Origin of the sequence: Pseudomonas sp. CCC4.1 (genome assembly GCF_035019225.1) — a bacterium.
In the GTDB taxonomy this organism is placed as follows: Bacteria; Pseudomonadota; Gammaproteobacteria; order Pseudomonadales; family Pseudomonadaceae; genus Aquipseudomonas; species Aquipseudomonas bubulae.
Genome location: NZ_JASJWL010000010.1, coordinates 1 through 105,289, shown reverse-complemented (window position 1 = coordinate 105,289; position 105,289 = coordinate 1). Strand labels below are relative to the sequence as shown.

Genomic DNA, 105,289 nt, shown 5'->3' with positions numbered 1-105,289 from the left:
ATGTGTATAAGAGACAGGTACCTGGCGAAAAACCCGCAGGGTTATTGCGGTATCGGCGGCACCGGTGTGACCTGCCCGATTTGATGTAGCACAAAAAACGGTGGGAGCGGGCTTGCTCGCGATGCAAGCGACTCGGTGTTTCTGTTACACCGCATCGCCTCGATCGCGAGCAAGCCCGCTCTCACATTGGTTTTCAGCTATTTTCCGCAATCAACCATTCCATCTGCCAGCCACCCTGGGTTTGACCCAGTTTTTTGGCCAGCCACGGCAACAGTTCGCGCAGCTCTTCTTCGAGACCCCAAGGCGGGTTGGCGATCGCCAGGCCCGAACCATTGAGGCTGTTGGGCGTATCCAGCGGATGCACGAACAACTCCACCTGCAGCAACTTCGGTGCACCTGAACCTGCCAAGTCCTGATAGAAACGACGCAACTGGCGCTTGTCCTTGATCGGATACCAGATCGCTACAACGGTCTGGCGCATGCGACTGATCGCGTCTTTCAACGATTCGGCGCAGCGCTTCATTTCGTCGAGTTTCTCGAACGGCGGGTCGATCAGCATCAAGCCACGCTTCTCAGCCACCGGCAGCAAAGCACGCGGCACATGCCAGCCTTCGCCCAAATGCACCGCTACGCGGCGATCACCCTTCATGTTGTCTTTGAGCAATACGCCGTCTTCGGGGTGTTTCTCGTTCAACAGCACACGGTCCTGGGAACGGGTCAGGCGTCGCGCCCACTCCGGCGAGCCCGGGTAATAGCGCAACTCGCCATCCGGGTTCATCTTGCGCAGTACTTGCATGTAGTCATCAGTCACTGCAGGCAGGTCTTTCTGCCCCCACAACCGTGCAATGCCTTCAAGGTACTCGCCCGTGCGGTTGGCCTGATCGCCCTTGAGGTCGTACAGACCAATACCGGCGTGGGTATCGAGATAGGCAAAAGGCTGCTCTTTGCGCGACATCAGGGCGATGAGGCGGGTCAAGACGATATGTTTGAAGACGTCGGCGTGGTTGCCGGCGTGGAAGGCGTGACGATAGTTCATGGTTGCTCCTGCGCAGGAGGCGAAGTTTACCTTGTACGCAACCTGACGTCAGGTCGCGGGCGTTTTTTCCGAGATACGGTGAGCAACGCCCAGGCAAAAAAAACGGCCCGTCACACCTGGAGACGGGCCGTTTTTGAACACTTCAAGGTCAGCGCAAGCGCTTCTCTGATCAGCTGTTTTGCTGGAAGTCTTTTTCAGCAGCGTCGAAACGCTCGATCATGCCTTTGCTTGGGCCTTTGCCCGCAAGGCTTGCCAGCACAATGGCCAGGCTGCCCAGGATAAAGCCCGGGATGATTTCGTACAGGCCAAACAAGGCGAAATGCTTCCACACGATCACGGTAATGGCACCGACCAGAATACCGGCCAATGCACCATTACGGGTCATGCCTTTCCACAGTACAGAGATCAGTACTACTGGACCGAACGCAGCACCGAAACCTGCCCACGCGTAGCTCACCAGACCCAGCACACGGTTCTCCGGGTTGGAGGCCAGTGCAATGGCGATCAGTGCAACCACCAGCACCATGATCCGGCCAACCCATACCAGTTCCAGCTGGGAGGCATTTTTACGCAGGAAGGACTTGTAGAAGTCTTCGGTCAGGGCACTGGAGCACACCAGCAACTGGCAGCTCAGGGTACTCATGACCGCAGCCAGAATGGCCGACAGCAGCACACCGGCAATCCACGGGTTGAACAGCAGCTTGGCCAGTTCAATGAATACGCGCTCTGGGTTTTCGGTCACCGGCCCGGCCACTTCAGGGTGTGCCGAGAAGTAAGCGATACCGAAGAAGCCTACAGCGACCGTACCGGCCAGGCACAGGATCATCCAGGTCATGGAGATGCGACGCGCCTTGGCGATCGACTTGACCGAATCAGCGGCCATGAAACGCGCCAGAATGTGCGGTTGACCGAAGTAACCCAGACCCCAGCCCATCAGCGAGATGATGCCGATGAAGGACGTGCCCTTGAGCATGTCGAAGTTGCTTGGGTCGTTGGCCTCGATGGCCAGGAACGTGGTGTCTACGCCACCCGTGGCCAGCAGCACGATGATAGGCGTCAGGATCAGCGCGAAGATCATCAGGGTGGCTTGAACCGTGTCGGTCCAGCTCACTGCCAGGAACCCACCGATAAAGGTATAGGCGATGGTCGCCGCAGCACCGGCCCACAAGGCGGATTCGTAAGACATGCCGAAGGTGCTTTCGAACAGGCGGGCGCCGGCCACAATGCCGGAAGCGCAGTAGATGGTGAAGAACACCAGAATCACGATGGCCGAGATGATCCGCAGCAAACCGCTTTTGTCTTCAAAACGGCTGGAGAAGTAATCCGGCAAGGTCAGCGCATCACCGTTGTGCTCGGTCTGTACCCGCAGGCGACCGGCAACAAACAGCCAGTTCAGGTAAGCGCCGGTCACCAGACCGATGGCGATCCAGCTTTCCGACAAGCCGGACATGTAGATCGCACCCGGCAAACCCATCAACAACCAGCCGCTCATGTCGGAGGCACCGGCGGACAATGCAGTGACAACGCTGCCCAGGCTACGGCCACCGAGAATATAGTCAGAAAGGTTGTTGGTGGAGCGATAAGCCATCAGGCCAATCAGCACCATTGCCGCAATATAGATCACGAACGTGATCAGGGTTGGGTTACTAACACTCATTGATAAAGCCCTGGCATTGTTTTTATGTTTAGCGGCGGTCTGGCCGTACGCTCACAAACGTCCTGTTTGAGACGATTAACCCTGCCGCGCATTTATGACTGATGTTTCCCCAGGAAATCCATCAGCCGATGAACCAATCTTCTGTAGGAGGTTGCACCTTGGGCGCGAATGCTATGCAACAAAGCAAATCGGGTGCAACCAGTTTCTGCGAGCCAAGTTGCACCTTGTCGCCTTTTCGTCTCAATTCGGAGTTTTTGCGCCTTTTCGGAGCAAAGACCTTACCAAACCAAACAGAAAGCACCACAGCAGGGCACTGATTTCACCCCGCCTGAATATTCCTGACGAAGCGTCGACCAATCCACAAAAAAACGGGTTGCACCTAGTTGCACCCGTTTCGGCGCAGCGCTAATCTTGCCGCCAGCTGCTGCCACGCAAATGTGGCACCCATGAGGATAAAAAAATGGCTACCACCACCCTTGGGGTCAAACTTGATGACCCGACCCGCGAGCGCCTCAAGGCCGCCGCGACCTCGATTGATCGCACGCCACACTGGCTGATCAAGCAGGCAATCTTCAATTACCTGGAAAAACTCGAGGGTGGTGCAACCCTGACCGAGTTGAGCGGTATCCCTGGTTCTGCCAGCGATGACGCCGACGAAGTACAAGCCGACCACGCGCATCAATGCTTCCTGGAGTTCGCAGAAAGCATCCTGCCGCAGTCCGTACTGCGCGCTGCCATTACTTCGGCGTACCGTCGCCCGGAACCCGAAGTGGTGCCCATGTTGCTGGAGCAGGCGCGACTGCCAGCCCCTATGGCCGAAGCCACGCAAACCCTGGCAGCCTCGATTGCCGAAAAATTGCGCAACCAGAAGAGCGCCGGCGGCCGTGCCGGTATCGTGCAGGGCTTGCTGCAGGAGTTTTCCCTGTCGTCCCAGGAGGGCGTGGCCCTGATGTGCCTGGCTGAGGCGCTGCTGCGTATCCCGGACAAAGGCACCCGCGACGCCCTTATTCGCGACAAGATCAGCACTGGCAACTGGCACCCGCACCTGGGCAACAGCCCGTCGCTGTTCGTCAACGCTGCAACCTGGGGTCTGTTGCTGACCGGCAAGCTGGTGTCGACGCACAACGAAGCAGGCCTGACCTCCTCCCTGAGCCGCATTATCGGCAAGAGCGGCGAGCCGATGATCCGCAAGGGCGTCGACATGGCCATGCGCCTGATGGGCGAGCAGTTTGTCACCGGCGAAACCATCGCCGAAGCCCTGGCCAACGCCACGCGCTTTGAAGCCAAGGGCTTCCGTTATTCCTACGACATGCTCGGCGAAGCCGCACTCACCGAACATGACGCACAAAAGTACCTCGCGTCCTATGAGCAAGCCATCCACTCGATTGGCAAAGCCTCCCACGGTCGCGGCATCTATGAAGGCCCGGGCATTTCCATCAAGCTGTCGGCCCTGCACCCGCGCTACAGCCGCGCCCAGTACGAACGCGTGATGGACGAGCTGTACCCGCGCCTGTTGTCGCTGACCTTGCTGGCCAAGAAGTATGACATCGGTCTCAATATCGACGCCGAAGAAGCAGACCGCCTGGAAATCTCTCTCGACCTGCTCGAGCGCCTGTGCTTCGAGCCGCAGCTGGCTGGCTGGAACGGCATCGGCTTCGTGATTCAGGCTTACCAGAAGCGCTGCCCGTATGTGATCGACTACGTGATCGACCTGGCTCGCCGCAGTCGTCATCGCCTGATGATCCGCCTGGTGAAGGGCGCGTACTGGGACAGCGAAATCAAACGCGCCCAAGTCGAAGGCCTGGAAGGCTATCCGGTCTACACCCGCAAGGTGTACACCGACGTGTCCTACCTCGCTTGTGCGAAAAAGCTGCTGGCCGTACCAGAAGCCATCTACCCGCAATTCGCCACCCACAACGCCCAAACGCTGTCGGCGATTTATCACATTGCCGGTCAAAACTACTACCCGGGTCAGTACGAGTTCCAGTGCCTGCACGGCATGGGTGAACCCCTCTACGAACAGGTTGTAGGCAAGGTTGCCGAAGGCAAGCTGAACCGTCCGTGCCGTGTGTACGCCCCAGTGGGTACCCACGAAACACTGCTGGCTTACCTGGTGCGACGCCTTCTGGAAAACGGCGCGAACACCTCGTTCGTTAACCGTATCGCCGACCACACTATCGCAATCCACGAGTTGGTGGCCGATCCGGTCAGCCAGATTGAACAAATGGCCACGACCGAAGGCGGCTTCGGCTTGCCGCACCCGCGCATCCCGTTGCCGCGTGATCTGTATGGCAGCGAACGCGCCAACTCCAGCGGCATCGACATGTCCAACGAACACCGCTTGGCGTCGTTGTCCTGCGCCTTGCTGGCCACGGCCCATAACGACTGGAAAGCCGCGCCGATGCTCGGTTGTGACTCCAGCAACGAAGCGCCGGCGGCGGTGCTCAACCCGGCCGACCTGCGTGATGTGGTGGGTCATGTACAAGAAGCCACCGTTGAAGACGCCGATAACGCTATCCAGTGTGCCCTGAGCGCCGCACCGATCTGGCAGGCCACCCCGCCCGCCGAGCGCGCTGCGATCCTGGAGCGCGCCGCCGACCTGATGGAAGGCGAGATCCAGCCACTGATGGGCCTGCTGGCCCGTGAAGCTGGCAAGACCTTCGCCAACGCTATCGCCGAAGTGCGCGAAGCAGTGGACTTCCTGCGCTACTACGCGGTGCAGGCCCGTAACGACTTCACCAACGATGCCCACCGCCCGCTGGGCCCGGTGGTCTGCATCAGCCCGTGGAACTTCCCGCTGGCCATCTTCAGCGGCCAGGTGGCTGCAGCATTGGCTGCCGGTAACCCGGTACTGGCCAAGCCTGCCGAGCAAACCCCGCTGGTTGCCGCACAAGCCGTACGCATCCTGCTCGAAGCTGGCATCCCGCAAGGCGTGCTGCAATTGCTGCCTGGCCGCGGCGAAACCGTCGGCGCACGCCTGGTGGGTGATGATCGCGTCAAAGGCGTGATGTTCACCGGCTCCACCGAAGTGGCCCGCCTGCTGCAACGCAATATTGCCGGTCGCCTGGATGCCCAGGGCCGCCCTATCCCGCTGATCGCCGAAACTGGCGGCCAGAACGCCATGATCGTCGACTCTTCGGCCCTGACCGAGCAAGTGGTTATCGACGTGGTGTCTTCGGCCTTCGACAGCGCCGGTCAACGTTGCTCGGCACTGCGGGTACTGTGCCTGCAAGAGGACTCGGCAGATCGCGTCATCGAAATGCTCAAAGGTGCCATGGCCGAATCGCGCATGGGCAACCCCGAGCGCTTGAACGTGGACATCGGCCCGGTGATCGACGCCGAAGCCAAGGCCGGGATCGAGCAGCATATCCAGGGCATGCGCGACAAGGGCCGCTCTGTGTACCAGATGGCCATCGCCGATAGCGAAGAATGTAAACGCGGCACCTTTGTCATGCCGACCCTGATTGAACTGGAAAGCTTTGACGAGCTGGAACGCGAGATCTTCGGGCCGGTGCTGCACGTGGTGCGCTACAAGCGCAAAGACATCGACCAGTTGATCGCACAGATCAACGCTTCGGGTTATGGCCTGACACTGGGCGTACATACCCGTATCGACGAAACCATTGCCAAGGTGGTCAACAACGTCAACGCCGGTAACGTCTACGTCAACCGCAACATCGTTGGTGCGGTGGTCGGCGTGCAACCGTTCGGCGGTGAAGGCCTGTCGGGTACCGGCCCGAAAGCCGGTGGCCCGCTGTACCTGTACCGCCTGCTGTCGACCCGCCCGGGCAATGCAATCGAGCAATCGTTCGCCAAGGTCGATGCCGTGACCGCACCGGACACCCAGGCCCGCGAGGCCATGAGCAAACCGCTCAGCGCCCTGCAAGCCTGGGCAACCAGCAACCAGCAACCAGCACTGGCCGAGCTGTGCACCGAGTACGCTGCACACTCGCAAAGTGGCATCACGCGCCTGCTCAACGGCCCGACCGGCGAACGCAACAGCTACGCCATTCTGCCGCGTGAACATGTGCTGTGCCTGGCTGAAGTTGAAAGCGACCTGCTGACCCAACTGGCTGCCGTTCTGGCCGTGGGCAGCTCGGCGGTACTGCCGCAAAGTGAACTGGCCAAGGCCCTGCTGGCCCGCCTGCCTGCAGAGGTGCAGCCACGCATCACACTGGTCGCGGACTGGACCAAGGACGAAGTGATCTTCGACGCCGTCCTGCACCACGGCGACTGTGACCAGTTGCGTGACGTGTGCCAGCAAGTGGCACAACGCGCAGGCGCCATCGTTGGCGTACAGGGCCTGTCCCAGGGCGAAACCAATATCGCCCTGGAACGCCTGGTGATCGAGCGCGCACTGAGCGTCAACACCGCTGCTGCGGGTGGCAACGCAAGCCTGATGACCATCGGTTGAGGATGTGATCGGGCAATAAAAAACCGGGCACCCGAAAGGGTTGCCCGGTTTTTTTACGCCATGAACTCAACGTTGGCTCATGAATTCCATATAGCCAACGATGGCCATCAACAACGTGCCGGCCACCATCCAGGCAAAATTAGCCCAGCTCAGGGCCTTGTTGACGCTGCCCTGCGGGTCACCCGCCAGCATATTGATTGCGCGCTGGGCCGCCACCAGCATTGCACAACAACCGGTGATCAGTACTGCATTGGTGAACAACACATAGACCGCATCCGCGGGCCGGGTAAACAGCGTGGACACCAGCACCGAGAACATGACCAGCAGCATAATGAGCAGGCCTCTGGTCTCGGGTTGCCAAAAATAGCAGCGCCCTGTCCTGTCGAGGCCGTTCTGAACCACTTCAAACAGCGGCAGGATAAAAAATGGCCAGAGCGCAGCGCGCAGCAACGGCGCGATCGGCGCCCCGGTTTCCGCTTTGTAGGACGCCCAGTTGCGATATGACCAATAGACCATGTACCCGCCTGCCGTAAGCCCATACAGCAGCAGAAACTTGCTGACAGACACGACATAAAGGTTGATTCGTTTGTCGTCACACCACGGTGTTGTCTTCGATAGCCTGTTGCCAGCCTCAGTAGCAGGGTTCATGTCATGTCCGTGCGCAAGTGGGAGGCCGCAGTACACACAATTTACCTAATATAAAAATGCAGTGAAAATCCCATTTTTTTGTAAGAAAGGCCTTCAGTCCTACTCGACAGGCCCAAACACCTCCAGGGTGTAATCCATTCAAAACCTTTTTTGACAGCCCGCCAATGGCGCAGGTTAGAATCGATGGCACGCAGGCTGCATGCCAGGTCTGCGCCCTGTCTTTTTTAGCTTTCTGGAGTACTGCCTTTGAATGCGACGACCATCAACAGCCTGTTCTTGATCGGCGCGTTGCTGGTAGGCGCAAGCATCCTGGTAAGTTCTCTGTCCTCGCGCCTGGGCATCCCGATACTGGTCATCATCCTTGCGGTGGGCATGACCGCAGGTGTCGATGGCGGCGGCATCATTTTTGACAACTACCCCACGGCCTATCTGGTGGGCAACCTCGCCCTGGCGGTGATTTTGCTCGACGGCGGCTTGCGCACCCGGGTTTCCAGTTTTCGCGTGGCGTTATGGCCCGCGTTATCGCTGGCCACGGTGGGGGTGATGATCACCACGGGGCTGACCGGGCTGATGGCCGCCTGGCTGTTTAATCTCAACTTGATCCAGGGTCTGCTGGTTGGCGCCATTGTCGGCTCCACCGATGCCGCCGCAGTGTTCTCGCTGCTGGGTGGCAAAGGCCTGAACGAGCGGGTTTCAGCCAGCCTCGAAATCGAGTCCGGCAGCAACGACCCGATGGCGGTATTCCTCACCGTCACCCTGATCGACATGCTCGCCAGCGGTGAAACAGGCCTGCACTGGAGCCTGTTGCTCAACCTGGTGCGTGAATTTGCCATCGGCGGCACGGTCGGTCTGGCAGGCGGCTGGCTAATGCTGCAAATGGTCAACCGTATCAACCTGGCCAACGGCCTGTACCCGATTCTGGTGATCGCAGGCGGGCTGGTGGTCTTTTCCCTGACCAACGCCCTGCACGGCAGCGGCTTTCTCGCGGTCTACCTGTGCGGCCTGGTGATTGGCAACAGTCCGATCCGCAGCCGTCATGGCATTTTGCATATGCTCGACGGCATGGCCTGGCTGGCCCAGATTGGCATGTTCCTGGTGCTGGGCTTGCTGGTCACGCCACACGACCTGTTGCCCATCGCCATTCCAGCACTGGCACTGGCCCTGTGGATGATTCTGTTTGCCCGCCCGCTGTCAGTGGTAGTGGGGCTGCTACCTTTCAAAGCCTTCCATGGACGCGAAAAAGCCTTTATCTCATGGGTAGGCCTGCGCGGTGCGGTGCCGATCATTCTGGCGGTGTTCCCGTTGATGGCCGGGCTGCCCAATGCGCAGCTGTATTTCAACCTGGCATTCTTTATCGTGCTGGTATCTCTTCTGGTGCAAGGCACCAGCCTGCCGTGGGTCGCCAAGCTGCTCAAGGTGACCGTACCGCCTGATCTGGCCCCCGTGTCCCGTTCAGCCCTTGAAGTGCATGTCACCAGCGAGTGGGAACTCTTTGTTTATCGCCTCGACGCACAAAACTGGTGCATCGGTGCGGCCCTGCGTGAACTGAAAATGCCCGACGGCACCCGTATCGCCGCCCTGTTTCGCGATAAAAAACTGCTCCATCCGTCGGGTAGTACCACGCTTGAAGTGGGTGACCTGCTCTGCGTCATCGGCCACGAACACGACTTGCCTGCCTTGGGCAAACTGTTCAGCCAGCCCCCGAGCCGTGGCCTGGACCTGCGTTTCTTCGGCGACTTCGTGCTCGAGGGCGACGCCCAGCTGGGCGCTGTGGCCGCCTTGTACGGCCTGAAGCTGGACGGCATCGACCCGAACACCTCACTGAGCAGCTTCATTGCCCACAAGGTCGGCGGCGCGCCGGTGGTCGGCGACCAGGTGGAGTGGAACAACACCATCTGGACGGTTGCGATGATGGAAGGGAACAAGATCGCCAAAGTGGGCGTCAGATTCCCCGAAGGAAGTGCACCGGGCCCGGGGCTGTTCCTCTAAACTCCAACTTTCCGCCCTTGTCTGACCGGTATCTATGCCAACTCTGCGCACGTTCATCGCCACCGTCCTGCTCGGCCTGAGCCTTTGTGTCGGCACGCTTCAGGCTGCCGACCCGCCTACCGCCGAAGCGGTGCAGCAAAGCCTGGACAAAATTGCCGAGCGCAAACTGCCGGACGCCGACCAAAAAGCCCTGCAGGCGGTGCTCCAGCAGACCCTGACCCTGCTCGACAGCAAAGCCGATTACGAACAGCGCCTGAACGACGTCAAACAACAGATCAACGATGCCCCTCGCCAGACTGCCGAAAACCAGCGCGAACTGGCCAAAATCAAGGCCAGCAAACCCATACCCGTAGCCCAGCGCTACAGCGAGCTGTCCGTGCAGCAGCTGGAACAACTGCTGGCGGAACGCACCACGCAACAGGGCGAGCTGCAAAAAGCCCTGGCTATCGCCAACAGCCAAAGCATTGCCGCGCAGACCCGACCCGAGCGGGCCCAGGCCGAGATCAGCAACAGCCAGACCCGTATCCAGCAGATCAACACCACCCTGAAAACAGGACGCGACAATGGCAAGTTGCTTACCCCCGATCAGCGCAACCAGCTCAACGCCGAAGCCGCCTCGCTCAACGCACTGATTGCCCTGCGCCGCCAGGAACTGGCTGGCAACAGCCTGTTGCAAGATCTGAGCGGCAGCCAGCACGACCTGCTGCTGGAAAAAACCACGCGCCAGGACCAGGAAATCCAGGACCTGCAAACCCTGATCAATCAAAAGCGCCTGGCCCAGTCGCAGCAGACCGTGACCGAGCAATCCATCGAGGCGAAAAAGTCCGGCAGCAGCAGCCTGCTGGCGACCGAAAGCGCGATCAACCTCAAGCTCTCCGACTACCTGTTGCGCAGCACCGATCGCCTCAACGAGGTGACCCAGCAGAATCTGCAAACAAAGCAACAACTGGACAACGTTACCCAGAGCGACCAGGCCCTGGATGAGCAGATCAACGTGCTCAAGGGCAGTTTGTTGCTGTCCAAGATACTTTATAAGCAGAAGCAAGCCCTGCCGCGCCTGCAAAAAATGGACAAGAATCTGGCAGACGAAATCGCCGATATCCGTCTGTACCAGTTTGAAATCAACCAGCAGCGCGAGTTGATCAGCAACCCCACGACTTACGTCGACAACCTGCTGTCCACCCAACCTGTCGACCAGGTCACACCGCAACTGCGCAAAACCCTGCTCGAACTGGTCAACACCCGCAGCGATCTGCTGGACCGCCTGAACCGCGAACTTAGCTCGCTGCTCAACGAATCGATCACCCTGCAACTGAACCAGAAACAACTGCTCAGCACCGCCCAAAGCCTGCGCGCCACGCTGGATGAGCAAATGTTCTGGATCCCCAGCAACAAGCCGCTGGATCTGGAATGGCTGGAAACCGCACCGCGCCAGCTTGAGCAGCAAATCACCACCCTGCCCTGGGGTTCCAGCGTCAGTGAACTGGCAGAAGGCCTGGTGCAACGTCCCCTGCTGTTCTTGCCGTTTTTGCTGGTGGTCGTGGCGCTGCTGTGGAAACGTCGCTACCTCTACAGCAAATTGAACAACATCCATCAGGACATCGGTCACTTCAAGCGTGACAGCCAATGGCACACGCCGCTGGCAATATTGATCAATATCTTGCTGGCGATGCCCATTTCATTGGCGCTGGCCTTGTGCGGCTACGCCTTGCAAACCGATGCCCGGGGCATGAATGCCAATACGGGCGCGGCGTTGATTCAGATGGCCGAGGCCTGGCTGGTGTTCTACACCGCTTACCGGATTCTGGCGCCGGGTGGCGTGGCCGAACTGCATTTTCGCTGGGAAAAACCGTTGGTCGCGTTCTTGCAAAACTGGATCCGCAAACTCGGTTTTGTGGTCCTGGCCCTGGTGGCCGTCGTCGCCTTTGCCGAGCAACAACCGGCTGCGCTGGCCGACGATGTCCTGGGTATTCTGGTGGTGCTCAGTTGCTATGCGGCCATGGCCTGGCTGCTCTGCCGCCTGTTGCTCAACGACTTTGAAACAGCAACAAAAGCCTATCGCCTGCGCAAGTTGCTCGGTTTTGCCTTCGCCCTGCTGCCGCTGGCGCTGTTTGTGGCGGTGTGTTTTGGCTACTACTACACCGCACTCAAGCTCAGCGACCGCCTGATCAATACCCTCTACCTGCTGATGCTCTGGCTGGTGGTCGAAGCGGCGTTTGTCCGTGGCCTGGCAGTAGCGGCACGGCGCCTGGCCTACCAGCGTGCACTGGCCAAACGCCAGGCCGCCAAGGAAGCAGGCGAAGGCAACGATACGATTATCGAAGAGCCGACCCTGGACATCGAACAGGTCAACCAACAGTCCCTGCGCCTGATCCGCCTGGCCCTGCTGGCTGGCTTTATCGGCATTCTGTACTGGGTGTGGGCTGACTTGATCTCGGTATTTTCCTACCTGGACAACATCACCCTCTACGAATATACCAGCGGTACCGGCGCCAATATGAGCATGGTGCCCATCAGCATCGGCGACGTGATAGGTGCGCTGGTCATCATCGGCATCAGCATCGCGCTGGCGCGTAACTTGCCCGGCCTGCTGGAGGTGCTGGTGCTGTCGCGCCTTGATCTGGGCCAGGGCAGTGCTTACGCAACTACGACCCTGCTGACCTACGTGATCATCGGCGTAGGCTTTGTCTCCACCCTGTCGACACTGGGCGTGAGCTGGGACAAGTTGCAATGGCTGGTTGCGGCACTGTCGGTAGGCCTGGGCTTCGGCATGCAGGAAATCTTCGCCAACTTTATTTCCGGGATCATGATCCTGTTCGAACGCCCGGTACGGATCGGCGACACCATCACCATCGGCAATCTGTCAGGTACCGTGAGCAAGATCCGCATCCGGGCCACCACCATCACCGACTTCGACCGCAAAGACATCATCGTCCCGAACAAGACCTTTATTACCGGGCAACTGATCAACTGGTCGCTTACGGACACCATCACCCGTGTGACCCTGAAGCTGGGCGTCGATTACGGCTCCGACCTCGACCTGGTCAAGCAGTTGCTGCTCAAGGCTGCGCAAGAGAACCCGCGGGTGCTCAAAGACCCGGAGCCCCATGTGTACTTCCTCAACTTCGGCCAAAGCACTCTCGACCACGAACTGCGCATGCACGTACGCGACCTGGGCGACCGCAACCCGGTGATCGACGAGGTCAACCGCTTTATCAACCGCGAGTTCAAAAACCACCACATCAACATCTCCTTCCAGCAGATGGAGGTGTACCTCAAGAACCTGCAGGGGCAAGAATACAAACTGGTGCCCGTTGGGCCGGAAGTCCCGCCCGAGCCGACACCACCACCGCAAAAGCCGCAGTTGGGCAAGCTCGACTGACGCAAGTCCGATGCAACCTCTGTGGGAGCTGGCTTGCCTGCGATGCAAACGAATCGGTTTAACCAACCAAGCCCGTTGATGCCGTCGCGGGCAAGCCCGCTGCCACGATCCGCCACTGTTCACTGGAGACGGTCATTGAAAGCCCTCGACGAACTGACTTTTGATAACCGCTTTGCCCGCCTGGGTGATGCCTTCTCGACCCATGTGCTGCCTGAGCCCATCGACGCACCGCGTGTTGTGGTCGCCAGCGACGCCGCCCTGGCACTGCTCGACCTCGACCCCGCTGTCACCCAAGACCCTGTATTTGCGCAACTGTTTGGTGGCCATACCCTGTGGGCCAACGCCGAGCCTCGGGCGATGGTCTATTCCGGTCATCAGTTCGGTTCTTACAATCCGCAACTGGGCGATGGCCGCGGGTTACTGCTGGGTGAGGTGTATAACGACGCGGGCGAGCACTGGGACCTGCACCTCAAGGGCGCCGGCAGGACCCCTTATTCGCGCATGGGTGATGGCCGCGCCGTACTGCGCTCCTCGATCCGCGAGTTTCTCGCCAGCGAGGCACTGCATGCACTGGGCATCCCCAGCAGCCGAGCCCTGTGTGTGATCGCCTCCGACACCCCGGTGTGGCGCGAAACCCAGGAGCGCGCCGCCATGGTGCTGCGCCTGGCACCCAGCCATATACGCTTCGGGCACTTCGAGTATTTCTACTACACCAAGCGCCCCGAGCAGCAAAAGCTACTGGGTGAGCATGTGCTGGCGATGCACTTCCCCGAGTGCCTGGAGCAACCCGAACCCTATCTGGCCATGTTTCGCGAAATCGTCGAACGCAACGCTGAACTGATCGCCAAGTGGCAGGCCTACGGGTTTTGTCACGGTGTAATGAACACCGACAACATGTCGATCCTGGGCATCACCTTTGACTTCGGTCCGTTCGCCTTCCTCGACGACTTCGACGCCAACTTCATCTGCAACCATTCCGACCATGAAGGGCGTTACTCCTTCAGCAACCAGGTGCCGATCGGCCAGTGGAATCTGAGTGCCCTGGCCCAGGCATTGACGCCGTTTATCAGCGTTGAAGCCTTGCGCGAAACCCTGGGGCTTTTTTTGCCGCTGTACCAGGCCCACTACCTCGACCTGATGCGCCGCCGGTTAGGTCTGACCAGTGCCGAAGACACCGATCAACACCTGGTCGAAACCTTGCTGCAAAAGATGCAAGGCAGCAGCGTCGACTACAACCTGTTTTTCCGGCGCCTGGGGGACCTCCCGGCAGAACAGGCAGTAGCACGGCTGCGAGACGAATTTGTCGATCTCAAGGGTTTTGACGAATGGGCCGCGCAGTACGTGGCCCGGGTTGCCCGAGACGGCGCAAGCGATGAAAGCGTCCGGCGTGAGCGCATGCACGCGGTCAACCCGCTGTATATCCTGCGCAACTACCTGGCACAAAAGGCCATCGATGCGGCCGAGGCCGGGGATTACAGCGAAGTGCAACGCTTGCACACGGTATTGACCCAACCGTTCACCGAACAACCGGGCATGGAAGGCTACGCCGAACGCCCGCCGGAGTGGGGCAAGCATCTGGAAATCAGCTGCTCGTCGTGATGCAAAACCGGTAAATATACTGTTGCCGGTTTTGCCCGCTCCCACAGAACCGAGGCCGGTCGCCAGTCGTCGGCCCACAAACCAGCCACAGCGTGGCGCACGCCGTAAGCCTCAGATAAACATATCCACAGGCACTTTGAAGTAATCGGCCAGCCAACGAATCTGCCGTACGTTGAGCTGGCGTTTACCGCTGAGGATTTCGGACACCACAGACTGGGTGCCGACACCTGGCAAATCGCTTTGCGTCAGCCCGTGTTCCTGCATCACCGAGCGCAGCACATCGACGCCGCTGACCTTGGGCATCGGTCGATGCTCTAGGTCGTAAGCCTCAACCCAGTCACCGATGATGTCCACCAGGCTCATCAAGGGGTTGGTCTCATCATCGCCTATCAAGTCGGTCAACGTATCAAGGGCGGCGACCAGCCCGTCGTAATCGGCTTCGTTTTTCGGTTTGCGCAGCAGCGGCGCCACGAATTGCCAATGCTCTGCTGCCTGTTCGACCAATGCGTTCATGGTGCTGATTCCTTCCATTTGCCCTTGTCATAGTCACGGTGATCCAGCACATGACGGATGTAGAGGCGCTGTACCCGGTAACGCACCACGGCGATCAACCGCAGTTTGTTACCACCTATATTGAAAACATGAAACGAACCCACCTTGTCGGTGGCGGGGAAAAACGATCTCAACGCGGCGAAGTCTTCAGGGCTTAGGACTTTGATCTTGCGATACCACTCATCCAGTGCGCTCGCCGATTGCGGCCATTGTGCTTTGGCTTCCCAAATTCGTTTTGCTGTAATCACTCGCCTGCAATGTCCTTATCGCATCTTGCTATGAAGGCTAAACCCGAACCCTGGCAATCGCAACTTGCGATAACGATTGCCAGACCAGCGGTGCAAAGCCCGGGGGGTTTTTACAGCCTAGATAGAGACCTGGTGGCCGGCTTGAGCACATTGTGAGCAGATACGTCATGGGGGGGGTGGCGGCCCAGGTGTTCATCTGCTGAACTGCACGCCATCAATCTGGAGTCGCTGCGACAGGCGGCACCAATGGCCACTTCCAAGGAGCTCTCCATGACCGAACCGCTGCTGATCCCCTGCCCCCACTGCAACGGCCTGAACCGCATCCCCGGCGATCGCCTGGGTGAGCACCCCAAATGCGGGCGCTGCAAAAATGAAGTATTGCTGGCCAGGCCCTTCGATTTGCAGCAAACCGATTACGCCAGCCAGATCAAGGGCGACCTGCCGCTACTGATAGATGTATGGGCCGAGTGGTGCGGGCCCTGCAAGGCCTTTGCTCCGGTATTTGAGCAGGCCGCCCGCCAACTGCTGGGCAAGTGTCGGCTTGCCAAGCTCGACAGCGAGGCCAACCAGCACCTGGCGGGGCAACTGGGCATCCGTTCGATACCCAGCCTGATCCTGTTTAAAAATGGCCGCGAAATCGCACGCCAGAGCGGTGCGTTGCCATTGCAGCAACTTGGCGCCTGGCTGCGCAGCCAAGGCATCAGCGCTTAAGCGTTCTGATCCAGGTAATCGTGCAACTCCACAAACTGCTGGGTCAGCTTGTGCCTCGGGTCGAAGTGAATCAAAGGCTGGCAGGCCTGATGCGACTCACGCATGCGTACTGAGCTGCTCAGGTACATGGGCAGCACCGGCAGCCCCTCGGCAATCAGCTCATCAAGCATTTGCTGGGGCAGGCTGGCCCGGGCCTGAAACTGGTTGACCACGATGCCCTCGACCAGCAGGTCTTCATTGTGGTCTTCCTTTAGCTCAGCGATTTCAGCCAGCAGGCCATAGAGCGCCTGACGTGAAAAACTGTCGCAATCGAACGGAATCAGCACACGATCACAGGCAATCAACGCCGATACCGCGTAAAAATTCAGCGCGGGTGGAGTGTCGACATAAATGCGGTCATAGTCTTCAGCCAGCTCGTCCAGCAACTTACGCAACTTGTTGATCTTGTGCTTGGCCTCAAGCTTGGGCTGCAAATCGGCCAATTCACCCGTAGCCGTCACTACGTGCAAGTTTTCAAAGGGTGTTTCGTAAATATCGACCCGGTTTTTCTTCGAGCCCACGCCCGCTGACAAGGTGTGTTTAAAGAACTCGGCAATCCCCATAGGGATATCATCGCCGGTCAGTCCGGTCAGGTATTGAGTAGAGTTGGCCTGGGCATCCAGATCCACCAACAACGTGCGATACCCTTCGCTGGCGCTAACCGCAGCCAGGTTACACGCGATGCTGGATTTACCCACACCGCCTTTCTGGTTAAACACCACGCGACGCATTTCAAAACCTCCGTGTACCTATGAGTGTCCGAGTGTAGATGCCCTTTGCGCGGCTTAGCTACCTTGCTAAGAAATGCCCTACATCAATCAAGAATATCTCCACAAAAACAAACGAATAAATCTCTCAAATAAAATCCATTGATCCTATTTTTCTAAATTCCCAGAAAAACCACACTGGGGCTGTAAGCAATATTTGCTACGAACCAACTGCACCGGGATAATATCGCCCCTCTGTATCAAGTGCGGCGTCGATCGGTGTCCACTTTCGCATCAAGGAAGCCTGCAAGGGCGGGATGAACTCCAGTGATCAATTTCAATATCGCCGCGTGGCGCGCCTGGGCTCCAGGCCTCGACACCGTGGCCGATTGGCAAGCCTGGAGCCAGCACCCCTGTGTACTTGCTGCCAACAGCGCAGCACCCGATGTCTCATTTTTACCCGCCATGCAACGGCGCCGCCTCAGCCGCCTGGCTCGCATGGCATTCTGCGTCGGCTGGCCATTGGCCGAAGGCCATGAAGCATTACCGCTGGTCTTTGCCTCGCGTCACGGTGAAACCCCGCGCACATTCGACATACTCAGCGACCTCGCGGCGGATCAGCCCTTGTCCCCCACGCAGTTCAGCCTCTCGGTGCATAACGCCGTGATTGGCCTGTGGTCGATCATGCGCGGCGAAACCAGCGAAATGACCGCTATTGCTGCCGCCGGAGACGGCCTGGAGCACGGCCTGATCGAAGCCTGCGCCCTGCTCAATGAAGGCGCGCCCGCCGTGTTGCTGATCATCACCGAAGAGCAGCCACCCGAGGCCTATGCACGCTGTATCAATGACGTGCCCTTCCCTTATGCCGTGGGCCTGCTGCTGACCCCGGGCGAGCAATGGCAGGTTTCACTCGCCAGTGGTACCGCAGGCATAGAACAAGCTCAATGGCCCCATGCCCTGAATCTGTTGCGCCAACTGCTCGATAAGCAGCAGAGATCATTCCAGCACACCTGGAAAAACCGCGTGTGGAACTGGCAGCACAGCCTGTGAGCGCCCGCCGTGATGCTTATGCCTGGCGCTTGATCGCCACTGCCATCAGCTTTGCACTGTTCGGTATCGGTTGCCTGTGCCTGCGTCTGGTGATTTTTCCGGTGCTGAGTTGCCTGCCGGGCGATGCCACGCGTCAGCGCGAGCGTGCCCGTTTTACCGTCAGCCGCCTGTTCTGGCTGTTTATTCGCACCATGGCGCGCATGGGCGTGCTGACCTATGACGTCCAGGGTGCCGAGCGGCTAGGCCGCCCCGGGCAGATGATCATCGCCAACCACCCGTCGCTAATCGATGTGGTTTTTTTGATCGGCCTGGTGAGAAACGCCAATTGCGTGGTCAAACAGAGCCTTTGGCAAAACCCGTTTACCCGTAGCCCTGTGCGTGCGGCGCAATACATCAGCAATGATGGCAGCGTAGACATGCTCGATAACGCTGCGGGGGCGTTGCAGCAAGGCCAGACCCTGGTGATTTTCCCGGAAGGGACGCGTACCCGGCCAGGCCATGCGCCATCCTTTCATCGCGGGGCCGCCGCGATTGCACTGCGGGGTGCGAAGATCCTTACACCGGTGGTGATCAAGGTCAGCCCCACCACGCTGACCAAGGCCGAGCCCTGGTATCGCATACCCGAGCGTCGCGTGCACTTCAGCTTTCGGGTCGGTGCCGATATAGATCCACATACATTTTCCGCGCTTGGCCCGCCGCCCAAAGCCTCGCGCCTGCTCAACGACTTCGTGCATGACTATTTTATTAAGGAGCTCGCCACAGATGAGCGATCTGAAAAACGATATTAAACAGCTGATCATCGATGCCCTGGGCCTCGAAGACATCAGTGTCAGCGACATTGGCGACGATCAAACCCTGTTTGGCGACGGCCTGGGGCTGGACTCTGTCGACGCACTGGAGCTGGGCCTGGCGATTCAAAAGACCTACGGCATCAAAATAGACGCCGACGCCAAAGATACACGCAATCATTTTTCCAACGTGGCCAGCCTTGCGGCTTTTGTCACCGCCAAACAGGCAGCCTGAGACCGAACCATGCAAAACCGTGACGACATTTTCAACACCCTGCGCGACGCTCTGGTCGAACTTTTCGAACTGGAACCCGAACGCATCACCCTGGACGCTAACCTGTATCAGGATCTGGAAATCGACAGCATTGACGCTGTCGATCTGATTGACCATATCAAGCGTAAAACCGGCAAACGAATCGCCGCTGAAGAATTCAAATCGGTGCGTACCGTCAATGACGTGGTCGAGGCGGTTTACCGCCTGGTTCACGCTGACGCATGAACCGCCTGATTGGCCTCGGCCTGTTGCTGGCCGGACTGATGTACCCCTTTGCGGTGTACTTCGGCATGGCCCATTTCGCCCCGTGGCAATTCGCGCTGCTGCTGGGCAGCCTGTGGCTGGCCCGCGCCCTGACCGGCGAACGCCGCCCGGGCAGTCTGTTGATGGCGGTGGTTGCATTGATGTTCTGCGCCCTGCTGGGGCTGTTCAACAGCCCGGCACTGTTGCGCTGGTACCCGGTGCTGGTCAGCACGTTCATGCTTTGCCTGTTCGGCCTGAGCCTGAAGTACGGGCCGCCAATGATCGAGCGGCTGGCGCGGTTGCGCGAGCCCGTGCTGCCCGATATTGCAATTGATTACACGCGGCAGGTGACCAAGGTCTGGTGCCTGTTCTTCATGCTAAACGGATTAGTCGCAGCCTCCCTGACGCTGTGGGCGCCGCTGAGCTGGTGGACGTTGTACAACGGCCTGATCGCCTACGCGCTGATGGGGCTGCTGTTTTTCATTGAATGGCTGATACGACAAAAGGTAAGAGGCCGGGCATGAATTGGATAAATCTTGAGCACCTGTTGCTCAAGGGGCACGCAGATCGCCGGGTCAGCGTTGACCCCGAACTGAACCACGACACCCTGCGTGAACGGGCCCTGCGCCTGGCGGGCGGCCTGCAACAGCGCGGCGTGCGACGCGTTGCCGTACACCTTGAAGATGCCGCCGAGCTGGCGCAGGCCTTGCTCGGTGCCTGGCAGGCCGGAGTCAGCGTGCTCTTGCCCGCCGACCTGCAAGCGCAAACCCGCCTTCGATGGGACAGCCAGGTTGACCTGTGGATAACTCAAAGCGAAGAGTTGCAGGACCTGTACGCCGATCCTCTGCCTGCAGCGCAACTGGATCTGGACCAGTGCCAGCTCAGTTTGTGCACCTCGGGCTCCAGCGGCGAACCCAAACGGATCGACAAAAGCCTGCGCCAGATGGCCAACGAGGTTCAGGCACTGGAGCAACTGTGGGGTGCTGATCTGGGTGATGCATGCATTATTGCCAGTGTGGCGGCGCAGCACATCTACGGGCTGTTGTTCCGTGTGTTGTGGCCTCTGTGCGCAGGCCGCAGCTTTGTACGCAAACAACTGGCCTTCCCTGAAGACATGCAACGCGCCAGCCGTGAGCACGCTGCTTTTGCCTGGATCGCCAGCCCGGCCTTGCTCAAGCGCATGGCCGACAACCTCGACTGGCCGGCGTTAAGCTCGGTCCGCCGAGTATTTTCTTCTGGCGGTGCCCTGCCCGAAGAAGCAGCCCGGACGCTGTTCGAACGCCTGGGCCAGTGGCCGACCGAGATCCTCGGCAGCTCCGAAACCGGCGGTATCGCCTGGCGTCAGGGGCAACACCTGTGGCAGCCCTTTGCCGATGTGCAATTGAGCCAGAGCAGTGACGGCGCCTTGATCATCGCCTCTAGCTACTTGCCCAAGGGCCATGTCGAACACACGGCTGATGCCGCCCGTATTGAAGCAGACGGGCGATTTGAGTTGCTCGGGCGACTGGATCGCATCGTCAAACTCGAAGAGAAACGTATTTCCCTGCCAATGCTGGAGCAGGCGCTGGTCTCCCATGACTGGGTAGCCGAAGCCCGCCTGGGCGTGGTGCATGACAAACGCGCCTCACTGGGCGCCCTGCTGGTGCTCAGCGCCAGTGGCCTGTTTGCCCTGCGCGAACAGGGGCGCCGAGCCCTGACCCACACCCTGCGCCAGCACTTGAGTCAGCACTGCGAAGCCGTGGCCTTGCCGCGCCGCTGGCGTTTGCTGCGCCAGTTACCACTCAACAGCCAGGGCAAGCTGCCACAGGCCCGAGTCGATGCATTGTTACTCGCACCCCGGCCCAAGCTGCCGGAAGTGTTGAGCCAAAGCGAAGACGCCGGTCAGTGGACGCTGAACCTGTCGATCCCGCCGGACCTGGCGTTCTTCAGCGGCCATTTCCCCAAAACACCGGTGTTGCCGGGTGTGGTGCAAGTGGACTGGGCAATGGTGTTGGGCCAGCAACTGCTCGACCTGCCGCCGCGTTTTGCCGGGATGGAAGTACTCAAGTTCCAGCAACTGGTGCGCCCCGGGGACGCCATTGAATTAACCCTGCGCTTTGACAGCGAACGCGCAAAATTGCACTTCGCCTACCGCAACGCCACTGCACCCTGTTCCAGTGGTCGCATCGTGCTGGAGGCCCCCTGTGGATAACAGTGATAGTCCCGTGCATAACCCCTGCGCCGTGATCCCGGTGTACAACCACGAAACCGCCGTGCCTGGCGTGGTCGCGGCCCTGCGCGCCGCCGGTTTGCCCTGTGTGCTGGTCGACGACGCCAGCAGCCCCGCCTGCGCCGCTGTTCTGGGTGAGCTTGCCCGTGGCGAAAACATCTTTCTCATTCGTCTGGCCGTCAATCAGGGCAAAGGCGGCGCAGTCATGGCCGGTCTTCGTGAAGCCATGCAACTGGGCTTTACCCATGCCCTGCAAGTGGATGCAGATGGCCAGCACGATCTGCGCAACGTCGCTACTTTCATGCGGGTTTCACAGCAAAACCCTGCAGCGCTGGTCTGCGGTTACCCACAATACGATGCCAGCGTGCCCAAGGGCCGCCTGTATGCGCGTTACCTGACCCATGTGTGGGTGTGGATCAACAGCCTTTCATTGCAGATTCCCGACTCGATGTGCGGTTTTCGGGTCTACCCGCTGGCGCCGACCCTCGCACTGATCAACTCGGTAACGCTGGGCAAGCGCATGGATTTCGACCCCGAGATCCTGGTTCGCCTGGCGTGGCGCAACCAGCCGATGTGCTGGCTGCCGACCCAGGTCCACTACCCGCAGGACGGTCTCTCGCACTTTCGCCTGTTCCATGACAATGCGCTGATTTCGAGCATGCACACCAAGCTGTTTTTCGGCATGTTGATACGCTTGCCGGGCATCCTCTGGAGGCGCTGCAAAGCATGAATGAACCTCAACAGCATTGGGCTGCCCACAAAGAGCGCGGCAGTTTCCGGCTGATGAAGCTCACCGCCCTGGGCGTCAGGTTGCTGGGCCGACGTGTGCTCAGCCCGGTGCTTTACGCCATTGTGCTGTACTTCTTTGTGTTCGGCGGCCGCGCACGACGCAGCATCTGGCAATACCAGCAGCGCCTGGCCGACTGGAGCGAGCAAAGCGAGTTGCGCCCTACTCGCTGGCGGGTATTCGGGCAGTTCATGGCGTTTGCCGACGCCCTGCTCGACAAGCTCGATGTATGGAATGGCCGTCTCAAGATCGAAGACATCGAAATCGTTGACCCCGCGCTGCTGCGCAATCAACTGCGCGGCGAACGCGGGCAGATGCTGGTAGGCGCCCACTTGGGGAACCTTGAAGTCTGCCGTGCGCTCGCCGAACTGGGCGAGCAGGTGACCATGAATGTGCTGGTTCACACCCGGCATGCCGAACACTTCAACCGCCTGCTGGGCGAAGCCGGGGCCAGCCATTTACGGTTGATTCAGGTCAGTGAACTCAACCCGGCGGTGATGCTGCAACTCAACCAGCGCCTGGAAAACGGCGAATGGCTGGCCATCGCCGGTGACCGCGTACCACTCAATGGCGGGCGCCATATAGAGGTCGGTTTCCTCGGCTATACGGCAGCATTCCCCCAAGGCCCGTGGTTGCTGGCAGGACTGCTCAAATGCCCGGTCAATCTGATGTTCTGCCTCAAACACAAAGGCCGTTATCGAGTCATCCTCGAACCCTTTGCCCGCGAAGTGGTGTGGCGACGCAATAACCGCGAGCAGGTGATCGACGACTGGGCCACGCTCTACGCCGACCGCCTGGGCTACTACTGCCTGCAGGCACCGCAACAATGGTTCAACTTTTACCCTTTCTGGAAGACCGATGACGACGCATCCGCATGAGCCAGTAACCTTCGGCCAAACCCCGTTGCGCATTGAAGACGTGCTGGCCCTGGCCAATCGTCAGGCGCCAACGCGGCTGCAGGACGACCCCGACTACCGCGAGCGCATCGCCAAGGGCGCGCGCTTTCTCGACTCGCTGCTGGACAAGGAAGGCGTGATCTATGGCGTAACCACCGGCTACGGCGACTCCTGCGTGGTTGCGGTGCCGCTGGAGCACGTCGAAGCCTTGCCCCGCCACCTCTACACCTTCCACGGTTGCGGCCTGGGCAAATTGCTCGATGCGCAAGCCACCCGCGCGGTGCTTGCGGCACGCTTGCAGTCGCTGTGCCACGGCGTGTCGGGGGTGCGCATAGAGTTGCTGGAACGATTGCAGGCCTTTATTGCCCACGACATCCTGCCACTGATCCCCGAAGAAGGCTCGGTGGGGGCCAGTGGCGACCTGACGCCACTGTCTTACGTGGCCGCAACCCTGTCGGGCGAACGCGAAGTCCTGTTCAAGGGCGAGCGCCGCCTTGCAGCAGATGTGCACCGGGAACTGGGCTGGACACCGCTGATACTTCGGCCCAAGGAAGCGCTGGCACTGATGAACGGTACCGCCGTGATGACCGGCCTCGCCTGCCTGGCCTATGCCCGCGCCGACTACCTGCTCAAACTGGCCACGCGCATCACCGCCCTCAACGTGGTGGCGCTGCAAGGCAACCCCGAGCACTTTGACGAACGCCTGTTTGCCACCAAGCCGCACCCGGGACAAATGCAGGTCGCTGCCTGGATCCGTCAGGACCTCGCCATCGATGCCCCCACCGCACCGTTGCATCGCCTGCAAGACCGCTACTCGCTGCGTTGCGCGCCCCATGTGCTGGGCGTGCTGGCAGACAGCCTGAGCTGGCTGCGCGGGTTTATCGAGACCGAACTCAACAGCGCCAACGACAACCCGATCATTGACGCCGAAGAGGAGCGCGTACTGCACGGCGGGCACTTCTACGGCGGCCATATCGCCTTTGCGATGGACAGCCTCAAGACCTTGGTGGCCAACGTCGCCGACCTGCTCGACCGCCAGCTCGCCCTGCTGGTGGACGTACGCTACAACCACGGCCTGCCGAGCAACCTGTCGGGCGCCAGCGCAGAACGGGCAATGCTCAACCACGGCTTTAAAGCGGTGCAGATAGGTACCAGCGCCTGGACTGCCGAGGCATTGAAAAACACCATGCCGGCCAGCGTCTTCTCACGCTCCACGGAATGCCATAACCAGGACAAGGTGAGCATGGGCACCATCGCCGCTCGTGATGCGATCCGCGTACTGGAGTTGACCGAGCAGGTGGCAGCGGCCACCTTGCTGGCTGCCCATCAGGGCGTTTGGCTGCGCAGCCGTGCCGAAGACGCTCGCCCGTTGCCGCCGGCGCTGGCGCAGATGCATGCCGAACTGGCCAAGGATTTTGCCCCCGTGGTTGAAGACCGCGCCCTGGAAGCCGAACTGCGTTTGTGCCTGAGCCGCATCGCCCAACAACACTGGAGGCTGCATGCGTAGTAAAGGGGTTTTTCACGTTGATACCGAAGTGTTGGTGCCGTTTTTCGACATCGATACCATGCACGTGGTGTGGCACGGGCATTACGTCAAATACCTCGAAGTGGCGCGCTGTGCGCTGCTTGACCATATCGGTCACAACTACACGCAGATGCTCGAAGCGGGTTATGCGTGGCCGGTGATCGACATGCAGTTGCGTTATGTCCGCGGCGCCACGTTCGGCCAGCGGATCAACGTGCGCGCCAGCCTGGTGGAATGGGAGAACCGCCTGAAGATTAATTATCTGATTAGCGATGCGGTCACGGGTGAGCGTTTGACTAGGGCAGTTACAGTGCAGGTGGCGGTTGAAATTGAGAGCCGGGAGATGCAATTGGCCTCGCCTGGGTGTTTTGTGCGGGCTGTAGAGCGGGTGCTGTCATGAATGGATCAAAAGCCCCTCACCCTAGCCCTCTCCCAAAGGGAGAGGGGATTGACCGCGGCGCACTCAAGAACTCAGCCATTCTGCCCCCTCTCCCTCTGGGAGAGGGCAAAGGCCGCACCCGTCTCTCATTGCTGTTCGCCGCCTTGCTGTTCACCCCACTGGCCCACGCCTTCGACCTGCAACAACTGAGCGAACAACTGGCCAAGCCCCAGGTGATCCACGGTGATTTCATCCAGGAAAAACACCTGCGCGCGCTGCCCAAGCCACTCACCAGCACCGGCACATTTGTCCTGGCCAAGGACCACGGCCTGCTCTGGCAACTGAAAACCCCGCTGCAACAGGATTACCGCATCAACGCCCAGGGCATCGCCCGACGCGACGGCACGCAATGGCAGATGCTCCCGGGCAAAAGCGCGGGCGCCGAGCAGAACCGTTTGTTCCTCGCTGTTTTGCAAGGCGACAGCAGCGGCCTGCAACGTGATTTCGACCTGCAATTACAAGGCGAACCCAGCCGCTGGGCGCTGACGCTGACACCACGTTCACTGCTGCTCAAGCAAGTGTTCACCCGGATCAATATTGAAGGCGGCGAGCTGGTGCAACGTATCGAACTGCAAGAAGCCCAAGGTGACAGCACGCTGCTAAAAATGCCAAACAGCGTCGGCAATCAACCCTTGAGCAACGCGGAGCAAAACGACTTTGCGCAGTGAGCGCTGGCTGCCACGGGCCTTTCTGGTTCTGTTGCTGGCCGTGATGGCACTGGCTGGCTGGCAGTGGCGCCACGGTGCGCCGCTGTCGGCCAACCTGATGGAGCTGGTGCCGGGCGACACACCGGATGCGCTGGAGCTCAGCGCCGAACAGCGCATGCAAGAGCCCCTGAACCGCGAAATGCTGGTGCTGGTCGCCAGTGCAGACCGTCAGCAGGCGATCGCCAGCGCTCAACAATTGGGCGAGCAATGGCAAGCCAGCGGCCTGTTTGAAAAGGTCCAGTGGGACCTGCAAGCCGACCTCCCGGCCCTGCGCGAGCAACTGCTGCGCGGGCGTCTGGCGATGCTCTCGAACGCCGACCGTACCCAGTTGATCGAACACCCCGAGGCCTTTATCCAGCAGCGGGTGCAGGCGTTGTTCGACCCCTTTACCGGCTTTAGCCTGGTGCCCAGCCAGGATGACTGGCTGGGCCTGACCGGTCGCATTCAAAACAGCCAGCCGCAACGCGGTGCGGTGCAACTGGACATTGGCAGCGGCGCCCTGATTGCCGATGCCGACGGCAAAAGCTGGGTGCTGTTGCGCGCCCGTACGCAAGGCAATGCATTCGATATGAAGCTGCCTCTGCGGGTCGCCGAACTGCTCGAACAGAGCCGTGAGCAGGTCGCTAAAAACGATGTGCAATTACTCGCCGCCAGCGGCCTGCTGTATGCCGCCAGCGGGCAACAACAAGCCAGCCGGGAAATCACCTGGGTCGGCGGTGGTGCAACGGTGGGTATTTTGCTGCTGTTGCTGCTGGCCTTCCGGCGCTGGCGCGTGCTGCTGGCCTTCGTTCCAGTGCTGGTGGGCATGCTGTTTGGCGCCGTGGCCTGTGTCGCGTGGTTTGGCAGCATGCACGTGATGACACTGGTGCTGGGCTCCAGCCTGATCGGCGTGGCGGTGGATTACCCCCTGCATTACCTGTCCAAAAGCTGGAGCCTGAGACCCTGGCGCAGCTGGCCCGCCTTGCGCCTGACCTTGCCCGGTCTGAGCCTGAGCCTGGCCACCAGTTGCATCGGTTATCTGGCGCTGGCTTTCACGCCCTTCCCGGCGTTGACACAAATCGCCCTTTTTTCCGCGGCCGGGTTGATCGGCGCTTACTTGAGTGCGGTGTGCCTGCTGCCGGCGCTGCTCAAAGGCGTCGAGTTGCGTCCTGCGCAATGGCCACTGAACATTGCGCAAAGTCTGCTTGATGCACGCGCAGCACTGCTGGAAAAAGTCCCGACGGCTGCGCTGCTGGCACTGCTGCTGACCTTTTGTGCCGCCGGCTTGTGGCAGCTCACCAGCAAAAACGACATCCGCCAATGGGTCGGCGCCCCGCCACAGTTGATGAACGAAGCCCAGGCCATTGCGCGCATCACCGGCTATCAGCCAACCAGCCAGTTCTTTCTGGTACGCGCCGACAACGAACAGCAATTACTGGAGCGCCAGAGCAGCCTGAGCCAGCGCCTGGAACAGTTGATCGGCAGCGGCAAGTTGCAAGGCTTTCTGGCCCTCAACCAACTGGTCAGCCAGTCCGGCGAGCAACAACGATTGCGCGCCGCCCTCAGCGCGCTGCCTCAACACTGGCAGCCGCTGCTGGCGCTGGGCGTACCCGAAAGCGCCTTGCAAACCGAGCTGGCGCAGTTGCAAGCCTTGCCCGATCAGTCAATCGACGATGCGCTGGCAGGCCCGTTGGCCGAACCATGGCGAGCACTATGGCTGGGCAAAAATACCGACGGCGTCGCCGCGATGGTCAGCCTGCAAGGTTTAAATGATGCCAGCCTGTTGCGTGCGCAAACGCAGGACTTGCCCGGTGTGAAACTGGTGGATCGCCTGGGGGACTTGAACAAAGTGTTTGCGGCCACACAAATCAGCGCTGCTGAGTTGAAGCTGTTGTCATGCGCGCTGATCGTCGTGCTATTGATCGCTCCGTTCGGCTTTGGCGGAGCATTGCGCATCGTTGCGCTGCCGCTCCTCGCCGCCCTGTGCAGCCTTGCCAGCCTTGGCTGGCTGGGCCAGCCGCTGACCTTGTTCAGCCTGTTCGGCTTATTGCTGGTCACCGCCATCAGCGTCGACTACGCGATCCTGATGCGCGAGCAAATCGGTGGTGCGGCCGTCAGCTTGCTGGGCACCTTGCTGGCCGCCCTGACCACATGGCTGTCGTTTGGCTTGCTGGCGGTGTCGAGTACACCGGCGGTGAGCAATTTCGGCTTGTCGGTGAGCCTGGGGTTGGCGTTCAGCTTTATCCTCGCCCCCTGGGCCGGTAAACAGGAGCATAAGCCGTGTTGACGGGTCTGTTCTGGCTGCTGGCGTTAGTCCTGTTTGCGCTGGCCACTCACGTGGGTCGGCGCTTTCGCATGATCCCGATTGTCAGCCAGTTGTTGCTGGCGTCCATCGGTTTGCCGTTGCTGATGCTGTTCTGGATCGAGCCGCACTGGCAGCTCAACGGTGCGCAACTGGTGGCGCCGGTCTGGCTCAAAAGCCTTTACAGCCTGAGCTTCGCCCTGTTGCTGGGGACCATTTTGAGCGACGTGATTGATCTGCGACTGGACCGCCAGAGCCTGAAAATCGCCCTGCCCAGCTTTGCCGTGCCCTTCGTCAGCGGGCTCGCCTGCGCCGTCTGGCTGTTGCCCGAGCAACCCTGGCTGAATTCGCTGGCCGTGGGGCTGGTGTTTGCCATCACTGCCATCCCGGTGCTGTACCTGTACCTGCGCCATATCGACTACCAGCCTGCTGCCTCCCGTCGCCTGGTGCAAAGCGCAATTGTGATCGACCTGACCTGCTGGAGCCTGTTCGGCCTGGCCCAGGGCAGCCTGAACCTGAGCAGTGTATTACTGCCGCTGGCCGGGGCTTTATTGCCGCTGCTGATGCGCGGCCTGCGCATTCGTCAGCCGCTGTGCTACAGCCTGAGTTTTTTCGCACTGTTGGTGGTGGCTGAACATTACCGCCTCAATGCGTTGATATTTGGCGTCGGCTATCTGGTCTGCATGGCATGGCTCAAGGTACCGCTGGTGATGCCGTTAAAGGCCGTGTGGCTTGAGCGCATGCAGTCCACGCTGGCGATCCCGCTGATTCTGACGTTCGGCATTGTGCAGATTGATGTACACAGCGCCCTGGGCCAGATAAGCCCGCTGCAACTGGCGGCCCTGTTGCTTCTGCCGATGGCCAGCAAACTGCTGGGCAACTGGCTCGGACTGAGCTGGGCCACGCCCTCGTTTGCAGGCGCCAGCCGATGGCGTGAGAGCCTGCTGCTGAACATTCGCGGGTTGAGTGAGATCGTATTCCTCAACTTGCTGCTGCAACAACAGCTGATCAGTCCCGCGTTGTACTTCGCGTTGATACTGATGAGCCTCATCGCCACGCTGCTGCCGGCGCTGGCGGGTATGAGCAACCCCCCCTTGAAGTCTGCCGTGGTACCCGGCAAGGAGCGCCTGTGTCAGGAATAGAAATGGAACGTCGTCAGGTTGTAGTCATCGGTGCAGGACCGTCCGGCGCCATTGCCTCGGCCCTACTTAAACGCAAGGGCCACGATGTGCTGGTTATCGAGCGCCAGCACTTCCCGCGCTTTTCGATTGGCGAAAGCCTGCTTTCGCACTGCATCGACTTCATCGAAGAAGCGGGCATGCTGGACGCGGTGCAGGCCGCCGGCTTCCAGCTGAAAAACGGTGCTGCCTTCGCCTGGGGCGAGCAATACAGCGCCTTCGATTTTGGTGACACTTTCAGTAACGGCAAACCCACCACCTTTCAGGTGCAACGCGCGGACTTCGACAAACTGCTGGCCGATCAAGCCGCGCTGCAAGGTGTCGAAATCCGTTATGGCGAAACCGTGATCAGCACGGATATCGAGCGTGCCAAACCGCTCCTGCACATTGAACGCGAAGACACCAGCCGCTATCAGGTTGAAGCTGACTTCATTCTCGACGCCAGCGGCTACGGCCGCGTATTGCCGCGCTTGCTCGACCTTGAAGCACCGTCGAACTTTCCGCTGCGTCAGGCGGTGTTTACCCACGTGGAAGACCGTATCGATTACGCAGGTTTTGATCGCAACAAAATCCTTATTACCACCCACCCGACCCAGCGCGACATCTGGTTCTGGAGCATCCCGTTCAGCAATGGCCGCACGTCGGTGGGCGTGGTGGCGGCAGCCGGGCATTTCGAAGGCCGCAGTGAAAACCTCGACACCTGCCTGCGCAGTTTTGTCGATGAAACCCCCAGCCTGCAACGGGTGCTGGCCAATGCCGTATGGGACACTCCGGCCCGTACCCTGGGCGGTTACTCGGCCAACGTCAAAACCCTGCACGGCCCAGGTTTTGCACTGTTGGGCAACGCTGCCGAGTTCCTCGACCCGGTGTTCTCCTCGGGCGTAACCATCGCCATGCGTTCAGCGAGCATGGCGGCGGGCGTGCTGCACCGTCAGTTGCAAGGCGAGGCGGTGGACTGGCAAAGCGAGTTTGCCGAACCGCTCAAGCGCGGGGTCGACACCTTCCGTTGCTATGTTGAAGGCTGGTACGCCGGCACCTTCCAGGACGTGATCTACCACCCCGGTAGCCAGCCGCATATTCGCCGCATGATCAGCTCGATCCTGGCCGGTTATGCCTGGGACGAAAGCAACCCCTTTGTCAGCGAGTCCAGGCGCCGTTTGCGCATGCTGTCGGATATCTGCGCCACGGAGCCCGCATGAAACCTCTGAGCGATACCTACGTTGAAGAAACCCGCCTGGGGTTCTGGTTCTTGCGCAGCCACACCTGGCAGCACCATGTACTGCGGGTGGCCATCAATGACCTGCGCAGCCTGTTCAGTGATGAACTGCCAACCGCGCCGGTGATCCTCGATGCCGGTTGCGGCCAGGGCAAATCGTTCCAGTACCTGGACAAAACCTTCGCACCGAAGCGCCTGATCGGCCTCGATGCTGATCCCCTGAGCCTGCACTTGAGCGCCGAAGAAGCCCGGCGTCAGGGCATCGACATTGAGCTGATCGGCAGCGACTGCGCTGAGCTGAAGGTGGCCGATGACAGCATCGACATCCTGTTCTGTCACCAGACTTTTCATCACCTGGTGCAACAGGACCGGGCATTGGCCGAGTTCTACCGGGTGCTCAAGCCCGGTGGTTACTTGCTGTTTGCCGAGTCCACCGAAGCCTATATCGATACCTGGGTGATCCGCTGGCTGTTCCGTCACCCCATGCATGTGCAAAAAAGCGCAGCGCAATACCTGGAGATGATCCGTGACCAGGGCTTTGAATTTGAGCCACAGAATATCTCCTATCCTTACCTGTGGTGGAGTCGCTCCAAAGACTTCGGCCTGTTGGAGCGGGTTGGCTTGCTAAAGCCAAAACCGGTGGGCCAGCGTGATGAAACCCTGGTCAACGTGGTGGCGCGCAAACCCCAATCCCCTGTGGGAGCGGGTTTACTCGCGACAGGATCGCTGCTGTGAATCAGATGAACCGAGTTGCCTGCATCGCGAGCAAGCCCGCTCCCACACGGATAATGTTTGTGTGGTTAGTGATATGCATGCTGCTCAGTAGCTGCACCAGCTTGCCGCTGCCCAGGAAAACGCCAACCCTGGCCCTGCCCATGCAATTGCATATCCAGCGCGAACAGGCCGAACAACGGCAAGACTGGTTGCTGGTGATCCAGCAGCAAGGACCTGCCCTACGCTGGTCGCTGATGGACCCCCTGGGTATTCCGCTGGCGCGCCAATTACTGCAAGACGGCACCTGGCAGGCTGACGGTCTGTTGCCGCCCAACCCCGAGGCCCGCGAACTCTTCGCCGCGCTATTGTTTGCACTGACACCGGCAACTGAGCTGGCGGACAATTATCCACAAGCAAAAACTGCGGCTGACTTGCGAGTTATTGAACAGCGCTGGCAAGTGCACTACCAGCAACCCGAGGCATTTCGCATCGATATGAAGGGCGATCTGCATTACACAATCAGCCCGCTGGAGGCCGCCCCATGACTGCTTACCTCAACGCACTGGGCGTGGTCTGCTCTCTGGGCCGAGGCCCCGCCGAAGTGGCGAGCAAACTGTTTGCCGGTGACTGCTCGGGCATGCAGCGGCAAAGCGGCTGGGTGCCTGAACGCTCGCCGACCATCGGCGCGGTAAGCGGCGAACTGGCAGCGATCCCCGCTGGGCTCGAACAGCAAAACAGCCGCAACAACCGACTGTTGCTCGAAGCCGCATTGCAAATACAGGGCGATATTGAGCAAGCAATCGCTACTTTCGGCCGCGATCGTATTGCCATCGTGCTGGGCACCAGTACCTCGGGCATTGATGAAGCCAGTCAGGGCATTGCCCATTACCTGCAGCATCAGCAGTTCCCCGCTGATTACAGCTATCAGCAACAAGAGCTGAGTGCACCGGCCACGTTCCTGGCCGACTGGCTGAACATCAGCGGGCCGGCCTATGTGATCTCCACCGCCTGTACCTCCAGCGCCCGGGCGCTGATGAGCGCCCAGCGGTTGCTGGACATGAACCTGTGCGACGTAGTGCTGTGCGGCGGTGTCGACACGCTATGCAAATTGACGCTCAACGGTTTTTCGGCGCTGGAAGCGGTGGCGGATGAGCGCTGCAACCCGTTTTCGGTCAACCGTCGAGGCATCAATATCGGCGAAGCGGCAGCGCTGTTCTTGATGAGCAGGCACCCCGCCAACGGCCACACCATCGCTCTGCTCGGCGCAGGCGCCAGCAGTGACGCGCACCATATTTCCGCCCCGGAGCCCAGCGGCCGCGGCGCCGTACAAGCCATGCACAAAGCCTTGGGCCGCGCGGGTTTACAGCCCGCTCAGATCGGTTACCTGAACCTGCATGGCACCGCCACCCAGCACAACGATGCGATGGAAAGCCACGCCGTGTCGCAGGTGTTCGCCAACGGTGTGCCGTGTTCGTCGACCAAACCCATGACCGGCCATACCCTGGGTGCGGCTGGCGCGCTGGAAGCTGCCTTCTGCTGGCTGAGCCTGAGCCACGGTGGTGCTTTGGCGCCCCATGTCTGGGACGGCCAAGGCGACCCGGCGCTGCCGGCGCTAAACTGGGTTACCCCCGGCCAGACCCTCGCACCCGCCCCACAGCGCTGCCTGATGAGCAATTCGTTTGCCTTCGGCGGCAATAACGTCAGCCTGATTATCGGAGAGGCCCCATGATTGACTGGCCACTCGCCGAACTGCTGCCCCACGCTGGCGACATGATCCTGATCGATCAGGTCCTGGCGTTTGATGAAGAGCAGATTGAAACCCGCCTGATCGTAAAAGCCGGCGGCCTGTTCAACCGCGAAGACGGTAGCCTGCCCGCCTGGACAGGCATTGAATTGATGGCGCAAAGCGTCGCGGCCTACGCCGGTTGTCGCGCCCGCTTGCAGGGCCGCCCCGTGGCGCTGGGCTTTTTGTTGGGCACACGTAAATTTGAATGTAACGTCGAACATTTCCCGCTCGGCGCCCCGCTGCATATCCACGCCCTGCGCTCACTGGAAGACGACAACGGCATGGGCGTATTCGAGTGTCACCTCACCGGCCCCGGTATCCATGCCAGCGCCCGCCTGAACGTGTTCCGTCCGCCCCAGGCTGACACCTACCTTGCTCAAACACCCCGGGAGACCCGCCATGACTGAGTCCATTCTGGTCACAGGTTCCAGCCGTGGCATTGGCCGCGCCATCGCCTTGCGCCTGGCCCAAGCCGGCTTCGATCTGGTCCTGCATTGCCGTAGCGGCCGCAGCGAAGCCGATGCCGTCATGGCCGAAGTACACGCCTTGGGTCGCAGTGCCCGGGTGTTGCAATTCGACGTATCGGATCGCACCCAATGCAAAGCCATTCTGGAAGCCGACGTTGAAACCCACGGCGCCTACTACGGCGTAGTGCTCAATGCCGGCCTGACTCGCGACGGCGCCTTTCCAGCGCTGAGCGAAGACGATTGGGACGTGGTGATGCGCACCAACCTCGACGGCTTTTACAACGTGCTGCACCCGGTGATGATGCCGATGATCCGCCGCCGCGCAGCCGGGCGTATCGTCTGCATTACTTCGGTCTCGGGCCTGATCGGCAACCGCGGGCAGGTCAACTACAGCGCTTCCAAGGCCGGTTTGATCGGCGCCGCCAAGGCTCTGGCCATCGAGCTGGGCAAACGCAAAATCACCGTCAACTGCGTCGCGCCGGGGCTGATCGACACCGCCATGCTTGACGAAAACGTACCGGTAGACGAACTGATGAAAATGATCCCCGCCCAACGCATGGGCACCCCCGAAGAAGTCGCAGGGGCGGTCAACTTTTTGATGTCGGCCGAAGCGGGCTATATCACCCGCCAGGTGCTGGCCGTCAACGGAGGGTTGTGCTGATGAAACGCGTCGTTGTCACCGGCATGGCCGGTATCACCTCGCTGGGCAGTGACTGGGCCAGTATCGAAGCCAACTTTGTGGTCGGGCGCAGCGGTATCCGGCGCATGGACGAGTGGGACCGGTTCGCTGAACTTAACACCCGACTGGCCGGCCCCATTGATGACTTTGTGGTGCCCGCCCACTGGACCCGCAAGCAACTGCGCAGCATGGGCCGCGTGTCACGGCTGGCCGTCGGCGCTGCAGAGCAGGCCCTGCAGGACGCCGGCCTGCTCGACAACCCGATCATTCGCGACGGGCGCATGGGCGTAGCCTGCGGCTCGTCCACCGGCAGCACCGACGAGATCATGGCGTTCGGCAATATGCTGCTCAACTCGGTGGCAGACGGCCTCAATGCCAACAGCTACGTACGGATGATGCCGCACACCACAGCGGCCAATATCAGCATCTTCTTTGGCCTGACCGGGCGCCTGATCCCGACCTCCAGTGCCTGCACCAGCGGCAGCCAGGGGATCGGCTATGCCTACGAGGCCATCAAGTTCGGCCGCCTGCCGCTGATGCTCGCCGGCGGCGCCGAAGAACTGTGCCCCACCGAAGCGATGGTGTTTGACGCGCTGTACGCCACCAGCCTGAAAAACGACGCCCCGCACACCAGCCCACGCCCCTACGACAGTGGTCGTGACGGCCTGGTGATCGGCGAAGGCAGCGGCATGCTGGTACTCGAAGAGCTGGAACACGCACTGGCCCGTGGCGCCCATATCCACGCAGAAATCGTCGGCTTTGGCAGCAATGCCGACGGCCAGCACACCACCCGCCCGGAAGTCGGCACCATGCGCCGGGCGATGGAACTGGCACTGGAAGACGCCGGTATTGGCGCGGATGCCATCGGCTATGTAAACGGCCACGGCACCGCCACCGAACAGGGTGATATTGCCGAGACACTGGCCACCAGCGAGCTGTTCGGCAAACACATGCCCATCAGTTCGCAGAAGAGCTTTTTTGGCCATACCCTGGGCGCCTGTGGGGCGCTGGAATCCTGGTTCAGCATCGAAATGATGAACCGCGACCGCTACGTTCCCACGCTTAACCTCGATAAAGTCGACCCGCGCTGCGGCGAACTGGATTACCTGCGTGACGAGTTCCGGGTGATGCACAACGACTACGTGATGAACAACAACTTTGCCTTTGGCGGGGTCAACACATCGTTGATCTTCCGTCGCTGGGCCTGATACCTGTGGAACCCATGCAATGACTTACCTGCTGCGCATTACCTTGATTGCCCTGGCCCTGCTGACCACCGTGTCCTGCACCAGCAAACCCGTGTTCACCCCCGACCGCACATTGCATGCCTCGATCAACAGCGACCGTGCGCAAATGCAACAGGCCATCGTCAAGGCCCTGGTCGGGCGCGGCTGGACAGTGCAAAAAATCACCCCGCAACTGGTGCAGGCGCAGATCACCGTGCGCGGGCAATACCACGCTGAAATCGACATTCCGTACAGCGCCGATCATTACCGGATCCAGTACCGCGACAGCAGTGGCCTGGACTACAAGGACGGCAAGATTCACAAGAATTACATTCGCTGGGTGCGCCTGCTGGATCGCGATATCGTGCGCGACCTCAAGGACAATCAGAACGAACGCACGGCCAAGCAGCTGTCTGAAGCGGCGCGGGTAAAACCGTTGTAAGCATCAGAAACGACAAAGGCGCCTTTCGGCGCCTTATTCACAAACAGACTGGCTTGTCATAGCACTGTGTCGGTCCGGCTCTGTAATGGCTGGTTTCCCAGGATTCTCAGCGTCTCACAAGCCCCTTGCGGGTACGAATGGACTATTACTCGCGCTAAGCGTTCAGGCAACCAGCATGACGCCCGCTTATCGTTTCTGGCCGCTCTTTTACAAGCTCAAAGCGCAGCGGACAGCCGATGTTTACGAATAACCACGATGGCCCTGACCTTGATCATTCCGGCACTTCATAGCCTCTGAAATCACAAATAAGTACGCTGCCTTCTTTCGGTTGATATTGAAGTGACATTGACTGGACCCGTGCTTAAAGAAGCGATTTTGCGCAGCATTACTTTCAAGTTTCCAAGCGTGTTTTATAACTGCGCGTTTCGCAATTCTCGGCCAAACCGCAGCCCCTGCGGGCCATATCTCTTTCATTCGCAGGACATAACCTGCAAAGCCTGAACCGCGATGTAGCGCTGGCGATGGTGCATCTGATCCATCAGGCTAAAACGTCTGTGGATAAGTGACTGGCCCGGTAATACACGCTCCCAAAGCTACAACTATCGGGCGAGAGTGATACTTCCTTCGGTGCTTTGGCGATAAATCGTGTAGGGCAGCACCACCGTGTCAGCAATGGCGGAAGGCACGAAATCCAGAAGCCTGAGTGGTAGCAAGGCAGACGCTGCAATATCTTGTGAAACAGTAGGGGATGGCCCGTGCAGAATACACAGACCGTATGACACGCCACTGTAAACCCGGGGCACGGAATCACAGTAGGTTTTCCACTCTTTAAGATTACGACGCGTTACTTCATCACCACGCAATACCGTATTGGTCGTTCCACAACCGCTGAGTGCCAAGCATAAGCCAGCGAGCACTGCGTAACCTTTATGGGCCATGATCAAATCTCGATGTCAGGGGTTAATAACCTAACGACAAACGTGCACAAAAGGCGATCACCTCCCGGCATCGATTTGTTAAGAGATTTTTCGCCAAGAGGGAATCTTGCGCGCCAACATTTACCGGGCAGCGACGTCCGAGGGTCATATCTCTTTCATTCGCAGGACGCTTCCTAGAGAATCCTTGGGTCTTGCGCCTGTCTCTTTCGATCGCTAGCCTCCGGTACGTCATCCCCCATGGTTGACCGGGCGTGCAAGTCCGATTGAGATTTGAGTATCACCGCCAGAAACTCTGCTTTATGGCGGCTGTACGTGGGAGGTCTTCGGATCTGCCGGGTTTTGCTCCTATCTACCGGTCTTGCACACCCGCGTACAGCTGCCACCCTCTTTGTGTGCAAGCAAATGGTGACAGCTTCCAATTCGTATAGATGGAGACTCACCATGACTACACACGATCACGAACAAACCCTCGAACACACCGATGAACTGCTGCGCTGCGCCATCGCCACGGCCTATGCGTCGGCCGATAACCTGCAAGGCCTGAACCGCGATGTGGCGCTGGCGGTGGTGCATCTGATCCATCAGATCAAAGCGTCTGTGGATAAGTTGCTGGCTCGCTGATCAGCCCTGCCCTCACCCCAAACCTCTCCCTCCGGGAGAGGGCTAGGGTGAGGGGTGCACCATCTTGCGCGTCAGCAACTGCGCAAACGCGGTCGCCATCGGTGATGAGTGACCCTTGCGCTGCACCAGCCACACCGCCGTATTGGCATCGGTATCCAGCAACGGCCGATAAACCACACCCTTGATACGCATATGTTGGAACGACGCCGGCAGCACCGACACCCCCAACCCCGCCGACACCAGCCCGATAATGGTCATGGCCTCCCCCGCCTCCTGGGAGATATGCGGGCTGAACCCCGCCACCCGCGCCAGGCTGAGCAATTGCGCGTACAAGCCGCTGCCATAGCTGCGCGGGAAGAATACAAAGGGTTCGTCCGCCAATGCCGCCAGTTGCAAACCATCCTCGCTGCCTTCGGCCAGCGGGTGATCGGCGCGAATCACGGCCACCAGCGGCTCGCGAAACAGTTCAACAACATGCAACGAATCCGGCAACGCCAGCGGCCGCATGATCCCGACTTCGATGGACTCATCCACCAGCCCCTCGGCCACTTCGCGGCTGCTCATTTCCTTGAGGTCCAGATGCACCGCCGGGAACGCCTGGCGAAAGGCAAAAATGGCCTGGGGGATACTGGAGTTGAACGGCGCCGACGAGGTAAAGCCAATTTTCAATTCACCCAGCTCACCCAACTGCGCCCGCCGGGCCACGTCGGCGGCTTTGTCGACCTGGGCCAACACCCGCCGCGCCTCCTCCAGAAACAAGCGTCCGGCTTCGCTCAGGGCAACCCGACGATTGGTTCGCTCGAACAGCCGTGCCCCCAATTCCTGCTCAAGCGCCTGAATTTGCTGGCTTAGCGGTGGCTGGGAAATGCCCAGCACCTGCGCCGCCCGACCAAAGTGAAGCTCTTCGGCCACGGCAATGAAGTAGCGCAAATGGCGCAGTTCCATACAACCTCCATTAAGTCGTAAAACCTATTAAACAGGTCGAATTATATATTGGAAAGAATCGTTAGCCGCCTATATTCTTTTGTCATTGCCGTTCGGCTTTACCCCTATTTGAGGTCCCCGTGAAAACTGCCGCTGCACCCCTGGCCCACGAAATCCCGCCGTCCGCGCTGGATGATGTTGTTACCCAACTGAATGATGTATTTATCGAGAAAGGCACGCCGATGTTTATGCGCACGGTGCTGGCCCTGTTCTCGGGTGGGTTCGCAACCTTTGCCCTGTTGTATTGCGTGCAGCCGATGATGCCGGTGCTATCCCATGAGTACGGGATCAATGCCGCTCAAAGCAGTCTGATTCTGTCCGTGGCCACGGCGATGCTAGCCATTGGCCTGCTGATTACCGGGCCCATTTCCGATGCCTTCGGGCGCAAGCCCGTGATGGTGTTTGCGTTGTTTAGTGCCGCGCTGTTTACCCTCCTCAGTGCCCTGATGCCGACCTGGGAAGGTGTACTGATTACACGGGCGCTGGTAGGGCTGTCTCTTAGCGGGCTGGCTGCGGTAGCCATGACCTATCTGAGTGAAGAAATCCACCCGCAGCACATCGGCCTGGCCATGGGCCTGTATATCGGTGGCAACGCCATTGGCGGCATGAGCGGTCGTCTGATCAGCGGTGTATTGATCGACTTTGTCAGTTGGCACACCGCGATGTTGGTGATTGGCGCGCTGGCGCTGGTGGCCGCGGTGGTGTTCGTGAAAATCCTCCCCGAATCGCGCAACTTCCGCCCGCGCTCGATGAATCCGCGCAGCCTGCTCGACGGTTTCACCATGCATTTTCGCGATGCCGGGCTGCCCTGGCTGTTTCTCGAAGCGTTCCTGCTGATGGGGAGTTTTGTCACCCTGTTCAACTACATCGGCTACCGCCTGCTGGCCGAGCCGTACAATATGAACCAGGCACTGGTAGGCTTGCTGTCGATCGTCTATCTGTCGGGTATCTACAGCTCGGCACAGATTGGCGCACTGGCCGACAAACTGGGCCGTCGTCGCGTACTGTGGGCGGTGATTGTGCTGATGCTGGCCGGGATCGCGCTGACCCTGCTCACGCCCATTGCGTTTGTGATTATCGGCATGCTGATGTTCACCTTCGGCTTCTTCGGCGCGCATTCGGTGGCCAGCAGCTGGATCGGCCGCCGGGCAAGCAAGGCCAAGGGGCAGGCGTCGTCGCTGTACCTGTTCAGTTACTACGCCGGGTCGAGCGTAGCTGGCACCCTGGGGGGTGTGTTCTGGCATCTGGCGGGCTGGAACGGCATCGGCTTGTTTATCTCCAGCATGCTGGTGGTTGCCCTGCTGGTAGCGCTGCATCTGGCCCGGCTGCCAGTGCTGCCGGGAAACGCAAAGAACACGTAACTCCCTGCACCTGCGGCTACAGGCACTACCTCAATTCGGGTTGTTGATCTGTAGCCGTGCCTGGAGGCTGGTACCACGTTTTTCCAGACTCAGGCTTTCGAAGCCTGCACCTTCCAGTTCAATACGATTGAGCCAGCCCAGCACCGCAACCGCATCCCCGTTCAGGGAGATGCGTACAACACCGCCATCTATTTCAAACTGCTCAACGCTCAACCCGGAGTCTGCGGCACTGTCGCTCAAACGCGAGACCAAGGGCTGTTCAGCACCCCTGGCGATGGATCCGGGGCGTGCCTGCCGGACTTCACCTTCGAGTGCCAGCTGCTTGAGGTATAGCGCCCGGGCCGCATCCAGACGTTGTTGAGCCGGTAACCACAGCCCGTAGACGCTGAACACAATCAGTAGAAATACCGCCAGCACACCGCACAACTGGCGGTCTCGAGGCGGCAGGTGCAACCAGCGCTCACGCACAAACGTCTTCATGATTCATCCCTGAGGGTCAGCATGGCCTGCACCCGACTGCCCTGCTGGCTCGCATTGCCCAGCGTAATCGGCAGTGCGCTTTGCACGCCTCGCTCGCGTAATTGCTCAAGCTGGGCAAAGCTGCCGACCGTGAGGTTCAATACCCAACCGATGCTTGCCCGCCACTCCATATGCTGCACTTCGACACTGCTGGCGCCAATCACCTGCTCGGTCAGTTGAAGCAACCGTGCCATATGCCCTCCTTGTGCACCCGTGGCGCGCTGCTGCATTGCCTTGAGTTGTGCGGACAGGTCCACAATACGGGTTTGCGCCGGGTACAGGGTTTTGAACCGCTCTTCGCTCATGACATAAATCCGCGCCGCTTCCCCCTCCAGAAAACTGCTGCGCAGGTGGGTAAACCCCAAGGCCAGCGTAAACATCAGCAGTGCCATTACCCTGAGTCGCCGCCACGGCCAACCCCGCACCTGACGCCGAAACTCACCTTGGAGCAAGTTGATTGCATCTTCCGGGAGTGCGTCCCAGTCAATTTTTCGCGCCGTCAATGCGGTGGGCAAACCGGATTTAACCAACTCCAGCCCCACCAGGGAGACGGCCAGCCGGAATTCAAGCGTCCCGCCAACCAACCAGCGCCCACACCACCATTGCATACATGCTTGATCGCGAGGCAACAGATCCGCATCCACCTGCGCGCTGACGATAGTCAAACCGCGCTCATGGAGCTGGCACAGCAACGTTCTAAATCGCTGTTTGTGAGTGATCAGCAAGGGATAACGCTGCTGCGTATCCACCGGCCCGACGGCGAAGTGCAGTTCGTCCAGATCATCGGCCAGTTGATCTTCGACGGCAAAAGCCAGGGCCTGTGCGGTGGGCCTACGCTTGCCCGGCCAGGGTTCGGTCAGCACCCAGCTGCACATCTCCATGGGCAGGACCAGTGCGACGTTCCGGCCTTTTAGCCCGGCTGCAGCTTCGCTCAATGAGGTTTCTGTCGGCGACTGAGCATCGTGCCAGACGAATACAGGGGCGTTGTCATAATCAATCTCGACACTGTGGGCAAAACCCTTGGCGGTGAGGTAAAGCCAGCTGTTCATACAAAGGGCTCGCGGTGTCGGGGAGCTAAAAGGCGTCGCTGCAACAAGTGCCATTCGCCGGTATGAGGATCGCGGACCACATCGCTTTCAAGCCGCAAGCGACTTTGCCCAAGGCGCACATCGGTGGTGATCCGAAACCAGCGACTGCTGATGCCCAGACCCGCAGCCTGAACACCCAACCCGATCAGCGCCGGGGTGAACGTGAAATCCTGAACACTGGCATAGCCTTGCAGCGGCCGGGTAGTTACCAGCGCGCGCGCCAGCTCAGGCGTCACGCCTTCCAGCGTCGCAAGGAGAGTGGCAGGCGCAGTGTTTATGTTCAGTACGGCATCCTTTCCCAACAGCACGATCCACGGCTGCATACGCATGTACCACTGGCTGTCGACACCGGGCAGCACACGCAACTGGCTGATATCACTCAAACTCTGGCCCTGCAGTACGCTGGCATCCAGCGGGGTCAATTCAAGCAGGGTTTGCAGGCGCATCCAGCGTTGCTCCATCACATCGCTGGCGGGACCTTTGGCCAATAAGGGGCTGATGTTGAATCGCCCGGCGAGGTCTTCAATTACCACGTCGATTTGTCCATCGTCGATGCGCAACTGTGGCTGGCTGCTGGCCCAGGCCTGGCCAGAAGCAACGGCGACCATGGGATCGCGGATCAGGGTACGCAAGTGTTCACGGGCCCAGGTCTCGCCCGCAAATGCCAGGGTGCGCAGTTGCAACTGGTGGATCTGCTGGGCACTGCTGTTCAGGGCCAGACGATGGCTGCGCAACATGCCGGCGGTGATCAACAACGCCAGGCTCATCACCAGCAACACGGTGATCAGGGCGATCCCTCGCTGGTTGCGGCGCATCACGTGCCCCCCGTCAATAACAGCACACGGCGTACACCGTCGAAGCGACCCACCGACAGGTTTAACTCCAGGGCGTGCTGCGCAGTTTTGGGGGCAGAAGCACCTGCACTGTGCCAACCCGTCTTGCGATTGAACAACCGCCAGCGCACCTCGCGCACATCGCCAAGCAGTTTTTGTTGTTGCAGTTGCGCGCCCTCCTCCAGCCCGCGGCTAAAGCGCCAGAGCACACCATCCTTGAGCTGGTAACTGACATCCTGCACTTCACTGCGCGGCAGGCCCAACGGGTTGCGCCAGTTGACGCGGCGCACTTCGAGTTTATCGGGGTACAGCACGACACCCGGGCTTTGGGCTGAACTCTGGGCCTGCAAAACATCGCGTTCGATCATCGCCACCGCCCTCTGCAAGCTGCGCAGGGCCTGCTGTTGTGCCGTGCTGCTGCGCTCGACACGTACAACTGCGTCAAAGAGTCGCCAGCAGCCAAGGCCCAGCAAGGCGAAAATGGCAATGGCAATCACCAGTTCGAGCAGGGTAAAGCCGGCCTGGGGCTTATTCATGGCTGAACGCCAGCCAGTGGGTCACAGACTGTACCGCATGCTCGCTGCCCGCCGGGCTGACACTCAACTCTACCCGCAGCAGGCCTGTACCGGGCTCGGCCGTGATGCGTCGACTCAGGCGCCAGTCACGCCGGGCATAGGTCACATTGAGGGTTTGTAGCCCCAAGGCCGGAGGAGCAGTTTGCAGCTGCATTTCATTGAGGTGGTTGTCCGCCAGCCATGCGCCCAACAACCTTGCCTCGACCCTCGCACTCTGGCCCAGCACATACTGGCAGGCAGACATGACCGCCGCCGCCAGGATGGCAAAGATGGCGAGCGCAATCATGACCTCCAGCAGGGTGAAACCTTTATCAGCCTTCATGGGATGCCTGCGCCACAACAACCAGCGCGTCGCCAAGGCCGTCGCTGACGATACTTCGCCAGCGCCGGGGCGGACTGTCGACGTGCAGACTGAAAGCGGTGTTTTCATCGCTGCTCAACCACATTAACTGCGGTGCTTCTGCCATAGGTATAAGGGGCTGCGAGCGCCCCTCCACAGTCAGGGCAAGGGCCAGTCCGTAAGGCAACTTCACCCGGGCATCAGCCGGCTTCCAGGCATCACGTTCAAAGCGCATCACCTGATAGGCCCCGGGCTCAAGCCGCAGGCCATATTCCCGGCCATCCAGAACCGCTTTCTCGCGTAAACCGTGCATAACGCCCAACAGGACATCGGCTTCCTGTCGAGCGTTGCGGCTGTTGTTGTCACCCAGACTGATACGCACCATTGAAGCGAGCACACCCACCAGCACAATGACCACCAGCAACTCGATCAGGGTAAAGCCCGACGCCCGCCTGCGCATGGCTCAGTAGCTCCAGTTGCCGATGTCTGCCGCGCTCCCTTCACCGCCGGGTACGCCGTCTGAACCCAAGGAAAACAGATCGTAATCTGTCGAACGGGTACCCGGGCTCAGGTATTGATAAGGCGTGCCCCACGGATCCAGTGGCAGCCGCTTGAGGTACCCCTGCGGGTTCCAGTTTTTTACCACCGGGCTGCCGGCCGGGTGCTTGCTCAAAGCCTCAAGGCCCTGCTGGGTCGAGGGGTAGCTGAAGGTGTCGAGGCGATACATTTCAAGGGCTGTGGCAATGGCCTGAATATCAGTGCGCGCAGCGGTCACCTTGGCCTGATCCGGGCGGTTCATAAACTGAGGCACGACAATGGCACCGAGCACACCAATGATGACTACCACAACCATGATTTCAATCAGGGTGAAGCCCCGTTGATTGGGTTTTGAAGTACTGTTCATAGGTCAATTCACCAGTTGATTGAGGCCAAGAATCGGCAAGAGAATGGCCATGACGATCAGCAGCACCACGCCACCCATCAGCACCAGCATGATCGGTTCAAACAGGCTCACTACCAGGGCGATACGGGCGGCGAGGTTTTTTTCCTGTTGCTCGGCGGCCCGCGCCAGCATGCTGTCCAGCTCGCCGGCACGTTCGCCACTGGCAATCAGATGCAGCATCATGGGCGGGATATCACCACTGCGCTCCAGCCCTCGAGCCAGAGTGCCGCCTTCGCGGACTGAGCGGGCAACGTCGAGCATGCGTTGGCGTATGGCCAGGTTACTGATGACCGTGGCCGAAATTTCCAGGGCATCCACCAGTGGTACGGCACTTTTGCCCAATATCGCCAGGGTGCTGGCGAACCGTGCTGCTTCCATTGCCCTCAGCACCCCGCCCACCAGCACAAGGTTGAGCAACAGCACATGCCAGCGCAGCTTCAGCCGCGGCTGACGCAGTGCCCAACGGGTCGCGCCGCAGGCAACCAGCAGCACGATAAAAAGCAACGCGCCATAACTGCGCAGACCATTGCTGATGGCGATCATGGCTTGTGTCAAAACAGGTAATGGCTGGCCACTGTTGATGAAGATCTTGACCACGTCGGGTACAACGTAGCCGAGCAGGAAACCGACAATCGAGAACGAAGCAACCAGCAAGATCAGGGGATAGACCAACGCCAGCTGGATTTTCTGGCGCGAGGCCTGACGGGCTTCGGTGTAGTCGGCCAATTGCTCCAGGACGAGCCCCAGGTGCCCGCTGCGCTCGCCTGCAGCGACCGTGGCCCGGAACAGTTCGGGGAAAGCGCGGGGGAACACCGCCAACGTGGTGGCCAAGGCATGACCTTCCAGCACCCGGCTGCGCACAGCCGCCAGTAAATGGCTAACCCGACGCTTTTCACTTTGAGCCGTGACGGCGCTCAAGGCTTCTTCGAGGGGCAGGCCGGCATGGATCAGAGTGGCTAATTGACGGGTGAGCAGCGCCAGATCCGTGCCCCCCAGACGGGTGCCGGACTGCGCATGGCTGTCCTTCTGCCGATTTTTTCTGGCCTCACCCAGATGGCTCAGGCGCAGGCCCCGCTCACGTAAAAGCTGGCGAGCATGGCGGGCACTGTCAGCCTCTTGAAGCCCCCGGCAATTGCGCCCGTTGGCGTCCTGCGCGCGATACTCAAAAGCAGGCATGCTCAGTCCTCCTGAGTGACACGCAGCAGTTCGTCGAGGCTGGTCTGACCGTCAAGCACCCGCCGTTGGCCATCTTGAAACAGCCCGCAGGATAACTTTCGCGCTTCGCGGATCAGTTCCGGCTCGCTGGCGCCCTGATGAATCATCCCGGCCAGGGCCGGGGTGATACTGACCAGTTCGTAGATACCGGTACGACCGCGATAACCTTGCCGGCAGTGTGTGCAGCCCCGAGCCCGGAACAGGGTCGGCCTGGCCTCAGGGTCAAGGCCAAGCCGTGCCCTGGCGACCGGGTCGGCGGCGTACGGGGTTTTGCAGTCCACACACAGCGTGCGCAGCAGCCGCTGGGCCAATATGCCCACCAGCGAAGACGACAACAGATAGGCATCCACCCCCATGTCTACCAACCGGGTGACGGCGCCAATGGCGCTGTTGGTGTGCAGGGTCGACAGCACCAGATGCCCGGTCAACGAAGCTTGTACGGCGATTTCGGCGGTTTCATGGTCACGGATCTCACCGACCATGACCACGTCGGGGTCCTGACGCAGAATCGCCCGCAGACCTCGGGCAAACGTCATGTCAGCCTTGGTGTTGACCGGGGTCTGGCCGATGCCGGGAAGGTGATATTCCACCGGATCTTCGACAGTCAGAATATTACGGCTCTGGTGATTCAAATGGCTAAGCGCAGCATACAGGCTAGTGGTTTTGCCCGAGCCGGTCGGGCCCGTGACCAGAAAGATCCCATGGGGGCGCGCAAGAATGTGTTGAAACCGACTCAGGGTCTCGGCGGGCATGCCCAGGCACTGGAGATCCAGGCGCCCGGCCTGTTTATCCAGCAGACGCATGACTACCCGCTCACCGTGTGCAGAAGGCAGGGTAGAAACTCGCACATCGACTTCATGCCCGGCCAGACGCAAACTGATGCGGCCATCCTGGGGCACGCGTTTCTCGGCAATATCCAGGCGCGCCATCACCTTGATCCGTGATACCAGCAGACTGGCCAGTTCGCGTTTGGGCCTGAGCACTTCACGCAGTTGGCCATCAATGCGCATGCGCACGGACAGGTAGTGCTCAAAGGTTTCGAGGTGTACGTCCGAAGCCTTCTCACGCATGGCTTCTCGCAGCAGGGCATTGATCAGGCGAATGATCGGGGCATCGCCCTCCTGCTCCAGCAGATCTGCGGTTTGCGGTACTTGCTCGGCCAGGCTCATCAGGTCGAGTTCGTCGTCCAGCCCTTGGGCTACTTGCTCGGCCGCGCTTTGGCCAGCGCTATAGGTGCTGGCCAGCCGCTCGCTGAATTGTGCATCGGTGAGTGTGCTTACCTTTAATTCAGCCGTTGCCCAGCGCTGTGCTTCGGCCAACGCGGTCAATGGTGTGTCGGCACGAAGCAACAGGGTGGCAGGCGTGGATGAGGTGTCCAGCAGCACCCCGAAACGCCGGGCAAAGCCGAAAGGCAAACGCTCACCTGGCGATGTCATGGTCGACCTGCTTCAGGTGGGCGACGGTTATCTTGCGTAGGGGTATCGAACATTTGATGTGCATTGTCGGGCAACAACCGCGAGCTTTTGCCCTTGGGACCGCTCTCATCGAGCTTGCGCAAAGCGTTGTAACGGCTTTCGCTGATTTCACGCAGATCATTCTTGCTGCGCACAATGGTCGGACGCAAAAAAACCATCAGGTTGGTTTTGGTACGGGTGTCTTTGTTCCAGCGAAACAGGGCGCCCAGGTACGGAATGTCTTTAAGTAAAGGAACGCCACTGACCTGGGTTCGAACGCTGTCCTTGATCAGCCCGCCAATCACGATGATTTCCCCGTCTTCGGCCAGGATGGTGCTTTTCAAGGCGCGTTTATTGGTAATCAGATCGGTTGACTCGACACCCTGCAGTGAAGGGGCTATCTCGGAGTTTTCCTGTGCAACTTCCAGACGCATCAAGCTGCCTTCATTGATATGCGGCTTGACCTTTAGGCTGATGCCGATGTCCTGACGCGTCACCGTGGTAAAGGGGTTTTTGGCGTTTTCACCAGAGCCTGTATAGGAGCCAGTTTTGAGCGGCACGTTTTGGCCCACCAGGATCTCGGCTTCCTGATTGTCCAGGGTCAGAAGGCTCGGCGTGGACAACACATTGTTGTTGGTATCGCTGGCCAACGCTGAAACCAGGACGTTGAAACGGTCGTTGCCAACCTGCAGCACGGCACCTTCTGGGAGTTTGATATTACTTTGGGACAACGCACCAATTTGAATTCCGGTGCCCGGGAAGGTAATACCGCCTCTGCCTCTGCCTGCGTTGACACCCCATTGCACGCCGAGGGTTTTCGCAATATCCCCGGAAACTTCAACAATAGCGGCATGGATCAACACTTGTGAGCGCGGCTGATCCAGTTCGCGCACGATATTTTCCAGGGTACGAACCTGCGCAGGCTCAGCCATGATCACCAGTGCGTTCTGGCTTTCATCTGCCGCTACCATCACTTCGCGGGTTGATGCTTTCTGGGTACTGCTCTCCAGGGCCATGTCCTTTTTCAAACCCGGGCTTACTGATTCCAGTACTGCGGCCAATTGCTTGGCATCGCCATAGCGAAGACGCAGCACCCGTGAGTTTTCCTGCTTGATGCTGCCCGGAGCATCGAGAGAGCGGGCCAGTGCACTCAAGCGCTTGCGAGCTGTTTCGTTGCCAATGATTACCACTCGATTGGTCGATGTGTCGGCGATCACTCGACTGTTCGAACCCGCATCCTTTTTGTCCAGCGCTTGCTCCATGATCCTGGCAATGTCGCTGGCCAGACCATGTTTGAGCACAACCACCGAATGGCCGGAACGCGCACCTGAATCCAGCTGGCGAACCATTTCGACAAGGCGCTGCGTATTGGCTGCAGTGTCGGTAATGATCAGCGCGTTGGCCGAAGCAGAAGGCCCGACGTAACCACTGCTAGACACCAGTGGTCGCAACAGGCCAGCCAGATCGGCCGCGACGCTGCCATTCAGTTCGATGACCCGTGTGACAAAGGCCTCTGCCTCAACCGCTTTCGCATCAGCGCTGCCAGCCCGTGCTTTTGCCTCGGCGGCAGGGATGATCAGTAAACGATCACCTTGGTCAATCACCGAGAAGCCGTGGGCATCGAGCACAGAGTAAAACAAGCGACGTACGCCTTCGCGGTCCAGCTCTTTTTCGGAAATAACCGTGACCCGGCCCTGAACCCTGGGATCAAGAACCACGGTGGCGCCGAGTATCGATGATATTTCCTGCACGACGTCGCGCAGTTCGGCCTCTTTCATCGCCAGTTTCCAGTACTGCTTCTGGGCCCACGCCGGAGATTGCAACAGCAACCCTGCGCACAGCACACAACAGGTAAAAAGAGGGCCGAAAACGAAGGCACCGGGCTTGGTCATGGGCATTTTCTAAAGTTTCCCGGTCGATGGCCGCAGGTAAAAAGTGGTCTCCTGCGAGGTCGTAGCTGGAGCAGTGGATAAGGGCAATACATACTGGTTTGGCGGTTTAAGGGTCAGGTACTCTTCACGCCCATTGCGCCATAGCACCACATGGTCCATCTCGATACGGCGCAGGACACTGCCACCCGGCAAAGGCTCACCTTCCGAGTAGAAACGTGCCGACTGTGCATCGGCCAACAAGGCTTGAGAGGAGCCCTGGCTCGCAACAAAGCTCGCACGCAACTGCAATGGCTCAGCACTCGGTACCCGACGGTCTTGAGTGACAAGCCCGAATAACGTGGCGATCGCTTCAGGCTTGAAAAGCCCGGGAGCCGGAGGATCTGAAACATTCAAGGGTGCGAGTTCCGATTGCATATGGATAGAGTGGCGATACCCTTGTTCTTGCCACACCAAATAACTGCCATAGACCAAGATCAATGCCAGCGACGCCCATACAGATGAAAAGCAGTGTTTGAGTACTTGAATCGAACTGTTCATGACTGTCTCATGACTGAATTGCTCTACCCTGATAAAAAACACCGCTGCGTCAGATGGCAAGTGGATAACTATCAACCTGCACACACATCAACACGCAAATCTCCCTCTAAAAAACAGGCTTAAGCTAAACAGTACCGAACAACTTCACTCCAAAACCCGGCACCCCCTTACTTAAACAGTCAGGAGCTATCATTGCGACTTGTTTCTAGACCAAGGTAACTTTCCAGCAAGAGCCACACCCGGATCACAATGAGTGGTCTACGGAGCGTATTGCAAGCAGCAGTCCGAATGTAGGGCGGTTATCACTAATACACCCTAAAACTGCGAGCGCTTGAAAGTGCAACAACCAAGAACTCACCCTGGTACATTTATTATTAAAAAACCCAAAAACAACCTTACCCTGAATAACAGAACGTTGTGCGCAGAATGCAAGCCCGATAACACTAAGCAGCCTTTTATAATACCAACCTTATTTATACAAAGGCGAAGGCTGATTTTCACTGGCATGAACAATTATTAATGTAAGGCCAGCCCTCTTGAATCTGTAGGTTTTGTCTCTAACTTCTCTAAACTTAGTGTCAGCAGTCATAGCGATGACTACGCAATAAATGAAAATGCCCCGACATGTCGGGGCATTTTTTAATCTGCTGGAGCTTACTGGTGATATTGACCGGAGAACTCATGCACCGCACTGATAAACGCACCGGCGTGCTCGGGTTTTACTTCCGGGGTAATACCATGGCCCAGGTTGAACACATGGCCCGAGCCGTTGCCGTAGCTGGCCAGGATGCGCTTGACTTCGGTGCGGATGGCCTCCGGGTTGGCGTACAGCACGGTCGGGTCCATGTTGCCTTGCAGGGCAACCTTATTGCCGACACGACGGCGGGCTTCGCCCAGGTCACAGGTCCAGTCCAGGCCCAGTGCATCGGCACCAGCATCGGCGATGCTTTCCAGCCACAGGCCACCGTTTTTGGTGAACAGAATGACCGGCACCTTGCGACCTTCGTGTTCGCGGATCAGGCCGCTGACGATTTTGCGCATATAGGCCAGGGAGAACTCCTGATAGGCCGCAGCTGACAGGTTACCGCCCCAGGTGTCGAAGATCTGCACCGCCTGCGCGCCCGCCAGGATCTGGCCGTTGAGGTAAGACGTGACCGACTGCGCCAGCTTGTCGAGCAGCAAGTGCATGGCTTGCGGGGTGTCGTAGAGCATGGCCTTGGTTTTACGGAAGTCCTTGGAGGAGCCGCCTTCAACCATATAAGTGGCCAGCGTCCACGGGCTGCCGGAGAAGCCAATCAATGGCACACGGCCATTGAGCTCTTTGCGAATGGTGCTGACGGCGTTCATCACGTAGCCGAGGTCTTTTTGCGGATCCGGGATGGGCAGCGCTTCGATGTCGGCCAGGGTGCTGACAACCTTTTTGAAGCGCGGGCCTTCACCCGTTTCAAAGTACAGGCCTTGGCCCATGGCATCGGGGATGGTCAGGATGTCAGAAAACAGGATGGCCGCATCCAGCTGCGGGAAGCGGTCCAGAGGCTGCATGGTGACTTCACAGGCGAATTCGGCGTTCTTGCACAGGCTCATGAAATCGCCGGCCTTGGCGCGGCTGGCGCGGTACTCCGGCAGGTAGCGACCGGCCTGACGCATCATCCAGACAGGCGTTACGTCTACAGGTTGCTTGAGCAAAGCGCGAAGGAAACGGTCATTCTTGAGAACAGTCATGTCAGCATCCGGAAAAAAAGTGGGGGCATTTTCTCAGAGACGGACGCAAAAGGCACGGCAAGTGCCGTGCCTTTTATCTATCGGGTCGATTTGCCGCGGTGGAACGTGCTATTTGGCAACACCGCGAAACAACTGTGGGAGCCGGCTTGCTCGCGATACAGACAACTCGATTGATCAGCAGACCGAGTTGATCCCATCGCGGGCAAGCCCGCCCCCACAGGGAATCGGGTTACACGCCCAGGTAATCCATGATCCCTTCAGCCGCAGTACGGCCTTCGAAGATCGCGGTCACTACCAGGTCGGAACCACGCACCATGTCACCACCGGCAAAAATCTTCGGATGGCTGGTCTGATGCTTGAACTGCGACTGCTCTGGCGCAATCACGCGGCCCTGGCTGTCGGTCTGGATCTCGAACTGCTCGAACCACGAGGCCGGGCTCGGACGGAAACCAAAGGCGATAATCACGGCGTCTGCCGGAATGATCTCTTCAGAACCCGGGATCGGCTCCGGGCTACGACGGCCACGGGCATCCGGCTCGCCGAGACGGGTCTCGACCACCTTCACGCCTTCCACTTTGCCTTCACCGACAATAGCGATCGGCTGACGGTTGTAGAGGAACTTAACGCCTTCTTCCTTGGCGTTCTTCACCTCTTTGCGCGAGCCCGGCATGTTGGCTTCGTCACGACGATAGGCACAGGTTACTGATTTGGCGCCCTGGCGAATCGAAGTCCGGTTGCAGTCCATGGCCGTATCGCCGCCACCGAGCACCACAATCTTTTTGCCTTTCATGTCGACGAAATCTTCCGGCGACTTTTCAAAGCCCAGGTTGCGGTTGACGTTGGCAATCAGGAAGTCCAGCGCATCGTGCACGCCCGGCAGATCTTCACCGGCAAAACCACCTTTCATATAGGTGTAAGTGCCCATGCCCATAAACACGGCGTCGTACTCGGCCAGCAACTGCTCCATGCTGATGTCCTTGCCGATTTCGGTATTGAGACGGAACTCGATACCCATACCGGTAAACACTTCGCGGCGATGGCTCAGTACGGTTTTTTCCAGCTTGAACTCGGGGATGCCGAAGGTCAGCAGACCACCGATTTCCGGGTTCTTGTCGAACACCACCGGGGTCACTCCGCCACGCACCAGCACGTCGGCACAGCCCAGGCCTGCAGGCCCGGCACCGATAATGGCGACACGCTTGCCGGTGGGCACGACCTTGGACATGTCCGGGCGCCAGCCCATGGCGAATGCCGTATCGGTGATGTATTTCTCCACCGAACCAATGGTCACCGCGCCAAAACCGTCGTTGAGGGTGCAGGCGCCCTCGCACAGACGGTCTTGCGGGCACACCCGCCCGCACACTTCGGGCAGGGTGTTGGTCTGGTGCGACAACTCGGCGGCGGCGAGGATATTGCCCTCGGCCACCAGCTTGAGCCAGTTGGGAATGAAGTTATGCACAGGGCATTTCCATTCACAGTACGGGTTGCCGCAGCCCAGGCAGCGGTGGGCCTGTTCGGCCGACTGCTGGGGTTTAAAAGGCTCGTAGATTTCCACGAACTCTTTCTTGCGTTGACGTAACAGTTTCTTCTTCGGATCTTTGCGCCCGACATCGATGAACTGGAAGTCGTTACTCAGACGTTCAGCCATTGTTAAAACCTCATCAAACTCTTCAGGCGCATATCACTGCGGATTGGCACGGATGCTGGAAAGCAACGACTTCAAGCTGGCAGCCTTGGGCTTGACCATCCAGAAACGACGCAGGTAATCATCGAGGTTTTCCGAGAGGTTGCGACCCCACTCGCTGTTGGTTTCCTCAACGTATTCGTCCAGCACGTGTTGCAGGTGATTACGGTAGGCCTCCATCGCTTCGCCACTGATCCGCTGGATTTCCACCAGCTCGTGGTTAACCTTGTCGACGAAGGTGTTGTCCTGATCCAGCACGTAGGCGAAACCGCCGGTCATGCCCGAGCCGAAGTTGTAACCGGTTTTACCCAGCACACAGACAAAACCGCCAGTCATGTATTCGCAGCAGTGATCGCCTGTGCCTTCCACCACGGTGTGGGCACCGGAGTTGCGCACCGCGAAACGCTCGCCCGCCGTGCCCGCTGCAAACAGCTTGCCGCCGGTGGCGCCGTACAGGCAGGTATTGCCGACAATCGCGCTGTCCTGAGTTTTGTAGACGCTGCCTGCAGGCGGGACTATCACCAGCTTGCCGCCGGTCATGCCTTTACCTACGTAGTCGTTGGCATCGCCTTGCAGGTACATGTGCAAGCCACCGGCGTTCCACACACCAAAGCTCTGACCTGCAGTGCCTTTGAAGCGGAAGGTGATCGGTGCCTTGGCCATGCCCTGGTTGCCGTGAGTACGGGCGATTTCACCCGAGATACGCGCACCGATGGAGCGATCGCAGTTGCAGATGTCGAGGTCGAACTCGGCGCCGCTCATGTCGTTGATCGCCGAACGCGCCATGTCGAGCATCTGCTCGGCCAGCAGGCCCTTGTCGAACGGAGGGTTGCGGTCTACCTGGCAGAATTGCGGCTTGTCGGCCGGGATATGGTCGCTGCCCAGCAATGGCGTGAGGTCCAGGTTGTGCTGTTTGGCAGTCTCGCCCTGGAGGATTTCCAGCAGGTCGGTACGCCCGATCAACTCTTCCAGGGTGCGCACACCCAGCTTGGCCAGCCACTCGCGGGTTTCTTCGGCCACATAGGTGAAGAAGTTGACCACCATATCGACGGTGCCGATGTAATGGTTTTTACGCAGCGATTCGTTTTGCGTCGCAACGCCGGTCGCGCAGTTGTTGAGGTGGCAAATACGCAGGTATTTACAGCCCAGGGCGATCATGGGTGCGGTGCCGAAGCCGAAGCTTTCAGCGCCCAGAATTGCTGCCTTGATCACGTCGAGACCGGTTTTCAGGCCACCATCGGTTTGTACCCGCACTTTGCCGCGCAGGTCATTGCCGCGCAGGGTCTGGTGGGTTTCGGCCAAACCGAGCTCCCACGGTGCGCCCGCGTACTTGATGGAGGTCAGCGGTGAAGCGCCGGTGCCGCCGTCATAACCGGAGATGGTAATCAAGTCGGCATAGGCCTTGGCCACGCCAGCGGCGATGGTACCTACGCCCGCTTCAGCTACCAGTTTCACCGACACCAGTGCTTTCGGGTTGACTTGTTTCAAGTCAAAGATCAGCTGCGACAAGTCTTCAATGGAGTAGATGTCGTGGTGCGGCGGTGGCGAAATCAGGGTCACACCCGGTACGGCGTAGCGCAGTTTGGCGATCAGGCCGTTGACCTTGCCGCCCGGCAGTTGCCCGCCCTCGCCCGGCTTGGCGCCTTGAGCAACCTTGATTTGCAGCACTTCAGCGTTGACCAGGTATTCCGGTGTCACACCGAAACGACCAGTGGCCACTTGCTTGATCTTCGAACTCTTGATGGTGCCGTAACGCGCCGGGTCTTCGCCGCCTTCACCGGAGTTGGAGCGTGCGCCCAAGCGGTTCATGGCTTCAGCCAGGGCTTCGTGAGCCTCTGGCGACAAGGCGCCCAGGGAAATACCGGCTGAGTCGAAACGCTTGAGGATCGAGTCCAGCGGTTCGATATCGTCGATCGACAGCGGGGTATCGAGGGTCTTGACCTTGAACAGATCGCGGATCATAGACACTGGACGCTGGTCGACCAGTGCGGTGTATTCCTTGAATTTGCTGTAGTCGCCCTGCTGCACGGCGGCTTGCAGGGTGGCCACCACGTCAGGGTTGTAGGCATGGTATTCACCACCATGCACGTACTTGAGCAGGCCGCCTTGCTGGATGGGCTTGCGCGCACTCCAGGCCTCGGCTGCCAGCAGCTTTTGCTCGGCTTCAAGGTCGACGAAACGTGCGCCCTTGATGCGGCTTGGCACGCCACGGAAGCTCAGTTCGCAAATTTCTTCGGACAGGCCGATGGCTTCGAACAGCTGCGCACCACGGTACGAAGCGATGGTCGATATGCCCATTTTCGAGAGGATCTTGAGCAGACCTTTGGTGATGCCTTTGCGGTAGTTCTTGAACACCTCATAGAGGTCGCCCAGTACTTCACCGGTGCGGATCAGGTCGCCCAGCACTTCGTAGGCCAGGAACGGATAGACCGCCGAGGCACCGAAGCCGATCAGCACCGCAAAGTGATGCGGGTCACGGGCAGTAGCGGTTTCAACCAGAATGTTGCTGTCGCAACGCAGGCCTTTTTCGGTCAGGCGGTGATGCACGGCGCCCACAGCCAAAGAGGCGTGAACCGGCAACTTGCCCGGCGCGATATGACGGTCGCTCAGAACGATCTGGGTGCGACCAGCGCGCGCTGCTTCTTCGGCCTGATCGGCGATATTGCGCACAGCCGCTTCAAGACCGACGCTTTCGTCGTAGTTGAGGTCAATGATCTGACGCTCAAAGCCCGGCAGGTCGAGGTTCATCAGCGAGCGCCATTTTGCAGGCGAGATCACGGGCGAACTGAGAATCACACGGGAAGCGTGCTCAGGGGATTCCTGGAAGATGTTGCGCTCGGCACCGAGGCAGATTTCCAGCGACATGACGATGGCTTCACGCAGCGGGTCGATCGGCGGGTTGGTGACCTGCGCAAACTGCTGGCGGAAGTAATCGTAAGGTGTTCGCACACGCTGGGACAGCACGGCCATTGGCGTGTCGTCCCCCATCGAACCTACCGCTTCGTAGCCTTGCTCGCCCAACGGACGCAGCACCTGGTCGCGCTCTTCGAACGTGACCTGATACATCTTCATGTATTGCTTGAGCTGATCGACGTCGTAAAACGCCGAACCGTGGTCGTTGTCTTCCATGGTCGCCTGAATGCGCAGGGCATTCTTGCGCAGCCATTGCTTGTACGGGTGGCGCGACTTGAGGCGGTTGTCGATCGAGTCAGTGTCCAGCACCTGACCGGTTTCGGTGTCCACGGCCAGGATCTGGCCAGGGCCGACACGGCCTTTGGCGATCACGTCTTCCGGCTTGTAGTCCCATACGCCGATTTCCGAGGCAATGGTGATATAGCCGTTGGTGGTGGTCACCCAGCGCGCAGGGCGCAGGCCGTTACGGTCAAGCAGGCAGACCGCATAGCGACCGTCGGTCATTACCACGCCGGCGGGGCCGTCCCACGGCTCCATGTGCATGGAGTTGTACTCATAGAACGCCCGCAGGTCGGGGTCCATGGTTTCAACGTTCTGCCACGCCGGTGGAATCAGCATGCGTACGCCACGGAACAGGTCGATGCCGCCGGTGACCATCAGCTCCAGCATATTGTCCATGCTGGAGGAGTCCGAACCCACGCGGTTGACCAGCGGGCCGAGTTCGTCGAGGTCACCGATCAGATCGTTGGCAAACTTGGTGCGACGGGCCTGGGCCCAGTTGCGGTTACCGGTGATGGTGTTGATTTCGCCGTTGTGGGCGAGAAAGCGGAATGGCTGAGCCAGCGGCCATTTCGGCAGGGTATTGGTGGAGAAGCGCTGATGGAACACGCAGATCGCGGTTTGCAGGCGCTCATCGCTCAGGTCCGGATAGAAGGCGGTGAGGTCCGCCGGCATCATCAGGCCTTTATAAATGATGGTCTTGTGGGAAAAGCTGCAGATGTAGTGATCGCTGTCTGCCGCGTTGGACACCGAGGAACGGCGACGGGCACTGAACAGTTTGATGGCCATGTCCTGATCGCTCAGGCCGTCCCCACCAATAAACACTTGCTCGATCTGCGGCAGACGCTCCAGCGCCAGACGACCCAGAACGCTGGTATCGATGGGCACTTTGCGCCAGCCCACCAGTTGCAGGCCAGCGGCAAGGATCTCGCGATTCATGTTGTCGCGGGCCGCCTCGGCCTTGATCGGATCCTGGTTGAAAAACACCATGCCGACCGCGTATTGCTTGGGCAAATCGGTACCGAACTGCTCCTTGGCGGTTGCACGCAGGAACAGGTCAGGCTTTTGAATCAGCAGGCCACAACCGTCACCGGTCTTGCCGTCTGCGTTGATCCCACCGCGGTGGGTCATGCAGGTCAGGGCTTCAATGGCGGTTTGCAGAAGGGTATGACTGGGTTCGCCCTGCATATGGGCAATCAGGCCGAAACCACAGTTATCCTTGAATTCATCGGGGTGGTACAGACCTGCTTTCATAGACACTTTCTCACCAGGCTGCCCTTAAAAAGGGCAAATTTCTTTTAATTCAACCACTTGCTTCCCGCGCTGAACGTACGCCAGCTTGGCAGGGGCAAAAGGGTGGTCATTCTACACACCGTCACAAAGACCCACAAATTAAGCGGCGTTATACCGTAAATTCATGTCGCATTTATGAAAGGTTTAAAGCGATTGCTCGTGCTAGTCAAAACATTTTTGATGTTGACTGCTACACGGCGCAGACACCACAAGGCACACGGCTGTTAAGGCCGCATGCACAAGCAGGAGTTTTGATGGACTAGAACGGCGACCTGGGTAAGGTCGCCGGATCATCAGCGAGCTGCAGCCAGCTCTTTTTGGACGCTGGCGACAGTGCGAGGCCAAGGTTTACCAGCCTGCGTCTTCGCTGGCAAGTTCTTGATTGCTGCAGTTGCTGCAGCATGGCTTGGGAAGTTGCCATAGGTGACGACGTACAGCGGCTTGCCATTCAAGGTTTTCTTGAAGTAACGAGCATCACCGCCCAGTTCTTTGGCGACATTTTGCGCAGACGCTTCAGAGCTGGTGCCGACGATCTGCACCACATAGTTATTGGCAGGCTGGCTGGCGTACCAGCTACCGCCTGGTGCGGCCTTGGCCAGGCTAACCGGCTTCTCGGCCGGTTTGACCACTGGTTTGGCTGCCGGGGCCGGGGCAGGCTTGGCCACTGGCGCAGGCTTGGCCGTGGCCACGGTAGGTGCCGGTGCTGGTGCCGGGCGTGGCGTGGCTACGGGCGCAGGGCCCGCTGGCACGCCAACCGGTGGCGCGGTGGTGGTGACGGTCGGTGGCGAAGCAACGCCGCCGTCGACCGCAGGCACACCGCCATCGTCGCCCTCGGAGATACCACCGGCCGCTTCAGCCAGCGGGCCACGCATGACCGGCTGAGACTGCCCCACCAACGGCAACGGCATCGGCTGCGAAGAACCGGCGAAATCCACCGACGGCTTGGCCCCGCCATTGGGTGTGGCCTGCCCCAGCTGTGTCTGTTCGGCATCCGGCGCAACAGGTGCCTTGCCACGGCCCGGAATCAAAACGGCAGCAGCGACAGCCACTACCACTACTGCACCAATGGCCAATACGTGTTTCTTCGGCATCTTGAACCCCATACTTGGACGCTTGACCGCTGAGCGGCTGGCAATCATGGCTTCGATCATTGCATCACGGGCGACCTGGTTGATAATCCCGGGCCAGCCTTCAGAGCTCTCGTGTATATCTGAGATCTGCTGAGCGCTAAAGAGTTCGATCCCGCGCCCGGCACCTTCAAGGCGCTGGGCCAGATATTCGCGGGTTTCTTCGAGGTCATAGGGCTGCAGGTCGACCACATGGAAGCGTTCTTCATCAGCGCTCAGTTCCTCAAGACCGGCAATCATCGACGGCTCACCGAACAAGAACACGTGCGGACGCCCCTCTGGCGTACCCGCAGCCAGCGCCAGCAAGGCTTGCAGCGCAGACTCATCGAGCTGTTCGGCATCATCGACCAGCAGGTAGACCTCTTGCCCCGTAAGCGCCAGTTGCACCACTTGCGCCAGAATGGAGCCCACGTCAGGGCGCGCCACATTCAGGGTTTGCGCCACTTGCTGCAGGATACCGGCGGCATTGCCGGCCCCACGCGCCGAGACCACGACACTTTGCACCGACTGCTTGTTGGTACTCGCCACCAACGCCTGGCGCAGCAAGGTTTTGCCGCTGCCCTCAGGCCCGGTGACCACCAGCAGCAACTGGCTGTAGCGGGCAAGGTGATGCAACTGCCCCAGAACCGGCTTGCGCTGGGCCGGGAAAAACTTGAAGCCCGGAACCCGCGGTGCAAAGGGGTCGTGGGTGAGCTGGAAGTGACCGAGGAACGCCTCGTCGGCATGCAAACTAGTCATCGGGATCTTATTAACCTTTAAGCTGAGCCAGCGCGCGGTAATCCGCACCCAGCGTGGCTTGTAGAACCTCTTGTGGATAATCGTCAGTCACTGTGGCTTCGCCCATGCGGCGCAACAGCACCAGACGCATACGACCGTCGATCACTTTTTTATCAACTGCCATGTGTTGCATAAAGTCGGCCGGGGTCATTTCGACGGGCGGCACCACTGGCAAACCGGCACGCTGAAAGATCCGGATACCTCGATCACGCTCGGCATCGGTGATCCAGCCCAGGCGGGCAGACATTTCCAGTGCCATCACGGTGCCCGCAGCGACGGCCTCGCCATGCAGCCACACGCCGTAGCCCATATGGGTTTCGATGGCATGGCCAAAGGTATGCCCCAGGTTGAGCGTTGCACGCACACCCGCTTCGCGCTCATCGGCGCCGACCACTTCAGCCTTGGCCGCGCACGAACGCTGGATCGCGGCAGTCAGGGCCGCCTGGTCCAGGGATCGCAGCGCATCCATGTTGTCTTCAAGCCAGGTCAGGAACGGCTCATCGCATATCAGGCCATATTTGATGACTTCAGCCAGCCCTGCGGACAATTCGCGGGCAGGCAGGGTGTTGAGGGTCTGGGTGTCGATCAGCACAAGGTTGGGCTGATAGAAGGCACCGATCATGTTCTTGCCCAAGGGGTGGTTGATCCCGGTTTTGCCGCCCACGGACGAATCGACCTGGGACAACAAAGTGGTCGGCACCTGGATAAAATCGACTCCGCGCTGGTAACAAGCAGCAGCAAAACCGGCCATGTCACCGACAACACCGCCACCCAACGCTATCACCGTGGTGCGTCGATCATGACGTGCTGTGAGCAGGCCATCGAAAATCAGCTGCAGGGTTTCCCAATTCTTGAACGACTCGCCATCGGGCAGGATGATCGGCAACACCGAGAACTGCGCGAGGCTACGCGTCAAGCGCTCAAGATAGAGTGGCGCGACCGTTGTATTGGTCACAATCGCCACCTGGCGCCCGGCGATATGCGGAGCCAGCAACTGCGGCTGATCCAACAAACCTTCGCCAATATGAATCGGGTAGCTACGCTCGCCTAGATCAACCTTCACTGTCTGCATGAAACCCCGCGTTGAAGCACGGCGCCAGCGCCCTGCTTCGCAATTATCAAGTGATGGCATGCCGTAAAAAGGCATGCTCGGCGCCGAGAATAGCGCATTTCGTATCGCACTTTAATGGTCTGTGCAGCGACTACCGGGGAGGAAGCTGGGCCAGGCGCTCGAGGATATCGAGCACCACCATGCGCGGCGGCCGCTCATCGGTTTCAACCACCAGGTCAGCAATTTCACGATAAAGCGGGTCGCGCACAGCCAGCAGGTCGCGCAGGATTTTTTCCGGGTTGGCATTGCGCAGCAAGGGCCGGTTGCGATCACGGGAGGTGCGCGCCACCTGCTGCTCGATGGAGGCGTGCAAATACACCACGCGCCCACCATTGCGCAGCGCTTGCCGGTTTTCCGGGCGCATGACCGCGCCACCACCGGTGGCCAGCACAATGCCATTTTCATGGCACAGCTCGACAATCATGGCTGTTTCACGATCGCGAAAGCCCGGCTCGCCTTCTTTATCGAAGATCCACGGGATATTGGCACCCGTGCGCACTTCAATTTCCTTATCGGAATCTTTGAACGGCAGGTGCAGCTCTTTGGCCAGCAAACGTCCGATGGTGCTTTTTCCAGCCCCCATTGGCCCAACAAGAATCAAATTTCGCACAGAATCAATGACTCACAGCAATCGCCTGGTTGTTCATGATACGCGGAGTCAGGAACACCAGCAGTTCGGATTTTTTTTCCAGGACAACGTCTCTACGGAAAAGTCGGCCAACATACGGCAGATCGCCTAAAAATGGCACTTTATCTACCACTTTGCTTTGAGTTTTTGAGAACACTCCCCCAATCACGATGGTTTCACCGTCCTTGACCAGCACCTTGGCCCTGACCTCGTTCTTCTTGATGGGCGGTACATCCTGCAGCCTGCTCATGTAATCGGGCTCATCCTTGGTCACTACGACGGCCATGATGACGCTGTTGTCCGGAGTGATTTGCGGCGTCACCTCCAGTGACAATGAGGCTTCCTTGAACGAAACCGATGTAGCCCCGGTTTTGCTGGCCTGCTGGTAAGGAATTTGGGTGCCTTTAAGAATTTTGGCGGTTTCCTTATCCGCAGTAACCACTTTGGGTTGCGAGATAATTTCCCCATTACCGGTTTTTTCCATGGCCGTCAGTTCCAGGTCCAGCAACACATTGTTGGTGATGAAGGCGATGCCCAAGCCCGAGGTATTTCGCGAAACACCCAAATCAACAAAGGGCGCACTAACGTTGCCCGGGGCAGCCCCGGACGCCGCAGGCTGGGTAATACCACCGGCTTTCCAGAGGCCACCATTGTTTAGCGCTCCCCCCCAACGCACACCCAGGCTTTTTTCGAAGTCCACGCCTGCCTCGACAATCCAGGCTTCGATCATCACCTGACGCACTGGCACGTCCAGTTGAGCCACGATGCGCCGCAGCTCATCCAGCCGTTCACTCGATTCATAAGCAATGATGGTATTGGTGCGTTCATCCACCGTGATCGTGCCCTGCCCCTCGATGCCGGGCTGCCCGCCGGTCACTGACTGGAACAGCATGACGATATCTGCCGCCCTGGCGTAATTGACTTGCACCAACTCCCGACGCAAAGGCGCAGGCTCAGGGCGCTCGCGGGCTGCGATCTCTTCCAGGGGCGCGATCAACAACACATTACCTTCAAGACGCTTGCCCAACCCCTTGCTCTCAAGCACCAGCTCCAGCGCCTGATCCCAAGGCACATCCTGCAAACTGAGGGTTATGCTGCCCTTTACGGTGTCGCTGACCATCAGGTTGAACCCGGTAAAATCCGCCAGCGATTGCAGTACCGTGCGTACATCAAGATTCTGCACGCTCAGGGACATGGGCTCGCCCACATACTGCGAGCGCTTGACGGATGATGGCGCGGCCTGCCCAGCCGCCAGCATTGACTGCGAATTCAGCGCACTCCATAGCGCCAGTACGCAGACCGGTGAAATCCTTTTCATGGTGTTTATCCGTTAAGACTGTTGATTTAAAGGAATCGTCAGGGACCTTTCCAACCAACCGCCCCGACCATCGGAAATCAGTTCAAATACTTCAATCTGGTGCGCCTGGATCGAAGCAATCTGGCCATTGTTGCGCCCCAGGTAATCCCCCACTTTCAAGCGATGAATAACACCATTGGCCCGCAGCAAGGCATTTGCCTGCGATTCACTGGACAGCATGCCAACCATCTCGAACTGCTCCAGATCAAAGCCTTCCAGAAACTGCCGGGGCCGGTCCGCGTCAAGTTCATCGCCGGCAAGGCTGACCTGCCAACTGCCGTCCCCTCCCCCCCCTATAGCCTGAAAAGGATTGCGCAAACCCATCGATCCATAGGCAAACACAGGCCCGACACTGATCACGGGAAGCGGCTCAATGGCGTTGCTCGCATGCCCCTGCGTAGCCTGTAAATAACTGTGCAGGTCTGCGGTAGTCTGCGGGCTGTCACACCCTGCCAGGCTTGCCAGCAATCCGGCGCCAAACACTCGCAAACAAACACCCATGGGATCAGTCCTTGATCGTGGTTCGGTAGGCCTTTGCCAGCAGCGTCATGCGCAGTTGACCGTCACTGGTACCGTTGCTCGGCGCAAGGCTGAGGTCATGCAAGGTGACAATGCGCGGCAGGCTGGCCATGGCGCTGACGAAGAGGCCAAGTTCGTGATAGCCCCCGACGAGGGTCATCTGCAGTGGCAGTTCGGCATAGAACGTTTGCAGGACTTCAGGGAGCCACTGAATGTGCTCGACCAGCAGACCATTGCTCAGACCCAACCGCGAAATCTCATCCAGCAATTCGGGCACTTGTGCCTGAGCGGGGAGTTGTTTGAGCAACGCACTGAACCCGGCTTCCAGCCTGTGAACTTGCATCACATAAGCATCCATATTGGCAACCTGTGCGACCCTGGATTCAAACTCCGCCTTCAGCGTGGTTTGAGTCTCGTGCAACTGTTGCAGCCGGGAAGAAGGCAGTTGAAGCAGCAGCGCATGACCCGACACCAGCACCAGGCCCAGCCACACCAGAGCCACGGTTGTTTTGCGGGCTGGCGACCAGGCGCCCATGTTACCCGGGGCCAGTTCGCGCAGGTCGAAATTGCGCAGGCTAACGAGCCAGTGCGCAGGTATCACAATGCCCCCCCGGAAGGGGTATGTCGGGCCTCACGCACCGTCATCTGAAACAGGCGCTCCTGCCCGCCTGCCTGGGCAGGGTCTGCCTTGACGTCATTGAGTTGTGGCGTATCCAGCCAGTGCGAAGCATCGAGATTTCGCATCAGCTGGGCGACAAGGTTGTTGGACTGGGCAATCCCTGTGATGACAATGGTGCCCTCGGTCATTTTCACGTCGGTGAAATGCACACCTTCCGGCAAGCTGCGCGCCAATTGTTCCAAAATGATCCCGCTGCTCGACCGGCTGCTCTGCAACATGCCTATGGTTTGCATGCGTTCAAGCAATTGCTCCCGGCGCACTTTCAACTGGTCGATCTGCTCCGCACGCCCATCCAGCTGGAACGTGGTACTGCGGATCAGGTCATTGCGCTCCATCTGCTCCTCTACCAAGGTGTCGATAAAGTGGTCAGCAGCAAACAGGCCGGCCACCGCCAGCAAAGACAGGGCCACCAGCACCATCAAAAAACGTTTGCGCCGCTTTTCACGCAACAACGCGCGCCAGGGCAACAAATTGATTCTCGCCATTAATCAAACCCCCTCAAGGCCAGACCGCAGGCAGTCAACAACACAGGGGCATCGCAAAGCAAGGCTTCAGGGGTGAGTGAGGGATCGAGGTCCATCAGCGCAAACGGGTTGGCGATGCGTGTCGGCGTGCCAAGACGGGATTCAACCCGCTGAGCCAGCAGCGGATCCATGGCAGCCTCACCGGCCAATACGATCAGGCCGATCCGCCCATCAACTCCGGAGTCGGCAAACAGCCCAAGCTCTCGCTCCAGCTCTTCGACAATCGTGGTTTCGAATGCTTGCGCCCCTGCAGTGGCCTGCCCGCAAAGCAGCTCCCGGACGTAAATGACCTGACCCTGCTGCACGATGCTCAGCAGGATTGTATGGGGTGCAAAATCGACCACGGCCACGGCCCCGTTCAGTGCCTGGCCTGCAGTCATTGCCTCAACGCCCCGCACCAGGGCATGAGCCTGCACGGCAACCACCCGCGGGACCAATCCCGCACCGGTCAAGACCGAACAATGCCACTCCAGTGCTTCCTGGCGGCACGCCACCATCAGCACGCGGGCCGGCCCGGTATGGTTCGACGGGTGATCCTGGAGCTCAAAATCCAGTGCCATGTCATCCAGTGCATAAGGTATGTACTGCTCAGCCTCAAACCGCACATGAAGCTCAAGCTCTACTTCGCTCAAGCCTGCCTCCACCTCCAGGCTTTTGCAGATCACCTGACCATCGGGCATCGCGATAATGGCGTCCCTGGCGATTACCTGGGCCTTTTCCAGCGCCCTGAGAAGCACTGGGACGACACTTTTGGCCTCTGCGCCGGTCTGATCATTCACAAGCCCGGCTGGCAGGGGTTCCATGGCATAGGACTGTAGCTTGAACCGGCCCTGTGAACGGCTCAGCTCGACGAGCTTGATCGACTGCTGGCCGATTTGTACGCCGACACAGCGCTGACGTGTTTGAGGAAATAATCCGGGCACCTTTGTTTTCCCTAATGCAATCCGTAACTTACGGAGGGTAAAAAATGAGATCCGTTCAAAACCTGTTCTGACATGCGGCTCATGACGTTCATGAGCGAAAAATGCTTATAATGCCGGGCGTTTTTTCCGTATCGTCGACCCGGCGCAACTGCGCACTACCCTGACGTGCAAACCCATTTCTTGATCTGGAAATCCAAAAGCCTTGATTCGTCTGCTGAAGTTTTTCGGGTGGTCTTTCGTTGCCGTGTTCTGCGGGCTGTTGCTCGTGTTGAGCGGCGCGTTTCTCTATCTTAGTCCTGGCTTGCCGTCTGTAGAGTCGTTGAGAAGCATCCAGTTGCAGATTCCTTTGCGGGTCTACACCAGCGACGGAAAGTTGATCGCAGAGTTTGGCGAAATGCGCCGCTCACCGATCAAGTTCGCCGACATTCCGCCCAATTTCATCAATGCCCTGCTTTCTGCAGAAGATGACAATTTCGCCAATCATTACGGGGTCGACCCCAGCAGCCTGATGCGTGCCGCTACCCAGTTGGTAAAAAGCGGACACATACAATCAGGTGGCAGCACCATCACCATGCAGGTGGCGAAGAACTATTTCCTCTCCAGCGAGCGAAGCTTTTCGCGCAAGACCAACGAAATCCTGCTGGCTCTCGAAATTGAACGCGAGCTGACCAAGGACGAGATCCTTGAGTTGTACGTGAACAAGATTTACCTGGGCAACCGCGCTTACGGTATCGAATCCGCAGCCCAGGTTTACTACGGCAAATCGATCCGCGACCTGAGCCTGGCGCAGATGGCGATGATCGCCGGCCTGCCCAAAGCCCCTTCACGGTTTAACCCGCTGGCCAACCCGGTGCGCAGCAAAGAGCGCCGCGACTGGATCCTGGGGCGTATGTACAAGCTGGGTAAAATCGATCAGGCCAGCTATCAAGCGGCGATCGCCGAGCCGGTCAACGCCAGCTATCACGTGCCAACGCCGGAAGTGAGCGCCCCCTACATCGCCGAAATGGCCCGTGCCGAAATGGTCGGCCGTTATGGCAGCGAGGCGTACACCGAAGGCTTCCGTGTGACTACCACGGTGCCGAGTGACCTTCAGGAACTGGCCAACACCGCCGTTCATGAAGGCCTGATTGCCTACGACCAGCGTCACGGCTACCGTGGCCCCGAGTCACGCCTGCCGGGCAAGACCCTGGCCGTATGGACTCAGGAACTGGCCAAGCAGCGCCCGATCAGCGGTCTTGAACCGGCCATCGTGACCCAGGTCGACAAGGATGGCATTCAAGTACTGACTCGCACCGGTGAGGCGCACGTCGCCTGGAACACCATGAAATGGGCACGCAAGTTCCTCAACACCAACAGCATGGGGCCGATGCCCAAACAGCCTTCGGATGTCGCCCAGGTCGGTGATCTGATTCGCGTACAACCGCAGACCGACGGCAGCTACAAATTCAGCCAGGTGCCCACCGTGCAAGGCGCACTGGTATCCCTGGATCCGGACAACGGCGCCATTCGGGCGCTGGTGGGCGGTTTCGCCTTTGAGCAAAGCAACTACAACCGGGCGATGCAGGCCAAGCGCCAACCGGGCTCCAGTTTCAAACCGTTCATCTACAGCGCCGCACTGGATAATGGCTACACCGCCGCCACCCTGGTCAACGACGCACCCATCGTGTTTGTCGATGAGTATCTGGACAAGGTCTGGCGCCCGAAGAACGACACCAACACCTTCCTCGGCCCGATCCGCGTGCGTGAAGCACTGTACAAGTCGCGCAACCTGGTCTCCATCCGCTTGCTGCAAAGCCTGGGTGTCGACCGCACCGTCGACTACATCAGCAAGTTCGGTTTCAACAAACAGGACTTGCCGCGCAACCTGTCGCTGGCCCTGGGTACTGCCACCCTGACGCCAATGGAGATTGCCACCGGCTGGAGTACATTCGCCAACGGCGGCTACAAGATCACGCCGTATCTGATCGACAAAATCGAAAGCCGCAATGGCGAAACCCTGTTCGTGGCCAACCCGCCAAGCGTGCCTAAAGCCGACAGCAAGGATGTGCCGCCTGAAGCCGCAGCGCTGACCGTTGACACCATCAATGCCGCACCGGGCCTGCCCACTGTCGAGACGCAAGCAGTAGCCGAGCGGATTGTCGACGGGCGCACCACATACATCCTCACCAGCATGCTGCAGGACGTGATCAAGCTCGGCACCGGCCGCCGCGCCCTGGCGCTGGGCCGCACCGATCTGGCAGGTAAAACCGGTACGACCAACGAATCCAAGGATGCGTGGTTCTCAGGATACAACGCCGACTATGTGACCACTGTTTGGACCGGTTTCGACCAGCCCGAAAGCCTGGGCCGTCGCGAATACGGCGGCACCGTCGCGCTGCCGATCTGGATGACGTACATGGGGGGCGCGCTCAAAGACAAGCCTGCGCATACGCAGCCAGAACCCGAAGGCATCCTCAGCTTGCGGATTGATCCGTCCAGCGGCCGTATCGCGTCTCCAGGCACGCCTGGCGCCTACTTTGAACTGTTCAAGAGCGAAGACACACCGCCCACCAACAGCGAACTGGGCAACAACGTAGCACCGGGAAGCCCGCTGCCGGCAGATGACGGCGCCCCAATAGACCTGTTCTGATCAACAGGGCTGCACGTTGCAGAGCGCCCGAGCGCTTGCAACGTGCAGCCTGGCAGGCTCAAGCAAGCAGGTGATCCACAGGCACACCCCCTGCAAACAGCTCATCGATCGGCGCCATCGCCAGTTGATCGATACGTGTGCTCTCGCTGTGAGACTCCCAGCGCTCCAGACTTTCAGCCAGCACACCGGGCTGTTGCGCATACTGCCCATACACATCTGCCCGGGTCGGCACCCGAAACCTCAGCAGGTACAAGCGCTTGCGGGTTTTATGGACATTGCTCATTTCGCGCATGAGCAGGTTCATGGCTTCTACCTGCTCTTCAAACGTACCGCCCGCACAGGTCATTACCTCACGGTACTTAACCCGCAGTTGCTGCGCGACGTGTTCAAGCGCCTGATCCACGAACAACACCTCACGCTCGGTCACCAGTGAACACCGGGCCTGCAGCGCTTGCTGGCTGCGGCGCAAAACCGCCCAGCAACTGGGAATATAACTGTCGATCATAAACGGCTGGCCTGCATCGACCCGTGGCTTGAGCCCCCCCTCTGATTCGGGTGCTGCACTGTTTTGCTCAAGTACCGCATGGCTGACGGCATGCTGGGTGATCGTCTTGCTAAGCGGATCCCACAGGACATGCGACCTCATCTCCGGAGCAAACTCCAGCGGCATAAAGTGGCGCAAGGTTCCGTGATGCTGATAAGGCTCTGCGAGCAAACGGCTCAGGCCCGCCACAAACACGCCAAAACCTGCGGGTACATTCACGAAACTGAGTACCGTGCCTGCACAACAGGCCGACAATGGACGGTTCATCCAGCTGCCGGGCACCCCGGGTACAGGATCGTTATGGTTAACCATGCGCTGATGCACCAGCCCCTGTGCCGCACGAACAAAGGTTGCGTCCGCTGCGCGAGGGGCTCCGTACGTGTAGAGCTGCACCTCACAGGCCCTCAGCTGGATCAACATTTGGGCAAGGATCAAACCGATGGCCCCACCCTGGCTGTGTCCGCAAATCAGTACGGCTTGCCCCCAGTGGAACTTGTCCATGTACCTGTCGACAAGCTCGTAAGCCTGCCTGGCGGCGTCGTAAAAACCGCCATGTACCTGGCCCTCACCCTCTTCAAAGGGTACTTGAGGGGCCTCTGCATCCTGTGACAAATCAGACCAGGTACAGGTGCTACGAACGGCAACCAAGACAACTTTATCGTTATGGCTCACAAAAACTTGTGCACCTGCGCCTTGAGCCCCAAAACGGATATCTCCGCGATAATGCACTGAAGACGGAGTTTCCTGAGCCATTCCGCAAAGCGGGCCATTGGCCGGGTACAGCACGGGGTCGAAAGGCACAATTTCCAAACGCGCCGAATACGGCACATCTTCATATAAAGGGTAATAGGACTTTGCCTGTTCCGGGCTGGCCCGCCAGCCCATCATGCTTGCCTCCCCAAAGGGATCTTGCACACGCGACATGCGGGCCGGCCCAGCAAATGAGCAGTTGCCCAGGGTGGCCATCAACGCCAATTGATAGAGATTGAGCGCACAAAACTGCGGGTCCGTGGACAGCAGCGGGCACAAGGCCCGCAAGGGACGCACCTGCAGCACCGTATGACGCCCCTCTGCAATATGCACACCGAGCGGGCCACGCTCGACCGGGAACAGGCTCCCGGCCTCAGGCGGCAAATGAGACACATGCTCGACCAGATGCCGCACTTCAATCTGGTAATAGTCACTGTCGGGATCAATGCATGGCGGCTTGCTCTGCGGGCGCGCACCGCTCCTGTCGAGGAAGCGGGTGCGCTCCGCCCTGACCTGAAGCTCGGTGATCTTGAGAGGGTAATGCGTTCGACCCATCAACCGCGAATACAGGCCATTGCTGGCGTCATGCAACTGCCTGAACATAAGCGCAAATGGCCCTTCAACGCCCTTGCGCACCCTGCCAACCCCCGAGGCATCCAGACGACCGCCATGCCGTCTACCCCGCTGATCAACCAGCTCAAAGGCCAGCCCTGCATAGGCGGTACTCACCCCCTGGTCGTCAATCAGTTGAAAGCGGGTCTGACTGTAACGGCTTTGACGAAGGCGAGTGAACATCCGTGATTCCTATAAAACGTCCTATAAAACAGAGGGCACACTTCAGAATTCTTTAGAATTCAGAACAGGCTCCCCTCGGAACAAAGGAATGAAATTAACGGAGGCTCGAAAAAATTAATGTAAGACAATTCCTATTTTGCAGAAGGGTTAGGCTTATTTTGTAGATCCTTTCGTGCCCGTTTCGCAAAAAACAAAAAAGCCCCGACGCTTTACAGCGCCGGGGCTTTTTTATGACGCTACACAGCCTTAGCCGTTGAAGACGTCATCCACGCTTTTGAGCGGGTAGTTTTTCGGGTATGGCAGGGTTGCAACACCGGTCTCGATGGCAGCCTTGGCCACTGCATCGGAGATCAGAGTGATCAGGCGTGCATCCATTGGTTTCGGGATGATGTATTCACGCCCGAATTCCAGCTTGATACCGCCGTAAGCGTCACACACTTCTTGTGGCACTGGCAGTTTGGCCAGTTCACGCAATGCGTTGGCTGCAGCGATTTTCATTTCTTCGTTGATGCGCTTGGCGCGAACGTCCAGGGCACCACGGAAGATGAAAGGGAAGCCCAGCACGTTGTTGACCTGGTTCGGGTAGTCCGAACGGCCAGTGGCCATGATCACGTCGTTACGGGTGGCGTGAGCCAGCTCCGGGGAGATTTCCGGATCCGGGTTCGAGCACGCGAACACGATCGGGTTAGGCGCCATGCGCAGCAAGTCTTCAGCGCTCAGCAGGTTCGGACCCGACAGGCCAACGAACACGTCTGCGCCGTCCATGGCATCAGCCAGGGTGCGCTTCTCGGTAGCATGGGCGAATGCCGACTTGTACTGGTTCAGGTCGTCACGGCCGGAGTGGATCACACCGGTACGGTCGATCATGTAGATGTTTTCGATGGTTGCGCCCATGCTCACCAGCAATTTCATGCAGGAGATGGCAGCAGCACCGGCGCCCAGGCAAACGATCTTGGCTTGCGCCAGGGTTTTGCCAGCGATTTCCAGGGCGTTGATCATGCCGGCCGCGGTCACGATAGCGGTGCCGTGCTGGTCATCATGGAATACAGGGATATCGCACTGCTCGATCAGAGCACGTTCGATCTCAAAGCACTCAGGTGCCTTGATGTCTTCGAGGTTGATGCCGCCGAAGGTGATGGAGATGCGTTTTACGGTGTCGATGAAAGCCTGTGGGCTCTCGGAATCAACTTCGATGTCGAAAACATCGATACCGGCAAAGCGCTTGAACAACACGCCTTTGCCTTCCATAACAGGTTTGGAGGCCAATGGGCCGAGATTACCCAGGCCCAGGATAGCGGTGCCATCAGAGATCACGGCTACCAGGTTGCCCTTGCCGGTGTACTTGTAGGCCAGTTCAGGGTCGCGGGCGATTTCGCGCACTGGTTCGGCTACACCCGGGCTGTATGCCAGCGCTAGATCGCGGGCAGTAGCGGTAGGTTTGGTAAGCTCGACACTCAGTTTGCCTGGACGTGGCTGGGCATGGTATTCGAGAGCGGCAGTTTTCAAATCAGACATGTGGGCATTCCGCTTTTTTTGCTGTTGGACAGACGAATCGCCGAGCATACGCGTGTCGCAAAGTCCCGACAAGACTGACCAGTCAGCAGTGTCAAGGCCTTTACCTTACGACTTTGGCCCAAGAGCCGCGCCCCATAAGGGCTGGAGTGTCCACAATCTTTATTTAAAATTGTCTACAATTTTTAGCGGGCAATGACTTTAAGCATTCCCGGATGAGTTAAAGGCAACATCCAGCGTGCCTGCCCGGCCTTCACGCCTGCACGCTGCGAACGATCCAGAACCCAACCTCTGGCCTCGACTTGCGCACCTTGCAACCTGGCCAGTTGCTTTTGATCGAAAGTGGGCAATTGCCTGAGCGCAATGTTCAACACCAGGCCGCCTTGCAGGTCGATCCAGAGCCCGCCCTGATTGCGCCGGACCTGACTGACCGTGCCACTCACCAGGGCGAAACCCGAGCGACGGATTTGTTGCGGCGCCAGCACCGGCGACTGCCGCCAAAGGCCCAGACGAGCCTTGCGCGCACTGCGCTCGGCGGCTTGCTGACAGTCAAGCAGCGCTACATTCGGCGCGATAGCCACCTGAAATCCCAGGCCGTCAGCCAGCAATCGGGCTTCAAGGTTGCTGCCATCGGCACCAAATACATGGGCCAGGGTGCGACCATAACGATCCCGGGCCTGTTTACCTGGCAGCAACCCGACACGGCCATCGCTCTGCGCCACCAGCGTTTGCAGGCGCTTGCGCGCCGCCTCGGCAAAGGGCTCGGCGGGCCGGCCTTTTTTGCCCGTCTCCGGGGCATTGAGGCCGATCATGCGCACGCTGCGGCCATCCTTGAGACGCAGGGTGTCGCCATCGGTCACCCGCTCCACCGTGGCGTAGGCCACAGCCCCTGGCGCCGGACACAGCGGCGCGGCCGAAACACTGGCCAGCCAAATCGCAGGCACAAAAAAGGCGCCCGCAAGGGACGCCTTTTTCAATAACCTGGCCAGACCCAAAAGCCTGCCCATGGTCATGCGCCTTACTCGGCGGCTTTTTTCGTAGCGCCGAAAGCACCGAAACGAGTTTTGAAGCGATCAACACGACCGCCAACGTCCAGAGTTTTCTGCTTACCGGTGTAGAACGGGTGGCACTCGTTGCATACGTCGGTGCCCAGTGGCTTGCACAGGTTCGAACGAGTTTCGAACTTGTTGCCGCAGCTGCAAGTTACCAGGATTGTTTCGTACGCTGGATGGATATCGGCTTTCATGGGGTATTCCTCTAGCGTGCCGCCACTCAACACCATTGTTGAATACCGCACGTAAAATTAGGGCGCCGATAATACCAGACCTTTACATTGACGCAAGCGGCAAAGCATGATCCGCCTGCAAGTTTCACAGTTCATTGACCTGCCTTTTAGTCCCGCGCGGCGTTGTCTGCTAGGCTCCGGGCCATCTTTGCCGTTCATCACTTGAGAGCCCCGCGTGCCCGACGCCATTTTGCGCCTTGCCCTGCCTTCCCCCTTGCGCCGCCTGTTTGATTACCGGGCGCCTGCTGGCGTGCTGCGCAGTCAATTACAGCCCGGCATGCGCCTGCGGGTACCGTTCGGACGACGGGAGATGATTGGCATACTGGTCGAGGTGGTCGACCACAGCGAAGTACCAGCCGAAAAGCTCAAGCCCGCCATCGCCCTGCTCGACGCCACGCCGCCGCTGCCCGCCTCTTTATTCAAGCTGTGCCTGTGGACGTCGCAGTACTACCAGCACAGCCTGGGCGACACCCTGAGCTGGGCGTTGCCAGTATTGCTGCGCCAGGGTGAGCTGGCCGAAACGCGCCAGGAACGATTCTGGCAGATTGCCCCGGGCGCCCGGCTTGACGACCCCCGTGTTGCCCGCGCTCCACGCCAGCGTGAAGCACTGGCCACCCTCGCCCAGCACCCCCACGGCGTGGCGCATCAACTGTTAAGCAAGTTGATGCTGAGCAAGGACAGCCTCGACCTGCTGCTGGCCAAGGAGCTGGTCACTGTCGAAATCCGCCGCCATGCACCCAGTGAGCGCCATGAACATTGGCTGGCTCAGCCCGAGTTGCCGCTCAACGACGAGCAACGCGCTGCCTACGAAGCGATTCGCGCAGGTTTCGACCACTTCCATGCCTTCCTGCTGGCCGGGGTCACTGGCAGCGGCAAGACCGAAGTGTATTTGCAATTGATCCGTGAAACCCTCCAGGCCGGCAAGCAGGCGCTGGTGCTGATCCCGGAAATCAACCTGGGTCCGCAAACCCTGGCCCGCTTCGAACAACGCTTCAATGCCCGTATTGCGCTGGTGCATTCTGCGGTCAATGACCGCGAGCGCCTGGAAAGCTGGCTGGCAGCCCGTGATGGCGAAGCCGACATTATTATTGGCACGCGTTCAGCGCTGTTCACCCCGATGAAAAACCCGGGGCTGATCATTATCGACGAAGAGCACGACGGCTCTTATAAACAGCAGGAAGGTTTGCGCTACCACGCCCGCGACCTGGCACTGGTGCGTGCCCGGCAGGAAAACATCCCCATCGTACTCGGCTCCGCAACGCCATCACTGGAAAGCCTGCACAACGCCTACACCGGCCGTTACGGCTTGCTGCGCCTGAACGAACGTGCTGGCGGGGCCAAACAGCCTCGTTTTCTGCGCCTGGATGTGAAAAGCCGTCCCCTGGACAGCGGCATTTCCGGGCCGATGCAACAGGCCATCGGCCAGACCCTCGCTGCAGGCCAGCAAGTACTGGTGTTTTTGAACCGTCGAGGCTTCGCGCCGACATTGCTGTGCCATGACTGTGGCTGGATGTCTGAATGCCAGCGCTGCGATGCGCGCATGACCGTTCATCAGCGCTCTGGCGAGCTACGCTGCCATCACTGCGGCTACGTCGAGCGCGTTCCGCGCAACTGCCCGCAATGCGGCAAAGTCGACCTGCGGCCAGTAGGTGCCGGGACTGAGCGCGCCGAAGAGCGGCTGGGGATTTTGTTCCCCGACTACCCGGTACTGCGGGTAGATCGAGACAGTACCTCGCGCAAGGACGCGATGAACCAACTGTTTGCCACGATCCAGAAGGGCCAGCCGTGCATACTGATCGGCACACAAATGCTCGCCAAAGGCCATCACTTCCCCCGGGTGACGCTGGTATCGATCCTGGATGCCGATGGCGGCCTGTTCTCCGGCGACTTCCGCGCCAGCGAGCGCATGGCCCAGCTGATCGTTCAGGTCGCGGGCCGGGCCGGCCGGGCTGAAGAGCCGGGCAAGGTGATTATCCAGACCCATCTGGCCGACCACCCGCTGCTGATCCAACTGACCGAGCAGGGTTACTTCGCCTTCGCCGAACAGGCCCTGAGCGAACGCCGGGCGGCAGGGCTGCCGCCTTTCGCCCATCTGGCGCTGCTGCGCGCAGAAGCCCACAAACCGGGACAAGCCGAAGGTTTTCTGGATGAAGCCTGCAGCGAGGCTGAGCGCCTGCTGGGTGAGCTGAACCTGGGGGGTATCGAGTTGCTCGGCCCCGTGCCTGCGCCAATGGAGCGCAGGGCCGGACGCTACCGTGCTCAACTACTATTACAAGCCAATGCCCGTGCACCGCTGCATCGTTTACTGAGCCAATGGCTGCTGGTCCTTGAGCAAATGCCCAGCGGTCGTCAGGTGCGCTGGTCGCTGGACGTGGACCCGGTAGACCTTTATTGAGTCACCTCATGCCCCCCGTGGGAGCGGGCTTGCTCGCGATGCAGACGACGCGGTACAACTTGAAAACCGCAGCGATGCCATCGCGAGCAAGCTCGCGCCCACCGTTTTGAAGTAATAACCGAACACCGCAGATCCATAACCCGCCTGCTAAGGTTGGCAAGGCCGACCTTGCAACGGATAATACCCAGTTTTTCCACCTGCGCACTGAAGCGCTACCGCGCTTGCGGTCGAAAGAGAAGACCATGAAAGACACCATTCGCCAGCTTATTCAACAAGCCCTAGCTCAACTCGTCACAGAAGGTGTGTTGCCTGAAGGCCTGACGCCAGCGATTCAGGTGGAAAACGCCCGTGACAAAACCCACGGCGACTTCGCCAGCAACATCGCCATGATGCTGGCCAAGCCTGCGGGTATGAAACCCCGTGATCTGGCTGAAAAAATCATCGCGGCACTGCCCGCCGATGAGCAGATCAGCAAAACCGAAATCGCCGGCCCTGGCTTCCTGAATTTCTTCCAGAACACCCAGGCCCTGGCTTCGCGCCTCGACGCGGCCCTGGCTGACGAGAAAATCGGTGTACGCAAGGCCACCCCGGCCATGCGTACCGTGATCGACATGTCCGCGCCCAACCTGGCCAAAGAGATGCATGTGGGCCACTTGCGCTCCACCATCATTGGCGATGGCGTGGCCCGTGTACTGGAATTCCTCGGCGACGAGGTGATTCGCCAAAACCACGTAGGCGACTGGGGCACCCAGTTCGGCATGCTGATGGCCTATCTGGAAGAAAACCCGATCACCAGCGACGAGCTGTCCGATCTGGAAAACTTCTACCGCGCCGCGAAAAAACGCTTTGACGAGTCCCCGGAGTTCGCCGACCGTGCCCGTAGCCTGGTGGTCAAGCTGCAAGCCGGTGACCCGGACTGCCTGGCGCTGTGGACCAAGTTCAAAGACATCTCACTGTCGCACTGCCAGAAAATCTACGAGCAGTTGAACGTTAAACTGACCATGGCTGACGTAATGGGCGAAAGCGCCTACAACGACGACCTGATCAACGTGGTCAACGACCTCAAGGCCAAGGGCATGCTGGTCGAGAGCAACGGCGCCCAGTGCGTGTTCCTCGATGAATTCAAGAATGCCGAAGGCGAACCGCTGCCCGTCATCATCGTCAAAGCTGACGGCGGCTATCTATACGCCACCACTGACTTGGCAGCCATCCGCTATCGCAGCGGCGTATTGAAAGCCGATCGCGCCCTGTACTTCGTCGATCAGCGCCAGGCCCTGCACTTCCAGCAGGTGTTTGCGGTTGCGCGCAAGGCCGGTTTCATCACCCATCCGATGGAAATGGAACACATGGGCTTCGGCACCATGAACGGCGCCGATGGCCGTCCATTCAAGACCCGTGATGGCGGTACGGTTAAACTCATTGACCTGCTCAACGAAGCCAAAGAACGTGCCTACACGTTGGTTAAAGAGAAAAACCCGGAGTTGCCTGAAGACGAACTGCGTGCCATCGCCAAAGTTGTCGGCATTGGCGCGGTGAAATACGCCGACCTGTCCAAGCACCGCACCAGCGACTACAGCTTCAACTTCGACTTGATGCTGAACTTTGAAGGCAATACCGCACCTTACCTGCTGTACGCCTACACCCGCGTTGCGGGCGTGTTCCGCAAACTGGGCAAGGGCTTTGAAGAAGTGCAGGGCCAGATCGTGCTTGAAGCCCCGCAAGAACAGGAACTGGCTGCCAAGCTGGCGCAGTTCGGCGAGGTGCTGAACAACGTGGCCGAAAAAGGCACGCCTCATACCCTCTGTACTTACCTGTACGAAGTGGCCGGCCTGTTCTCCAGCTTTTACGAGAACTGCCCGATCCTGAGCGCCGAAGACGAAGCACAGAAACAGAGCCGCTTGCGCCTGGCGGCACTGGCAGGCCGTACCCTCAAGCAAGGCCTGGAACTGCTGGGTCTGGAAACCCTGGAGCGCATGTAAGTTGGCCGCCAAGAAGAAACCAGTACCCAAGCGTGGTGCCAGCCGGTATCAGGCGCCCGCCAAAAAGCCGATCCCGGGCTGGCTATGGATGGCCATCGGCCTGACCGTGGGCGCCTTTATCGTGTTTCTGATGAAGCTCGAACCCGGCCAGGGTGATGACGTCAAACGGGTCAAGCAGGAGCAGCAGAAAGCCACGAAAGTGGCCGAAGCCAACAAGACCGCGCCGAGCCCGACTCAGCCGGCCAAGCCCAAGTACGACTTCTATACCTTGCTGCCCGAGTCTGAAGTGCTCGTGCCGCCAGAAGCCGTGCCCGAGAAGACCCTGCCTACACCACAAACCGCGCCGCTGGCACCGGTAACACCGGCTGAAGCAGCCAAAATCGACACCGCCCGCGCCCAGGCAGCCTTGAGCGGAATCACTCCGCCTCCAGCGCCACCTGTCGTCAAGGCGGCACCGGTTACCAAGTTCTTCCTGCAAGCGGGCTCGTTCCGCAAACAGGCCGATGCCGAAAAAGTACGCGCGCAAATCATCCTGCTGGGCCAGACCGCTACGGTTGAAGCCGGCACGGTGAAAGACGAAACCTGGTACCGGGTGCTGGTTGGCCCGTTCAGCAATCGCGACCAGTTGACGGTGGCCCAAAAGCAATTGGCGGGCGGCGGTTTCAACAACCTGTTGTTGCAACAGCGCCGCTGACAGCAGCCGCTCCCACGGGATTACGCTACACCCTGTGGGAGCGGGCTTGCTCGCGATGGCATCACCGCGATCAGCCTGACACTTCGGGTCGTCTGCATTTCGAGCAAGCCCGCTCCCACAACATCTTCGCCAAATCCTGCCTCCCCGTTCATCCCCATTCCCTCCCCGCTGTTGAAAAATCCGCGACAACCCCCATATGTATTTCCATCAGGCATTTTCGCCCCGCTGCGTGGAGACTCTCCCTTGACCACCATCGTTTCAGTACGCCGCCACGGCAAAGTCGTCATGGCTGGCGACGGCCAGGTTTCTCTTGGCAATACCGTGATGAAAGGCAACGCGAAAAAAGTCCGTCGCCTCTATCACGGCCAGGTCATCGCCGGTTTCGCCGGTGCCACCGCTGATGCATTCACCCTGTTCGAACGCTTTGAAGGCCAGCTTGAAAAGCACCAGGGCCATCTGGTTCGCGCCGCTGTCGAGTTGGCCAAAGAATGGCGTACCGACCGCTCGCTGAGCCGCCTGGAAGCCATGCTGGCCGTAGCCAACAAGGACGCATCCTTGATCATCACCGGTAACGGTGACGTGGTTGAGCCTGAAGACGGCTTGATCGCAATGGGTTCGGGCGGTGCATTCGCCCAGGCAGCGGCCCGTGCCCTGCTGATGAAGACCGAACTGTCGGCCCGCGAAATCGCTGAAACAGCACTCGGTATTGCTGGCGATATCTGCGTATTCACCAACCACAACATCACTATTGAGGAGCAGGACCTCGCTGAATAAGTCACCTGCCGGGCCGCTTCAACGGCCCGTTTGTGAACCTTGATTCTGCTAGAGGAACGCCAATTATTATGTCCATGACTCCCCGCGAAATTGTCCACGAACTCAATCGCCACATCATCGGCCAGGACGATGCCAAGCGCGCCGTTGCCATCGCGCTGCGTAACCGCTGGCGCCGGATGCAACTGCCGGAAGAACTGCGCGTTGAAGTCACACCAAAAAACATCTTGATGATCGGCCCTACCGGCGTCGGTAAAACCGAGATCGCCCGTCGTCTGGCCAAATTGGCCAACGCACCGTTCATCAAGGTTGAAGCGACCAAGTTCACCGAAGTTGGCTATGTAGGCCGCGACGTCGAGTCGATCATCCGTGATCTGGCTGATGCTGCAATCAAGCTGCTGCGCGAACAGGAAATCGTAAAGGTTCGCCACCGTGCCGAAGACGCCGCCGAAGAGCGCATCCTCGACGCTCTGCTGCCTCCTGCCCGCACATTCGGCGAAGAAGCCGCCGTACCGCAGGATTCCAACACTCGCCAGCTGTTCCGCAAGCGTCTGCGTGAAGGCCAGCTGGACGACAAGGAAATCGAAATCGAAGTCGCCGATGCTGTTGGTGTGGACATCTCCGCGCCGCCTGGCATGGAAGAAATGACCAACCAGTTGCAAAGCCTGTTTGCCAACATGGGCAAAGGCAAGCGCAAGAGCCGCAAGCTGAAAGTCAAAGAAGCCCTGAAAATGGTGCGTGACGAAGAAGCCGGTCGCCTGGTTAATGACGAAGAACTCAAGGCCAAGGCCCTGGAAGCGGTCGAACAGCACGGTATCGTGTTTATCGATGAAATCGACAAAGTGGCCAAGCGCGGTAATGTCGGTGGCGCCGATGTGTCCCGCGAAGGTGTGCAGCGCGACCTGCTGCCGCTGATCGAAGGTTGCACCGTCAATACCAAACTGGGCATGGTCAAGACCGACCACATCCTGTTTATCGCTTCCGGTGCGTTCCACCTGAGCAAGCCAAGCGACCTGGTGCCCGAGCTGCAAGGCCGTCTGCCGATCCGCGTTGAACTCAAGGCGCTGTCGCCACAGGATTTCGAACGCATCCTCAGCGAGCCGCACGCTTCGTTGACCGAGCAATACCGCGAGCTGCTGAAAACCGAAGGCCTGAACATCGAGTTCATGCCTGAAGGGATCAAGCGCCTGGCCGAAATTGCCTGGCAGGTGAACGAGAAAACCGAGAATATCGGTGCCCGCCGCCTGCACACGCTGCTTGAACGTTTGCTCGAAGAGGTGTCCTTCAGCGCCGGTGATATCGCCAGTGCGCAGAATGAGGAGCCTATCCGCATCGACGCCGAATACGTCAACAGCCACCTGGGCGAACTGGCCGAGAACGAAGACCTCTCGCGCTACATCTTGTAAGCCCTTTGCACCTGTAGCCGCTCTCAGCGGCTACAGCGCTTGTGCAATGACCTAAGGTTATGACCATGATCCCCAGTGCCATCAACCTGCACAAAGCTTCTAAGACCCTCACCCTCAAATACCCGTCCGGCGAAGAGCACCACCTGCCGGCCGAGTTTCTGCGCGTGCACTCGCCGTCTGCCGAGGTCCAGGGCCATGGCAATCCGATTCTGCAATTTGGCAAGATCAATGTCGGCTTGAGCAAGATCGAACCCGCAGGCCAGTACGCGTTGAAACTGACCTTCGATGACGGTCACGACAGCGGGCTGTTTACCTGGGACTACCTCTACCAGCTTGGCGTGCGCCAGCAAGAGCTGTGGGCGGATTACTTGCAGGAACTGAAAAAAGCCGGCAAGTCCCGCGACCCGTCGGTGTCGGTGGTCAAATTGATGCTCTGAGCCGGCTGCAGCTTTTTTGTAGCCGCTGAGGCGCGCGCAGCGAGGCTGCGCCCGGCGGCGAAGCCGTCGTAGAACCATCCACTCCGGTTATTCAGATGCACTGCGTTTACCGGATTTACGACGGCTTCGCCGCCGGGCGCAGCCTCGCGCGGCTCGTCAGCGGCTACAAAGTGGAAGTCGTTCCCTTGGCATCAACCGCTGGCGCTTTAGGCGCTACTGGTTTCTTGGCCGCAGGTTTTTTGGCGGCCGGTTTGGCGGCTGCTGGCTTGCTCGCGGCCGCAGGAGCTTTAACAGCAGCGGGCTTGGCCGCAGGCTTGGCAGCCGCTTTGGCAACCGCAGGTTTTGCCGCAGCCTTGGCCGGTGCCGCCTTGCTCGCAACCGGCGCCTTGCTGGCCGCAACTTTGGCAGCCGCCGCAGTCAGCTTCTCGATATGCTTGGTCAGGGTCTCGACCTTGGCATGCAGCGCCTTGACCTCATCACGGCTGGGGACACCCAAGCGGGTAATGGCGCTATTAAGGCGCTTGTCGAAAGCTTCTTCGAACTCGCCCCACTTTTCCAGGGCCAGATCCTTGACATCTTCAACCCTGGAACGCGCAGACGATGTCGACGATTTAACGCCCTCGGCCACTTTGTGCCCGGCATCCTTGGCCAGTTTTTCGGCCTTTTCGCCATCCTTGACCAGGGTGTCGAAGAGCTTGCTGCCATCGGTATCAATTTTCGAGTACACACCCAAACCAGCCAGCCAGATTTTTCGTGAGTACTCTTCCACCTTGCCTACCCAGGTGTTGCTGTCTTTAGCAGTCGGTTTTTTCGCAGCCATCGTGTTCCCCTCAATGTCATGTCGCGACGCCGGTGAGCAGGATCGTCGAATCATCAAGATGAACAAAGGTGCTCACCTGCATCAGGTTTAGACGTTAAACCGCCTTGTATCAAGGGCGCGGCCGCTATTAGACCGGCAACACGACTACGCCAGCGCCTTATCCAGCGAGCGTTCGATTTCCGACTGGATCATGCCGCTCATCGCCGACATCAACAGGCCCAGTTCCACATCGACCTTGACGTTGTTGTCGCTGATTAGCAGGGTGCCATTCACTCCCGAGCGCTTCAGTTTTACCGTGTCGCCCGCCCAGGTAGGGGTCAGGCCATACTGGCTGGCCAGTTTCTCGACCAAAGGCCGGGCTTTCTCACGTGCGGCCTCAAGGCCCAGACTGTGGGTACGTTCAACGCTGATACGCGCCATGGCGTGGCTCCTGATAAATAAAGCCGCCACTATACATTCACCCTCGCCAAGACAAAGCCGGCCACCGGGATTAGAATGGCCAGCATTCTCTTTTGGTGACAGCGATATGACTGATCAGCGCAAAGGCAGCGATGCCGAACCCACCACTCACTTCGGCTTCAAAAACGTACCGGAAAGCCAGAAGGCCGAGAAAGTCGCCGAGGTTTTCCACTCTGTAGCCGGCAAATATGACCTGATGAACGACGTTCTGTCAGGCGGCATGCACCGTCTGTGGAAGCGTTTTACCATCGAGCTGTCCGGTGTACGCCCGGGCAACAAGGTGCTGGACATCGCTGGCGGTACCGGCGATCTGGCCCGCAAGTTTTCCCATCTGGTTGGCCCTACCGGCCAGGTCGTGCTGGCTGATATCAACGCGTCCATGCTTAAAGTCGGCCGTGACCGCCTGCTGGACAAGGGCGTAGCCGGCAATATCGAGTTCGTTCAGGCCGACGCTGAAAAGCTGCCGTTCCCGGACAACTATTTCGATTGCGTGACCATCGCTTTCGGCCTGCGCAACGTGACCCACAAGGAAGACGCCCTGCGCTCCATGCTGCGCGTGCTGAAGCCGGGCGGCCGCCTGTTGGTACTGGAGTTCTCCAAGCCGACCAACGCGCTGATGTCCAAGGTCTACGACACCTACTCGTTCGCTTTCATGCCGATGGTGGGCAAGCTGATCCTCAACGACCCGGAAAGCTATCGCTACCTGGCAGAATCGATCCGCATGCACCCGGACCAGGAAACCCTGAAGTCGATGATGGTCGAGGCCGGTTTTGACCGCGTGACCTATCACAACATGACCTCAGGTATCGTCGCCCTGCATCGCGGCATCAAGCCCTGATGTTGCTGCGCGGCCTTCTCGCCAGCGTCGAACACGGCGTCAACCGCGTATTGCGGCTGGACAGCACGGCCCTGGCGCGTTTGCGCCCCTTGACCGGCAAGTTGATTGCCGTCGATTGCGCCAGCCCTGCGCTGCACCTGTTTATTCTGCCCAGCGAAGAAGGCCTGATGCTGGCGAGCCAATGGGCAGCCGAGCCTGACTGCACCCTGCGCGCGCCTGCCTCCAGCCTGTTGCGCCTTGCTCTGAGCAAGGACAAGAGCGCCATCCTGCACAGCCCTGAAGTCGAACTCGAAGGCGACAGCGCTGTGTTGATGGAATTGGCGGCGGTGCTGCAAGACCTGGAACTGGATTGGGAGTATGAACTTTCGAACTGGATCGGGCCTGTGGCAACGGCATTGATCGGTGGCCATGTACGCAGCCGCGCCAACTGGTATCAACAAGGTTTCGCCAGCATCAACCAGAACCTGGCCGAATACCTGAGCGAAGAAGCCCGCACTTTGGTCGGAGAACGTGAGGCGCAAGCGCGCTTTGACGAGCTGGACCAACTCAAACTCGACCTGGATCGCCTTGAAGCGCGCTTTGAGCGCCTTTGCCGATCCCTCAATTCCAGCGATAACGCATGAAGCTGCTTGCCATACGCCGTTTGTTCCGCATCCAGCGCGTCGTCATTCGCTACCGGCTCGATGACCTGCTGTTCGCCCTGCCCTTGCCGTGGTGGATGTTGTCCCTGCGCTATGCACTGCCGTGGCGCTGGTTCCCGCGCAAAAAACTGGAGCTGAGCCGCGGTGCCGCCCTGCGCCTGGCGTTGCAGGATCTGGGGCCGATTTTCATCAAGTTCGGCCAGATCCTTTCGACCCGCCGCGACCTGCTGCCCGCCGATATCGCCGATGAGCTGATGCTGCTGCAAGACCGCGTACCGCCGTTTGACCCGCAGTTGGCAGTCAAGCTGATCGAAGAACAGCTCGGCGCCCGGATCAGTGAAGTGTTCAGCCGTTTTGATATCGAACCACTGGCCTCGGCCTCGGTGGCCCAGGTTCACTCGGCCAAACTCAAGACCGGCGAAGAAGTGGTGGTCAAGGTTGTACGCCCGGGCCTCAAGCCGATCATCGGCTCCGACCTGGCCTGGCTGTTTATCCTCGCCCGCACTGCCGAGCGTTTGAGCGCAGACGCCCGCCTGCTGCATCCGGTGGATGTGGTCAGTGACTACGAAAAAACCATTTACGACGAACTCGATCTGTTGCGTGAAGCGGCCAATGCCAGCCAGCTCAAGCGCAACTTCGAAGGCTCGCCGCTGATGTATGTGCCGCAAGTCTACTGGGACTGGTGCCGCCCGAAAGTGTTGGTGATGGAGCGCATCTACGGGATCCAGGTCACCGACCTTGCGGCCCTGGCCGATCAGCGCACCGACATGAAAATGCTGGCCGAACGTGGCGTGGAGATTTTCTTCACCCAGGTGTTCCGCGACAGCTTCTTTCATGCCGACATGCACCCCGGCAACATTTTTGTCAGCACCGTGAACCCGTGGGCCCCGCAATACATCGCCATCGACTGCGGCATTGTCGGCAGCCTGACCCCCGAGGACCAGGACTATCTGGCGCGCAACCTGTTCGCCTTTTTCAAGCGCGATTACCGGCGCGTGGCGCAGTTGCACATCGATTCAGGCTGGGTACCGGCGCACACCAAGCTCAACGAGTTTGAAGCGGCGATCCGCACCGTCTGTGAGCCGATCTTCGAAAAGCCGCTGAAGGAGATTTCCTTTGGCCAGGTGCTTATGCGCCTGTTCCAAACTGCGCGACGCTTCAATATGGAAGTTCAGCCACAGTTGGTGCTGCTGCAAAAAACCCTGCTCAATATCGAAGGCCTGGGCCGCCAGCTGTACCCCGACCTGGATTTGTGGAGTACCGCCCAGCCGTTCCTTGAGCGCTGGATGCGTGAGCGCGTCAGCCCCAAGACCCTGCTGCGCAACCTGCACAGCCAGGTCGAGCAGATCCCGCATCTGGCCGGCATGACCCGCGACTTGCTCGAACGCATGTCGCAGCCCCATGCCCATAACAAACAATTGGTCGTGCGCGAACCCCGTGACAGCTGGTTCCTGCGCCTGATCGGTGCCGGGCATCTGGCCGCTGGCGCATTACTGGCCAGTATTGGCCCGCTACACACTGCAGGCTATTGGCCTGCCGGCATAATGCTGGCCGTGGGCTTGTATCTGATCGTGCGCCGATAGCCAGCCCCGGTCGAGGCTGGCAAACTGTTAATTCACCAGGCCTCAGCCACAGGGCTGAGGCAGGTTGTCGGAGTCGAACATGAAAGACTGGCTGGACGAGATCAAATGGGACAACGACGGCCTGGTGCCGGCGATTGCCCAGGACCACAAAACCGGGCGCGTACTGATGATGGCCTGGATGAACCGCGAGGCACTGAGCCTGACGGCAACCGAGAACCGTGCCATCTACTGGTCACGTTCCCGTGGCAAGCTGTGGCGCAAGGGCGAAGAGTCCGGCCATGTGCAAAAGCTGCATGAAATGCGCCTGGACTGCGACGCCGACGTGATCATCCTGATGGTCGAACAAATCGGTGATATCGCCTGCCATACCGGCCGTCAGAGCTGCTTCTACCGCGTGTACGAAAACGCCGAGTGGAAGATCGTCGACCCGGTACTTAAAGATCCGCACGCCATTTACCAAGCAGGGCACTCCCATGACTGACACTCTGAGCCGCGTAGCCCAAGTGCTCGAAGCGCGCAAAGGCGCAACCCCGGACAGCTCCTATGTGGCCAGTCTGTACCACAAGGGCCTGAACAAGATTCTGGAAAAGGTCGGCGAAGAGTCGATCGAGACCATCATCGCCGCCAAGGACGCTGCCATCAGCGGTGATTGCAGCGATGTCATCTACGAAACAGCCGATCTGTGGTTCCATAGCATGATCATGCTGGCCCAGCTGGGGCAGCACCCTCAGGCCGTACTGGATGAACTGGAGCGTCGTATCGGCACCTCCGGCCATGTGGAAAAAGCCTCGCGGCCGTCCACCTAACCCTTATTTGCAAAGGAACAGATCATGGGCATTTTTGACTGGAAACACTGGATCGTCATTCTGGTAGTCGTAGTCCTTGTCTTCGGCACCAAAAAACTGAAAAACCTGGGCACGGATGTCGGCGAATCGATCAAGGGCTTTCGCAAGGCCATGAACGACGACGAAAAACCTGCCGAGCCCGTGGTTCCACCTGCGCAGCCAACCGCCGCGCCGCAGCCGCACACCACTTCGACCCTGAACGAGCCGCACACCATCGACGTGCAGGCGCAAAAAGTCGAAGAGCCGACCCGCAAAGACGTGTGAGCCAAAACTAATGTTCGGTATCAGCTTCAGTGAACTGCTGCTCGTCGGCCTGGTGGCCCTGCTGGTGCTCGGCCCCGAGCGCTTGCCGGGTGCTGCACGCACGGCGGGCCTGTGGATCGGGCGCCTGAAACGCAGCTTTAATGCGATCAAACAGGAAGTTGAACGGGAAATCGGCGCGGACGAAATACGTCGGCAGCTGCACAACGAACATATCCTGTCGATGGAAGAGGAAGCCAAGAAAATTCTGGCTCCGCTGCAGGACGCTGTGAAGCCGTTAACGCCCACCGAGCCACCTGTCAGTACCGCTCCCGTCGCACACCCAGAGTCTGCGAGCGCTGCGCCCGTGACCCTGAGCAAAACCGCGTCCGCCCCTGCGCCGCAACCGGCAGCGCCACACGACCCCACCCTGCCACCGCGAGCCCCTTAAGCGCATGAGCGATAAGCCTGAACACGACCAGCCAATGCCGCTGGTTTCGCACCTGACCGAGTTGCGTACCCGCCTGTTGCGCTGCATCGCGGCGATTTTCATCATTTTTGCCGGGCTGTTTGCCTTTACCCAGCAGATCTACACCCTGGTCTCCACGCCGCTGCGTGAATACCTGCCGGTGGGTGCAACGATGATCGCCACCGACGTGGCCTCGCCGTTCCTGACCCCCCTCAAGCTGACCATGATGGTCTCGCTGTTTATCGCCATTCCGGTGATCCTGCATCAGATCTGGGGGTTTATTGCACCGGGCCTGTACAAGCATGAAAAACGCATCGCCGTGCCCCTGCTGGTGTCGAGCATTTTCCTGTTTTACGCCGGCATGGCCTTTGCCTACTTCCTGGTATTCCCGCTGGTGTTCAAGTTCTTCGCCGCTGCCACCCCGGAAGGGGTTGCGATGATGACCGATATCAGCAGCTACCTTGATTTCGTCATGACCCTGTTCTTTGCTTTTGGCGTGGCCTTTGAAATCCCCGTAGCCGTAGTGCTGCTGGTGTGGATCGGCATCGTCGATGTGCAATACCTGCGCAAGATCCGCCCCTACGTGATTATCGGCTGCTTCGTGGTCGGCATGATCCTGACCCCGCCCGACATTTTCTCGCAAACCTTGCTGGCGATCCCGATGTGGATGCTGTTTGAAATCGGCATCCTGTTTGGCAGCCTGGTCAGCAAAAACAAGCGTGGCGATGACGCAGACGAGCAACCGGCCGATAACGACGCCCAACCGCCAGCACCACAAGCGTGAACCTGCTGCTCCTCGAAGAGGCTGATTTCATTGCCGCCGACCGCGTGATCCTGCGTGACCGGCGCCTGACGCATATGCAGGAAGTTCACCGTGCTGCAGTGGGCGACAGCCTGCGCGTGGGGCGCATTGGCGGGCTGATGGGCAGCGCCGAACTGGTGCGTCTGGAGGCCAAAGAGGCTGAGCTGGTTATCCACAGCCTGGACCTGCCGCCACCCGCCAAACTGCCACTGACCCTGCTGCTGGCGCTGCCGCGCCCGAAAATGCTGCGCCGGGTGCTGCAAACCGTAGCCTCGATGGGTGTGCCCAAGATCATTCTGGTCAACAGCTACCGGGTTGAAAAAAGCTTCTGGCAGACACCGTTTCTGGAGCCCGAAGCCATCCGTGAACAGTTGATCCTGGGGCTGGAGCAGTCCCGTGACAGCGTGTTGCCCGAGGTCATCATCGAAAAACGCTTCAAGCCGTTTGTCGAAGACCGCCTGCCGGCGCTGGTGGAAGGCACCCTGGGCCTGGTGGGCCACCCGGGGGATTACCCGGCCTGCCCGCGCGGGCTGGATGAGGCCGTAACCCTGGCCATCGGCCCTGAGGGTGGCTGGATCCCCTACGAGATCGACTTGCTGGCCAAGGCGGGCTTGCAGCCAGTGCAACTGGGCGCACGCATCCTGCGGGTCGAAACCGCCGTCACGGCGCTGCTCGCCCGCCTGTTCTAGACCGCTCTGCAGGGCGCTGCGGACGCATTCCAGGCCCGCAGCAGCCCCTGACATTTGTGTAGCCTCTTTTCCTCCTTAAGATTTGCTCGCTCGAGCCGATGCAGTAGCACTTCAATATCACTCAAGAAGCCATGGACGGCTGTTATCGATGCCAATCGATCAAAAAAAGGAACTCGTCCATGAACCATTGGTTGACTGCCACACTAGGCAATATCAGTGTCAATCGTAAGCTCGGCCTGGGCTTCGGCCTTGTGTTGCTGCTGACCCTGCTCATCACCATCACCGGCTGGAAGGGGCTGACCAGCGTGATTGAGCGGGGCGACAAGCTGGCCAATATTTCCCAGGTCATCGCCCTGATCAAGGATTTGCGCATTGCCCGCGTCACCTACGACAAGAACAACGGTGAAAACGGCCCGGGCGAGGTCAATGACCTGCTCAACAAGATCGGTAACCAGCTGGTCGCCGCCAACAAGCTGATGGTCCAGGCCAATGACCTGAGCATGAGCAAGGACGAAATCAGGGCCGTCGAGCAGTACAAGAGCATCTTCGCCACTATCGATGAGGCGACCCGGGCACGCGAAGTCAGCAGGGCCAAGCTCGGTGCAACATCCGTCGCCGCCCTCAGCCAGATTGCCGGGATCGAAAAGGACGTGCTCCAGAGTGAAAACCTGGCCGAGTTCAACAGCGTCAACCAGGTCAACCGGTCGCTGTTGCAGGCCCGCTTCGAGGTGCGCGGCTACACCCACACCGGCGACATCGATGCCGCGGTGCCTGCCGTGGAAGCCATCGATCAAGCGCTGGCAGAACTGGCCAGCCTCAGTAAGCGACTGCCCGCTACCTATGCCCCTCAATTCGAGCAGGCCATCGCTTCGCTGAAGAACTACCGCGCTGCCTTTATCGACTTTCGCGATTCCCAAGTGAATAGCGACAAGCAATTATCACAACTGCAAGTACTGGGCGATGCACTGGTCGACCTGAGCAACAAACTGTCCCTGTCACAACTTGACCAACGGGATATCGATACCCGACACGCCAAAACCGCGCTGCTGGTCTGCGCATCATTGGCACTGGTGCTGGGTATTATCGCGGCCTGGATCATCACCTGGCAGATCGTTACGCCCTTGCGCGACACGCTCAATATTGTCCGGGCCGTGGCAGCCGGTGACCTCAGCCAGAGCCGCCCGACAACCCGCCGTGACGAACCCGGCCAGCTGCAGCAGGCCATTGAAGTCATGCGCGGGGGCTTGCACGAACTGATCTGCGGGATCGGCGAAGGCGTTAGCCAAATTGCCAGCGCAGCGGAGCAGCTGTCTGCCGTTACCGGGCAAACCAGCGCAGGGGTCAACAGCCAGCGCATCGAAACCGATCAGGTCGCCACTGCCATGAATGAAATGGCCGCCACCGTGCATGAAGTCGCGCGCAATGCCCAGGAAGCGTCCAAAGCCGCGATCACCGCCGACCTGCAAGCTCAGGAAGGTGACACCGTGGTGGCCCAGGCCGTTGAGCAGATTGGCCGCCTGGTGGCGGAAGTGCAGCTATCCACTGATGCAATGGCACATCTGAAGCACGAAAGTGACAAGATCGGTAGCGTACTGGATGTCATCAAGGCTGTTTCGCAACAAACCAACTTGCTGGCCCTCAACGCCGCAATTGAAGCCGCCCGTGCCGGAGAGGCAGGTCGTGGTTTTGCCGTGGTGGCCGACGAGGTACGCAGCCTGGCGCAGCGCACGCAGAAGTCCACGGAAGAGATTGAAGTGCTGATCACGGGCCTGCAAAACGGTACGCAACAAGTATCCAGCAGCATGGACAGCAGCCGGTTGCTGACGGACAGCAGTGTAGAGTTGACCCGGCGGGCGGGTGAGTCTTTGAGCACCATTACCCGTACCGTATCGACCATTCAAGGTATGAATCAGCAGATTGCGGCCGCGGCCGAGCAACAAAGCGCGGTGGCCGAAGAGATCAACCGCAGTGTGGTGAATGTGCGCGACGTGTCAGAGCAAACTGCCACCGCCAGCAAGCAGACCGCCGCCTCCAGCATTGAACTCGCACGGCTAGGCACACAGCTGCAAACCCTGGTGGCCCGTTTCAAGGTCTGACCAGGAGCGGTGCGACTTTCGTCACACTAACGGCAACTGTCCTTCAGTTCCGGGCCACGACGCCGATGACCTGATACCCCTCCAAGGAGTATCACCATGTACCGTCAGCTGGCCCAACTGCTGGGCAATATCAGCGTCAACCGCAAACTCTGCCTGGGCTTCGGCCTGGTGCTGGTGCTGACCCTGCTGATTGCCGGCACGGGCTGGAACGGCCTGGTCTCGGTGATCGACCGGGGCGACAAGCTGGCCAACATTTCGAAAATCATCAGCCTGACCAAAGACCTGCGTATTGCCCGCCTCGAATATGAACGCCAGCCCGGGGAAAGCGCACTTGCCGGCGTTACCAACCAACTGAGCGAACTGGACAACGCACTGGCGTTGTCGCGCAAACAACTGACCTCTCCCGACGACCTGGCCCTGGTTGAGCAGCAGCTCAACGCCGTGGCGGAGTACAAACGTGCCTTCGCCGACCTGATCCAGGGTACGCAGGCCAGTGATCAAGCCGTTGAACGCATGCACCAGCAGGGCAATGTCCTGATCGAGCAAAGCCAGAAGCTCTCGACCCTGCAGGCCACCAAACGCAACAACGAAAGCCGCCAGGCTACCAACCTGCTGATCGGCTGCACACTGCTGGCACTGGTACTGGGCATCATTGCTGCCTGGGTTATTACCCGCCAGATAGTCATACCGCTGCAACGCACCCTCAAAACCGTTGAGCGCATTGCAGCAGGCGACCTGACCCACGACCACCCGACCGACCGCCGCGACGAGCTGGGCCAGCTACAGCAAGCCATACAGCGCATGACTGCCGGCCTGCGGGAATTGATTGGCGGTATCAGCGACGGCATAACGCAAATCGCCAGTGCCGCCGAAGAACTCTCGGCGGTCACCGAGCAAACCAGCGCCGGGGTCAACAACCAGAAGGTCGAGACCGATCAGGTCGCTACCGCCATGCACGAAATGGCGGCAACCGTGCAGGAAGTGGCGCGTAATGCCGAAGAAGCTTCCGAGGCTGCGCTCGCGGCCGACCAGCAGGCGCGTGAAGGCGACACAGTGGTCGCGCAGGCCCTGGCCCAGATCGAGAAGCTGGCCATCGAAGTCGGCCATTCCACCGACGCCATGGGCCATCTCAAGCGCGAGAGCGACAAGATCGGCAGTGTGCTTGACGTGATCAAGTCCGTGGCTCAGCAAACCAACCTGCTGGCGCTCAACGCGGCGATTGAAGCGGCACGGGCGGGTGAAGCCGGTCGCGGCTTTGCCGTGGTGGCCGATGAGGTACGCAGCCTGGCGCAGCGCACGCAAAAATCCACGGAGGAGATCGAAGAGCTGATTGCCGGGCTGCAAAGCGGCACCCAGCAGGTCTCCAGCAGCATGGACAGCAGCCGCGCCCTGACTGACAACAGCGTTGAGCTGACCCGTCGAGCAGGCGAATCACTGGGCAATATTACCCGCACGGTGTCTACGATTCAGGGCATGAACCAGCAGATTGCCGCAGCCGCCGAGCAGCAGAGCGCGGTGGCGGAGGAAATCAACCGCAGTGTATTGAATGTGCGTGATGTGTCTGAGCAAACCGCCGCCGCCAGCGAAGAGACAGCAGCCTCCAGCGTTGAACTGGCGCGCCTGGGTACGCATTTGCAGACATTGGTGGGGCGGTTCAAGGTTTAGAAACCTCTGCCCCTGTGGGAGCGGGCAAGCCCGCTCCCACAAAAGCAGGCAGGCCCTGCTCTTAAAGCACCTGACGCAAAAACGCCTGGGCGCGCAGGTCTTTGGGCGAGGTGAAGAAATCTTCCGGGGCGGAATCTTCCAGCAACTTGCCGTGGTCAAAGAACAGCACGCGGTTCGCCACTTCACGGGCAAAGCCCATTTCGTGGGTCACGCAGACCATGGTCATGCCTTCGCGGGCCAGGGTCTTCATCACGTCCAGCACTTCGCCGACCATCTCCGGGTCGAGCGCCGAAGTCGGCTCGTCAAACAACATCACCTTGGGTTCCATCGCCAGTGCACGGGCAATTGCCACACGCTGTTGCTGGCCACCCGAGAGACGTGACGGGTACTCATTGGCTTTTTGCCCGATCCCGACCTTGTCCAGCAATGCCCGGGCCTTGGCTTCGCGCTCGGTCTTGCCGCGCTTGCGCACAACCTTCTGCGCCAGGCACAGGTTTTCCAGCACGGTCATATGCGGAAACAGGTTGAAATGCTGGAACACCATGCCGACTTCACGCCGGTAGGCGTTCACGTCGGTCTTGGGGTTGGCCAGATCCAGGCCGTCGATGCTGACGGAGCCCGAGTCGAAGTCTTCCAGGCCGTTGAGGCAGCGCAGGAAAGTCGACTTGCCGGAACCCGACGGGCCAATCACCACCAGCACTTCGCCCTGGGCGACGGTGGTGCTGACGTTGTCCACGGCGCGCACGATATGGCCGCGGGTGTCGAAGACTTTTACCAGTTCGCGAACTTCAATCACTTTGCGCGAGCCTCCGCTCAAGCCGGCTGGCGAAATGCGACAGCGGCAGGTTGATCAACAGGTACAGGCCCGCTACGCAGAACAGGATTTCGAACGGCGAAAACGAGGTAGTGATGACTTCCCGACCGCTTTTGAGCAGTTCGGTAATGGCAATCACCGACACCAGCGAAGTGTCCTTGACCAGGCTGATAAATTGCCCGGCCAATGGCGGCAGCACCCGCTTGAACGCCTGCGGCAACACCACATAGCGCATCGACTGGCTGCCGTTGAGGCCCAGCGAGCGGGCCGCTTCGTTTTGCCCGCGAGCAATGGACTGCACGCCCGAGCGGATGATTTCAGCCACATACGCACCGGTGAACAGCGACAGCGCGGCAATACCGGCAAATTCGCGGGACAGGTTGAGTACGGTGCCGATAAAGAAGTAGAAGATAAAAATCTGCACCAGCAACGGCGTGCCACGGACCAGTTCGACGTACAGTGTCGAGAGGTCGCGCAGGGTCGGGTTGTTCGATAGCCGGCACAGGCCCGTAACCAGCCCGATAATCAAGCCCAGTACGCCAGACACCAGCGACAGCCAGACGGTCGTCCACAGGCCCCACAGCAGCGGCCCCGCAGCCCAGTGGCGGTTGACGCCGATCACATCGCCTTCGTCGACTTCGTCACCTTCGGCCAGTTGCAGGCTATTGCCGGCAACGCTCACCCGTTGTTCATTGCCATCATCACCGCGCAGCAGCACTTCGGCAGTGTCGCCCTTGCGTACCAGTTCGATGATGGTCGAGTGCTCAGCAGCCCGCTGGGCTTCTTCGGCCTGATAAGCGAAATACTGGGGGACGCGGTTCCAGCGCCATTCGTAAGACATCAGCGAGGTGGCGTAATACAAAGCCCCCGCCAGGCCGATGAGCACCAGCACGGTCAATACGTGCCAGGGCCACTGGGCTTTTTTTTGTTTGATCACTTTCAGGTTCCACGTCTTGTATCGCTAGGGAGGCCGTCATCGCGGGCAAGCCCGCGATGATTCAATCAGCCTTATTCCATGTCCTTGAGCCAGGCGGTGTCTTTGAACCACTTGTCATGGATGCGATCGTAAGTGCCGTCTTCGTGGATCTGGTGCAGGAAGTTGTTGATGAAGTTGATGCTGTCGTAGTCACCCTTCTTCAGACCGAAGGCCAGTGGCTCGTAGGTGAATGGCTGGTCAAGGAACACCAGTTTGCCGTTACCGAACTTGTTGACGGCTACAACGTTGTAAGGCGCGTCGTATACAAAGGCATCAGCCTTACCGTTAACCACGTCCAGCACACCTTCAGGCTCGTTGTCGTAGCCGTGGTACTGGGCTTTGGACATCAGCTTGCGGGCGATCATTTCGCCGGTGGTGCCGATTTTCGAGGTCAGGCGGTATTGCGGGTCGTTGAGGTCTTTGTAGGACTTGATCTTGTCAGCCAGTTCCTTGCGTACCAGCAGGGTTTGGCCCACAACAATGAAGGGTTCGCTGAAGTTCAGGCGCAAGTTGCGTTCCTGGGTCAGGGTCATGCCGCTGCCGATCATGTCGAACTTGTTGGTCATCAGGGCCGGGATGATGCCGTCGTAACCGGTAGATACCAGCTCCAGCTTGACACCCATGGACTTGGCCATCGCTTTGAGCAGGTCAACTTCGAAGCCAATGATCTGGCCACGCTTGTTGGTCATTTCAAAGGGCATGTAGGTAGGGTCCATGCCCACCTTTAAGGTGCCACGCTTGACCGCATCATCAATTGCGCCTGCATGGGCTGCGCTGATCGCCAGCAGTGCAGTGACACCGCACAGCAGTTTCGAGACAAACTTCTTCATCATCAACTCCCCCTCACCTACTCAATTAAGGTGTTGGCCAGCGGCTGGCTTGAAGCAAAAAGCCAATAAAGCCGGGCACTCACCCATTCGAAAACGGATGCTAACTCACTGAGGGTTGTGAGACGAGTTTTGAAACAGAAAAGGCCAATGGCCGGGGGATACAGTCACTGTGGGAGCGGGCTTGCTCGCGATACAAGCGACGCGGTGCAACAGGTATTACGAGGTGATGCAATCGCGAGCAAGCCCGCTCCCACTTAAAGCGGAAACGGGTTGCTCACGAAGGATCAAGCAGCAGGCTGCAACGGCAACAGCGGTGCGTGAGGGTCGGCAGCAACCGACTCACGCCAGGCGTTCAGCCAGCCTTCGTGCCCCTCGCTCCACACCAGCGCATGCAGGCGTGCAAGGGCAACCGGGTCGCTCAACAACTGCATGCGCTCGTTGTTGGTAACGCCCTCTGGACCGACTTTGAGTGCATGACGCACACGCTCGGTACGCAACCACTCAATCGGCTCGGCTTCCCGGTGACGCGAGGTCGCCAAAGCACAGGCCAATGCGTTCTGCTGCGGATCAACCACGGCCCGGACAAAACCGTCATGCAGCGCATGGTAGCGATTTTCATGGGTGTATTCGGCGGTAGCCGACAACTCACGGGGCGGCGCATATTCCTCAGGAATCAGGAACAGGCTTTCGTCACGGGTCTTGAGGCCCAGTTTCACCCGGCTGGAGATCACGGAAACCGGGATCGACAACATCAGTGAACCGACAATCGGTACCAGCCACCACAAAAAGCTCGGGTTCAACCACAGCACCAATGCAGCCCATGCCGCACCCAGCAGGGTTTGCGGGCCATGACGGCGTACGGCTTCGCTCCACGGCGTGGAGTCGTCGTCACGCTGTGGCGAGTTCCAGGTCGCCGCCCAGCCCAGAAACGCGGCCAGTACAAAGCGGGTGTGGAAGATCATGCGCACCGGTGCCAGCAGCACCGAGAAGAGCATCTCAAGCAGCATCGACAGCGTTACTTTGAACTTGCCACCGAACTCTTTGGCACCCTTGGCCCAGATCAGAATGATGCTCAGCAGCTTGGGCAGGAACAACAAGACGATGGTGGTGGAAAACAGCGCCACGGCTTTTTCCGGGTGCCACTGTGGCCACAACGGGTACAACTGCCGTGGTTCCAGGAAGTACTGTGGCTCCATCAGCGTGTTGACCGCCAGCAGGGCCGTCGACAACAGCAGGAAGAAGAACCACAACGGTGCCGACAGGTACGACATCACCCCGGTCAGAAACACCGCACGGTGCACCGGGTGCATACCCTTGACCAGAAACAGGCGGAAGTTCATCAGGTTACCGTGGCACCAGCGACGGTCACGCTTGAGTTCATCCAGCAGGTTAGGCGGCAACTCTTCATAGCTGCCCGGCAAGTCGTAGGCAATCCACACACCCCAACCGGCACGGCGCATCAACGCGGCTTCCACGAAGTCGTGGGACAGGATCGCGCCCGCAAAAGCGCCTTTACCCGGCAGCGGTGCCAGGGCGCAGTGCTCGATAAACGGCTTCATGCGGATAATTGCGTTGTGACCCCAGTAGTGGGATTCACCCAACTGCCAGAAGTGCAAGCCGGCGGTAAACAGCGGGCCGTACACACGGGTGGCGAACTGCTGCATGCGCGCATACAGCGTGTCCATGCCCGAGGCTCGTGGCGCGGTCTGGATGATACCGGCGTCCGGCGTAGCTTCCATCAGGCGTACCAGGCTGGTCAGGCACTCACCGCTCATCACACTGTCTGCGTCGAGCACCACCATGTACTTGTAATCACCGCCCCAGCGACGGCAGAAGTCGTCAAGGTTGCCGCTTTTACGTTTCACACGGCGACGGCGACGGCGATAGAAGATGCGCCCGAAACCTTCGGTTTCGCGGCATACATCCAGCCAGGCCTGTTGCTCGGCAACGCAGATATCGGGGTCGTTGCTGTCACTGAGGACGAAGAAGTCGAAGCGGTCCAGGTCGCCGGTGGCGGCCACCGACTCGTAAGTCGCGCGCAAACCCGCGAATACACGGGTGACGTCTTCGTTGCAGATCGGCATCACCAGCGCAGTACGCGCTTGTTCCGGGATCGGTTCATTACCGGCGCTGGCGCCGGAAATACGGTATTTGTCGTGCCCGGTCAGCAGTTCCAGAAAGCCCATCAGGGCGGTCCAGAAACCCGCCGACACCCAACAGAACAGAATCCCGAACAGGATCAGGATGCTGGTTTGCAGGGCATAGGGCAGCACTTGCTGGGCCGTTTGCATCAACGGCTGGTGCAATACTTCTTCAAGGTCAACGAACGACCAGCCCTGGTACGGCATGATGCCTTTCATGTACCAGCCCGCAACGATGGTCTGGCCGAGCATCAACACCAGCAGGATGTAGCGGCGGATCGAACCCACCGTACGCCAGCGGGCCTTGGGCAGGACGCGTTCGTCGATTTCCGGCTTGGGCGGGTTGCTGCGCCCGGTCAGGCGCCGCCAGCCACGCACCAGGATATTGGTGCGCCATGGCTCTGGCACTACCTTGGTACGGCGAATCGGCGGCGTAGCCTTGAGCATGACCCGGCCGCTGGCGTCGAGGGCGAGCATTTCTGCTTCCTCAAGTTCAGCCGCCGAAGTCAGGTTCAGACGCGTGCCCACCGAAGCCTGAGCGGCCTCGGCGGCATCCACGTCGCTCTGCGCCGACAGGCGCGCATGCAACTCGGCGAACGAGGTGCAGTTCGCCAGTTCCGCGCGCTGCTCATCGCTCAGTGGTAAATGCGCCAGGTACTCGCTGAGCGAGGCCGGGTGGGGCTGAGCATTACTCATCGGCTGGCAACTGGTAGCTCCAGGTCTCGGTCAGCACTTTTTCAGTCTTGACCGGCTCCGGAGTGGCTGGGGTCGCTTCAGGCGCCTTGGCGTCCTTGGCTGCGTGGTCTTTCTTGTCCTGTGCCTTGGCCGCAGCTTTCTCGGCTTTGGTCTCAGGTGCCTTATCCGCTTTGGCGGCCGCAGCCGGCTCAACGTCCTGGACCAGCGCTGCACGCATTTCCGTGGCCTTGCTCGGGTCTTTGATTTTCAACCGCAGGGTCAAACGCCAGCCCTTGGTTTCAGGGTTGTAACGCACGTTGTTTTCAACCAGTTCGGCGTTGTCACCCACACTGACCTGGCTGCGCACAGCAGCATTTTCCGGCAGAGCCTTGAGGGACGGGCCTTCGAAGTCCACCAGATACGCCACACTGCCGTCTGGCTGGCGGATCAGGTTGGATTGCTTGACGTCACCGGTCGAACGCAGGGTCTGTTGTGCCCAGGCGCTGTCGGCCGGGTGCAGAGCTGCTTCATCCATGGTCCAGTGCAGGCGATAAGCGAAATCAAAAGGCTTGAGCGGCTCCGGCAGGGTGTCCGGGCTCCAGAAAGCAACAATGTTGTCGTTGGTTTCATCAGCAGTCGGAATTTCTACCAGATCAACCGAGCCTTTGCCCCAGTCGCCCTGAGGTTCGATCCACGCACTTGGACGCTTATGGTAGTTGTCATCCAGGTCTTCGTAGTGGCTGAAATCCCGGCCACGTTGCAGCAAGCCGAAACCACGCGGGTTTTCAACGGCGAAGTTGCTTACCGACAAGTGTTTCGGATTGTTCAGCGGACGCCAGATCCACTCGCCGTTACCGGCGTGAATGGCCAGGCCCGACGAATCGTGCAGTTCGCGACGGTAGTTGAGGACCTTGGACGGCTGGTTGGCGCCAAACAGGTACATGCTGGTCAGCGGAGCGATGCCCAGCTTGCCGACCTTGTCACGCAGGAACATTTGCGCTTTGACATCCACTACCGTGTCCACGCCCGGGCGCAGGGTAAAGCGGTAAGCACCGGTAGCCCGTGGCGAGTCCAGCAGGGCGAAGATCACCAGATGCTTGTCGTTAGGCTTGGGTTTTTCGATCCAGAATTCGGTGAAGCGCGGGAACTCTTCGCCCGACGGCAATGCCGTGTCGATCGCCATACCACGGGCCGACAGACCATAGATCTGGCCCTTGCCCACAACGCGGAAGTAACTCGCGCCGAGCATGGTCATGATCTCGTCCTGTTTGTCCGCCTTGTTGATCGGATACAGCACGCGGAAACCCGCCCAACCGAGGTTTTCGGTGGCTTTAGGATCGAACTTGACGTCGCCGAAGTCGAAACGGCTCGGGTCGTACTTGATCTCTTCAACCGTGGTGGCGGTCACTTCGTTGATTTTCACCGGCGTGTCGAAATGCATGCCCTGGTGATAGAAGGACAGTTTGAACGGGGTTTTGTCACCCGCCCACTGGGCCTTGTCACGGTTGAACTGGATTTTCTGGTAGTCCGCGAACTTCATGTCGCGGAATTCCTTTGGCAAATTGCTGCGCGGCGCTTGGTACTTCTGCTCGGCGAGGGTTTTAGCCTCAGCCGCCACGTCATCCAGACTGAATGCCCACAGTTGACCCGCACCGAACAAGCAAAAGAGCGCAGAGCCCGTCACCAGTGCGTTACGCAACCGCTTGGCAGACATTTTTGGTGCATTTAATGGACTAACAATCACGAGCAAACCTCGCCGAAAACAGATGATGAAACCAACGGCCAGCGATCTAAATGCCAGGTTGGCGAGCACTGTTCCGACCGTCAAAGGAATAAATGATTCCCCGGACGTGTCGGATTAGTCTCTGTGTAGCGCAGGATTATCTAGTAGCCCGCGTTACAACGCATCTACTGTCAGCAAGTATTTCTCGCTAAAACCCCCTGTTTTCAGACGAAAACACGGTTTTTCAGGGTTTTAGGTTTGTAACAAAAATGTCACAGGGCCATCATTGATCAAATGCACCTGCATATCAGCGCCAAAACGCCCCGATTCGACGCTGGGGTGAAGTCGTTTTGCCGCTTCAAGCAGCTGATTGAACAACGCCTCGGCCAATGCCGGTGGTGCTGCCGTGGAAAAGCTCGGACGCAGGCCGCTCTTGGTGTCTGCCGCCAGGGTAAATTGCGAAACCAGCAGCAAGCCGCCGCCGATATCGGCCAGTGACAGGTTCATTTTGCCTTCGGCATCGCTGAATACCCGATAGTTGAGCAGCTTATGCAGCAACTTGGCGGCGCTGGCTTCGGTATCCCCGGGCTCGACGGCAACCAGCACCAGCAAGCCCTGATCGATTGAACCGACAATCTCCCCCGCTACCTCTACCCGCGCGCCACTGACGCGCTGCAACAGCCCCTTCATGCTTCGTCAGGCTGCAAGTTGAGCAGACGACGGGCCATTTGCTCGGTGGCGCGCACCAGGGCGTCGGTAATGCCGGGCTCGGAAGCGACGTGCCCGGCTTCACGGATGATTTGCAGCTCACTGCCCGGCCAGGCCTGGTGCAGCTCCCAGGCGTTATCCAGCGGGCAGATCATGTCGTAGCGGCCATGCACGATCACGGCCGGCAGGTGGGCAATCTTGTGCATGTCCCGCAGCAGTTGATTGGGCTCAAGGAACGCGTTGTTCATAAAGTAGTGGCATTCGATACGGGCAATGGACAATGCCCGGTGCGGGTCGCAAAAGCGCTCGACCACCTGCGGGTTGGGCCGCAGGGTGGCGGCGCGGCCTTCCCAGGTCGACCATGCCTTGGCCACATGCATCTGGGCAATCTGGTCGTTGCCCGTGAGGCGCTTGTGAAAGGCACTCATCAGGTCGTCACGCTCTTCCTCAGGGATCGGCGCGATATAGTCCTGCCAGTAGTCGGGGAAAATCCGGCTGGCCCCTGCCTGATAGAACCATTCGATTTCCTGCGGCCGCGCCAGAAAGATCCCACGCAAAATCAGGCCATGTACTTGCGCTGGATGGCTTTGCGCGTACGCCAGTGACAGGGTCGAGCCCCACGAACCGCCGAACAACACCCACTTGTCGATGCCCAGGTACAGGCGAATCCGCTCCATATCGGCGACAAGATCCCACGTGGTGTTGCTGTCCAGGCTGGCGTGCGGTGTCGAGCGACCACAGCCGCGCTGATCAAAGGTGATGATGCGATACAGGCCCGGATCGAAATAGCAGCGGCTGTTGGCATCGCAACCCGACCCCGGCCCGCCGTGGACAAACACCACCGGCAGGCCGTCTGGCGAACCGCTCTCGTCAACGTAGAGCACATGCGGGCCATCGACCGCCAGTTCATGCCGGGCGTAGGGTTTGATCTGCGGGAACAAGGTCTGCATTACGCACTCCAGGGAGGGGTCGAAAGAGATTGCCGTCAGGCATCATAAACCCGATTGGAGGTATTGAGCATGCCCTTACTAAAAGGATGGGGTTTGTATCGGTGGCGCGCCTCCTACCCTCTCCTGTAGGGCGAGGGGGGCTGATTGTCGGTGTTCTTGAGGCCGCGCGCATTCTGTCCCCTCTCCCTCCGGGAGAGGGCTAGGGTGAGGGGCTTTTGACTTAACGTTCCCGCCCCCACTCAATAATCCGCGCCAACAATTGCTTGAGTACCACCCGGGTCGGTGCCGCAAGGTCTTCGCGATAGTTGAACGGCTCGAACTCTTCCATATAGGTGCACTGCGCCAGTTCCAGTTGCACAGCATGGATGTTGTCCACCGGACTGCCGTAATGACGGGTGATATGGCCACCCTTGAAGCGTCCGTTCAGTACATGACTGTAGGCTGGATGCTCGGCACAAATGGCTTCAAGATCGCGGGCCAGCGTCGGATCGCAACTGGCACCATTGAAGGTGCCCAGATTGAAGTCCGGCAGACGGCCGTCAAACAGATGAGGGATTTGCGAACGAATGGAATGCGCATCAAACAGCAGCGCATAGCCAAACTCGTCTTTCATGCGTTTGAGTTCCTGTTGCAAGGTCTGGTGATAGGGTTTCCAGATCTGCTCCAGGTACGTCGCACGCTCCTCTTTCGTAGGCACCAGCCCTTCACGAAACAATGGCACGCCATCAAATAGCGTGGCCGGGAACAAACCTGTGGTGGCGCCCACATACATCGGCGCATCGTCCTGCGGGCGATTGAGGTCAATCACAAACCGCGAATACTCGGCTGCCAGGGTGCTGGCACCCAGCTCGCTGGCAAAGTCGTACAGCTGCGGGATATGCCAGTCGGTGTCCGGCAGGCTTTGCGCCTCAGGGATCAGCCCGGCCTTGACTGCCGGAGTCAGTTTCAGACCAGCATGGGGCATGCTGATCAGCAACGGCACGCGGCCTTGTTTGAATGTCAGAACCTTGTCCACAAGCTTTCTCCTAAAGCGTTACGTCAACGCCGCTACGCACGACGCGTTTGTCCAGATCACCGCCCAGCCAATAAGCCAGGTCTGCCGGACGATCAATGTTCCAGGCGACAAAGTCGGCCACCTTGCCGGGCTCAAGCGAGCCGTGGGTCTCGCCCATGCCCAATGCCGTTGCCGCGTGCAGGGTGACCCCGGCCAGGGCTTCTTCGGGGGTCATACGGAACAGGGTGCAGGCCATGTTCAGCATCAGGCGCAACGACAGTCCCGGCGAGGTTCCCGGGTTGAGGTCACTGGCAATGGCGATTTTTACCCCGTGCTTGCGCAGGGCCTCCATCGGCGGCAACTGGGTTTCACGCAAGAAGTAAAACGCACCAGGCAAGAGCACGGCCACGGTACCGGAGGCGGCCATGGCAATGGCGTCTTCTTCGGTCATGAATTCCAGATGATCGGCCGACAGCGCCTGATAGCGCGCCGCCAAGCTGGAGCCATGCAATGAAGACAGCTGCTCGGCGTGCAATTTGACCGGCAGGCCCAATTGCTGCGCTACCTTGAACACCCGCTCGACCTGGGCCGGTGAGAACGCCAGGTATTCGCAGAACGCATCCACAGCGTCCACCAGCCCTTCGGCCGCCAGCGCGGGTAGCATCTCGTTGCAGATATGCTCGATATAGTCATCGGCGCGATCCTTGAACTCCGGCGGCAAGGCATGGGCGGCCAGGCAGGTGCTGCGCACCGTGACCGGCAATGCTTCGCCAAGACGGCGGATCACCCGCAAAATTTTGCGTTCACTCTCCAGGCTCAGGCCATAACCGGACTTGATCTCGACACTGGTCACGCCATCGCGCAGCAAACACCGCAAACGCTGACGGGCACTGTCGAACAACTCGTCCTCGCTGGCCGCGCGGGTCGCACGCACAGTGCTGGCAATACCGCCGCCGACCGCGGCGATTTCGGCATAGCTCACGCCTTGCAGACGCTGCTCGAACTCACCGCTGCGGTTGCCGCCAAACACCGTGTGCGTATGGCAATCGATAAGCCCCGGCGTTACCCACGCGCCTTCAAGGCCGTGGGTTTGCCCATATTCGCCCGTCGGCAACTGCTGACGCGGGCCAAGCCACTCAATGTAGCCGTCACGGGTGACGAGGGCGGCATCCTCGATGATCGAGTACGTGCCGTTGGCCATTGTTGCGACATTGCAGTGCTGCCAAAGGGTTTTCATCGCGTCACTCCGTCAATGATCAAAAACTCAGGAAAGCTCGGGAGCCACTTCAATTGCCCGACCCGCTGCAGGTTTTACCCACAGCAGATAAGCCACAACCAGCATGAGAATCCAGACCACACCTACCATTAGCGCGGCTTGTGTCTCAGGGAAGTAACCCAGTACGCCGAAGATAAACACCATGAACACAATGGCGGCAATCGGCGCATACGGCCAGAACGGCACCGGGAACTTGAGTTCGGCCACTTGTTCACGGGTCATGGAACGACGCATGGCCACCTGGGTGACCAGAATCATCAGCCATACCCATACCGTGGCAAAGGTCGCGATCGAGGCGATCACCAAAAAGATGTTTTCCGGGATCAGGTAGTTAAGCACCACACCCACCAGCAAGGTGGCGCCCATTACCAGCACGGTCATCCACGGCACGCCGTGTCTGGAGATTTTGGCAAAGCCCTTGGGCGCCTGCCCTTGCTGGGCCAGCCCGTACATCATGCGGCCTGCACCGAAGATGTCGCTGTTGATCGCCGACACTGCCGCCGAGATCACCACAATATTGAGGATGGTGGCCGCCGAGCTGATACCCAGACTGTCAAAGATCTGCACAAACGGGCTGCCCTGGCTGCCGATCTGAGTCCACGGGTAAATGGCCATCAGTACAAACAGAGTCAGCACATAGAACAGCAGAATTCGCAGCGGAACCGCGTTGATCGCTTTAGGGATCACACGCTGCGGGTCTTTGGCTTCGCCAGCGGTAATACCAATGATTTCAATGCCGCCAAAGGCAAACATCACCACGGCAAACGAGGCGATCAAACCGCCCACGCCATTGGGCATGAAGCCGCCGAAGGACCACAGGTTGCTGATGCCGGTCGCCACCGCATCGGAGCTGCCCGAGGTGCCAATACCAAACAGCATGATGCCGAAGCCGGCCAGGATCATCGCCACGATGGCAGCAACCTTGAGCAGCGACAGCCAGAACTCCATTTCACCGAAGACTTTAACGCTGCACAGGTTCAGGCCGCCAATCAGCAGCACGATACCCAGCACCCAGATCCAGCGCGCCACTTCCGGGAACCAGAAGCCCATGTAAATACCGAACGCGGTGACATCGGCCAGACACACGATGATCATCTCGAAGGCATAGGTCCAGCCGAGAATAAAGCCCGACATGGGCCCCAGATAGGTGCTGGCGTAGTGACCGAAGGAACCGGACACCGGATTGTGCACGGCCATTTCGCCCAGTGCGCGCATGACCATGAAGACCGCCGCGCCACCAATCAGGTAAGCCAGCAGCACAGCAGGTCCAGCCATCTGGATGGCAGCAGCTGAACCATAGAAAAGACCCGTCCCGATCGCTGAACCCAGCGCCATGAAACGGATGTGGCGAGCGGAAAGCCCGCGTTTCAAACCTTGAGTCTGGTTTTGCATTTCGCGTCCTTGATTATTTTTGTCGGCGAAAACAGAGACGCAGAGAGCCCGTAGGCCCTCTGCGTTTTTTTGGATTACAGGCTTGGCAGAACGTGTGCAGGCAGCAGTGCGTTCAGGCAACGGGACGCCAGCAGTTGCATGGCGATTTCGATGTCCGGCGCGAAGAAACGGTCTTTTTCATAATGCGCGACTTTGCTGCGCAGGGTGGTGCGGGCGATTTCCAGCTTGGCGGACGTTTTCAGGCCATCACGCAGATCCAGGCCCTGGCACGCGGCCAGCCATTCAATGGCCAGAACACCGCGAACGTTTTCGGCCATTTCCCACAGACGCTTGCCCGCAGAAGGCGCCATCGATACGTGGTCTTCCTGGTTGGCCGAGGTAGGAATGCTGTCCACGCTATGCGGGTGGGACAACGCCTTGTTCTCGCTGGCCAGGGCCGCAGCCGTCACCTGGGCGATCATGAAACCGGAGTTGACGCCGCCATTGGCCACCAGGAACGGCGGCAGTTGCGACATGTGCTTGTCCATCATCAACGAGATGCGACGCTCACTCAGCGAACCGATTTCGGCAATGGCCAACGCCATATTGTCTGCAGCCATGGCAACCGGCTCGGCGTGGAAGTTACCGCCGGAGATCACGTCGCCCTGTTCGGCAAATACCAGCGGGTTATCCGACACCGCGTTGGCTTCAATGCCCAGCACTTCGGCGGCCTGACGGAACTGGGTCAGGCAGGCGCCCATGACTTGTGGCTGGCAGCGCAAGGAGTACGGGTCTTGTACCTTGTCGCAGTTTTTGTGCGACTCGGACACTGCGCTGCTGGTGCCCAGCAGATCGCGATAAATCGCCGCCGCGTCGATTTGACCGCGTTGGCCGCGGGCAGCATGAATGCGTGGGTCGAACGGCGAGCGCGAACCCAGAACGGCTTCAACGGTCAGGCCGCCACAGGCCATCGCAGCGGCAAACAGGTCTTCGCCTTCAAACAGACCGCGCAGAGCGTAGGCCGTCGATACTTGAGTACCGTTAAGCAGGGCCAGGCCTTCCTTGGCAGCCAGGGTCAGCGGCTCAAGACCGGCTTGTTTCAAGGCAGTGACGGCATCCAGCCACTCGCCTTTGTAACGGGCCTTGCCTTCACCCAGCAGCACCAGCGACATATGCGCCAACGGCGCCAGATCGCCCGATGCGCCCACCGAACCTTTGAGCGGAATATGCGGGTAAACCTCGGCATTGATCAGGGCGATCAATGCATCGATGACCACGCGACGAATCCCGGAGAAACCACGGCTCAGGCTGTTGACCTTGAGCACCATGATCAGGCGCACCAGGTCATCGCTGATCGGTTCGCCGATACCAGCGGCGTGGGACAGCACCAGCGAACGCTGGAGGTTTTCCAGGTCTTCACTGGCGATTTTGGTCGAAGCCAACAAGCCAAAACCTGTATTGATACCGTAGGTGGTGCGGTTTTCGGCAAGGATCTGCTCAACGCACGCCACGCTGGCATCGATCTGCGCCGAGGCGCTCGCGTCCAGGCTGAGGGTAACCGGCTGCTGATAAATGTCACGCAGTTGGGCAAGGCTCAGTTGGCCGGGGATCAGGTTTAACTCAAGCACGTTAATACTCCTTCACGCGTGTTACCGAAAATTATAGAAATCTTTAACAACCATGTGGGAGCGGGGCCGGGGGGGCAGGGCCGTAGAGGCGCCGGGCGCGACCCCCCGGGGCCCCAGCGGGGGTGTGGTTTTAA

Annotated in this window: 93 protein-coding genes and 1 pseudogene; 47 read left to right on the top strand and 47 right to left on the bottom strand. The window is 59.4% G+C overall.

What is annotated here, in order from left to right:
• Positions 1–193: 193 nt before the first annotated feature.
• Entirely contained in the window at positions 194–1,036 is an 843-nt protein-coding gene (locus tag QN377_RS06830; RefSeq protein ID WP_095017705.1) for a 23S rRNA (adenine(2030)-N(6))-methyltransferase RlmJ, read from the bottom strand.
• 169 nt (positions 1,037–1,205) lie between these two features.
• Complete coding sequence (gene putP / locus QN377_RS06825; protein WP_095000897.1) at positions 1,206–2,693, bottom strand: sodium/proline symporter PutP; 1,488 nt, start codon at positions 2,691–2,693, stop codon at positions 1,206–1,208.
• Between the two features lie 460 nt (positions 2,694–3,153).
• Here putP and putA point away from each other — a divergent pair, with 460 nt between their 5' ends.
• On the top strand, positions 3,154–7,107 hold the full coding sequence (gene putA / locus QN377_RS06820; protein ID WP_095017706.1) for a trifunctional transcriptional regulator/proline dehydrogenase/L-glutamate gamma-semialdehyde dehydrogenase: 3,954 nt from the start codon (positions 3,154–3,156) through the stop codon (positions 7,105–7,107).
• Between the two features lie 66 nt (positions 7,108–7,173).
• On the opposite strand, the gene QN377_RS06815 is transcribed toward putA, so the two are convergent.
• Positions 7,174–7,755 carry a hypothetical protein gene (locus QN377_RS06815; RefSeq protein WP_095017707.1) on the bottom strand — a complete coding sequence of 194 codons (582 nt, stop codon included), beginning with the start codon at positions 7,753–7,755 and terminating at the stop codon, positions 7,174–7,176.
• Between the two features lie 246 nt (positions 7,756–8,001).
• On the opposite strand from QN377_RS06815, the gene QN377_RS06810 reads away from it, so the two are divergent.
• From QN377_RS06810 to selO, 3 genes are all read left to right on the top strand, one after another.
• Positions 8,002–9,744, top strand: coding sequence for a potassium/proton antiporter (locus tag QN377_RS06810; protein ID WP_095000894.1), 1,743 nt, complete (start codon positions 8,002–8,004; stop codon positions 9,742–9,744).
• A 34-nt stretch (positions 9,745–9,778) separates the two neighbouring features.
• Positions 9,779–13,126, top strand: coding sequence for a mechanosensitive channel MscK (mscK, locus tag QN377_RS06805; protein ID WP_169916143.1), 3,348 nt, complete (start codon positions 9,779–9,781; stop codon positions 13,124–13,126).
• Positions 13,127–13,261: 135 nt separating this feature from the next.
• Positions 13,262–14,725, top strand: coding sequence for a protein adenylyltransferase SelO (gene selO / locus QN377_RS06800; protein ID WP_095026327.1), 1,464 nt, complete (start codon positions 13,262–13,264; stop codon positions 14,723–14,725).
• A gap of 111 nt (positions 14,726–14,836) precedes the next feature.
• Here selO and QN377_RS06795 read toward each other — a convergent pair whose 3' ends face one another.
• Both QN377_RS06795 and QN377_RS06790 read right to left on the bottom strand, forming a co-directional pair.
• Positions 14,837–15,238, bottom strand: a complete 402-nt coding sequence (locus QN377_RS06795) for a helix-turn-helix domain-containing protein (RefSeq protein WP_095023804.1) — start codon at positions 15,236–15,238, stop codon at positions 14,837–14,839.
• Positions 15,235–15,525, bottom strand: a complete 291-nt coding sequence (locus tag QN377_RS06790; protein ID WP_095023803.1) for a type II toxin-antitoxin system HigB family toxin — start codon at positions 15,523–15,525, stop codon at positions 15,235–15,237. The genes QN377_RS06795 and QN377_RS06790 overlap by 4 nt, the downstream gene beginning before the upstream one ends.
• 270 nt (positions 15,526–15,795) lie before the next feature.
• Between QN377_RS06790 and trxC the strand changes: the two genes are divergently transcribed.
• The gene (trxC, locus tag QN377_RS06785) at positions 15,796–16,236 is read left to right on the top strand and encodes a thioredoxin TrxC (protein WP_095000889.1); all 441 of its coding nucleotides are present in this window, start codon (positions 15,796–15,798) and stop codon (positions 16,234–16,236) included.
• Here the strand turns inward: trxC and QN377_RS06780 are convergent.
• On the bottom strand, positions 16,233–17,006 hold the full coding sequence (locus QN377_RS06780; RefSeq protein ID WP_095000888.1) for a ParA family protein: 774 nt from the start codon (positions 17,004–17,006) through the stop codon (positions 16,233–16,235). The genes trxC and QN377_RS06780 overlap by 4 nt on opposite strands.
• 303 nt (positions 17,007–17,309) lie before the next feature.
• Between QN377_RS06780 and QN377_RS06775 the strand changes: the two genes are divergently transcribed.
• Genes QN377_RS06775 through QN377_RS06675 form a run of 21 tightly spaced genes read left to right on the top strand, consistent with a single transcriptional unit; the run spans position 17,310 to position 35,889 of the window.
• Positions 17,310–18,032, top strand: coding sequence for a beta-ketoacyl synthase chain length factor (locus QN377_RS06775; RefSeq protein ID WP_095020172.1), 723 nt, complete (start codon positions 17,310–17,312; stop codon positions 18,030–18,032).
• Positions 18,008–18,820 (top strand): lysophospholipid acyltransferase family protein, encoded by an 813-nt coding sequence (locus tag QN377_RS06770; RefSeq protein ID WP_095000886.1) that lies wholly within the window; start codon positions 18,008–18,010, stop codon positions 18,818–18,820. Before QN377_RS06775 ends, QN377_RS06770 begins: the two co-directional genes overlap by 25 nt.
• On the top strand, positions 18,795–19,055 hold the full coding sequence (locus tag QN377_RS06765; RefSeq protein ID WP_095000885.1) for a phosphopantetheine-binding protein: 261 nt from the start codon (positions 18,795–18,797) through the stop codon (positions 19,053–19,055). The genes QN377_RS06770 and QN377_RS06765 overlap by 26 nt, the downstream gene beginning before the upstream one ends.
• A gap of 9 nt (positions 19,056–19,064) precedes the next feature.
• The gene (locus QN377_RS06760; RefSeq protein ID WP_095000884.1) at positions 19,065–19,319 is read left to right on the top strand and encodes an acyl carrier protein; all 255 of its coding nucleotides are present in this window, start codon (positions 19,065–19,067) and stop codon (positions 19,317–19,319) included.
• The gene (locus QN377_RS06755) at positions 19,316–19,861 is read left to right on the top strand and encodes a hypothetical protein (protein ID WP_095000883.1); all 546 of its coding nucleotides are present in this window, start codon (positions 19,316–19,318) and stop codon (positions 19,859–19,861) included. The genes QN377_RS06760 and QN377_RS06755 overlap by 4 nt, the downstream gene beginning before the upstream one ends.
• Positions 19,858–21,528, top strand: coding sequence for an AMP-binding protein (locus QN377_RS06750; protein ID WP_095017713.1), 1,671 nt, complete (start codon positions 19,858–19,860; stop codon positions 21,526–21,528). Before QN377_RS06755 ends, QN377_RS06750 begins: the two co-directional genes overlap by 4 nt.
• Before the next feature lie 13 nt (positions 21,529–21,541).
• Positions 21,542–22,276: a glycosyltransferase family 2 protein gene (locus QN377_RS06745; protein WP_095000881.1), complete on the top strand. Its 735-nt coding sequence runs from the start codon at positions 21,542–21,544 to the stop codon at positions 22,274–22,276.
• A complete protein-coding gene (locus QN377_RS06740) occupies positions 22,273–23,211 on the top strand; it encodes a glycosyl transferase (RefSeq protein ID WP_095000880.1) in 939 nt (312 codons plus the stop codon). Before QN377_RS06745 ends, QN377_RS06740 begins: the two co-directional genes overlap by 4 nt.
• Positions 23,192–24,736: an HAL/PAL/TAL family ammonia-lyase gene (locus tag QN377_RS06735; RefSeq protein WP_095000879.1), complete on the top strand. Its 1,545-nt coding sequence runs from the start codon at positions 23,192–23,194 to the stop codon at positions 24,734–24,736. The genes QN377_RS06740 and QN377_RS06735 overlap by 20 nt, the downstream gene beginning before the upstream one ends.
• Positions 24,729–25,154: an acyl-CoA thioesterase gene (locus QN377_RS06730; RefSeq protein ID WP_095000878.1), complete on the top strand. Its 426-nt coding sequence runs from the start codon at positions 24,729–24,731 to the stop codon at positions 25,152–25,154. Before QN377_RS06735 ends, QN377_RS06730 begins: the two co-directional genes overlap by 8 nt.
• The gene (locus QN377_RS06725; protein ID WP_232527658.1) at positions 25,151–25,861 is read left to right on the top strand and encodes an outer membrane lipoprotein carrier protein LolA; all 711 of its coding nucleotides are present in this window, start codon (positions 25,151–25,153) and stop codon (positions 25,859–25,861) included. Before QN377_RS06730 ends, QN377_RS06725 begins: the two co-directional genes overlap by 4 nt.
• A gap of 43 nt (positions 25,862–25,904) precedes the next feature.
• A complete protein-coding gene (locus tag QN377_RS06720) occupies positions 25,905–28,166 on the top strand; it encodes an MMPL family transporter (protein ID WP_416194597.1) in 2,262 nt (753 codons plus the stop codon).
• Positions 28,160–29,323, top strand: a complete 1,164-nt coding sequence (locus tag QN377_RS06715; RefSeq protein ID WP_322213997.1) for a sodium:proton antiporter — start codon at positions 28,160–28,162, stop codon at positions 29,321–29,323. Before QN377_RS06720 ends, QN377_RS06715 begins: the two co-directional genes overlap by 7 nt.
• 2 nt (positions 29,324–29,325) lie before the next feature.
• Positions 29,326–30,558, top strand: coding sequence for an NAD(P)/FAD-dependent oxidoreductase (locus QN377_RS06710; protein WP_416194592.1), 1,233 nt, complete (start codon positions 29,326–29,328; stop codon positions 30,556–30,558).
• A complete protein-coding gene (locus QN377_RS06705) occupies positions 30,555–31,310 on the top strand; it encodes a class I SAM-dependent methyltransferase (protein ID WP_095000874.1) in 756 nt (251 codons plus the stop codon). The genes QN377_RS06710 and QN377_RS06705 overlap by 4 nt, the downstream gene beginning before the upstream one ends.
• A 5-nt stretch (positions 31,311–31,315) precedes the next feature.
• The gene (locus tag QN377_RS06700) at positions 31,316–31,834 is read left to right on the top strand and encodes a DUF3261 domain-containing protein (protein WP_165484595.1); all 519 of its coding nucleotides are present in this window, start codon (positions 31,316–31,318) and stop codon (positions 31,832–31,834) included.
• The gene (locus tag QN377_RS06695) at positions 31,831–33,018 is read left to right on the top strand and encodes a beta-ketoacyl-[acyl-carrier-protein] synthase family protein (protein ID WP_095000872.1); all 1,188 of its coding nucleotides are present in this window, start codon (positions 31,831–31,833) and stop codon (positions 33,016–33,018) included. The genes QN377_RS06700 and QN377_RS06695 overlap by 4 nt, the downstream gene beginning before the upstream one ends.
• Complete coding sequence (locus tag QN377_RS06690; protein ID WP_095017717.1) at positions 33,015–33,482, top strand: hotdog family protein; 468 nt, start codon at positions 33,015–33,017, stop codon at positions 33,480–33,482. Before QN377_RS06695 ends, QN377_RS06690 begins: the two co-directional genes overlap by 4 nt.
• Entirely contained in the window at positions 33,475–34,203 is a 729-nt protein-coding gene (gene fabG, locus QN377_RS06685; protein ID WP_095000870.1) for a 3-oxoacyl-ACP reductase FabG, read from the top strand. Before QN377_RS06690 ends, fabG begins: the two co-directional genes overlap by 8 nt.
• On the top strand, positions 34,203–35,429 hold the full coding sequence (locus tag QN377_RS06680) for a beta-ketoacyl-ACP synthase (RefSeq protein WP_095000869.1): 1,227 nt from the start codon (positions 34,203–34,205) through the stop codon (positions 35,427–35,429). The genes fabG and QN377_RS06680 overlap by 1 nt, the downstream gene beginning before the upstream one ends.
• Positions 35,430–35,448: 19 nt before the next feature.
• Positions 35,449–35,889 carry a hypothetical protein gene (locus tag QN377_RS06675; protein ID WP_095000868.1) on the top strand — a complete coding sequence of 147 codons (441 nt, stop codon included), beginning with the start codon at positions 35,449–35,451 and terminating at the stop codon, positions 35,887–35,889.
• 599 nt (positions 35,890–36,488) lie between these two features.
• Here QN377_RS06675 and QN377_RS06670 read toward each other — a convergent pair.
• Positions 36,489–36,827, bottom strand: a complete 339-nt coding sequence (locus QN377_RS06670) for a YceK/YidQ family lipoprotein (RefSeq protein WP_095000867.1) — start codon at positions 36,825–36,827, stop codon at positions 36,489–36,491.
• 441 nt (positions 36,828–37,268) lie between these two features.
• Here QN377_RS06670 and QN377_RS06665 point away from each other — a divergent pair, with 441 nt between their 5' ends.
• Positions 37,269–37,448 (top strand): DUF6124 family protein, encoded by a 180-nt coding sequence (locus QN377_RS06665; protein ID WP_095017718.1) that lies wholly within the window; start codon positions 37,269–37,271, stop codon positions 37,446–37,448.
• A gap of 42 nt (positions 37,449–37,490) precedes the next feature.
• Here the strand turns inward: QN377_RS06665 and QN377_RS06660 are convergent, their stop codons facing one another.
• Entirely contained in the window at positions 37,491–38,393 is a 903-nt protein-coding gene (locus QN377_RS06660) for a LysR family transcriptional regulator (protein WP_095000866.1), read from the bottom strand.
• A 140-nt stretch (positions 38,394–38,533) separates the two neighbouring features.
• Here QN377_RS06660 and QN377_RS06655 point away from each other — a divergent pair, with 140 nt between their 5' ends.
• The gene (locus tag QN377_RS06655; RefSeq protein ID WP_153328394.1) at positions 38,534–39,793 is read left to right on the top strand and encodes an MFS transporter; all 1,260 of its coding nucleotides are present in this window, start codon (positions 38,534–38,536) and stop codon (positions 39,791–39,793) included.
• A gap of 30 nt (positions 39,794–39,823) precedes the next feature.
• On the opposite strand, the gene gspM is transcribed toward QN377_RS06655, so the two are convergent.
• From gspM to pilM, 22 genes are all read right to left on the bottom strand, one after another.
• The gene (gene gspM / locus QN377_RS06650; protein ID WP_095023797.1) at positions 39,824–40,273 is read right to left on the bottom strand and encodes a type II secretion system protein GspM; all 450 of its coding nucleotides are present in this window, start codon (positions 40,271–40,273) and stop codon (positions 39,824–39,826) included.
• Positions 40,270–41,361, bottom strand: a complete 1,092-nt coding sequence (gspL, locus tag QN377_RS06645; RefSeq protein ID WP_095017719.1) for a type II secretion system protein GspL — start codon at positions 41,359–41,361, stop codon at positions 40,270–40,272. The genes gspM and gspL overlap by 4 nt, the downstream gene beginning before the upstream one ends.
• Positions 41,358–42,215 (bottom strand): general secretion pathway protein GspK, encoded by an 858-nt coding sequence (locus tag QN377_RS06640; protein ID WP_095017720.1) that lies wholly within the window; start codon positions 42,213–42,215, stop codon positions 41,358–41,360. The genes gspL and QN377_RS06640 overlap by 4 nt, the downstream gene beginning before the upstream one ends.
• On the bottom strand, positions 42,215–42,769 hold the full coding sequence (locus QN377_RS06635) for a type II secretion system protein GspJ (protein ID WP_095017721.1): 555 nt from the start codon (positions 42,767–42,769) through the stop codon (positions 42,215–42,217). Before QN377_RS06635 ends, QN377_RS06640 begins: the two co-directional genes overlap by 1 nt.
• Positions 42,762–43,130, bottom strand: coding sequence for a type II secretion system minor pseudopilin GspI (gspI, locus tag QN377_RS06630; protein WP_095000861.1), 369 nt, complete (start codon positions 43,128–43,130; stop codon positions 42,762–42,764). Before gspI ends, QN377_RS06635 begins: the two co-directional genes overlap by 8 nt.
• Positions 43,120–43,608, bottom strand: coding sequence for a type II secretion system minor pseudopilin GspH (gspH, locus tag QN377_RS06625; protein WP_095000860.1), 489 nt, complete (start codon positions 43,606–43,608; stop codon positions 43,120–43,122). Before gspH ends, gspI begins: the two co-directional genes overlap by 11 nt.
• Positions 43,609–43,611: 3 nt before the next feature.
• The gene (gene gspG, locus QN377_RS06620) at positions 43,612–44,052 is read right to left on the bottom strand and encodes a type II secretion system major pseudopilin GspG (protein ID WP_095031382.1); all 441 of its coding nucleotides are present in this window, start codon (positions 44,050–44,052) and stop codon (positions 43,612–43,614) included.
• Between the two features lie 3 nt (positions 44,053–44,055).
• Complete coding sequence (gene gspF, locus QN377_RS06615) at positions 44,056–45,267, bottom strand: type II secretion system inner membrane protein GspF (RefSeq protein ID WP_095000858.1); 1,212 nt, start codon at positions 45,265–45,267, stop codon at positions 44,056–44,058.
• A gap of 2 nt (positions 45,268–45,269) precedes the next feature.
• Entirely contained in the window at positions 45,270–46,742 is a 1,473-nt protein-coding gene (gene gspE / locus QN377_RS06610; RefSeq protein ID WP_095023791.1) for a type II secretion system ATPase GspE, read from the bottom strand.
• Complete coding sequence (gspD, locus tag QN377_RS06605; protein ID WP_095020163.1) at positions 46,739–48,652, bottom strand: type II secretion system secretin GspD; 1,914 nt, start codon at positions 48,650–48,652, stop codon at positions 46,739–46,741. The genes gspE and gspD overlap by 4 nt, the downstream gene beginning before the upstream one ends.
• 9 nt (positions 48,653–48,661) lie before the next feature.
• On the bottom strand, positions 48,662–49,189 hold the full coding sequence (locus tag QN377_RS06600) for a type II secretion system protein N (protein ID WP_095000855.1): 528 nt from the start codon (positions 49,187–49,189) through the stop codon (positions 48,662–48,664).
• A gap of 654 nt (positions 49,190–49,843) precedes the next feature.
• Positions 49,844–50,911: a uroporphyrinogen decarboxylase gene (hemE, locus tag QN377_RS06595; RefSeq protein WP_095000854.1), complete on the bottom strand. Its 1,068-nt coding sequence runs from the start codon at positions 50,909–50,911 to the stop codon at positions 49,844–49,846.
• 229 nt (positions 50,912–51,140) lie between these two features.
• Positions 51,141–52,559 (bottom strand): FAD-dependent oxidoreductase, encoded by a 1,419-nt coding sequence (locus QN377_RS06590; protein WP_095000853.1) that lies wholly within the window; start codon positions 52,557–52,559, stop codon positions 51,141–51,143.
• Positions 52,560–52,592: 33 nt separating this feature from the next.
• A complete protein-coding gene (gene gltB / locus QN377_RS06585) occupies positions 52,593–57,041 on the bottom strand; it encodes a glutamate synthase large subunit (protein WP_095001092.1) in 4,449 nt (1,482 codons plus the stop codon).
• 332 nt (positions 57,042–57,373) lie between these two features.
• Complete coding sequence (locus QN377_RS06580) at positions 57,374–58,945, bottom strand: AAA family ATPase (RefSeq protein ID WP_095017725.1); 1,572 nt, start codon at positions 58,943–58,945, stop codon at positions 57,374–57,376.
• A 10-nt stretch (positions 58,946–58,955) separates the two neighbouring features.
• Complete coding sequence (aroB, locus tag QN377_RS06575; RefSeq protein WP_095000851.1) at positions 58,956–60,056, bottom strand: 3-dehydroquinate synthase; 1,101 nt, start codon at positions 60,054–60,056, stop codon at positions 58,956–58,958.
• Positions 60,057–60,186: 130 nt separating this feature from the next.
• Complete coding sequence (gene aroK / locus QN377_RS06570) at positions 60,187–60,705, bottom strand: shikimate kinase AroK (RefSeq protein ID WP_029611693.1); 519 nt, start codon at positions 60,703–60,705, stop codon at positions 60,187–60,189.
• A gap of 4 nt (positions 60,706–60,709) precedes the next feature.
• Complete coding sequence (locus tag QN377_RS06565; RefSeq protein WP_323567614.1) at positions 60,710–62,041, bottom strand: type IV pilus secretin PilQ family protein; 1,332 nt, start codon at positions 62,039–62,041, stop codon at positions 60,710–60,712.
• Between the two features lie 12 nt (positions 62,042–62,053).
• Positions 62,054–62,548, bottom strand: coding sequence for a pilus assembly protein PilP (locus QN377_RS06560; protein ID WP_232527659.1), 495 nt, complete (start codon positions 62,546–62,548; stop codon positions 62,054–62,056).
• Between the two features lie 37 nt (positions 62,549–62,585).
• Positions 62,586–63,200: a type 4a pilus biogenesis protein PilO gene (locus QN377_RS06555; RefSeq protein WP_322213991.1), complete on the bottom strand. Its 615-nt coding sequence runs from the start codon at positions 63,198–63,200 to the stop codon at positions 62,586–62,588.
• A complete protein-coding gene (locus tag QN377_RS06550) occupies positions 63,197–63,763 on the bottom strand; it encodes a PilN domain-containing protein (RefSeq protein ID WP_095000848.1) in 567 nt (188 codons plus the stop codon). The genes QN377_RS06555 and QN377_RS06550 overlap by 4 nt, the downstream gene beginning before the upstream one ends.
• The gene (gene pilM / locus QN377_RS06545) at positions 63,763–64,725 is read right to left on the bottom strand and encodes a type IV pilus biogenesis protein PilM (RefSeq protein ID WP_095026343.1); all 963 of its coding nucleotides are present in this window, start codon (positions 64,723–64,725) and stop codon (positions 63,763–63,765) included. Before pilM ends, QN377_RS06550 begins: the two co-directional genes overlap by 1 nt.
• A gap of 205 nt (positions 64,726–64,930) precedes the next feature.
• Between pilM and QN377_RS06540 the strand changes: the two genes are divergently transcribed.
• Positions 64,931–67,354, top strand: a complete 2,424-nt coding sequence (locus QN377_RS06540) for a penicillin-binding protein 1A (RefSeq protein ID WP_370688614.1) — start codon at positions 64,931–64,933, stop codon at positions 67,352–67,354.
• 58 nt (positions 67,355–67,412) lie between these two features.
• Here the strand turns inward: QN377_RS06540 and QN377_RS06535 are convergent, their stop codons facing one another.
• The 4 genes from QN377_RS06535 to rpmE all read right to left on the bottom strand — a co-directional run bounded on the left by QN377_RS06535 (position 67,413) and on the right by rpmE (position 72,201).
• The gene (locus QN377_RS06535) at positions 67,413–69,443 is read right to left on the bottom strand and encodes a lipase family protein (RefSeq protein ID WP_322213988.1); all 2,031 of its coding nucleotides are present in this window, start codon (positions 69,441–69,443) and stop codon (positions 67,413–67,415) included.
• Between the two features lie 246 nt (positions 69,444–69,689).
• The gene (locus QN377_RS06530) at positions 69,690–70,958 is read right to left on the bottom strand and encodes a malic enzyme-like NAD(P)-binding protein (protein WP_095000845.1); all 1,269 of its coding nucleotides are present in this window, start codon (positions 70,956–70,958) and stop codon (positions 69,690–69,692) included.
• A 182-nt stretch (positions 70,959–71,140) separates the two neighbouring features.
• The gene (locus QN377_RS06525) at positions 71,141–71,968 is read right to left on the bottom strand and encodes a thermonuclease family protein (protein WP_095020158.1); all 828 of its coding nucleotides are present in this window, start codon (positions 71,966–71,968) and stop codon (positions 71,141–71,143) included.
• A gap of 5 nt (positions 71,969–71,973) precedes the next feature.
• Positions 71,974–72,201, bottom strand: coding sequence for a 50S ribosomal protein L31 (gene rpmE / locus QN377_RS06520; protein WP_016783180.1), 228 nt, complete (start codon positions 72,199–72,201; stop codon positions 71,974–71,976).
• A gap of 214 nt (positions 72,202–72,415) precedes the next feature.
• Between rpmE and QN377_RS06515 the strand changes: the two genes are divergently transcribed.
• From QN377_RS06515 to QN377_RS06490, 6 genes are all read left to right on the top strand, one after another.
• Positions 72,416–74,635, top strand: coding sequence for a primosomal protein N' (locus tag QN377_RS06515; RefSeq protein ID WP_095000843.1), 2,220 nt, complete (start codon positions 72,416–72,418; stop codon positions 74,633–74,635).
• Between the two features lie 242 nt (positions 74,636–74,877).
• Entirely contained in the window at positions 74,878–76,614 is a 1,737-nt protein-coding gene (argS, locus tag QN377_RS06510; protein ID WP_095017730.1) for an arginine--tRNA ligase, read from the top strand.
• Between the two features lies 1 nt (position 76,615).
• On the top strand, positions 76,616–77,308 hold the full coding sequence (locus QN377_RS06505; RefSeq protein ID WP_095000840.1) for an SPOR domain-containing protein: 693 nt from the start codon (positions 76,616–76,618) through the stop codon (positions 77,306–77,308).
• A 243-nt stretch (positions 77,309–77,551) separates the two neighbouring features.
• On the top strand, positions 77,552–78,082 hold the full coding sequence (gene hslV, locus QN377_RS06500; RefSeq protein WP_016783176.1) for an ATP-dependent protease subunit HslV: 531 nt from the start codon (positions 77,552–77,554) through the stop codon (positions 78,080–78,082).
• 68 nt (positions 78,083–78,150) lie between these two features.
• Positions 78,151–79,485: an ATP-dependent protease ATPase subunit HslU gene (hslU, locus tag QN377_RS06495; RefSeq protein WP_083369675.1), complete on the top strand. Its 1,335-nt coding sequence runs from the start codon at positions 78,151–78,153 to the stop codon at positions 79,483–79,485.
• 65 nt (positions 79,486–79,550) lie between these two features.
• Entirely contained in the window at positions 79,551–79,922 is a 372-nt protein-coding gene (locus QN377_RS06490) for a gamma-butyrobetaine hydroxylase-like domain-containing protein (protein ID WP_169916155.1), read from the top strand.
• Between the two features lie 163 nt (positions 79,923–80,085).
• On the opposite strand, the gene QN377_RS06485 is transcribed toward QN377_RS06490, so the two are convergent.
• Both QN377_RS06485 and QN377_RS06480 read right to left on the bottom strand, forming a co-directional pair.
• Complete coding sequence (locus tag QN377_RS06485) at positions 80,086–80,742, bottom strand: phasin family protein (RefSeq protein WP_095017731.1); 657 nt, start codon at positions 80,740–80,742, stop codon at positions 80,086–80,088.
• Between the two features lie 144 nt (positions 80,743–80,886).
• Entirely contained in the window at positions 80,887–81,162 is a 276-nt protein-coding gene (locus QN377_RS06480; RefSeq protein WP_095000837.1) for a polyhydroxyalkanoic acid system family protein, read from the bottom strand.
• 106 nt (positions 81,163–81,268) lie between these two features.
• On the opposite strand from QN377_RS06480, the gene ubiE reads away from it, so the two are divergent.
• From ubiE to QN377_RS06425, 12 genes and pseudogenes are all read left to right on the top strand, one after another.
• Positions 81,269–82,039, top strand: coding sequence for a bifunctional demethylmenaquinone methyltransferase/2-methoxy-6-polyprenyl-1,4-benzoquinol methylase UbiE (gene ubiE, locus QN377_RS06475; RefSeq protein WP_095000836.1), 771 nt, complete (start codon positions 81,269–81,271; stop codon positions 82,037–82,039).
• A complete protein-coding gene (locus QN377_RS06470) occupies positions 82,039–82,662 on the top strand; it encodes a ubiquinone biosynthesis accessory factor UbiJ (protein ID WP_095017732.1) in 624 nt (207 codons plus the stop codon). The genes ubiE and QN377_RS06470 overlap by 1 nt, the downstream gene beginning before the upstream one ends.
• Positions 82,659–84,263, top strand: coding sequence for a ubiquinone biosynthesis regulatory protein kinase UbiB (gene ubiB, locus QN377_RS06465; RefSeq protein ID WP_095000834.1), 1,605 nt, complete (start codon positions 82,659–82,661; stop codon positions 84,261–84,263). Before QN377_RS06470 ends, ubiB begins: the two co-directional genes overlap by 4 nt.
• A gap of 79 nt (positions 84,264–84,342) precedes the next feature.
• Positions 84,343–84,744, top strand: coding sequence for a phosphoribosyl-AMP cyclohydrolase (gene hisI / locus QN377_RS06460; RefSeq protein WP_095000833.1), 402 nt, complete (start codon positions 84,343–84,345; stop codon positions 84,742–84,744).
• Positions 84,737–85,069: a phosphoribosyl-ATP diphosphatase gene (locus tag QN377_RS06455; RefSeq protein WP_095000832.1), complete on the top strand. Its 333-nt coding sequence runs from the start codon at positions 84,737–84,739 to the stop codon at positions 85,067–85,069. Before hisI ends, QN377_RS06455 begins: the two co-directional genes overlap by 8 nt.
• A gap of 24 nt (positions 85,070–85,093) precedes the next feature.
• Complete coding sequence (locus QN377_RS06450) at positions 85,094–85,372, top strand: twin-arginine translocase TatA/TatE family subunit (RefSeq protein WP_019825245.1); 279 nt, start codon at positions 85,094–85,096, stop codon at positions 85,370–85,372.
• Between the two features lie 10 nt (positions 85,373–85,382).
• On the top strand, positions 85,383–85,799 hold the full coding sequence (gene tatB, locus QN377_RS06445; protein ID WP_095000831.1) for a Sec-independent protein translocase protein TatB: 417 nt from the start codon (positions 85,383–85,385) through the stop codon (positions 85,797–85,799).
• A gap of 4 nt (positions 85,800–85,803) precedes the next feature.
• Positions 85,804–86,601 (top strand): twin-arginine translocase subunit TatC, encoded by a 798-nt coding sequence (tatC, locus tag QN377_RS06440; RefSeq protein WP_095000830.1) that lies wholly within the window; start codon positions 85,804–85,806, stop codon positions 86,599–86,601.
• Entirely contained in the window at positions 86,598–87,308 is a 711-nt protein-coding gene (locus tag QN377_RS06435) for a 16S rRNA (uracil(1498)-N(3))-methyltransferase (protein WP_095000829.1), read from the top strand. Before tatC ends, QN377_RS06435 begins: the two co-directional genes overlap by 4 nt.
• Positions 87,309–87,439: 131 nt before the next feature.
• A pseudogene (locus tag QN377_RS22840) lies at positions 87,440–88,549 on the top strand (methyl-accepting chemotaxis protein); the annotation flags it as partial.
• Complete coding sequence (locus QN377_RS22835; RefSeq protein WP_373557828.1) at positions 88,541–89,404, top strand: methyl-accepting chemotaxis protein; 864 nt, start codon at positions 88,541–88,543, stop codon at positions 89,402–89,404. The pseudogene QN377_RS22840 and the gene QN377_RS22835, both read left to right, overlap by 9 nt.
• A gap of 96 nt (positions 89,405–89,500) precedes the next feature.
• Positions 89,501–91,069, top strand: coding sequence for a methyl-accepting chemotaxis protein (locus QN377_RS06425; protein WP_095000827.1), 1,569 nt, complete (start codon positions 89,501–89,503; stop codon positions 91,067–91,069).
• Between the two features lie 61 nt (positions 91,070–91,130).
• On the opposite strand, the gene QN377_RS06420 is transcribed toward QN377_RS06425, so the two are convergent.
• From QN377_RS06420 to hutH, 11 genes are all read right to left on the bottom strand, one after another.
• Positions 91,131–91,865, bottom strand: a complete 735-nt coding sequence (locus QN377_RS06420) for an amino acid ABC transporter ATP-binding protein (RefSeq protein WP_095000826.1) — start codon at positions 91,863–91,865, stop codon at positions 91,131–91,133.
• Positions 91,858–92,817, bottom strand: coding sequence for an amino acid ABC transporter permease (locus QN377_RS06415; protein WP_370688616.1), 960 nt, complete (start codon positions 92,815–92,817; stop codon positions 91,858–91,860). The genes QN377_RS06420 and QN377_RS06415 overlap by 8 nt, the downstream gene beginning before the upstream one ends.
• Before the next feature lie 74 nt (positions 92,818–92,891).
• On the bottom strand, positions 92,892–93,689 hold the full coding sequence (locus tag QN377_RS06410; RefSeq protein ID WP_016783160.1) for a transporter substrate-binding domain-containing protein: 798 nt from the start codon (positions 93,687–93,689) through the stop codon (positions 92,892–92,894).
• 284 nt (positions 93,690–93,973) lie between these two features.
• On the bottom strand, positions 93,974–96,526 hold the full coding sequence (mdoH, locus tag QN377_RS06405; RefSeq protein WP_095017735.1) for a glucans biosynthesis glucosyltransferase MdoH: 2,553 nt from the start codon (positions 96,524–96,526) through the stop codon (positions 93,974–93,976).
• Positions 96,519–98,249 (bottom strand): glucan biosynthesis protein G, encoded by a 1,731-nt coding sequence (locus QN377_RS06400; protein WP_095001089.1) that lies wholly within the window; start codon positions 98,247–98,249, stop codon positions 96,519–96,521. The genes mdoH and QN377_RS06400 overlap by 8 nt, the downstream gene beginning before the upstream one ends.
• Before the next feature lie 231 nt (positions 98,250–98,480).
• Entirely contained in the window at positions 98,481–98,918 is a 438-nt protein-coding gene (gene dtd, locus QN377_RS06395; RefSeq protein ID WP_095000823.1) for a D-aminoacyl-tRNA deacylase, read from the bottom strand.
• Complete coding sequence (gene pip, locus QN377_RS06390; RefSeq protein WP_095000822.1) at positions 98,915–99,886, bottom strand: prolyl aminopeptidase; 972 nt, start codon at positions 99,884–99,886, stop codon at positions 98,915–98,917. Before pip ends, dtd begins: the two co-directional genes overlap by 4 nt.
• 220 nt (positions 99,887–100,106) lie before the next feature.
• Entirely contained in the window at positions 100,107–100,901 is a 795-nt protein-coding gene (gene hutG / locus QN377_RS06385; protein WP_095017736.1) for an N-formylglutamate deformylase, read from the bottom strand.
• Between the two features lie 10 nt (positions 100,902–100,911).
• On the bottom strand, positions 100,912–102,117 hold the full coding sequence (hutI, locus tag QN377_RS06380) for an imidazolonepropionase (RefSeq protein WP_095017737.1): 1,206 nt from the start codon (positions 102,115–102,117) through the stop codon (positions 100,912–100,914).
• Between the two features lie 27 nt (positions 102,118–102,144).
• Entirely contained in the window at positions 102,145–103,548 is a 1,404-nt protein-coding gene (locus QN377_RS06375) for an amino acid permease (RefSeq protein ID WP_095017738.1), read from the bottom strand.
• A 74-nt stretch (positions 103,549–103,622) separates the two neighbouring features.
• Positions 103,623–105,155, bottom strand: a complete 1,533-nt coding sequence (hutH, locus tag QN377_RS06370; protein ID WP_095000818.1) for a histidine ammonia-lyase — start codon at positions 105,153–105,155, stop codon at positions 103,623–103,625.
• Positions 105,156–105,289: the final 134 nt, after the last annotated feature.

What these genes read in the sequence shown, in the direction of transcription:
- QN377_RS06695 (WP_095000872.1), top strand. Translation starts at nt 31,831, where the DNA reads ATGACTGCTTACCTCAACGCACTGGGCGTGGTCTGCTCTCTGGGCCGA.
- gspM (WP_095023797.1), bottom strand. Translation starts at nt 40,273, where the DNA reads ATGAAGACGTTTGTGCGTGAGCGCTGGTTGCACCTGCCGCCTCGAGAC.
- QN377_RS06600 (WP_095000855.1), bottom strand. Translation starts at nt 49,189, where the DNA reads ATGAACAGTTCGATTCAAGTACTCAAACACTGCTTTTCATCTGTATGG.
- ubiB (WP_095000834.1), top strand. Translation starts at nt 82,659, where the DNA reads ATGAAGCTGCTTGCCATACGCCGTTTGTTCCGCATCCAGCGCGTCGTC.
- QN377_RS06565 (WP_323567614.1), bottom strand. Translation starts at nt 62,041, where the DNA reads ATGAAAAGGATTTCACCGGTCTGCGTACTGGCGCTATGGAGTGCGCTG.
- ubiE (WP_095000836.1), top strand. Translation starts at nt 81,269, where the DNA reads ATGACTGATCAGCGCAAAGGCAGCGATGCCGAACCCACCACTCACTTC.
- argS (WP_095017730.1), top strand. Translation starts at nt 74,878, where the DNA reads ATGAAAGACACCATTCGCCAGCTTATTCAACAAGCCCTAGCTCAACTC.
- QN377_RS06580 (WP_095017725.1), bottom strand. Translation starts at nt 58,945, where the DNA reads ATGACTAGTTTGCATGCCGACGAGGCGTTCCTCGGTCACTTCCAGCTC.
- QN377_RS06375 (WP_095017738.1), bottom strand. Translation starts at nt 103,548, where the DNA reads ATGCAAAACCAGACTCAAGGTTTGAAACGCGGGCTTTCCGCTCGCCAC.
- QN377_RS06780 (WP_095000888.1), bottom strand. Translation starts at nt 17,006, where the DNA reads ATGCGTCGCGTGGTGTTTAACCAGAAAGGCGGTGTGGGTAAATCCAGC.
- QN377_RS06455 (WP_095000832.1), top strand. Translation starts at nt 84,737, where the DNA reads ATGACTGACACTCTGAGCCGCGTAGCCCAAGTGCTCGAAGCGCGCAAA.
- pip (WP_095000822.1), bottom strand. Translation starts at nt 99,886, where the DNA reads ATGCAGACCTTGTTCCCGCAGATCAAACCCTACGCCCGGCATGAACTG.
- gspF (WP_095000858.1), bottom strand. Translation starts at nt 45,267, where the DNA reads ATGCCTGCTTTTGAGTATCGCGCGCAGGACGCCAACGGGCGCAATTGC.
- QN377_RS06425 (WP_095000827.1), top strand. Translation starts at nt 89,501, where the DNA reads ATGTACCGTCAGCTGGCCCAACTGCTGGGCAATATCAGCGTCAACCGC.
- QN377_RS06755 (WP_095000883.1), top strand. Translation starts at nt 19,316, where the DNA reads ATGAACCGCCTGATTGGCCTCGGCCTGTTGCTGGCCGGACTGATGTAC.
- QN377_RS06735 (WP_095000879.1), top strand. Translation starts at nt 23,192, where the DNA reads ATGACGACGCATCCGCATGAGCCAGTAACCTTCGGCCAAACCCCGTTG.
- QN377_RS06795 (WP_095023804.1), bottom strand. Translation starts at nt 15,238, where the DNA reads ATGAACGCATTGGTCGAACAGGCAGCAGAGCATTGGCAATTCGTGGCG.
- mdoH (WP_095017735.1), bottom strand. Translation starts at nt 96,526, where the DNA reads ATGAGTAATGCTCAGCCCCACCCGGCCTCGCTCAGCGAGTACCTGGCG.
- QN377_RS06710 (WP_416194592.1), top strand. Translation starts at nt 29,326, where the DNA reads ATGGAACGTCGTCAGGTTGTAGTCATCGGTGCAGGACCGTCCGGCGCC.
- gspD (WP_095020163.1), bottom strand. Translation starts at nt 48,652, where the DNA reads ATGACCAAGCCCGGTGCCTTCGTTTTCGGCCCTCTTTTTACCTGTTGT.
- QN377_RS06635 (WP_095017721.1), bottom strand. Translation starts at nt 42,769, where the DNA reads ATGAATAAGCCCCAGGCCGGCTTTACCCTGCTCGAACTGGTGATTGCC.
- QN377_RS06485 (WP_095017731.1), bottom strand. Translation starts at nt 80,742, where the DNA reads ATGGCTGCGAAAAAACCGACTGCTAAAGACAGCAACACCTGGGTAGGC.
- QN377_RS06530 (WP_095000845.1), bottom strand. Translation starts at nt 70,958, where the DNA reads ATGTCTGATTTGAAAACTGCCGCTCTCGAATACCATGCCCAGCCACGT.
- QN377_RS06680 (WP_095000869.1), top strand. Translation starts at nt 34,203, where the DNA reads ATGAAACGCGTCGTTGTCACCGGCATGGCCGGTATCACCTCGCTGGGC.
- QN377_RS22835 (WP_373557828.1), top strand. Translation starts at nt 88,541, where the DNA reads ATGCGCGGGGGCTTGCACGAACTGATCTGCGGGATCGGCGAAGGCGTT.
- gspI (WP_095000861.1), bottom strand. Translation starts at nt 43,130, where the DNA reads ATGAAGGCTGATAAAGGTTTCACCCTGCTGGAGGTCATGATTGCGCTC.
- QN377_RS06750 (WP_095017713.1), top strand. Translation starts at nt 19,858, where the DNA reads ATGAATTGGATAAATCTTGAGCACCTGTTGCTCAAGGGGCACGCAGAT.
- QN377_RS06740 (WP_095000880.1), top strand. Translation starts at nt 22,273, where the DNA reads ATGAATGAACCTCAACAGCATTGGGCTGCCCACAAAGAGCGCGGCAGT.
- QN377_RS06470 (WP_095017732.1), top strand. Translation starts at nt 82,039, where the DNA reads ATGTTGCTGCGCGGCCTTCTCGCCAGCGTCGAACACGGCGTCAACCGC.
- QN377_RS06765 (WP_095000885.1), top strand. Translation starts at nt 18,795, where the DNA reads ATGAGCGATCTGAAAAACGATATTAAACAGCTGATCATCGATGCCCTG.
- QN377_RS06690 (WP_095017717.1), top strand. Translation starts at nt 33,015, where the DNA reads ATGATTGACTGGCCACTCGCCGAACTGCTGCCCCACGCTGGCGACATG.
- QN377_RS06480 (WP_095000837.1), bottom strand. Translation starts at nt 81,162, where the DNA reads ATGGCGCGTATCAGCGTTGAACGTACCCACAGTCTGGGCCTTGAGGCC.
- QN377_RS06675 (WP_095000868.1), top strand. Translation starts at nt 35,449, where the DNA reads ATGACTTACCTGCTGCGCATTACCTTGATTGCCCTGGCCCTGCTGACC.
- gltB (WP_095001092.1), bottom strand. Translation starts at nt 57,041, where the DNA reads ATGAAAGCAGGTCTGTACCACCCCGATGAATTCAAGGATAACTGTGGT.
- mscK (WP_169916143.1), top strand. Translation starts at nt 9,779, where the DNA reads ATGCCAACTCTGCGCACGTTCATCGCCACCGTCCTGCTCGGCCTGAGC.
- dtd (WP_095000823.1), bottom strand. Translation starts at nt 98,918, where the DNA reads ATGAAGGGGCTGTTGCAGCGCGTCAGTGGCGCGCGGGTAGAGGTAGCG.
- hemE (WP_095000854.1), bottom strand. Translation starts at nt 50,911, where the DNA reads ATGACTGTTCTCAAGAATGACCGTTTCCTTCGCGCTTTGCTCAAGCAA.
- gspH (WP_095000860.1), bottom strand. Translation starts at nt 43,608, where the DNA reads ATGCGCAGGCGGGCGTCGGGCTTTACCCTGATCGAGTTGCTGGTGGTC.
- QN377_RS06720 (WP_416194597.1), top strand. Translation starts at nt 25,905, where the DNA reads ATGGCACTGGCTGGCTGGCAGTGGCGCCACGGTGCGCCGCTGTCGGCC.
- hslU (WP_083369675.1), top strand. Translation starts at nt 78,151, where the DNA reads ATGTCCATGACTCCCCGCGAAATTGTCCACGAACTCAATCGCCACATC.
- QN377_RS06535 (WP_322213988.1), bottom strand. Translation starts at nt 69,443, where the DNA reads ATGTTCACTCGCCTTCGTCAAAGCCGTTACAGTCAGACCCGCTTTCAA.
- tatC (WP_095000830.1), top strand. Translation starts at nt 85,804, where the DNA reads ATGAGCGATAAGCCTGAACACGACCAGCCAATGCCGCTGGTTTCGCAC.
- QN377_RS06815 (WP_095017707.1), bottom strand. Translation starts at nt 7,755, where the DNA reads ATGAACCCTGCTACTGAGGCTGGCAACAGGCTATCGAAGACAACACCG.
- tatB (WP_095000831.1), top strand. Translation starts at nt 85,383, where the DNA reads ATGTTCGGTATCAGCTTCAGTGAACTGCTGCTCGTCGGCCTGGTGGCC.
- QN377_RS06590 (WP_095000853.1), bottom strand. Translation starts at nt 52,559, where the DNA reads ATGGCTGAACGTCTGAGTAACGACTTCCAGTTCATCGATGTCGGGCGC.
- QN377_RS06665 (WP_095017718.1), top strand. Translation starts at nt 37,269, where the DNA reads ATGACTACACACGATCACGAACAAACCCTCGAACACACCGATGAACTG.
- QN377_RS06490 (WP_169916155.1), top strand. Translation starts at nt 79,551, where the DNA reads ATGATCCCCAGTGCCATCAACCTGCACAAAGCTTCTAAGACCCTCACC.
- QN377_RS06725 (WP_232527658.1), top strand. Translation starts at nt 25,151, where the DNA reads ATGAATGGATCAAAAGCCCCTCACCCTAGCCCTCTCCCAAAGGGAGAG.
- QN377_RS06705 (WP_095000874.1), top strand. Translation starts at nt 30,555, where the DNA reads ATGAAACCTCTGAGCGATACCTACGTTGAAGAAACCCGCCTGGGGTTC.
- QN377_RS06525 (WP_095020158.1), bottom strand. Translation starts at nt 71,968, where the DNA reads ATGACCATGGGCAGGCTTTTGGGTCTGGCCAGGTTATTGAAAAAGGCG.
- QN377_RS06660 (WP_095000866.1), bottom strand. Translation starts at nt 38,393, where the DNA reads ATGGAACTGCGCCATTTGCGCTACTTCATTGCCGTGGCCGAAGAGCTT.
- QN377_RS06550 (WP_095000848.1), bottom strand. Translation starts at nt 63,763, where the DNA reads ATGGCGAGAATCAATTTGTTGCCCTGGCGCGCGTTGTTGCGTGAAAAG.
- aroB (WP_095000851.1), bottom strand. Translation starts at nt 60,056, where the DNA reads ATGCAGACAGTGAAGGTTGATCTAGGCGAGCGTAGCTACCCGATTCAT.
- trxC (WP_095000889.1), top strand. Translation starts at nt 15,796, where the DNA reads ATGACCGAACCGCTGCTGATCCCCTGCCCCCACTGCAACGGCCTGAAC.
- QN377_RS06700 (WP_165484595.1), top strand. Translation starts at nt 31,316, where the DNA reads ATGAACCGAGTTGCCTGCATCGCGAGCAAGCCCGCTCCCACACGGATA.
- QN377_RS06450 (WP_019825245.1), top strand. Translation starts at nt 85,094, where the DNA reads ATGGGCATTTTTGACTGGAAACACTGGATCGTCATTCTGGTAGTCGTA.
- QN377_RS06670 (WP_095000867.1), bottom strand. Translation starts at nt 36,827, where the DNA reads ATGGCCCATAAAGGTTACGCAGTGCTCGCTGGCTTATGCTTGGCACTC.
- hutI (WP_095017737.1), bottom strand. Translation starts at nt 102,117, where the DNA reads ATGAAAACCCTTTGGCAGCACTGCAATGTCGCAACAATGGCCAACGGC.
- QN377_RS06830 (WP_095017705.1), bottom strand. Translation starts at nt 1,036, where the DNA reads ATGAACTATCGTCACGCCTTCCACGCCGGCAACCACGCCGACGTCTTC.
- hisI (WP_095000833.1), top strand. Translation starts at nt 84,343, where the DNA reads ATGAAAGACTGGCTGGACGAGATCAAATGGGACAACGACGGCCTGGTG.
- QN377_RS06730 (WP_095000878.1), top strand. Translation starts at nt 24,729, where the DNA reads ATGCGTAGTAAAGGGGTTTTTCACGTTGATACCGAAGTGTTGGTGCCG.
- putA (WP_095017706.1), top strand. Translation starts at nt 3,154, where the DNA reads ATGGCTACCACCACCCTTGGGGTCAAACTTGATGACCCGACCCGCGAG.
- putP (WP_095000897.1), bottom strand. Translation starts at nt 2,693, where the DNA reads ATGAGTGTTAGTAACCCAACCCTGATCACGTTCGTGATCTATATTGCG.
- fabG (WP_095000870.1), top strand. Translation starts at nt 33,475, where the DNA reads ATGACTGAGTCCATTCTGGTCACAGGTTCCAGCCGTGGCATTGGCCGC.
- QN377_RS06410 (WP_016783160.1), bottom strand. Translation starts at nt 93,689, where the DNA reads ATGAAGAAGTTTGTCTCGAAACTGCTGTGCGGTGTCACTGCACTGCTG.
- gspL (WP_095017719.1), bottom strand. Translation starts at nt 41,361, where the DNA reads ATGAACAGCTGGCTTTACCTCACCGCCAAGGGTTTTGCCCACAGTGTC.
- gspE (WP_095023791.1), bottom strand. Translation starts at nt 46,742, where the DNA reads ATGACATCGCCAGGTGAGCGTTTGCCTTTCGGCTTTGCCCGGCGTTTC.
- rpmE (WP_016783180.1), bottom strand. Translation starts at nt 72,201, where the DNA reads ATGAAAGCCGATATCCATCCAGCGTACGAAACAATCCTGGTAACTTGC.
- gspG (WP_095031382.1), bottom strand. Translation starts at nt 44,052, where the DNA reads ATGAACAGTACTTCAAAACCCAATCAACGGGGCTTCACCCTGATTGAA.
- QN377_RS06760 (WP_095000884.1), top strand. Translation starts at nt 19,065, where the DNA reads ATGCAAAACCGTGACGACATTTTCAACACCCTGCGCGACGCTCTGGTC.
- QN377_RS06640 (WP_095017720.1), bottom strand. Translation starts at nt 42,215, where the DNA reads ATGCGCCGCAACCAGCGAGGGATCGCCCTGATCACCGTGTTGCTGGTG.